General features: G+C 56.8%; 105 protein-coding genes, 1 other RNA gene and 2 pseudogenes (1 of these 108 running past the window's edge). 55 read left to right on the top strand and 53 right to left on the bottom strand.

Annotated elements, in window-relative coordinates; all coding sequences use genetic code 11:
• Positions 1-196 carry the 5' end (the start) of a glutamine-hydrolyzing GMP synthase gene (gene guaA / locus OXR04_RS19525; protein ID WP_009088749.1) on the bottom strand. 1,385 nt of this gene lie to the left of the window's left edge, so the window shows 196 of its 1,581 coding nt (coding positions 1-196); the start codon lies at positions 194-196; its stop codon lies off the left edge, out of view.
• Between the two features lie 68 nt (positions 197-264).
• Positions 265-1,731, bottom strand: coding sequence for an IMP dehydrogenase (gene guaB / locus OXR04_RS19520; RefSeq protein WP_009088747.1), 1,467 nt, complete (start codon positions 1,729-1,731; stop codon positions 265-267).
• Between the two features lie 168 nt (positions 1,732-1,899).
• Between guaB and xseA the strand changes: the two genes are divergently transcribed.
• The 3 genes from xseA (at position 1,900) to OXR04_RS19505 (ending at position 4,877) form a co-directional block, all read left to right on the top strand.
• The gene (xseA, locus tag OXR04_RS19515; RefSeq protein WP_267372662.1) at positions 1,900-3,273 is read left to right on the top strand and encodes an exodeoxyribonuclease VII large subunit; all 1,374 of its coding nucleotides are present in this window, start codon (positions 1,900-1,902) and stop codon (positions 3,271-3,273) included.
• A gap of 261 nt (positions 3,274-3,534) precedes the next feature.
• On the top strand, positions 3,535-4,548 hold the full coding sequence (locus OXR04_RS19510; protein ID WP_009088742.1) for a M4 family metallopeptidase: 1,014 nt from the start codon (positions 3,535-3,537) through the stop codon (positions 4,546-4,548).
• Positions 4,545-4,877, top strand: coding sequence for a protealysin inhibitor emfourin (locus OXR04_RS19505; RefSeq protein WP_009088741.1), 333 nt, complete (start codon positions 4,545-4,547; stop codon positions 4,875-4,877). Before OXR04_RS19510 ends, OXR04_RS19505 begins: the two co-directional genes overlap by 4 nt.
• A 271-nt stretch (positions 4,878-5,148) precedes the next feature.
• On the opposite strand, the gene OXR04_RS19500 is transcribed toward OXR04_RS19505, so the two are convergent.
• The 11 genes from OXR04_RS19500 to ndk form a co-directional block, all read right to left on the bottom strand.
• The gene (locus tag OXR04_RS19500) at positions 5,149-7,590 is read right to left on the bottom strand and encodes a glucose/quinate/shikimate family membrane-bound PQQ-dependent dehydrogenase (protein ID WP_267372623.1); all 2,442 of its coding nucleotides are present in this window, start codon (positions 7,588-7,590) and stop codon (positions 5,149-5,151) included.
• 301 nt (positions 7,591-7,891) lie between these two features.
• On the bottom strand, positions 7,892-8,113 hold the full coding sequence (locus OXR04_RS19495; RefSeq protein WP_009088737.1) for a zinc ribbon domain-containing protein: 222 nt from the start codon (positions 8,111-8,113) through the stop codon (positions 7,892-7,894).
• Between the two features lie 62 nt (positions 8,114-8,175).
• Positions 8,176-9,666 carry a ribosome biogenesis GTPase Der gene (gene der / locus OXR04_RS19490; protein ID WP_009088735.1) on the bottom strand — a complete coding sequence of 497 codons (1,491 nt, stop codon included), beginning with the start codon at positions 9,664-9,666 and terminating at the stop codon, positions 8,176-8,178.
• Positions 9,667-9,840: 174 nt separating this feature from the next.
• The gene (gene bamB, locus OXR04_RS19485) at positions 9,841-11,022 is read right to left on the bottom strand and encodes an outer membrane protein assembly factor BamB (RefSeq protein WP_058957402.1); all 1,182 of its coding nucleotides are present in this window, start codon (positions 11,020-11,022) and stop codon (positions 9,841-9,843) included.
• Between the two features lie 19 nt (positions 11,023-11,041).
• Positions 11,042-11,659 (bottom strand): YfgM family protein, encoded by a 618-nt coding sequence (locus tag OXR04_RS19480; protein WP_009088731.1) that lies wholly within the window; start codon positions 11,657-11,659, stop codon positions 11,042-11,044.
• Positions 11,660-11,692: 33 nt separating this feature from the next.
• Complete coding sequence (gene hisS / locus OXR04_RS19475) at positions 11,693-12,970, bottom strand: histidine--tRNA ligase (RefSeq protein WP_267372622.1); 1,278 nt, start codon at positions 12,968-12,970, stop codon at positions 11,693-11,695.
• 106 nt (positions 12,971-13,076) lie between these two features.
• Entirely contained in the window at positions 13,077-14,198 is a 1,122-nt protein-coding gene (ispG, locus tag OXR04_RS19470) for a flavodoxin-dependent (E)-4-hydroxy-3-methylbut-2-enyl-diphosphate synthase (protein WP_009088728.1), read from the bottom strand.
• Between the two features lie 37 nt (positions 14,199-14,235).
• Positions 14,236-15,249 carry a cytoskeleton protein RodZ gene (gene rodZ, locus OXR04_RS19465; RefSeq protein ID WP_009088726.1) on the bottom strand — a complete coding sequence of 338 codons (1,014 nt, stop codon included), beginning with the start codon at positions 15,247-15,249 and terminating at the stop codon, positions 14,236-14,238.
• Positions 15,239-15,973, bottom strand: a complete 735-nt coding sequence (pilW, locus tag OXR04_RS19460; RefSeq protein ID WP_150028950.1) for a type IV pilus biogenesis/stability protein PilW — start codon at positions 15,971-15,973, stop codon at positions 15,239-15,241. Before pilW ends, rodZ begins: the two co-directional genes overlap by 11 nt.
• Before the next feature lie 80 nt (positions 15,974-16,053).
• Positions 16,054-17,223 (bottom strand): bifunctional tRNA (adenosine(37)-C2)-methyltransferase TrmG/ribosomal RNA large subunit methyltransferase RlmN, encoded by a 1,170-nt coding sequence (locus OXR04_RS19455; protein ID WP_009088720.1) that lies wholly within the window; start codon positions 17,221-17,223, stop codon positions 16,054-16,056.
• 186 nt (positions 17,224-17,409) lie between these two features.
• Complete coding sequence (gene ndk, locus OXR04_RS19450) at positions 17,410-17,841, bottom strand: nucleoside-diphosphate kinase (protein WP_003848684.1); 432 nt, start codon at positions 17,839-17,841, stop codon at positions 17,410-17,412.
• Positions 17,842-18,159: 318 nt separating this feature from the next.
• On the opposite strand from ndk, the gene sseA reads away from it, so the two are divergent.
• Positions 18,160-19,002, top strand: coding sequence for a 3-mercaptopyruvate sulfurtransferase (sseA, locus tag OXR04_RS19445; protein ID WP_009088719.1), 843 nt, complete (start codon positions 18,160-18,162; stop codon positions 19,000-19,002).
• Between the two features lie 38 nt (positions 19,003-19,040).
• On the opposite strand, the gene sseB is transcribed toward sseA, so the two are convergent.
• The 5 genes from sseB to trmJ form a co-directional block, all read right to left on the bottom strand.
• Positions 19,041-19,805, bottom strand: a complete 765-nt coding sequence (gene sseB / locus OXR04_RS19440; protein WP_009088716.1) for an enhanced serine sensitivity protein SseB — start codon at positions 19,803-19,805, stop codon at positions 19,041-19,043.
• Positions 19,806-19,851: 46 nt separating this feature from the next.
• Positions 19,852-21,138 carry an aminopeptidase PepB gene (gene pepB, locus OXR04_RS19435; RefSeq protein WP_140029711.1) on the bottom strand — a complete coding sequence of 429 codons (1,287 nt, stop codon included), beginning with the start codon at positions 21,136-21,138 and terminating at the stop codon, positions 19,852-19,854.
• A 161-nt stretch (positions 21,139-21,299) separates the two neighbouring features.
• Positions 21,300-22,460: an IscS subfamily cysteine desulfurase gene (locus OXR04_RS19430; RefSeq protein ID WP_058957398.1), complete on the bottom strand. Its 1,161-nt coding sequence runs from the start codon at positions 22,458-22,460 to the stop codon at positions 21,300-21,302.
• An 88-nt stretch (positions 22,461-22,548) separates the two neighbouring features.
• A complete protein-coding gene (gene iscR, locus OXR04_RS19425; protein ID WP_140029712.1) occupies positions 22,549-23,046 on the bottom strand; it encodes a Fe-S cluster assembly transcriptional regulator IscR in 498 nt (165 codons plus the stop codon).
• 145 nt (positions 23,047-23,191) lie between these two features.
• Entirely contained in the window at positions 23,192-23,929 is a 738-nt protein-coding gene (trmJ, locus tag OXR04_RS19420; protein WP_046102371.1) for a tRNA (cytosine(32)/uridine(32)-2'-O)-methyltransferase TrmJ, read from the bottom strand.
• 132 nt (positions 23,930-24,061) lie between these two features.
• On the opposite strand from trmJ, the gene suhB reads away from it, so the two are divergent.
• Positions 24,062-24,865, top strand: coding sequence for an inositol-1-monophosphatase (suhB, locus tag OXR04_RS19415; protein WP_009088706.1), 804 nt, complete (start codon positions 24,062-24,064; stop codon positions 24,863-24,865).
• A gap of 59 nt (positions 24,866-24,924) precedes the next feature.
• Here suhB and OXR04_RS19410 read toward each other — a convergent pair whose 3' ends face one another.
• The 3 genes from OXR04_RS19410 to OXR04_RS19400 all read right to left on the bottom strand — a co-directional run bounded on the left by OXR04_RS19410 (position 24,925) and on the right by OXR04_RS19400 (position 27,739).
• Positions 24,925-25,938, bottom strand: coding sequence for a TIGR04086 family membrane protein (locus tag OXR04_RS19410; protein WP_046102373.1), 1,014 nt, complete (start codon positions 25,936-25,938; stop codon positions 24,925-24,927).
• 203 nt (positions 25,939-26,141) lie between these two features.
• On the bottom strand, positions 26,142-27,122 hold the full coding sequence (locus OXR04_RS19405; RefSeq protein ID WP_267372621.1) for a nickel/cobalt transporter: 981 nt from the start codon (positions 27,120-27,122) through the stop codon (positions 26,142-26,144).
• Positions 27,113-27,739, bottom strand: coding sequence for a DUF1007 family protein (locus tag OXR04_RS19400; RefSeq protein ID WP_009088701.1), 627 nt, complete (start codon positions 27,737-27,739; stop codon positions 27,113-27,115). The genes OXR04_RS19405 and OXR04_RS19400 overlap by 10 nt, the downstream gene beginning before the upstream one ends.
• Before the next feature lie 155 nt (positions 27,740-27,894).
• On the opposite strand from OXR04_RS19400, the gene csiE reads away from it, so the two are divergent.
• Positions 27,895-29,163 carry a stationary phase inducible protein CsiE gene (gene csiE / locus OXR04_RS19395; protein WP_267372620.1) on the top strand — a complete coding sequence of 423 codons (1,269 nt, stop codon included), beginning with the start codon at positions 27,895-27,897 and terminating at the stop codon, positions 29,161-29,163.
• Here csiE and OXR04_RS19390 read toward each other — a convergent pair.
• Both OXR04_RS19390 and glyA read right to left on the bottom strand, forming a co-directional pair.
• Entirely contained in the window at positions 29,145-30,293 is a 1,149-nt protein-coding gene (locus OXR04_RS19390; protein WP_058957396.1) for a 3-phenylpropionate MFS transporter, read from the bottom strand. The two genes, csiE and OXR04_RS19390, sit on opposite strands and share 19 nt — an antisense overlap.
• Positions 30,294-30,421: 128 nt before the next feature.
• Positions 30,422-31,675 (bottom strand): serine hydroxymethyltransferase, encoded by a 1,254-nt coding sequence (glyA, locus tag OXR04_RS19385; RefSeq protein WP_009088694.1) that lies wholly within the window; start codon positions 31,673-31,675, stop codon positions 30,422-30,424.
• 325 nt (positions 31,676-32,000) lie between these two features.
• Between glyA and hmpA the strand changes: the two genes are divergently transcribed.
• Complete coding sequence (hmpA, locus tag OXR04_RS19380; protein WP_267372619.1) at positions 32,001-33,185, top strand: NO-inducible flavohemoprotein; 1,185 nt, start codon at positions 32,001-32,003, stop codon at positions 33,183-33,185.
• A gap of 93 nt (positions 33,186-33,278) precedes the next feature.
• Here hmpA and glnB read toward each other — a convergent pair whose 3' ends face one another.
• From glnB to purL, 5 genes are all read right to left on the bottom strand, one after another.
• A complete protein-coding gene (glnB, locus tag OXR04_RS19375; protein WP_003848647.1) occupies positions 33,279-33,617 on the bottom strand; it encodes a nitrogen regulatory protein P-II in 339 nt (112 codons plus the stop codon).
• A gap of 183 nt (positions 33,618-33,800) precedes the next feature.
• The gene (gene glrR, locus OXR04_RS19370) at positions 33,801-35,138 is read right to left on the bottom strand and encodes a two-component system response regulator GlrR (RefSeq protein WP_181161966.1); all 1,338 of its coding nucleotides are present in this window, start codon (positions 35,136-35,138) and stop codon (positions 33,801-33,803) included.
• Positions 35,135-35,803 (bottom strand): two-component system QseEF-associated lipoprotein QseG, encoded by a 669-nt coding sequence (gene qseG / locus OXR04_RS19365; protein ID WP_267372618.1) that lies wholly within the window; start codon positions 35,801-35,803, stop codon positions 35,135-35,137. The genes glrR and qseG overlap by 4 nt, the downstream gene beginning before the upstream one ends.
• Positions 35,804-35,806: 3 nt before the next feature.
• Positions 35,807-37,234, bottom strand: coding sequence for a HAMP domain-containing sensor histidine kinase (locus tag OXR04_RS19360; protein WP_009088686.1), 1,428 nt, complete (start codon positions 37,232-37,234; stop codon positions 35,807-35,809).
• Positions 37,235-37,794: 560 nt separating this feature from the next.
• A complete protein-coding gene (purL, locus tag OXR04_RS19355; protein WP_058958394.1) occupies positions 37,795-41,682 on the bottom strand; it encodes a phosphoribosylformylglycinamidine synthase in 3,888 nt (1,295 codons plus the stop codon).
• Positions 41,683-41,950: 268 nt separating this feature from the next.
• Between purL and mltF the strand changes: the two genes are divergently transcribed.
• The gene (gene mltF, locus OXR04_RS19350; RefSeq protein ID WP_150028955.1) at positions 41,951-43,417 is read left to right on the top strand and encodes a membrane-bound lytic murein transglycosylase MltF; all 1,467 of its coding nucleotides are present in this window, start codon (positions 41,951-41,953) and stop codon (positions 43,415-43,417) included.
• Here mltF and tadA read toward each other — a convergent pair.
• Positions 43,414-43,905 carry a tRNA adenosine(34) deaminase TadA gene (gene tadA / locus OXR04_RS19345; RefSeq protein ID WP_009088680.1) on the bottom strand — a complete coding sequence of 164 codons (492 nt, stop codon included), beginning with the start codon at positions 43,903-43,905 and terminating at the stop codon, positions 43,414-43,416. The two genes, mltF and tadA, sit on opposite strands and share 4 nt — an antisense overlap.
• 52 nt (positions 43,906-43,957) lie before the next feature.
• The gene (yfhb, locus tag OXR04_RS19340; protein ID WP_267372617.1) at positions 43,958-44,596 is read right to left on the bottom strand and encodes a phosphatidylglycerophosphatase C; all 639 of its coding nucleotides are present in this window, start codon (positions 44,594-44,596) and stop codon (positions 43,958-43,960) included.
• Between the two features lie 156 nt (positions 44,597-44,752).
• On the opposite strand from yfhb, the gene OXR04_RS19335 reads away from it, so the two are divergent.
• Complete coding sequence (locus tag OXR04_RS19335; protein WP_009088675.1) at positions 44,753-45,592, top strand: MurR/RpiR family transcriptional regulator; 840 nt, start codon at positions 44,753-44,755, stop codon at positions 45,590-45,592.
• A 55-nt stretch (positions 45,593-45,647) separates the two neighbouring features.
• A complete protein-coding gene (locus OXR04_RS19330; RefSeq protein ID WP_267372616.1) occupies positions 45,648-45,896 on the top strand; it encodes a YfhL family 4Fe-4S dicluster ferredoxin in 249 nt (82 codons plus the stop codon).
• Here the strand turns inward: OXR04_RS19330 and acpS are convergent.
• The 11 genes from acpS to rpoE all read right to left on the bottom strand — a co-directional run bounded on the left by acpS (position 45,893) and on the right by rpoE (position 55,301).
• On the bottom strand, positions 45,893-46,273 hold the full coding sequence (acpS, locus tag OXR04_RS19325; RefSeq protein ID WP_267372615.1) for a holo-ACP synthase: 381 nt from the start codon (positions 46,271-46,273) through the stop codon (positions 45,893-45,895). The two genes, OXR04_RS19330 and acpS, sit on opposite strands and share 4 nt — an antisense overlap.
• Positions 46,273-47,004 carry a pyridoxine 5'-phosphate synthase gene (gene pdxJ / locus OXR04_RS19320; protein WP_009088667.1) on the bottom strand — a complete coding sequence of 244 codons (732 nt, stop codon included), beginning with the start codon at positions 47,002-47,004 and terminating at the stop codon, positions 46,273-46,275. Before pdxJ ends, acpS begins: the two co-directional genes overlap by 1 nt.
• A 72-nt stretch (positions 47,005-47,076) precedes the next feature.
• Positions 47,077-47,805, bottom strand: a complete 729-nt coding sequence (gene recO / locus OXR04_RS19315) for a DNA repair protein RecO (RefSeq protein ID WP_058958401.1) — start codon at positions 47,803-47,805, stop codon at positions 47,077-47,079.
• A gap of 4 nt (positions 47,806-47,809) precedes the next feature.
• On the bottom strand, positions 47,810-48,715 hold the full coding sequence (gene era / locus OXR04_RS19310; protein ID WP_009088664.1) for a GTPase Era: 906 nt from the start codon (positions 48,713-48,715) through the stop codon (positions 47,810-47,812).
• A 95-nt stretch (positions 48,716-48,810) separates the two neighbouring features.
• Entirely contained in the window at positions 48,811-49,491 is a 681-nt protein-coding gene (gene rnc / locus OXR04_RS19305; RefSeq protein ID WP_009088661.1) for a ribonuclease III, read from the bottom strand.
• A 131-nt stretch (positions 49,492-49,622) separates the two neighbouring features.
• Positions 49,623-50,597 carry a signal peptidase I gene (lepB, locus tag OXR04_RS19300; protein ID WP_009088659.1) on the bottom strand — a complete coding sequence of 325 codons (975 nt, stop codon included), beginning with the start codon at positions 50,595-50,597 and terminating at the stop codon, positions 49,623-49,625.
• A gap of 9 nt (positions 50,598-50,606) precedes the next feature.
• Complete coding sequence (gene lepA / locus OXR04_RS19295) at positions 50,607-52,406, bottom strand: translation elongation factor 4 (RefSeq protein WP_111208328.1); 1,800 nt, start codon at positions 52,404-52,406, stop codon at positions 50,607-50,609.
• Positions 52,407-52,624: 218 nt separating this feature from the next.
• Positions 52,625-53,089, bottom strand: coding sequence for a SoxR-reducing system protein RseC (gene rseC, locus OXR04_RS19290; RefSeq protein WP_046102382.1), 465 nt, complete (start codon positions 53,087-53,089; stop codon positions 52,625-52,627).
• On the bottom strand, positions 53,086-54,042 hold the full coding sequence (gene rseB / locus OXR04_RS19285; protein WP_267372614.1) for a sigma-E factor regulatory protein RseB: 957 nt from the start codon (positions 54,040-54,042) through the stop codon (positions 53,086-53,088). Before rseB ends, rseC begins: the two co-directional genes overlap by 4 nt.
• On the bottom strand, positions 54,042-54,695 hold the full coding sequence (gene rseA / locus OXR04_RS19280; RefSeq protein ID WP_009088654.1) for an anti-sigma-E factor RseA: 654 nt from the start codon (positions 54,693-54,695) through the stop codon (positions 54,042-54,044). The genes rseB and rseA overlap by 1 nt, the downstream gene beginning before the upstream one ends.
• Before the next feature lie 27 nt (positions 54,696-54,722).
• Entirely contained in the window at positions 54,723-55,301 is a 579-nt protein-coding gene (gene rpoE, locus OXR04_RS19275; protein ID WP_009088652.1) for an RNA polymerase sigma factor RpoE, read from the bottom strand.
• A 412-nt stretch (positions 55,302-55,713) separates the two neighbouring features.
• On the opposite strand from rpoE, the gene nadB reads away from it, so the two are divergent.
• A complete protein-coding gene (gene nadB / locus OXR04_RS19270; protein WP_267372661.1) occupies positions 55,714-57,336 on the top strand; it encodes an L-aspartate oxidase in 1,623 nt (540 codons plus the stop codon).
• On the opposite strand, the gene OXR04_RS19265 is transcribed toward nadB, so the two are convergent.
• A complete protein-coding gene (locus OXR04_RS19265; RefSeq protein WP_267372613.1) occupies positions 57,321-58,070 on the bottom strand; it encodes a tRNA1(Val) (adenine(37)-N6)-methyltransferase in 750 nt (249 codons plus the stop codon). The genes nadB and OXR04_RS19265 overlap by 16 nt on opposite strands.
• 164 nt (positions 58,071-58,234) lie before the next feature.
• Between OXR04_RS19265 and srmB the strand changes: the two genes are divergently transcribed.
• A complete protein-coding gene (gene srmB, locus OXR04_RS19260) occupies positions 58,235-59,563 on the top strand; it encodes an ATP-dependent RNA helicase SrmB (protein WP_267372612.1) in 1,329 nt (442 codons plus the stop codon).
• 217 nt (positions 59,564-59,780) lie between these two features.
• On the opposite strand, the gene grcA is transcribed toward srmB, so the two are convergent.
• Positions 59,781-60,164, bottom strand: coding sequence for an autonomous glycyl radical cofactor GrcA (grcA, locus tag OXR04_RS19255; RefSeq protein ID WP_009088643.1), 384 nt, complete (start codon positions 60,162-60,164; stop codon positions 59,781-59,783).
• Between the two features lie 242 nt (positions 60,165-60,406).
• On the opposite strand from grcA, the gene ung reads away from it, so the two are divergent.
• A complete protein-coding gene (gene ung / locus OXR04_RS19250) occupies positions 60,407-61,087 on the top strand; it encodes a uracil-DNA glycosylase (RefSeq protein ID WP_111208333.1) in 681 nt (226 codons plus the stop codon).
• Between the two features lie 59 nt (positions 61,088-61,146).
• On the opposite strand, the gene grpE is transcribed toward ung, so the two are convergent.
• Complete coding sequence (gene grpE / locus OXR04_RS19245; RefSeq protein WP_009088632.1) at positions 61,147-61,728, bottom strand: nucleotide exchange factor GrpE; 582 nt, start codon at positions 61,726-61,728, stop codon at positions 61,147-61,149.
• Positions 61,729-61,850: 122 nt separating this feature from the next.
• On the opposite strand from grpE, the gene nadK reads away from it, so the two are divergent.
• The 3 genes from nadK to bamE all read left to right on the top strand — a co-directional run bounded on the left by nadK (position 61,851) and on the right by bamE (position 65,008).
• Entirely contained in the window at positions 61,851-62,729 is an 879-nt protein-coding gene (nadK, locus tag OXR04_RS19240; protein WP_009088631.1) for an NAD(+) kinase, read from the top strand.
• A gap of 84 nt (positions 62,730-62,813) precedes the next feature.
• Positions 62,814-64,475, top strand: coding sequence for a DNA repair protein RecN (gene recN / locus OXR04_RS19235; RefSeq protein WP_009088630.1), 1,662 nt, complete (start codon positions 62,814-62,816; stop codon positions 64,473-64,475).
• Positions 64,476-64,660: 185 nt separating this feature from the next.
• Positions 64,661-65,008 (top strand): outer membrane protein assembly factor BamE, encoded by a 348-nt coding sequence (gene bamE / locus OXR04_RS19230; protein WP_009088629.1) that lies wholly within the window; start codon positions 64,661-64,663, stop codon positions 65,006-65,008.
• Between the two features lie 89 nt (positions 65,009-65,097).
• Here bamE and OXR04_RS19225 read toward each other — a convergent pair whose 3' ends face one another.
• Both OXR04_RS19225 and OXR04_RS19220 read right to left on the bottom strand, forming a co-directional pair.
• Entirely contained in the window at positions 65,098-65,391 is a 294-nt protein-coding gene (locus OXR04_RS19225; protein WP_009088628.1) for an RnfH family protein, read from the bottom strand.
• Positions 65,384-65,818: a type II toxin-antitoxin system RatA family toxin gene (locus tag OXR04_RS19220; RefSeq protein WP_009088627.1), complete on the bottom strand. Its 435-nt coding sequence runs from the start codon at positions 65,816-65,818 to the stop codon at positions 65,384-65,386. Before OXR04_RS19220 ends, OXR04_RS19225 begins: the two co-directional genes overlap by 8 nt.
• A 158-nt stretch (positions 65,819-65,976) precedes the next feature.
• On the opposite strand from OXR04_RS19220, the gene smpB reads away from it, so the two are divergent.
• The 20 genes and pseudogenes from smpB to OXR04_RS19120 all read left to right on the top strand — a co-directional run bounded on the left by smpB (position 65,977) and on the right by OXR04_RS19120 (position 85,594).
• Positions 65,977-66,459, top strand: a complete 483-nt coding sequence (gene smpB, locus OXR04_RS19215; protein WP_009088626.1) for an SsrA-binding protein SmpB — start codon at positions 65,977-65,979, stop codon at positions 66,457-66,459.
• A gap of 43 nt (positions 66,460-66,502) precedes the next feature.
• Positions 66,503-66,864: a transfer-messenger RNA gene (ssrA, locus tag OXR04_RS19210) on the top strand.
• A 139-nt stretch (positions 66,865-67,003) separates the two neighbouring features.
• Positions 67,004-68,095: pseudogene (locus OXR04_RS19205) on the top strand (primase-like DNA-binding domain-containing protein); the annotation flags it as partial.
• Between the two features lie 318 nt (positions 68,096-68,413).
• Positions 68,414-69,664: a hypothetical protein gene (locus OXR04_RS19200; RefSeq protein WP_267372611.1), complete on the top strand. Its 1,251-nt coding sequence runs from the start codon at positions 68,414-68,416 to the stop codon at positions 69,662-69,664.
• Positions 69,665-70,818: 1,154 nt separating this feature from the next.
• Positions 70,819-71,661 carry a YPO3983 family protein gene (locus OXR04_RS19195; protein WP_267372610.1) on the top strand — a complete coding sequence of 281 codons (843 nt, stop codon included), beginning with the start codon at positions 70,819-70,821 and terminating at the stop codon, positions 71,659-71,661.
• Entirely contained in the window at positions 71,658-72,122 is a 465-nt protein-coding gene (locus tag OXR04_RS19190) for a DUF943 family protein (RefSeq protein ID WP_267372609.1), read from the top strand. Before OXR04_RS19195 ends, OXR04_RS19190 begins: the two co-directional genes overlap by 4 nt.
• Positions 72,123-72,267: 145 nt before the next feature.
• Positions 72,268-72,732 carry a DUF943 family protein gene (locus OXR04_RS19185; protein WP_267372659.1) on the top strand — a complete coding sequence of 155 codons (465 nt, stop codon included), beginning with the start codon at positions 72,268-72,270 and terminating at the stop codon, positions 72,730-72,732.
• A gap of 133 nt (positions 72,733-72,865) precedes the next feature.
• Positions 72,866-73,345, top strand: coding sequence for a hypothetical protein (locus OXR04_RS19180; RefSeq protein ID WP_267372608.1), 480 nt, complete (start codon positions 72,866-72,868; stop codon positions 73,343-73,345).
• Between the two features lie 304 nt (positions 73,346-73,649).
• The gene (gene oxlT / locus OXR04_RS19175) at positions 73,650-74,906 is read left to right on the top strand and encodes an oxalate/formate MFS antiporter (RefSeq protein WP_267372607.1); all 1,257 of its coding nucleotides are present in this window, start codon (positions 73,650-73,652) and stop codon (positions 74,904-74,906) included.
• Between the two features lie 442 nt (positions 74,907-75,348).
• Positions 75,349-76,179: a DeoR/GlpR family DNA-binding transcription regulator gene (locus tag OXR04_RS19170; RefSeq protein WP_009088604.1), complete on the top strand. Its 831-nt coding sequence runs from the start codon at positions 75,349-75,351 to the stop codon at positions 76,177-76,179.
• A 12-nt stretch (positions 76,180-76,191) separates the two neighbouring features.
• A complete protein-coding gene (locus OXR04_RS19165; protein ID WP_140029735.1) occupies positions 76,192-77,175 on the top strand; it encodes a substrate-binding domain-containing protein in 984 nt (327 codons plus the stop codon).
• A 1-nt stretch (position 77,176) separates the two neighbouring features.
• Positions 77,177-78,682 (top strand): sugar ABC transporter ATP-binding protein, encoded by a 1,506-nt coding sequence (locus OXR04_RS19160; RefSeq protein ID WP_058957968.1) that lies wholly within the window; start codon positions 77,177-77,179, stop codon positions 78,680-78,682.
• Positions 78,675-79,664 (top strand): ABC transporter permease, encoded by a 990-nt coding sequence (locus OXR04_RS19155; RefSeq protein ID WP_046102397.1) that lies wholly within the window; start codon positions 78,675-78,677, stop codon positions 79,662-79,664. The genes OXR04_RS19160 and OXR04_RS19155 overlap by 8 nt, the downstream gene beginning before the upstream one ends.
• A gap of 15 nt (positions 79,665-79,679) precedes the next feature.
• Positions 79,680-80,729 (top strand): ABC transporter permease, encoded by a 1,050-nt coding sequence (locus OXR04_RS19150; protein WP_046102429.1) that lies wholly within the window; start codon positions 79,680-79,682, stop codon positions 80,727-80,729.
• Positions 80,729-81,421 carry a D-allulose 6-phosphate 3-epimerase gene (gene alsE / locus OXR04_RS19145; protein WP_058957966.1) on the top strand — a complete coding sequence of 231 codons (693 nt, stop codon included), beginning with the start codon at positions 80,729-80,731 and terminating at the stop codon, positions 81,419-81,421. Before OXR04_RS19150 ends, alsE begins: the two co-directional genes overlap by 1 nt.
• The gene (gene alsK, locus OXR04_RS19140) at positions 81,418-82,314 is read left to right on the top strand and encodes an allose kinase (RefSeq protein ID WP_267372606.1); all 897 of its coding nucleotides are present in this window, start codon (positions 81,418-81,420) and stop codon (positions 82,312-82,314) included. The genes alsE and alsK overlap by 4 nt, the downstream gene beginning before the upstream one ends.
• Positions 82,311-83,273 (top strand): ribokinase, encoded by a 963-nt coding sequence (locus tag OXR04_RS19135; RefSeq protein ID WP_267372605.1) that lies wholly within the window; start codon positions 82,311-82,313, stop codon positions 83,271-83,273. The genes alsK and OXR04_RS19135 overlap by 4 nt, the downstream gene beginning before the upstream one ends.
• A 138-nt stretch (positions 83,274-83,411) precedes the next feature.
• The gene (locus OXR04_RS19130; RefSeq protein ID WP_009088586.1) at positions 83,412-83,657 is read left to right on the top strand and encodes a YmjA family protein; all 246 of its coding nucleotides are present in this window, start codon (positions 83,412-83,414) and stop codon (positions 83,655-83,657) included.
• Positions 83,658-83,918: 261 nt separating this feature from the next.
• On the top strand, positions 83,919-84,407 hold the full coding sequence (locus OXR04_RS19125; protein ID WP_009088583.1) for a cold shock domain-containing protein: 489 nt from the start codon (positions 83,919-83,921) through the stop codon (positions 84,405-84,407).
• Between the two features lie 332 nt (positions 84,408-84,739).
• Positions 84,740-85,594, top strand: a complete 855-nt coding sequence (locus OXR04_RS19120) for a PA4780 family RIO1-like protein kinase (RefSeq protein WP_009088581.1) — start codon at positions 84,740-84,742, stop codon at positions 85,592-85,594.
• Between the two features lie 155 nt (positions 85,595-85,749).
• On the opposite strand, the gene mgtA is transcribed toward OXR04_RS19120, so the two are convergent.
• Entirely contained in the window at positions 85,750-88,452 is a 2,703-nt protein-coding gene (gene mgtA, locus OXR04_RS19115) for a magnesium-translocating P-type ATPase (protein WP_267372604.1), read from the bottom strand.
• Between the two features lie 657 nt (positions 88,453-89,109).
• Between mgtA and OXR04_RS19110 the strand changes: the two genes are divergently transcribed.
• From OXR04_RS19110 to speG, 6 genes are all read left to right on the top strand, one after another.
• Positions 89,110-90,678 (top strand): ABC transporter substrate-binding protein, encoded by a 1,569-nt coding sequence (locus OXR04_RS19110; protein WP_267372603.1) that lies wholly within the window; start codon positions 89,110-89,112, stop codon positions 90,676-90,678.
• Entirely contained in the window at positions 90,678-91,730 is a 1,053-nt protein-coding gene (locus OXR04_RS19105; RefSeq protein ID WP_046102403.1) for an ABC transporter permease, read from the top strand. The genes OXR04_RS19110 and OXR04_RS19105 overlap by 1 nt, the downstream gene beginning before the upstream one ends.
• The gene (locus tag OXR04_RS19100) at positions 91,727-92,584 is read left to right on the top strand and encodes an ABC transporter permease (protein WP_009088573.1); all 858 of its coding nucleotides are present in this window, start codon (positions 91,727-91,729) and stop codon (positions 92,582-92,584) included. Before OXR04_RS19105 ends, OXR04_RS19100 begins: the two co-directional genes overlap by 4 nt.
• On the top strand, positions 92,574-93,404 hold the full coding sequence (locus OXR04_RS19095; RefSeq protein ID WP_058957961.1) for an ABC transporter ATP-binding protein: 831 nt from the start codon (positions 92,574-92,576) through the stop codon (positions 93,402-93,404). Before OXR04_RS19100 ends, OXR04_RS19095 begins: the two co-directional genes overlap by 11 nt.
• Positions 93,397-94,074, top strand: coding sequence for an ABC transporter ATP-binding protein (locus tag OXR04_RS19090; protein ID WP_009088569.1), 678 nt, complete (start codon positions 93,397-93,399; stop codon positions 94,072-94,074). The genes OXR04_RS19095 and OXR04_RS19090 overlap by 8 nt, the downstream gene beginning before the upstream one ends.
• Before the next feature lie 157 nt (positions 94,075-94,231).
• Entirely contained in the window at positions 94,232-94,777 is a 546-nt protein-coding gene (speG, locus tag OXR04_RS19085; protein WP_009088567.1) for a spermidine N1-acetyltransferase, read from the top strand.
• On the opposite strand, the gene OXR04_RS19080 is transcribed toward speG, so the two are convergent.
• The 4 genes from OXR04_RS19080 to OXR04_RS19065 form a co-directional block, all read right to left on the bottom strand.
• A complete protein-coding gene (locus tag OXR04_RS19080; protein WP_009088566.1) occupies positions 94,778-95,197 on the bottom strand; it encodes a hypothetical protein in 420 nt (139 codons plus the stop codon). It abuts the gene before it with no gap.
• A gap of 86 nt (positions 95,198-95,283) precedes the next feature.
• The gene (gene mmuM, locus OXR04_RS19075; protein WP_267372658.1) at positions 95,284-96,219 is read right to left on the bottom strand and encodes a homocysteine S-methyltransferase; all 936 of its coding nucleotides are present in this window, start codon (positions 96,217-96,219) and stop codon (positions 95,284-95,286) included.
• Positions 96,209-97,618 (bottom strand): S-methylmethionine permease, encoded by a 1,410-nt coding sequence (mmuP, locus tag OXR04_RS19070; protein ID WP_009088562.1) that lies wholly within the window; start codon positions 97,616-97,618, stop codon positions 96,209-96,211. Before mmuP ends, mmuM begins: the two co-directional genes overlap by 11 nt.
• Positions 97,619-97,753: 135 nt before the next feature.
• Entirely contained in the window at positions 97,754-98,089 is a 336-nt protein-coding gene (locus OXR04_RS19065; protein WP_009088560.1) for a DUF2002 family protein, read from the bottom strand.
• Positions 98,090-98,242: 153 nt separating this feature from the next.
• Between OXR04_RS19065 and OXR04_RS19060 the strand changes: the two genes are divergently transcribed.
• From OXR04_RS19060 to emrB, 9 genes and pseudogenes are all read left to right on the top strand, one after another.
• Positions 98,243-98,560, top strand: coding sequence for a DUF883 family protein (locus OXR04_RS19060; protein ID WP_009088558.1), 318 nt, complete (start codon positions 98,243-98,245; stop codon positions 98,558-98,560).
• A gap of 298 nt (positions 98,561-98,858) precedes the next feature.
• Positions 98,859-99,101 carry a glutaredoxin-like protein NrdH gene (nrdH, locus tag OXR04_RS19055; RefSeq protein WP_009088556.1) on the top strand — a complete coding sequence of 81 codons (243 nt, stop codon included), beginning with the start codon at positions 98,859-98,861 and terminating at the stop codon, positions 99,099-99,101.
• Positions 99,102-99,105: 4 nt separating this feature from the next.
• A complete protein-coding gene (gene nrdI / locus OXR04_RS19050; RefSeq protein ID WP_009088554.1) occupies positions 99,106-99,519 on the top strand; it encodes a class Ib ribonucleoside-diphosphate reductase assembly flavoprotein NrdI in 414 nt (137 codons plus the stop codon).
• Complete coding sequence (gene nrdE, locus OXR04_RS19045) at positions 99,489-101,627, top strand: class 1b ribonucleoside-diphosphate reductase subunit alpha (RefSeq protein ID WP_267372602.1); 2,139 nt, start codon at positions 99,489-99,491, stop codon at positions 101,625-101,627. The genes nrdI and nrdE overlap by 31 nt, the downstream gene beginning before the upstream one ends.
• A gap of 8 nt (positions 101,628-101,635) precedes the next feature.
• Complete coding sequence (nrdF, locus tag OXR04_RS19040; protein ID WP_009088550.1) at positions 101,636-102,595, top strand: class 1b ribonucleoside-diphosphate reductase subunit beta; 960 nt, start codon at positions 101,636-101,638, stop codon at positions 102,593-102,595.
• A 319-nt stretch (positions 102,596-102,914) separates the two neighbouring features.
• Positions 102,915-103,060: pseudogene (locus OXR04_RS19035) on the top strand (MFS transporter); the annotation flags it as partial.
• Positions 103,061-103,451: 391 nt separating this feature from the next.
• Positions 103,452-103,982, top strand: a complete 531-nt coding sequence (gene mprA, locus OXR04_RS19030) for a transcriptional repressor MprA (RefSeq protein WP_003850381.1) — start codon at positions 103,452-103,454, stop codon at positions 103,980-103,982.
• Positions 103,983-104,135: 153 nt separating this feature from the next.
• Positions 104,136-105,311, top strand: a complete 1,176-nt coding sequence (emrA, locus tag OXR04_RS19025; RefSeq protein WP_267372601.1) for a multidrug efflux MFS transporter periplasmic adaptor subunit EmrA — start codon at positions 104,136-104,138, stop codon at positions 105,309-105,311.
• Between the two features lie 16 nt (positions 105,312-105,327).
• Positions 105,328-106,863 carry a multidrug efflux MFS transporter permease subunit EmrB gene (emrB, locus tag OXR04_RS19020; protein WP_046102406.1) on the top strand — a complete coding sequence of 512 codons (1,536 nt, stop codon included), beginning with the start codon at positions 105,328-105,330 and terminating at the stop codon, positions 106,861-106,863.
• Positions 106,864-106,899: 36 nt separating this feature from the next.
• On the opposite strand, the gene OXR04_RS19015 is transcribed toward emrB, so the two are convergent.
• Positions 106,900-108,075, bottom strand: a complete 1,176-nt coding sequence (locus OXR04_RS19015; protein WP_267372600.1) for a tRNA/rRNA methyltransferase — start codon at positions 108,073-108,075, stop codon at positions 106,900-106,902.
• 159 nt (positions 108,076-108,234) lie between these two features.
• On the opposite strand from OXR04_RS19015, the gene trxC reads away from it, so the two are divergent.
• From trxC to pssA, 4 genes are all read left to right on the top strand, one after another.
• Positions 108,235-108,654 carry a thioredoxin TrxC gene (gene trxC, locus OXR04_RS19010; protein WP_009088541.1) on the top strand — a complete coding sequence of 140 codons (420 nt, stop codon included), beginning with the start codon at positions 108,235-108,237 and terminating at the stop codon, positions 108,652-108,654.
• Between the two features lie 81 nt (positions 108,655-108,735).
• Positions 108,736-109,413: a tRNA-uridine aminocarboxypropyltransferase gene (locus OXR04_RS19005; protein WP_267372599.1), complete on the top strand. Its 678-nt coding sequence runs from the start codon at positions 108,736-108,738 to the stop codon at positions 109,411-109,413.
• Between the two features lie 125 nt (positions 109,414-109,538).
• Complete coding sequence (locus OXR04_RS19000; RefSeq protein WP_267372598.1) at positions 109,539-112,196, top strand: bifunctional acetate--CoA ligase family protein/GNAT family N-acetyltransferase; 2,658 nt, start codon at positions 109,539-109,541, stop codon at positions 112,194-112,196.
• Positions 112,197-112,313: 117 nt separating this feature from the next.
• The gene (pssA, locus tag OXR04_RS18990; protein ID WP_058957954.1) at positions 112,314-113,669 is read left to right on the top strand and encodes a CDP-diacylglycerol--serine O-phosphatidyltransferase; all 1,356 of its coding nucleotides are present in this window, start codon (positions 112,314-112,316) and stop codon (positions 113,667-113,669) included.
• Between the two features lie 159 nt (positions 113,670-113,828).
• Here pssA and OXR04_RS18985 read toward each other — a convergent pair whose 3' ends face one another.
• Positions 113,829-115,118 carry an MFS family transporter gene (locus tag OXR04_RS18985; protein ID WP_140923259.1) on the bottom strand — a complete coding sequence of 430 codons (1,290 nt, stop codon included), beginning with the start codon at positions 115,116-115,118 and terminating at the stop codon, positions 113,829-113,831.
• Positions 115,119-115,343: the final 225 nt, after the last annotated feature.

Raw genomic sequence — 115,343 nt, 5'->3', positions numbered from 1 at the left:
CGGTGGTGCTCTCCGGGCCACCGGAAAGGATGATGCCGCTTGGGTTGAACTGGCGAATCTGCTCTTCGCTCACATCCCATGCCCAGAGTTCACAGTAAACGCCAAGCTCGCGCACGCGGCGTGCCACCAGCTGAGTATATTGCGAGCCGAAATCGAGAATCAGAATGCGATGCTTATGGATATTTTCCGTCGTCATTGAGGGGGTTCCAGAACGGTGACTTAATAAATAAAAGCGCCCGGCTTAAGCCGGGCGGGAAATCGGAATTACGAGCCCATACGGTAGTTCGGTGACTCTTTGGTGATGGTCACATCATGTACGTGACTCTCATTGATGCCAGCGCCGCTGATGCGGACAAACTCCGCTTTGGTGCGCAGGTCATCAATGGTCGGGCAACCGGTCAGGCCCATGCATGAACGCAGTCCACCCATCTGCTGATGGACGATCTCTTTCAGACGGCCTTTATAAGCCACGCGGCCTTCGATGCCTTCCGGCACCAGTTTGTCTGCGGCGTTATCAGTCTGGAAGTAACGGTCTGAAGAGCCTTTGGACATCGCGCCCAGTGAACCCATGCCGCGGTAGGATTTGAATGCACGACCCTGGTAGAGTTCGATCTCGCCCGGAGACTCTTCGGTGCCCGCCAGCATTGAACCCACCATGACACAGGAGGCTCCCGCCGCGATCGCTTTGGCGATATCACCGGAGAAACGGATACCGCCATCGGCGATGACCGGAATACCGGTGCCTTCCAGTGCAGTCACGGCGTCAGAGACGGCGGTGATCTGCGGAACACCGACACCGGTGACGATACGGGTGGTACAGATAGAGCCAGGGCCGATACCGACTTTGACCGCGCTGACGCCGGCCTCAACCAGTGCCAGTGCGCCGGCACCGGTAGCGACGTTACCGCCGACAATTTCGAGGTCCGGATATTTAGCACGGGTTTCACGGATACGGGACAGCACGCCTTCAGAGTGACCGTGAGAAGAGTCAATCAGCAGCACGTCAACGCCCGCAGCAACCAGCGCATCGATACGCTCTTCGTTGCCTGCACCGGCACCGACAGCGGCACCCACACGCAGACGGCCCTGCGCATCTTTACAGGCGTTAGGCTTACGTTCGGCTTTCTGGAAGTCTTTAACGGTGATCATGCCCAGCAGATGGAAGCTGTCATCCACGACCAGCGCTTTCTCTACGCGTTTTTCATGCATTTTGTGCAGCACGACATCACGCGCTTCACCCTCTTTCACCGTCACCAGACGGTCTTTCGGGGTCATAACCGCAGAAACAGGCTGAGAGAGATCGGTCACAAAGCGCACGTCACGACCGGTGATGATACCGACCAGTTCATTGTCGCGGTTAACCACCGGATAGCCTGCAAAGCCGTTGCGCTCGGTCAGCGCTTTGACGTCAGCCAGTGGGGTGGTCGGCAGTACGGTCTGCGGTTCAGTCACGACGCCGCTCTCATGTTTCTTCACCTTGCGCACTTCGTCCGCCTGGCGTTCAATCGACATATTTTTATGGATGAAGCCAAGGCCGCCTTCCTGTGCCAGCGCAATTGCCAGACCCGCTTCGGTCACGGTGTCCATGGCAGCGGAAAGCATAGGAATGTTTAAACGGATGTTTTTGGTCAGCTGTGTGCTGAGATCGGCCGTATTAGGCAGGACGGTGGAGTGAGCAGGAACGAGCAGAACGTCGTCAAAAGTGAGTGCTTCTTTAGCGATTCTTAACATGGCAATACTCCACCTCGGGTGATTGAGATTAGATAAAATATTGCCGCGGCATTATACAGGCCGTAATCGATTGCCTCCACTATTATTTACGAAAAACTCTTGATCCGCACTGACAGCCCTGTAGTATCGGTGAATTAACCTGCTGATTTGGAATTTGATCTTCGTCACATGTCGCTGCCATCCAACGCCAATATTTTTACCGTCAGCCGTCTCAATACGACAGTGCGTCAGCTGCTGGAGAAAGAGATGGGCCTGGTCTGGATCAGCGCCGAGATCTCCAATTTTACTCAGCCGGCTTCCGGTCACTGGTACTTCACACTGAAAGATGATGGTGCTCAGGTTCGCTGCGCCATGTTCCGCAACAGCAATCGTCGCGTCACTTTTCGTCCGCAGCACGGCCAGCAGGTGCTGGTGCGCGCCAGTATCACCCTCTATGAGCCACGCGGCGACTATCAGCTGATTGCCGAGAGTATGCATCCGGCGGGCGAAGGACTGTTGCAGCAGCAGTTTGAACTGCTAAAGGCAAAACTGTCGACCGAAGGATTGTTCGACCCGCAGCATAAGCAGCCGCTGCCGGAACCGGCGCGTCAGGTCGGGGTGATCACCTCGGCGACCGGCGCCGCCCTGCACGATGTGTTACGCGTGCTGCATCGCCGCGATCCCTCCCTGCCCGTGGTCATCTATCCTGCTGTCGTGCAGGGTGTCGATGCGCCTGCGGCTATCGTCCGGGCGATTGAAGTCGCTAACCTGCGCAATGAATGCGACGTTTTAATTGTCGGGCGCGGCGGCGGTTCGCTGGAAGATTTGTGGAGCTTTAACGACGAACGGGTAGCGCGCGCGATTTTTGCCAGCCGCATTCCCATCGTCAGCGCAGTCGGACACGAAACCGACGTCACCATTGCCGACTTCGTCGCAGATTTACGCGCGCCCACACCGTCGGCCGCAGCAGAAATTGTCAGCCGCAATCAGCTTGAATTGCTGCGTCAGCTGCAGTCACAGCAGCAGCGGCTGGAGATGGCGATGGATTACTATCTGGCGCGCCAGCAGCGGCTTTACAGCCGCCTGGAACATCGCCTGCAGCAGCAGCATCCGCAGCTGCGTCTGGCCCGCCAGCAGACTGCCCTGTTCCGCCTGCAGCAGCGTCTGGGTGATGCGATGGAAACCCGCCTGCGTCTCGCTACCCGTCAGCAGGATCGCCTGCAGCACCGGCTCAGTGCCCAACAGCCGCAGCAGCGCCTGTTCGAAGCGCAGAAGCAGCTGCAAAGCTGGCACTACCGCCTGCAGCAGAGTATGACCACTCAGCTGAGCAGCGGAAAACAGCAGTTTGGTCAGCTGGTAGCGCAGCTGGAGGGCGTCAGTCCCCTGGCCACGCTGGCACGCGGATTCAGCGTCACGACCGACACCAACGGACAGGTGGTGAAAAAAACGGCGCAGCTGCAGAGCGGCGACCTGCTGCGCACCCGTCTGGATGATGGCTGGGTCGAAAGCCAGGTCACACAGTTACTGCCTGAGAAAAAGCGTCGCCGCAAAACCGCCTCCTGACCCGCTCCGCTCTCATCGCCCTTCCTTTCCAGTTATGGCTGGTCTCATTTACCGCGTGCATTCGCCGTGACCGGTCTATACTTCCTGGTACATCTCTGCTGCCAGAGCGTTTCAGATAGCCTGTCAACGTGGTCTGCCTGACGGGTCTGTACTCTCCGGTACATCTCTGCTGCCAGGGAGTTTCAGATGGCCTGTCAAAGTTGTCTGCCTGACGGGTCTATACTCTCCGGTACCTCTTTCTCAGCTGCCAAGGAGTTTCAGATGGCTTACTGCGTTATTCCTCCCTATATCCTTCGTAAGATCATTGCTCACGGTTCAGGTCACCAGCAGGCGCAGGCGCGTCGCACCCTCACCCACGTTCAGCACCTGATGGCAGAACACTGGCAAAAGCCCGCCGTGGCTAAAACGGCTGCGGGCGGCCATGTGGACCGGGAAATTTATGATGCCCAGGGCAGAGAAACCCTGCCCGGTAAGCTGATTCGACAGGAGGGCCAGCCCGCCAGCGATGATGTGGCGGCTGAAGAAGCCTGGGACTACCTCGGCGTGACCTATGACTTTTTCTGGCAGGCTTATCAGCGTAACTCGCTGGATAATCAGGGGCTGAAGCTGCTTGGTACCGTCCATTACGGGGAAAAATATCAGAACGCCTTCTGGAACGGTCAGCAGATGGTATTTGGTGACGGTGACGGCGAAATTTTTAATCGCTTTACCATTGCGATTGATGTGGTGGCACATGAACTCGCGCATGGCGTCACGGAAAATGAAGCCGGATTGATCTACTTTGAGCAGGCTGGCGCACTGAATGAGTCCCTGTCTGACGTCTTTGGCTCCCTGGTCAAACAGTACAGCAAGAAACAGCGCGCCGAAGAGGCGGACTGGATTATCGGTGAAGGCCTGCTGGCAAGCGGCATCAATGGGCGCGGTTTGCGTTCAATGTCTGAACCCGGCACCGCCTACGATGACCCGATGCTGGGTAAAGATCCGCAACCGGCGCACATGGATGACTATGTGAAAACCCGTGAAGATAATGGCGGAGTTCACATTAACTCCGGTATTCCTAACCGGGCATTTTATCTGGCGGCCACCGCGCTGGGCGGCTTTGCCTGGGAGCAGGCAGGCTACGCCTGGTATGACACCCTGTGTGACGACGAGCTGCCTCAGGATGCGGACTTCAAGACCTTTGCCCGCTTCACCGTTCAGCACGGTGAAAAGCGCTTTAATTCGTCGGTCGGCCGTGCCATTGAACAGGCGTGGAAGGAGGTTGGCGTGCTATGAGTGAACTGCCCGAACTCACCGATGACGCTACGGTCATCGTCGCGCGTGAAGGCGGCATGGCCTTTATTCCGGGGCTGCGCGCCGAGCGTCGCTTTATGCTGGGCGATCTGCCACCGCCTGAAAAACAGCGCGTCTGCCATGCGCTGGAACAGGCGATGCCGCTGGGCGAACCCGAGGAGAAAGCCGCGCAGGTGGGCAGTGGCGATCAGCGCTATTTTCGTATTCAGATCCAGTACGCGACCCGCCGTGAGGTCGGCACCATTGTGCTGCTGATCCCGGAACAGGTCGCCCCTCCCGAATTGCAGGCGCTGTGGCGCGACGGCAAATAAGCAAAAAAAGGGCCGACAATGTTGGCCCGGAGAGAGCTGATAATCTGATGTGAATCTGGCTGCAACGGATAAGCTTAAAGTGAAGGTAACACGGTCAGAGGAGGAAAGCGTCCCGCGCCAGGGACGGCGCGGGCCGAGCCGTCATAGATGACGGTTTTGCGACTTTCCGATCTGACCGTGTTTCCTGAGCATGCCCGCTCTTACAGCGAACCGGCCAGATCTTTTTCAAAAAAAAAGGGCCGACAATGTCGGCCCTTTTCCTTTTGCGATATTACTTGCTGTCTGGCAGCGCGTAAGCAATCACGTAATCACCGCGATCCGGTGACTGACGTGCGCCACCTGCCGAGATGAGGATGTACTGCTTACCATCTTTCGGTGAGACGTAGCTCATCGGGCCACCCTGACTGCCGACCGGCAGGCGTGCTTTCCACACCTCTTTGCCGGTTGAAGAATCAAAGGCGCGCAGATAGTAATCCTGGGTACCGGCGATGAAGACCAGGCCACCCTGCGTTGCCAGCGTTCCGCCCAGCGTCGGCATACCAATCGGCATTTTCACGCCCATTTTGATACCAAACGGTCCGGTGTCCTGCACGGTACCGACCGGTACCTGCCAGACGATTTTCTGGGTTTTCATGTCAATCGCCGACAGCGTACCAAATGGCGGCTTCTGACAAGGGATGCCCAGCGGAGACATGAAGCGGTTTTTGTTTACGGCGTACGGCGTGCCTTTCAGCGGTACTGCACCCATACCGGTGTTGATCGCTTCGCCACCGTTGCTGCCACGTGAAATGCTGCTGGTGTCAGCCGGGATCATCTGCACCCACAGGCCGAGACGCATATCGTTAATGAACAGCAGATGGTTGTTAGGGTCAGTCGACATACTGCCCCAGTTCATTCCACCCAGCGAGCCCGGGAAGCTCAGCGACTTGTCGGTGTCCGGTACGGTGAACAGGCCGTTATAACGCATCGATTTAAAGGCAACACGGCAGGCCAGCTGATCAAACGGCGTCGCTCCCCACATGTCAGACTCTTTCAGCGTCTGGTTGCCAATCTGCGGCATGCCGGTCGAGTGTGGCTGGGTTTTGGTGTACTGCTCGTTCGGGATATGGCCCTGCGGCATCGGCAGCTCTTCGACTTTGGTCAAAGGCTTACCGGTCATCCGGTCGAGCACAAAGATCATGCCGGTTTTACCGCCGATCACCACCGCTGGCGTGGTGCTGCCATCTTTCTGCGGGAAGTCGATCAGGCTTGGCTGCATCGGCAGGTCAAAGTCCCACAGATCGTTGTGCACGGTCTGATAGACCCACTTCTCTTTACCGGTGGTGGCATCCAGCGCCAGCACGGATGCGCCATATTTGTGATCCAGTGGGGTACGGTTCGCGCCCCAGAGGTCAACAGAGGAGCTGCCCATCGGAATGAACACGGTGTTCATGGTCGGATCGTATGACATCGGTGCCCAGGAGTTCGGCGTACTGCGGGTATACTCCTTGCCCGGCATCAGGATCGCATTCGGGTCAACGTTGCCCGGGTCAAACGCCCAGCGCATCTTGCCGGTAATAACGTCGAATCCACGCAGCACGCCGCCCGGCATATCGGTCTGTACGTTATCCGCCACGCGTCCGCCAACCACGACAGTGGTGCCTGCCAGCGTAGGGGCTGAGGTCAGCTGATACTGCGGGTCTGGCGCCTTACCGATGCCGGCTTTCAGATCGACAATGCCGTGATCGCCAAAGTCTTCACAGAACTCACCGTTGTCGGCGTTGATGGCAATCAGACGCGCGTCGATGGTGTTCATCAGAATACGACGCTGACAGGTGTCACCGGCAGGCAGGGTAACGGCCGTTACCGGAACTGACCCCGGCTTGTCCGGCTGTTGCAGCGGTTTCGTCGCGTCAAAGTAAGCCAGGCCACGGCAGCGCGGCCAGACTTCAGCCTGCGCATTGATTTCGCGTTTCCAGATCTGCTTACCGCTGTTCGCTTCCACCGCAATCACATTATTGTGTGGGGTGCAGAGATAAATCGTGTTGCCAATCTGCAACGGCGTCTGCTGATCTTCTGCGCCGTTACCGGTCGGGCTGATCGGGGTGTCACCGGTGCGGAAGGTCCAGGCAACTTTCAGATCCTTCACGTTGTCGCGGGTAATCTGGTCCAGCGCCACAAAGCGGCTGCCCTGCGGCGTATTGCCGTAGTTATCCCAGTCTTTCTGCTGTTTGGTTTTATCGACCGGAATCAGCGGCAGCTCTTCACCATTACCGGCCACGGTAGGATGCGGCTGGAACATCTGCACCAGCGTGACCACCATGCCTGCGGCCAGCAGTGCGGAGAAGGTATAGGAAGGTTTTGCCAGTGAGGGCTTACCTTCATGCTTACGCAGTGAAGGCCAGATCAGGAAGGCCAGCAGTGTCAGTCCGGCTGGCACCATCAGGCGTGAGACCAGCGGCCAGAAATCCAGCCCGGCATCAAACAGCGACCAGATCAGCGTGTCGATAAAGACCAGCAGGAAAAGAACCGCTGCCGACGATTTGCGGCGGAAGAACTGAATTGCGGAAAGTACGATGACGATCCCTGCAATCAAAAAGTACCAGCTGCCGCCAAGCGCAACCAGTTTGCCGCCACCGATTGCAAAGAACAGACCGGTAGCAAGCAGCACCAGTCCGAGCAGCACGGATGCGATTCCCAACCCCCTGGCGGAGCGGGAGGATGTTTCAGCCATAAACTATCTCTCCTGAATAAACAGAACGTCCGGACAGGTGCCGTCCGGACTCGGCGCCTTAAACGTTCTGCGCAGAGCCCCGTTCTGTTTCAAATCAATTATAAACAGACCCGCGTCCGTAAGAATCTGAGGGCCGGAAGCATACAGATGTGGCTGGCCCCTCCCACGACGCGGCAGGATTGTACCACCTGGTACATAACCGAGTGAACATATACAACTCATTTGTTACGACGTAATAGCATTTTTGCTACAAAACGGCGGGCGGGTCGGGTTCACCGGTGCGTTTAATCATAGCCAAATCTTACGGTGTGGACGGCTGAAACTGCACCCGCCTGCGCGAGATCAATCCATGGCCATGTTGACAAAAATAGTCGACCGCACCGCAGGCTTTCAGTACCGTCAGTGGCTGATGACAGTCCGGACAGACGGGCTGCGCCGGATAGTGCGCACTGCAGCGGTCACAGATAAATTCGCCGTCGCTGAGCCGCAGTGGCTGCTGACATTTTTCGCAGTGAATAGTCACCTTTCTCCTCCTGAGTGGCGTGTTCAGCACAAAAAAAAGAGGGCCTCATGGCCCTCTTCTCGTTAACGCTTATTCTTTTTCATATGCGCCATCAGACGCTTACGTTTACGCTGCTGAGTCGGCGTCAGCAGGTTACGCTTGCCTTCATAAGGGTTCTCACCCTCTTTGAACTGAATACGGATTGGCGTTCCCATCACATTCAGGGATTTGCGGAAATAGTTCATCAGGTAGCGCTTGTAAGAATCTGGCAGATCTTTCACCTGATTCCCGTGGATGACCACGATGGGCGGGTTGTAACCACCGGCATGGGCATACTTAAGCTTAACGCGACGGCCGCGCACCAGGGGTGGCTGGTGATCGTCTGCCGCCATGTTCATGATGCGCGTCAGCAGCGAGGTGTTTACGCGCCGGGTCGAACAGTCATAGGCTTCAGTGATCGATTCAAACAGGTTACCCACGCCGCTGCCGTGCAGCGCAGAGATAAAGTGGATGCGGGCGAAATCGATAAAGCCCAGACGGAAGTCCAGCGTCTCTTTCACTTCGTCACGCACTTCCTGCGACAGGCCATCCCATTTGTTAACCACGATCACCAGCGAGCGGCCACTGTTGAGAATAAAGCCCAGCAGGGAGAGATCCTGATCCGAGATACCGGCGTGGGCGTCGATGACCAGCATCACCACGTTGGCATCTTCAATCGCCTGCAGCGTCTTGATCACCGAGAATTTCTCTACGGTGTCGGAGATTTTGGCGCGCTTACGCACCCCGGCGGTGTCGATCAGTACGTAATCACGTCCGTCACGCTCCATCGGAATATAGATACTGTCGCGGGTGGTGCCGGGCATATCGTAGACCACCACGCGGTCTTCACCGAGGATACGGTTAGTAAGCGTTGACTTACCTACGTTAGGGCGCCCCACGATGGCCAGCTTGATAGGTAAACCTGTCGGGTCGAAGTTTTCTTCTTCCTCGGCGGCTTCCTGCTCAGCAATCTCCTCGGCGTCCAGCGCCGCCCAGTAAGCCTGGTTCTCTTCTTCTTCGGTCAGTTCGACCGGCTCAACCGTCTCCATCCACGGCAGCAGCGCCGTTTCAATCAGACTGGTGACACCACGACCGTGCGACGCCGCAATGGCGTGGATCTCGCCCAGGCCGAGTGAGTAGAAGTCGATAACCGCCTGATCCGGATCGAGCCCGTCAGTTTTGTTCGCCACCAGGAAAGTGGCTTTCTGGCGGGAACGCAGATGTTTAGCGATTTGCTGATCGGCGGCCATCATGCCCGCACGTGCGTCGACCATAAACAGTACGACATCCGCTTCTTCAATCGCCAGCAGCGACTGCTCGGCCATCCGCGTTTCAACACCCTCTTCGGTGCCGTCGATACCACCGGTATCAATAACAATAAATTCGCGCCCTTCCACTTCGGCGCGACCATATTTGCGATCGCGAGTCAGTCCGGGAAAATCCGCAACCAGCGCATCACGAGTGCGGGTTAAGCGGTTAAATAGCGTAGATTTTCCCACATTGGGACGCCCAACCAGCGCGACCACAGGTACCATAACAAAATGCCTCAATAAAAAATGAATCGCCCGAATGGCGTGATTATAACGGCTCTGGCCGTTAAGTTCAGGCTTAAGGCGCAAAGAATACCATGCCTGACTAAAAACGAAACGGCCCCTGATTAAATCAGGAGCCGTCGGAACGGAGGATTTCACCTGCCGGACGTTTACCCGTTAACGGGTAATCGCATAAACCTCACCATCTTTCGACTGGATCAGCAGCTTGTCGCTGGCGACCACGGGCTCGGTCTGGAAACCGGAACTGTCCAGCTTCTGCTGCGCGACAAAACGACCGTCGGTGGTGTTCAGCCAGTGCAGATACCCTTCGCTGTCGCCGACCACCAGATAGCCGTTGTAGAGCACCGGTGAAGTCAGGTTGCGATGCAGCAGATCGCTCTGACGCCAGATAGCGACGCCACCGTCCGCGTTCAGGGCAATCACACGGTCATCCTGATCGACCAGATAGATGCGGCCGGCATCAACAATCAGATCTTTCACACCGCCGATTTCGCGTTTCCACAGAATCTGGCCGGAACGCAGATCCAGCGCCGTCAGGTCGCCGTTGTACGCCAGCGCGTAAACCACGCCGTTGACGATAACCGGGGTCGTATCGACATCGTTCAGACGATCGATTTCGGTTGCGCCGCTGACCTGAGAAATACGCTGCTGCCAGATCAGTTGCCCCTGGTTCAGCACAACGGCACTGACGCGGCCGTTGTCACCACCGACAATGGCCCCGCCAAACGCAACAGCCGGAGCCGATTCACCGCGCAGTGATAGCGCAGGCATATCCAGGTTAACGCTCCACTTCACTGCCCCGCTGCTCTGATCCAGACCCTGCAACATGCCGTTGCTGGTATGGATCAGCACCAGGCCATCGCTGACCACCGGACGTGACAGCGCTTCACCGGCGACTTTCGTCTGCCAGGCCAGGCTGCCATCGCTGCTGTTCAGGGCATAAACCTGACCGCGCTCGCTGCCGACATAGATCCGATCGCCATCCGCCGTCAGGCCGCCCGATAACAGGGCTGAGCGATTTTTCGAGAAGAAGCCGGTTTTCTCAGAGAGATCGACTTTCCATTTTTCTTTACCGTCTGCGGCATCCAGCGCTTTCACGATACCAAAGCGATCGGCTGCGAAGACCGTACTGTCCTGCCAGGCAGGATGCAGATTGGAGTAGAAATCACCGACGCCATCGCCGACCGAGGTGCTCCACACTTTCTCTGGCGTAAACTGATTTTCCACCTTCGGCAGCGGGGCCATTTTCACTACATCTTCTTCGCCGCTAAACAGCGAACAACCGCTGAGCAAAGTGACTGAAATCAGTCCCGGCAGCAGGTATTTACGTAATTCCATGCGCTCTCTCTTGACTGGCTTAGCTTAAGTTATTCATCTTCATCTGCATCATTTGCTTCAATGCCGGAGAGGCGTCAGATTCCACCCCTTTACTCCAGGCATCGCGCGCGCCCTGCTTGTCGCCTTTGGCCAGCAGCGCTTCGCCGCGAATATCGGCCACAATGGCTGTCCAGCCATCACCCTTCACACCGTCAAGGGTTTTAAGCGCCGCATCCGCTTGATTCTGTTGCAGTTGAATGCGAGCCAGACGCAGGTTAATGACCGCCTGCAGATTGGCATCTTTGGTATCTTTCAGTCCGTTTTGCAGCAGTGCTGCGGCTTTATCAAGCTGACCGGCATCCACATACTGCTTCGCCAGATCCATCGCCGCCAGCGCACCATAAGTGTTGCTGTTTTCGCTGGCAAACCGGTTGACCGCTTCCAGCGTCTCAGGTTTGCCCGCCTGCATGGCGGTGGTCAGCTGCTGATATTGGGCCGATACCGTTTTCGCAGTATCGTCCTGATGACTGCTCCAGTAACGCCAGCCACCCAGCGCAGCAATGCCGATGACTACGCCAATGGCTAACGCCTTACCATTGCTGGTAAAAAAGTTGCGCAGCGCTTCGGTCTGCTCGTTCTCATTGCTATACACTTCCACGCAATCCTTCTCCTTTCTATGGTTGGTGCTGTGTTACGCCTGTAACAGCGTGCGCAATACAGCAGCAGCCTCTGCCTGATCCAGCGTTTGCTGCTCGCCACGGCGCAGATCTTTCACCACGACCTGACCGGCTTTGACTTCATCCTCGCCCAGCACCAGCGCGACGCGAGCGCCCCACTTGTCAGCGCGGGCAAACTGCTTCTTGAAGTTGCCGCCGCCAAAGTTAGTCATCAGCCTCAGCTCTGGCGCTTCATCGCGCAATTTCTCAGCCAGCTGCATCGCAGCGGACTGCACGCCCTGACCGGAAGCGATAACATAGACATCCACATTGCTCGTCGGTTCAAATTCCGGATTCACCGCCTGAACCAGCAGCACCAGACGCTCCATGCCCATCGCGAAGCCCACCGCAGGGGTGGCACGTCCACCGAGCTGCTCTACCAGGCCGTCATAGCGACCGCCGCCGCACACGGTACCCTGTGAACCCAGGCTGTCGGTGACCCACTCAATCACGGTGCGATTGTAGTAATCCAGGCCGCGCACCAGACGCTGATTGACGGTGTAGTGGATGCCCGCGTCATCCAGCAGGGCACACAGGCCGCTGAAATGGTCGCGTGATTCGTCATCAAGATAGTCGCCGAGCTGCGGCGCATCATTCAGCAGCTGCTGAATATCGGGATTTTTACTGTCGAGAACGCGCATCGGGTTGCTGTACATGCGACGTTTGCAATCCTCATCCAGCACCTCTTTGTGCTGTTCAAGGAAGGCGACCAGTGCGTCGCGGTAGTGCGCACGCGCTTCCAGTGAGCCGATGGAGTTGAGTTCCAGGCGAACGTGGTCGGCAATGCCTAACGCTTTCCACCAGCGGGCGTTGAGCATAATCAGCTCCGCATCGATGTCCGGTCCCTGCAGACCAAACACTTCGACGCCGATCTGGTAGAACTGGCGATAACGGCCCTTCTGCGGACGCTCATAGCGGAACATCGGCCCCATGTACCACAGGCGCTGCTCCTGATTGTAGAGTAAACCGTGCTCGATACCGGCTCGCACGCAGCCTGCGGTTCCTTCCGGACGCAGCGTCAGGCTTTCGCCATTACGGTCCTCGAAGGTGTACATCTCTTTTTCAACCACATCGGTGACTTCACCGATGGCGCGTTTAAACAGTGGGGTCTGCTCCACCAGCGGCAAGCGAATTTCGCTGTAGCCGTAGCTCGCCAGCGTCTGCTTGAGTACGCCTTCAATCCGTTGCCAGAGAGCGGTATCCGCAGGCAGGTAGTCGTTCATCCCGCGAATCGCCTGAATATTCTTCGCCACGTTAAAATCTCTTAATGCAAAAAAAACCTGTCCGGCATCATACCTTATGAGGATGAAACCGCACAGGTTCAGTCAAAAAAGTCACGCACGCAGGCTGCGCACGCCATTATTTTTCCAGCTGCTGCACGTCAATACGGCGGCTGGCATCCAGCATCGACGCTTTGGCACGAATGCGCGCTTCCAGCTGATCGATCATGTCATGGTTATCGAGACGATCGCGCTGACGCACGCCATCCTCGTAGAAACCACTCTTCTTGCTGCCACCGGTCACGCCCAGGGTCGAGAGCGTCGCTTCGCCCGGTCCGTTGACCACACAGCCGATAATGGAGACATCCATCGGCGTGATGAGATCTTCCAGACGCTGCTCCAGCGCGTTGACGGTGCCGATCACGTCAAACTCCTGACGTGAACAGGTCGGGCAGGCGATGAAGTTAATCCCGCGCGAACGGATGCGCAGTGATTTCAGAATATCGAAGCCGACTTTGACCTCTTCAACCGGATCGGCCGCCAGCGAGATACGCAGCGTGTCGCCGATCCCTTCTGACAGCAGCAGACCCAGCCCAATCGCCGATTTGACTGCGCCAGCGCGCGCCCCGCCCGCTTCGGTGATCCCGAGATGCAGAGGCTGATCGATCTGTTTTGCCAGCAGGCGATAAGATTCCACCGCCAGGAAGACGTCAGAGGCTTTTACACTGACTTTAAACTGGTCGAAGTTGAGACGGTCGAGGTGATCGACGTGACGCATGGCCGATTCCAGCAACGCCTGCGGCGTCGGCTCGCCATACTTTTCCTGCAGATCTTTTTCCAGCGAACCGGCGTTAACGCCAATCCGGATCGGAATATTGTTGTCGCGCGCGCAGTCAACCACCATACGGATACGCTCATTATTCCCGATATTACCGGGATTGATGCGCAGGCAGTCAACGCCATATTCGGCGACTTTCAGGGCGATGCGGTAGTCAAAATGGATGTCTGCAACCAGCGGCACGTTCACCTGCTGTTTGATCAGCCTGAACGCTTCTGCGGCATCCATGGTCGGCACCGAGACACGAACGATGTCGACACCGACGCGCTCAAGGGCTTTGATCTGATTTACCGTCGCTTCCACGTCAGTGGTGCGGGTGTTGGTCATCGACTGGACGGCAATAGGTGCGCCGTCACCGACCGGCACCTTGCCGACGTAAATGCGTCTGGATTTACGACGGATAATGGGTGCTTCGTTATGCATATTTCTTCTCCACAATTGCCCGGTACGCGATACGCTGTTATTGCGCACCCAACGTCAGGCGAGCAACCTGGTTATTACGGATAAAACGACTTAAATCAACGGGCTGATTCTGATATTGCACCTGAACCGCGGACGGCGCGCCAATTTTCAGACGATACGGAGGTGTGCCCGCGAGGCTCAGTTTACCACCACTACGCTGAATGCCGCTGAACAGTTTTTTGCCGGTGGCATCGCTCACTTCCAGCCAGCAGTCGGCAGTGAAGTTCATGACCACCGCATTCGGGTCGGCCGCCGGTTCACTGACTGCGGCAGCGCCGACCGGCATCTGTGGTGTCGTGCTGGTTGCAGGGTTAGTCGTGGCCGGTGCTGCCGATGTGGTGTCCTGTGGAGCCTGGCTCGGTGACACGACAGCATTGCTGCTGTCGGTCTGCGTTGTGGCTGGGGTAGTGGTCGTGCTGGCAGCCGGCGCAGAGGTGGCTGGCGTGCTGGTCGCGCTGTTGTCGCTGGCGGCCGTATTACTTTCGTCAGGCGCGGCTGGCGCCGCGCTGTCACCGCTGGTCTCACCCAGCGGAATCGACTGGCCGCTATCGCCGCTGCTGCCGTTCTGGTCTGTCATCGGCACCAGATCGTCCTGCGACGCTTTGTGATTCTGCCACCACCAGGCGCCGGTCAGGCCAATCACCACGAACACCACCAGCCAGGTAAAAATCATTAACCAGCCGTCGCGTTTCTTGCGGCGCTTGCCCAGGGAGAAACTTTGCATCGGCTCGATTTTTGCCGCCCGGACCGGCGTCTGTTTCGCCATCATCGGCAGCAGTTCCTCTTCAGGAATGTGCACCAGACGCGCATAAGAGCGGATGTAACCGCGCAGGAACGTCGAGGCTAAATCGGCAGGCGATTTGTCCTCTTCGATGTCACGCACGGTAGAGAGTTTCAGACACAGACGTTCAGCGACGTTCTGCTGTGACAGCCCCATCTGCTCACGGGCCAGACGCAGGCGATCACCTGTTGAATGTAATGCAGAGTTTTCTTGAGTGGCTTCAGTATTCATTAGCTAAATAACGCTGGTACTGTATCGATTGCGGAAAACGTCGCGCTAACTGGTCGCCATAACGTGAAACGTCTGCGGCATTTCCCTGTAGCGCGGCGAAACGTAAGTGTAACGCCAGACTGCGTGCCGTTTCGGGCAACTGTAGCTGGTAAACGTCGAGCAAAATCTGCACCCTCGCCAGATGGTTTTCAGCCATCTGCTTTTCAGCCTCCGCCAGCAGCGAATCAGCTTTTCGCCTGTCGGCTTCAATGGCCCGGCGTAGCGTCCTGCGGGCGGCAACAACATCCCCCGCCTGCAGGTAACAAAAACCTGCCAGTTCAAGCGCGTCGTTGCGTGCATCAGACGACGGAGCGGTTTCTGCCCGACTAAACTGTTGATGCGCTTCGTCATACTGCCCTAAAGCGCAGAGAAACGCACCGTAATTGTTAGCAACAAAACCATTATCCGGGGCCTGCTGCTGTGCCAGTATAAACCCTGCCTGGGCTGCTGTCTGATTGCCCTGCTGTTGCGCCAGTCGTGCCAGCGCAAGCGAGACCCGGTAATCCTCTGGCGCGGCGGCCTGCGCGCGCAGAAAGTTTCGCTCAGCGGCAGCATAATCACCCGCCGCCAGATAGTGCATCCCTAACTGCAGACGCACCTCTTCAGCACCGGGTGAGTGCGGCTGGCTGACACACCCGCTTACAACAAACAGCGCCAGTACACTGGCGGGTAATCCGTTACGCACGATCGTTTCCCTCTGCCTGACATTGACAGGCTGCAGCCTGCCACGCGTCTTCACATCAGGAAACGTTCTCTGTCACGCTTCTAGAGCGCCTTCACAGAGATGGCTTCACCCGCCATTTTTTTACGCAGCGTACGCTTGGTGCGGTCGATCACCTCACCCGCTAACTGACCACAGGCGGCATCAATATCGTCGCCACGGGTTTTACGCACAATGGTGGTAAAACCGTAGTCCATCAGCACCTTGGAGAAGCGGTCGATGCGGCTGTTTGAGCTGCGGCCATAAGGTGCACCCGGGAAGGGGTTCCACGGAATCAGGTTGATTTTACACGGTGTTTCTTTCAGTAATGCGGCAAGCTCATGCGCATCGTCGGTACTGTCATTGACATGATCCAGCAGGACGTACTCAATGGTCACGCGTCCCTGGTTGGCGTTAGATTTGCCAATGTAGCGTTTCACCGCTGCCAGGAAGGTTTCGATATTGTACTTTTTGTTAATCGGAACAATATCATCACGCAGCTTGTCGTTAGGCGCGTGCAGTGAAATGGCCAGCGCCACATCAATCATATCGCCCAGTTTGTCCAGTGCAGGCACCACACCTGAAGTAGAGAGGGTCACACGACGCTTGGAGAGACCGAAGCCGAAGTCATCCAGCATGATCTCCATTGCCGGAACCACATTATTGAGGTTGAGCAGTGGCTCACCCATGCCCATCATCACCACGTTGGTGATAGGACGCTGGCCGGTGATTTTTGCTGCGCCGACGATTTTCGCCGCACGCCACACCTGACCAATAATTTCTGACACCCGCAGGTTACGGTTAAAGCCCTGCTGTGCGGTCGAACAGAATTTACACTCCAGCGCACACCCCACCTGCGAAGAAACACACAGCGTGGCGCGGTCGCCTTCCGGGATATAGACCGTTTCCACCAGCTGATCGCCCACGCGGATGGCCCATTTAATGGTGCCGTCAGTGGAGCGCATCTCTTCAGCCACTTCCGGTGCGCGGATCTCCGTCAGCTCCATCAGCCGGTTACGCAGCTTTTTGTTGATGTCGGTCATCTGCTCAAAATCGTCGCAGCAGTAGTGGTAAATCCACTTCATGACCTGATCGGCACGGAACGGCTTTTCGCCCAGCGACTGGAAAAACTCGCGCATCTGCTGACGGTTGAGATCCAGCAGGTTGATTTTCTGGCTTTTAGGGGAAACGACAATGGGGGATGCGGACGCGGACGTCACAATCTGTTCGGACATAATATTCTCTGGCCTCGTTGTTACACGTTATGGCGCTGTTCAGGGATAGGTGAAAAAAATTGCGCCTTCATTAAGCGAAGTCAATGAAGGCGCAATATTGTACAACATCTGCGGCCTGATAACAGGCGGGAGTGGCTCCCTCAGGCAGATTTTTGTAAAGCCGACCTGCTGTTTATCGCCAGGCGATTAACGGGTACGTGGGCAGATTTCGTTTTCGCCGAAGAAATAGGCGATTTCGCGGGCAGCGGATTCAGCAGAATCTGAACCGTGCGTGGCGTTTTCGGTGAAGCTGTCTGCGTAGTCAGCACGCAGGGTGCCAGCCAGTGCGTTTGCCGGGTTGGTCGCACCCATCAGGTCACGGTGACGCTGAACGGCATTTTCACCTTCCAGTACAGAAACGACAACCGGGCCAGAGGTCATGAATTCAACCAGACCATCAAAGAATGGCTTGCCCTGGTGCTCAGCGTAAAAACCTTCAGCCTGCTCTTTGCTCAGCTGCAGCATTTTTGCACCAACGATTTTGAAGCCAGCGCTTTCAAAACGGTTGTAGATAGCACCAATCACATTTTTAGCGACGGCGTTTGGCTTGATGATAGAAAAAGTACGTTCGATTGCCATGATGACCTCTGTCTTGACGTCCTGAAGAAACCGGCGGCGCAGCCCCCGGCCAATAAACGGCGCCGATTATAGGGGCTGAGTGCGGCATTGCCTATCAGAGATCCCTAATTTGTTGAAAATTCTTGATCTGAGTCGACGCAGAGGCGTCTTCATTATGATTTTGCCTGAAAAAGCGCCGGTGCTACTGGCCTGACGGACGATTCCTGAGCAGCACGCCAGGCTTTTTCTCCTCCCCTGCCCCATTTTATTAACGCATCGCTTGAGATGGTCTCCACATTCCCCGACACTGCTATCACAGATTGCAGAGATGAGGTTGTTATGACGACGCCACTGTTTGTGTCCGCCGACTGGTTACAAGAGCACTATGACGATGAGCGGCTTCAGGTACTGGATGCGCGCATGTTGCCACCCGGCATGGAGGCCGTGCGTGATATTCAGGCTGAATATCTGGCGGGACACTTACCCGACGCCCCTTACTTCGATATCGAAGCGCTGTCCGACCACACCAGCCCCTATCCCCATATGCTGCCGCGCGCCGAACGCTTTGCCGTGGCGATGCGCGAGCTGGGCGTCAGCAGCGATAAACACCTGGTGGTCTATGACGAAGGCAATCTCTTCTCCGCGCCACGCGCCTGGTGGATGCTGAAGACCTTTGGTGTCGCGCAGGTGTCGATCCTGGCGGGCGGACTGCAGGGCTGGAAAGCAGCGGGCTTTGCGCTGGAAACCGGCGAGGTCAGCCTGCCGGAAGGCGAGTTTGAGGCTCAGGCGGATGAAAGCCGGGTGAAACGTCTGACGGACGTGCTGCTGATCAGCCATGAAGGCGGCGCACAGATCGTGGATGCACGTGCGGCCAATCGCTTCAACGCGGAAGTGGACGAGCCGCGTCCCGGATTACATCGCGGGCATATTCCCAACAGTCTGAACGTGCCGTGGAACAGTCTGGTAGAGCAGGGAGAACTGAAGCCGGAGGCGGCGCTGCGCCAGCTGTTTGCTGACGCCGGCGTCGATATCAGCAAACCGGTAGTGGCTAGCTGCGGCTCTGGCGTCACGGCGGTGGTGGTAATCCTCGCGCTGACGGCGCTGGGAGCGCGGGATGTCACGCTGTATGACGGCTCCTGGGGTGAATGGGGCAGTCGCGACGACTTACCGATTGCGAAATAAAAAACAGGCGGCCCATGAGCCGCCTGTTTTTAACTGCGTCAGATAATCCGCTCGCTGCCCTTGAAGTCACGCAGGAAACTGCCCCAGCGACGTTCATAAAAGGGCGTGATGTGCGCGGTAAAGAAGTGGCTGATACCGCGGTCCTGCAGGGTAACTTCGCAGATATCAATCGGCGCATCGTCCGGCAGCGTATCCGTTGCCACGCTGCCCGCCGCCTGAATGATCGCCTCAATGTTGCTGTCCGCTTCGATACCAATCAGCAGATTAGGCGCTTCGTCGGCCTGCTCACGAATGCTGGCAACAAAGGCGCGCCGCACCTCTTTGTGCTTGCTGAACAGCTGCGTCAGCGAGTCGATCATCTGCGCAGGCGGCTCGGCCACCTCAGAGAGCAGCAGGGCGTGCCCGCCTTCCAGCACGGTCTGCTGACTCAGCGCACTGCCCTGCTCCGCCAGCAGATGCGTAATCTCTGCCGGGGTAAACTCTTTGCCGGATGGGAGTTTTGGATTGAGAAACAGCGTTTCGCCGCGCGTAATCTCAAACAGCGTCCGCACCGGCAGACGCAGCCAGGCCTGTTCACCGGTGACGGCTTCGCTCATCGCCTGTTCTGACGTGAAAAAAGGAATGATGCTGCTGCCATCCTCTTTTTCCCAGTGCTGCAGATCAACCGGCGTACTGGCATCGAGCTGTGGCTGGGTGCTTTCACCCGGAACCCAGACATCGGACTCCAGCAGCAGTTGAAAAAATTCGGGCCGATGGGCTGGCTCAGTTGCGGCCAGCTTCAGCACCTCTTCAAGACGGTTCATAGTTGCTCTCTGCATCGCGGTGGCATCGGCCACCGCTGGGGTCAGCTTATTTCAGTAACAGGTTGGCGATAGTGCGCACGCCCAGGCCGGTTGCGCCTGCGGCCCACTGATCGACCGCGCCTTTGCGGTAGGTCGCAGAGCAGTCAATGTGCAGCCAGCCCTGCTGATAGTGGCTGACGAAGTGGGACAGGAACGCTGCCGCACTGCTGGCACCCGCCGCATGGGAAGGGCTGGCGATGTTGTTGAGGTCGGCGAAGTTAGACGGCAGGTGACTGCGATGGAATTCTGCCAGCGGCAGACGCCAGAAAGGTTCATTCTCGCTCACCGCGCTGCCCATCAGCGACTGTGCCATCACGTCGTCAAAGGTAAACAGCGCATGGTAATCGTTACCCAGCGCCGTTTTGGCTGCGCCGGTCAGGGTGGCAGCGTCGATCAGCAGCGTCGGATTCTGTTCGCTGGCATCGATCAGGCCGTCGGCCAGAACCAGACGTCCTTCCGCATCGGTGTTCATCACTTCCACCGATTTACCGTTGCGATAGCGAATGATATCGCCCAGTTTAAAGGCGTTGCTGCTGACCATGTTGTCGGCACAGCAGAGGTAGAGTTTGACTCGCTTGTTGAGGCCACGGGAAATCGCCAGCGCCAGCGCGCCGGTGACGGTCGCCGCTCCGCCCATATCTGACTTCATCGAATCCATGAAGCTGCTCTGCTTCAGGCTGTAGCCGCCGGTATCAAAAGTGATGCCTTTACCGACCAGACAGGCATAGACCGGCGCACTCTCATCACCGCTCGGGTTGTAATCCAGCGCCAGGAAAACCGGCGGGCGATTCGAGCCACGTCCTACGGTGTGCAGACCCATGTAGCCCTGCTCGCGCAGATCGTCACCTTTAGTGATGCGATAGCTGACGGCGCTGCCGCCTACTTCACTGATCAGATCGATCGCCATGTGTGCCAGCTGTTCCGGCCCCAGATCTTCTGCAGGCAGGTTGATGACGTTGCGGACCCAGTCGATTGCTTTCAGACGACGGTCAAACTCCGCCTGCTCATGTTCACCCAGCGCCGGCCACTCCACCTGACGCTGCCCTTTCGGGCCACGGAAGCCCTGCCAGAATGCCCAGCACTGTTCAAGGTGCCAGCCTTCGCCGGTGAGCGCAACGTGGCGGATCCCCTGGCTGTCGATTTTGTGCGCCGCACGCTGAATGGTATTCAGCGCATCCGCGCCGGTCAGATGCAGCGTCATGCCGCTGTCGTTGCTGCTGAGAATCGCTTTTTCGCCCCAGCGCGCATCGGCGGGCTGGCTGCTAAGCGTGATGTTCATCGGTTGTGTGGTCATCGAAAAGCTCCATAATCGTTATCTGTTTCATCCAGCCTGATTGTTATAACGGCTTTAATAAGATGTTAAATGCAATCCGCAGACAGACCTGATAACAGATTCCGTCGGGTGATGCCAGCGAAGTGCAATGACAGGTGCCGTTTCCGGATTCTGACCGGGTGTCAGGATTTCATTAATGCCCGCAGACGCGTCACGGATTTCTGCACCAGCGCGATGGCATAGTCGATCTCTTCATCGGTGGTGAAGCGTCCCAGCGAAAAGCGCAGTGAACTGTGCGCCAGCTCTTCACTCAGCCCCAGCGCCCGCAGAACATAGGACGGCTCCAGGCTGGCGGAGGTACAGGCCGAGCCGGAAGAGAGCGCGAGATCTTTCAGCGCCATGATCAATGATTCACCCTCAACGTCAGCGAAACTGACGTTGAGAATATTCGGCGCGCTCTGCTGAGGATGGCCGTTAAGGGTCACGCCCGGCAGTGTGCTGATGCCCTGCCAGAGACGCTCACGCAGCGCCTGCAGACGCGCCATCTCGGTTTCGCGCTCTTCAGCTGCGATGCGAAAGGCTTCCCCCATCCCGACAATCTGATGAACCGGCAGGGTGCCGGATCGCATACCGCGCTCGTGCCCGCCACCGTGGATCTGGGCAGCGATCTGCACGCGCGGTTTCCGCCGCACATAAAGCGCGCCGATACCTTTCGGGCCATAGAGTTTGTGAGCAGAAAAGGACATCAGATCAACCGGCAGCACGCCGAGATCGACAGGCAGCTTGCCGACGCTCTGGGTCGCATCCACATGAAACAGAATCTCACGTTCGCGGCAGAGTTCACCAAAGGCGGCGATATCCTGAACCACGCCGGTTTCATTATTGACGTGCATCAGGGTGACCAGAATGGTGTCGTCGCGCAGCGCCGCCCGCAGCTGGTCAGGGGAGATAATGCCGTCAGTGCCTGGCGTAAGCCAGGTGACCTCAAAGCCTTCACGTTCCAGCTGCTGACAGCTGTCGAGTACCGCTTTGTGTTCGGTCCGGCTGGTGATGATATGTTTGCCGCGCGCCTGATGGGCGTGGGCCGCACCTTTGATTGCGAGGTTGTCAGATTCGGTGGCGCCTGAGGTAAAGACGATTTCACGCGGATCGGCATTGACCAGTTCGGCGATCTGATTACGCGCAACATCGACCGCTTCTTCAGACTGCCAGCCAAAACGGTGCGATCGCGAGGCCGGGTTACCGAACGTGCCATCCAGCGTCAGAAACTGCATCATTTTGCTGGCCACACGCGGATCGGCCGGCGTGGTGGCGGCGTAATCCAGGTAAATCGGTAATTTCATTGCGCTACAGCTCCGTATAAAAAATCATACGTCTTTATAGCAGATTCGGCCCTGACCGCGTTAGCAGTAAGGGCCGCAACAGGGGGGATTACGAGGCGCGCTGATTGATGTTGATTTCCTGAGTACGCGGGCTCTGGAAGCGGCGATTATCAATCGCATTCTGCCGGTCGGCGACATCCAGGATCTCCTGATTGTTCACCAGCTCAGCCAGCGTGATGTTATTCAGGAAGTCACTGATGCGCACGCTCAGGTCGCGCCACAGTACGTGGGTCAGGCAACGTTCGCCGCCCTGGCAGCCCTCTTTACCCAGGCACTTCGTTGCATCAACAGACTCATCCACGGCGGTGATCACTTCACCGACAGAGATGGTATTGGACGCTTTGCCCAGCAGATAACCGCCGCCCGGTCCCCGGACGCTGGAGACCAGATCGTTTTTGCGCAGCCGCGAGAATAACTGCTCCAGATAGGAGAGCGAAATGCCCTGACGCTCTGAAATATCAGCCAGCGGGACCGGGCCTTCATGGGAGTGAAGGGCAACGTCCAGCATTGCGGTAACGGCATAACGTCCTTTGGATGTCAGTCTCATAGCATACGACCTCAATAGCGTCCGGTTATCGGAGGATTAGCAACAGATGCTCTGAAGTCTGACATTCCCGAGTAAATTGGTCAACTATTTAACCTGGTAAAACACTCAACTATTTAACCTGGTAATTCAGTCAACTATTAACCGCTTATTTTTTATCGCTTTTTGGCTTTTCAAAGGAGGAAAGCATGCCGCGCAGAATGTTGAGTTCATCGCGTTCCGGACGCGCGCGGGTATAAAGACGGCGCAGTTTGCTCATCACCTGACCAGGATTGGCTTCACGGATAAAGCCGCTGTTCAGCATCATCTGTTCCATATGCTGATAGAAGCGCTCCAGGTCGTCGACCAGCGGATAAGGCGATTCTTCATACTTCGGTGGCGGGCTGGCCTGCTCCTGCGACTGTAACCATGCCATGCGCACTTCATAGGCGATAATCTGCACCGCCATCGCCAGATTCAGCGAGCTGTACTCCGGATTCGCCTGAATCGCGACGTGATAGTGACACTTCTGCAACTCTTCGTTGGTCAGGCCGACGCGCTCACGCCCAAAGACCAGCGCGACCGGTGCCTGCTGGCCCTCTTCCACACTTTTCACGCCGCACTCACGCGCATCCAGCATTGGCCATGGCAGTGAGCGGGACCGTGCGCTGGTGCCCACGACCAGGCTGCAGCCGGCGATCGCCTCATCCAGCGAGTCGACGATTTTCGCGTCGCCGATAACGTCGCTGGCACCCGCCGCGAGTGAGATGGCCTGTGAGTCGGGCTTGACCAGCGGATTCACCAGATAGAGGTTGGTTAAGCCCATGGTTTTCATGGCGCGCGCAACGGAGCCCATGTTACCGGTGTGAGAGGTCTCAACCAGAACGATACGAATATTTTGCAGCATGATTAGGGATACTCAGAAACGGGTCAGTAAAATCAGTGGGGAGAATCCTAACATAAAGCAGGACATTTACCGAACACACTGCTATACTCCGCGCCGTTTTCCCCGTTCTTTAACATCCAGCGAGAGATACCGATGCATCCAATGCTCAACATTGCCGTGCGCGCAGCGCGCAAGGCCGGAAATTTAATTGCCAAATATTATGAAACCCCGGACGCCGTCGAAGCCAGCCAGAAAGGCAGCAACGACTTCGTAACCAATGTTGACCGTGAAGCAGAACGCCTGATTATCGAAATCATTCGTAAATCTTACCCGAAACACACCATCATCACCGAAGAAAGCGGTGAGCTGGCGGGCGAAGATCAGGACGTTCAATGGGTTATCGATCCGCTGGATGGCACCTCAAACTTCATCAAACGTCTGCCCCACTTCGCTGTCTCTATCGCTGTGCGCATCAAAGGCCGCACTGAAGTCGCGGTCGTTTACGATCCGATGCGCAATGAGCTCTTCACCTCTTCACGCGGTCAGGGCGCCCAGCTGAACGGCTATCGTCTGCGCGGCAGCATTGCCCGCGATCTGGATGGCACCGTGCTGGCAACCGGCTTCCCGTTCAAGATGAAGCAGCATGCACCGGCTTACATGAATATCCTGACCAAACTCTTTACGCAGTGCGCCGATTTCCGCCGCACCGGTTCAGCTGCGCTGGATCTGGCCTACGTGGCCGCCGGTCGCGTGGACGGTTACTTTGAAATCGGCCTGAAACCGTGGGACTTTGCTGCAGGTGAACTGCTGGTTCGTGAAGCGGGTGGTCTGGTGACAGACTTCACCGGTAACCATGGCTATATGCACTCCGGTAATATCGTTGCCGGTAACCCGCGCGTGGTGAAAGCGATGCTCTCCTCCATGCGTGATGAGCTGAGCGAAGCGTTAAAACGCTAAGTCTCAGACAGAAAAAAGGCGGCTTCTCAGCCGCCTTTTTTATTGCCTGTTACAGGGGATTAGCGACGTTCGTGCGCCAGCACCTGACGAGGCTGAGTACGACGACCCACCATGCCCATCACACCCGCCAGCACGGCTTCGATGATCAGCAGAATCAGGGCATACCAGCTCGCTTTTGCAGTGGCAGCGGCCGCTTTTTCGCCGGCTTCACGCGCTTTCTGCTCAGCCTGCTGTTTCAGTTCCTGATACTTCTGAACAGCCTGCTGATAGCTCTGCTCGGTTTTGGCAACGATCTGATCCACTTCCTCATCGCTTTTACCGGTACGCGCCTTGATAATATTTTTCAGCGCATCACGGTCAGCGGCCTGCAGCGTATCAGAATGACGATCCATCACACCTTTTAACCAGTTAGCCAGATCGGTATCGGCCGTCTGCGGATGGTTTGCGGTATTGTTCGCCTGATTCTCTGCATTCTGCGCTTCGTTATTCGCATCCTGTTTTAAATTCTCTGGCTGTAATTCCGGCTTACCGGTCTGACGCAGCGTGGTTTCCAGTTCGCTCTGCAGGTTATCCAGATTAATATTATTTTCCTGCAGCTTCTCTTTTGCCATTTGCGTTACCGAAGGTGCCGCTGCGGAAATACCATTACCCAGCGCCTGGAAGCCGGAGCCTACAATATTCATCGCGCCGCCTAATACACTGGAAGCCAGCGTAACCGCCAGGTAAATAGTGAAAATTGTGCTAAGGCCAAACATCAGTAAGCCGTGCATGGCGCCTTCGCGCTGCGCCAGACGTCCTGCCACATAGCTACCCGCCGCAATGGCAACCAGCATCTCAATCGCCGTCCAGACCAGTGCGCCCGTACCAAGGCCATCCAGAGGATTCTGTTCTTTCATCGGATCAATGGTGGTGGCACCGATCGCCGTTCCCAGCAGCGTCAGAATGATGTGAACGATAAGCGCGCAGATAACACCGGCAAATACGGCGCTCCAGGAAATACGCTTTAACGGTAATCCTGCGGGCCCGGTCGCCAGCGTTTCGGTATAACCATTATTAATACGGGTATCAGCCATGAAATATACTCCTCGCAAAAAAGAAAGCTGCTTTGATCTTTTATCATCCCGACGGCGACGTGCCGATTTGGTATTAACAGCGTAGACAGGAAATAGTCACTTCTCCACTAAAGCGGCGTGAGAAAATAATAAAGATGTGAATTTAAAGCGGATTAGCGAAGAGAAGAACGCAGCGGCTATTTTATTCCCGCTGCGTTTTTAATTCAGAAAGGCCGGATACCACCGCCCAGCGTCAGCTGGGCTGATTGCCACAGGGCGAGACCCGCGACGATTAAAATCAGACTGCCGGTCAGGGTCAGCAGCGGGATAAGCAGCCGCGCGCTGCCCGCCGTTTCGCGGGGCTGCGCCAGCCGTTGCGCCACTGAGCGCGCCTGCTGAACCAGCACGCCTATGGCGGAAATGGTGAGGGCCGTGCCGAGCGCCATCACCGCAGCCGAGATCACGCCCCAGCCATACACGCCGATCACTTTGGCAAACAGCAGCATCATGATCGCGCCGGAACAGGGGCGTAATCCCATCGACACCACGACCAGCAGCAGAGTTTTCAGGCTGACACTTCCCTGCATCTGCTGCGGTGTTGGCAGGTGCGCATGTCCGCATCCACACTGCGCATCATGCTGATGATGGGGCTGGAAAGCGCGAAACAGTGGCGCAGGCCGGGGACGCAAAGCCCGCCACAGGGCACGCAGCGCCCGATAGCCCATCAGCACACCCAGACCGATCACCAGCAGATAGCTGCCCTTCTCCAGCCAGAAACTGCTGAGGTGCAGCTGGCGCGACGAGGTTTGCAGTATGACCAGCATCACCGTCACCAGCCCGATAGCTACCGAGCCCTGCAACAGTGAGGCGAGCAGCGTCAGCCTGATACTGGTTTTCACTCTGGCAGGATGGGTCGCCAGAAAGGTGGCGATCACCACTTTTCCGTGGCCCGGCCCCAGCGCATGCAGCACGCCATACAGCAGGCTGAAAATCACCAGCGACAGACCCGCCTGATGGGGTTGCTCAGCCACCTGCTGCAACAGTTGCGTCATCTGCCGGTGCAGATCTTTCTGCCACAAGACGCTCTGCAGCAGAATCTGTGACCAGTAGATCCAGACCAGCAGTCCGCCGCTCAGCAGCAGCGCCGCCATCAGCCAGAGTGGCCAGAGCCGCGATCCCCGCCCCGGTGTGGACATTACTGACATGTCAGCCCCACCGTCTGAGCAAACTGGCGGCCCAGATCCATCTCCTCTGCGGGGGCATCGGCTTTATCCAGCGACAGCGCATACTGCTTCAGCGAATCATTGGGTTTCGGTGTTGTCAGGGTAAAGCGGCAGCGCCCCTGCAGTGCAGGCGGCAGCGTTAAGGCACCGGGATTGTCATAGAACATATCGACGAAGTAGGTGGGATCGAAGGTCAGGATCTCAAAGTGCTGTCCGGTCAGCGTCGGCGGCTCCGCCAGCGGCAGAATAAATTCGAGCACCGCCTTGTGGCCATTGCGTGACAGATTATATTCCGTTGGCAGATTCAAAAACTTTACCCGCTGTTTGTTATGCCAGACTTCAGAAAAGTAGTGCTGGCCAAGAACGTTCGCCATCACGCCCGCCGCCAGCTTTTTCCACACCACGCTGCCCGGCCTGGCGTCGCCTGCATCATAAAGCAGATCGGCGGAGGTGATTTCATCCATGGTCCAGGTCATCTTTAAACCGGTAAAGGTGTCACCCTGTGCCACCAGCGCGGTTTTCATGTCGATGAAACTGTGAGGGTGAGCCACGACAGCCGGACTTAGTGCCATCAGTAAGGTTAAAAGTGCGCGTTTCATAATGTTATAAAGTAACGTTCCCGATGAAAAGAATCTATAAGTAACAAAATTTTGTGACCCGCCTTAAACCTCCGGCAAATAAACCGCGCAAAGCGCACAGGCGCTGACGCGGTTGACTATTCTTAGCTCAAAATAGCTTGCTGGAAATCTGATTGATGAGTTCTGCTACCCCTTTGGCACCACTCTTCACCCGTTCACAGCGTCAGTGCCACCTTTTATTGCTGCTGTTTCTGCCATCATCCGCGCTCACACTTGAGAAAGTCTGCCAGCTTAATGGCGTCGATCCTGCCATTGCCCGACAGGATATCGCGGATGTCGGTCATGAGATACAGCGATATCACCAGCTGGAATTGCACCAGATGGTGGACGGCAGTTTTCGTCTTCATGGCACAGAGCTGAATCGGCGACTCTGTCTGCTGCACAACCTGCGGCGCAGTCTGCGTCTGTCGCAGGAGTTTGTCTGCGCGCATTTTGCCGCCCCGCTGCGCCAGCGCCTGAAGGTGATGAAGATTGAGAAAGCGCTGTGGGATGAGACCAATCTGCAGGCACTGATCCAGCACTGCGGCCTGCGCCTGAAGCGGGATTTCAGCGAGCGTGACCGCCTTTTTCTGCAGATTTTTATGAAATATGGCTTATGCGAGCGCCAGCCGGTGCTGTTCAGTGAGGCGCAGCGTCACTGGCTGCTGCATAAGGCAGAGCGGCAGGCCGCCGAGGATGTGATTCACCACTGGCGCAAACGCTGCCACCTGGCCCCGCCGATCAGCGAAGCAGATTTCTGGACGCTGCTCTTCAGCCAGATCCATACGCCGCTGACCCATGCCATTCATCATCCTGCCGAGCAGCAGTTAATGACGGCGACGCAGCAGTTGATCAATGATTTCGAACAGTGCGCCGGTGTTACCTTTGCTGACCGCGACGGGTTGCTGAACCAGCTCTACCCGCATCTGGCCCAGGCGCTGGAGCGCACCCACTTCCATATCGGTATCGACAACAGCGTCGCGCTGGATGTCAGCCGCCTCTATCCCCGTCTGCTGCGCACCACCCAGCAGGCATTACAGCCTTTTGAACAGCACTACAGCGTCGCTTTTACGCCGGAAGAGGTGAGTTTAATGACCATTATCTTCGGTGCCTGGCTGATGCAGGAGAGTGCGTTGCAGGAGAAGCAGGTGCTGATTCTGACGGGCGATGATACGCAGCTGGAGCAGGATGTGGAGCAGCAGATCCGCGAGATCACGCTGCTGCCGATCAACATTACCTATCAGGATATCAGACAGTTTCAGCAGGAGGGTGCACCGCGAGATGTCGATATCATCATCTCGCCCTACCCTACTTCGCTGCCTCTCTTCTCGCCGCCGCTGGTGCACGCTGAACTGCCGCTGACGTTACACCATCAGCAGCGTATTCGTTATTTACTGGAGTCGTAGCCGGGACGAAGGAACAGGGCGGGCAGCGCCACCAGCGCCATGACCCAGAAAAGGTGGCCCTGCAGATGGGTAAATAGCACGCCACAGATCATGGTCATTACCGCAATCCCGCCGCCCATTGCCAGAGCGGAGTAGAGCGACTGCAGGCGGATCACTTCGGCTCCCTGCCGCGCCGCAATAAAGCGCATCGCCGCCAGATGACAGACGGTGAAGCTGCCACAGTGGAGGATCTGCGCCACTATCAGCAGCGGCAGTGCGGTAGTGGCTCCCATCAGGCTCCAGCGGATTAGCGCGCAGATGCCTGAAAGCAGCAGCAGATCCCGGGCGCTCCAGCGACGGAACAGGCGGTTGCTCAGGGCAAAGACCACGACTTCCGCCACCACGCCCAGCGACCAGAGATAGCCCACCGTCGAGGCGGAGTAGCCGCTCTCCTGCCACCAGATAGCACTGAAACCGTAATAGGCGGCGTGCGCCCCCTGCAGCAGCGTCACGCAGAGCATGAACCGCCAGACGGCATTCTCACGCAGCAGCGCCCGCCACGCCTGCCAGCCCCCACCTGCGGCACCCTGACGCTCATCGCCCTGTGGCTGCGTGACGGGGGTCAGCATCATACCGGCCAGCATACTGACCGCGCCCAGCGACAGCAGCAGCAGAATCGCCTGGGAGGTCCAGGCGCTGACCAGCACACCGGTTAACGCCGAGCTGAGCACAAAGGCCAGCGATCCCCACAGTCGCACCGGTCCATAAGCCAGACCAATCTGCCGTGTCCAGGTGGCGGCCAGCGCATCGCTGAGCGGCACCAGCGGGGAGAAAAAGAGGTTGAAGCCAATCATCACCGCCATCAGCCACATCCACTGCTCACCCACCCAGAATCCGATGATGAACAGGCAGGTCATCAGGGCCAGCAGCCGCAGCGCCGTAATCAGCCGGGCAGGATTTCTGACCTGAGACGCGATAAGCAGGCTGCCGACAAAGCGCGCCACCATGCCACAGCCCAGCAGCAGGCCGATTTTTTCTGCATCCAGGCCGGTGCCTTTCAGCCACACGCCCCAGAATGGCAGGTAGATGCCGTAACAGAAGAAGTAAGTGAAGTAGCCCAGTCCGAGCCATCTGGCGGAGCCGATTGCCATATTCCCTCCAGCAGGTTTGCTGCCTTGCAGCACAGGTGGGCGCTACTCTGGCAGAGCGCCACCGGACAGGCAATAAAAAAGGATGGCAGATGCCATCCTTTTTGTGGTGTCTTACAACAGGTTAGCGATTAAGCGTAGACCGGCAGACGACCGCAGATTTCCAGCACTTTCTGCTTAGTGCGCTCAATGGTCGCTTCGTCATTGACGTTGTCCAGCACGTCCGCGATCCAGCCTGCCAGTTCACGCACGTCTGCTTCTTTAAAGCCACGACGCGTGACGGCCGGGGTACCGATACGGATACCCGAGGTGACAAACGGGCTCTTCGGATCGTTTGGCACGCTGTTTTTGTTGACGGTGATGTTGGCACGGCCCAGTGCGGCATCCGCTTCTTTACCGGTCATGTTTTTGCTCACCAGATCGATCAGGAACAGATGGTTATGGGTTCCGCCAGAGACGATGTCGTAACCGCGCTCAATCAGCACCTCTACCATCGCTTTGGCGTTTTTTGCCACCTGCTGCTGGTAGGTTTTGAACTCCGGCTCCATCGCCTCTTTGAAGGCTACCGCTTTACCGGCGATAACGTGCATCAGAGGACCACCCTGACCGCCCGGGAAGACCGCAGAGTTGAGCTTTTTGTAGAAATCTTCGTCGCCGTTCTTCGCCAGAATGATGCCGCCACGCGGACCCGCCAGGGTTTTGTGGGTGGTGGAGGTGACGATGTGCGCATGCGGAACCGGGCTCGGATAGACCTCAGCCGCGACCAGACCGGCAACGTGCGCCATGTCGACGAACAGCCAGGCACCAACGCTGTCGGCGATTTCACGCATTTTTGCCCAGTCGCAGACGCCGGAGTAGGCAGAGAAGCCGCCCACGATCATTTTTGGCTTGTGGGTCTGCGCCAGTTCAGCCAGCTCGTCATAGTCGATTTTACCGGTTTCATCGATACCGTAAGCAACCACGTTATAGAGTTTGCCGGAGAGGTTAACCGGTGAGCCGTGAGTCAGGTGTCCACCGTGCGCCAGGTTCATCCCAAGGATGGTGTCGCCCGGCTGCAGCAGCGCGGTGTAGACGGCGAAGTTTGCCTGTGAACCGGAGTGAGGCTGCACGTTAGCGTAGTCGGCACCAAACAGCGCTTTTGCGCGATCGATCGCCAGCTGCTCAACGATATCAACGTATTCACAACCGCCGTAGTAGCGTTTACCCGGATAGCCTTCAGCGTATTTGTTGGTGAGCTGAGAACCCTGCGCCTGCATAACACGCGGGCTGGTGTAGTTTTCAGAAGCAATCAGTTCAATGTGCTCTTCCTGACGCACTTTCTCCTGCTCCATCGCCTGCCACAACTCGGCATCATAATCGGCAATGTTCATATCACGCTTTAACATCCGGATCTCCTGACTCAGCTAACTTTCTGACGGTATTTGCCCCCTCTGGGAGCGAAGGCCAACAGTGTAAACCGTTTTAACAGGTGAAGGTAGGGTGAACCGCCTCTTTTTACGCAAACGATTGGCTGGCGGGTGGCACTGCTTTTTTACACCTTTTCTCTCCTCTCCGGCCCGCCGAATCCGCGTCTGATAACAGGCGCTTTTTTCCGGATGCACGGAAAAGTTGCCACCGGCAGCCGGTGAAAACTGACCGGCGGGTTTACAGCAGAAGCGAGACGGTATTAAGATGCATTTAAAATGCAACTTTAAAAATGAGGTCACTGATATGCTTGATGCACAAACAATCGCCGCTGTTAAATCGACCCTCCCTGCCGTCGCCGCCTGCGGTCCGAAGCTGACCGCGCACTTTTACGAACGCATGCTGACCCGCCACCCTGAGCTGAAAAACGTTTTCAACATGAACAATCAGCGCAACGGTGCTCAGCGCGAAGCGCTGTTTAACGCTATCTGCGCCTATGGCGCGAATCTGGAGAATCTGGCCGTGCTGCTGCCCGCCGTAGAGAAGATTGCGCAGAAGCACACCAGCCTGAATATTCAGCCTGCGCAGTACGCTATCGTCGGGGAGAATCTGCTGGCAACGCTGCGCGAGCTGCTGAATCCGGGTGAAGAGGCGCTGGCCGCGTGGGGACGAGCCTATGGCGTGCTGGCGGATCTGTTCATCCAGCGTGAGGAGGAGATTTATCAGGCGACAGAGAACCAGCGCGGTGGCTGGCGCGGCACCCGTGCGTTTCGCATCAGCGTGATTGAACAGCAGAGTGAGGTGATCAAAAGCTTTACCCTGACGCCGGTTGGCGGGGGGCCGGTAGCGGCCTTTAAACCGGGTCAGTATCTGACCGTTCATCTGCAGCCCGCCTCTTTCGACCATCGTCAGATCCGTCAGTATTCGCTTACTCACCTCAGCAACGGCAGAGATTACCGTATCGCGGTGAAACGTGAAGCCGCGGGCAGCGTCTCCGGCTGGCTGCATCACCATGCCTGCGAAGGTGATGTGCTGCAGCTGACTGCGCCGCACGGGGATTTCTTCCTTGAAGTCACCCCTGCTACGCCGGTGGCGCTGATCTCCGCGGGCGTGGGTCAGACGCCGATGCTGGCGATGCTGCATGCGCTGGCCGCCGGTCATCATCGCGCGCCGGTCAGCTGGCTGCACGCGGCAGAGAACGGCAGACAGCATGCGTTCCGCAATGAAGTGGCCGCGACAGGCGCACAGCTGGCCGATTTCACCCACCGGGTCTGGTATCGTGAGCCCGCAGCTGAGGATGCCGGGCACTATGATGCTCAGGGCGTGATGGATCTCACCGCCCTCTCTGCACGGCTGGCCTCACCCGCTACCCACTTCTATCTCTGCGGTCCGCTGGCTTTTATGGAGCACGTGGTGGCGCAGCTGCGGGATGCCGGCGTGGCAGACACACGCATTCATTACGAAATGTTTGGCCCGCATAAAGGCATGTAATGAGCGTGAAAAAGCCCGCAGCGCGGGCTTAATCTGTTGAACGATGCAGGGTAATGCTGGCAGCAGCGGATAGACGCAAGGCGCAGGAGGACATCAGATTGCCTCTTCATCCTCTTCGCCGGTACGGATTCGCACCACGCGCGCAACGTCAAAGACAAATATTTTACCGTCACCGATTTTGCCGGTCTGCGCCGTGCGCATAATGGTCTCGACGCAGGTATCAACGATATCGTCGCCCACCACCATCTCGATCTTCACTTTCGGCAAAAAGTCGACCATATACTCTGCGCCGCGATACAGCTCGGTGTGCCCTTTCTGGCGACCAAAGCCTTTAACCTCACTCACGGTCATCCCGGTGATGCCCACTTCCGCTAAGGCTTCACGAACATCATCGAGCTTGAATGGTTTGATAATCGCATCAATCTTTTTCATGTCAGACCCTTTTTCACTCCCTCCATGGTCAGAGGGTTTATCAAGTATAAATGTTGCTGGCGCTGTCGGGCGCTAATATCCGGGATTCTTCAGGTTGCCGCAAGCGCTGTCAGCGCCGGGAGCGTGCCCGGCCACGATCCCGGCCTCAGCAGGCAACCTGCCGCTCGCCCGTCTCAGCCTGCCCTACTCTTTGAAATCACTGGCATCCAGCTCATGACGGGAAAGCAGCTTATAGAACTCCGTGCGGTTGCGTCCAGCCAGTCGCGCGGCGTTGGTCACGTTGCCCTTCGTCATCTGCAGCAGCTTACGCAGATAGTTCAGCTCAAACTGATTACGCGCCTCGGCAAAGGTGGGCAGCGCACTGTTTTCTCCGCTTAACGCCTGCTCCACCAGCGCATCGCTGATGACCGGCGATGAGCTCAGCGCCACGCACTGCTCAATCACGTTAACCAGCTGACGCACGTTGCCAGGCCAGCTGGCGGCCATCAGACGCTTCATCGCATCGACTGAAAAACTGCGCACCTGCGGTTTATGGCGTTCCGCAGCCTGACGCAGCAGATGATTAGCCAGCAGCGGAATATCTTCGGTGCGCTCATGCAGCGCCGGAATTTTCAGGTTCACCACATTGAGACGATAGAAGAGATCCTCACGAAACTCCTTTTTCTCCATCGCCTTCGGCAGATCGCGGTGGGTGGCGGAGATAATGCGCACGTCGATCTCGCTGTCGTGATCGCTGCCCAGCGGCCTGACCTTGCGCTCCTGCAACACCCGCAGCAGCTTGACCTGCAAGGGTTGCGGCATGTCTCCAATCTCATCCAGGAAAAGCGTGCCGCCGCCTGCGGTTTTGAACAGCCCTTCGCGGGCGCTGACCGCGCCGGTAAAGGCCCCTTTGGCGTGACCGAACAGCTCCGACTCCAGCAGCTGCTCCGGCAGCGCGCCGCAGTTAATGGCGACAAACGGCTTGCCGTTGCGCGGGCTGGCGGCGTGGATCGCCTGCGCCAGCATCTCTTTACCGGTGCCGCTCTGTCCGTTGATCAGCACGCTGACGTCCGACTGCGCCACCATATGGGCTTGCTCCAGCAGCCTTAACATCAGCGGGCTGCGGGTCACAATCGCCTCCCGCCAGCGGTCATCACTGACCGGCGCCTGCTGAGCCAGCGCCTCATCAATCGCTTTATAGAGCGCATCGCGATCGACCGGCTTGGTCAGGAAGCTGAATACCCCCTGCTGCGTAGCGGAAACCGCATCCGGGATCGACCCATGTGCGGTCAGGATAATCACCGGCAGACCGGTATGGCGTTTCTGAATCTCGCCAAACAGCGCCAGGCCATCCATTTCATCCATGCGCAGATCGCTGATCACCAGCTCAATCTTCTCTTTCTGCAGCAGGCGCAGCGCCTCTGGTCCACTGGCTGCGGTGGTGACCTGATAGCCTTCGCTGCTCAGACGCATGCCCAGCAGCTTCAGCAGGCTGGGATCGTCATCCACCAGCAGCAGTTTTGCCGCTTGTCTGACCATTATTGCTCCTCATCCTGTGGCAGCGCGGTGCCGTGGCCGTTTTCAGAGACATCCGGGGCTTTGCGCGAGGAGAGCTGACGCTCAATGTCCGTCAGCCGCTCCAGCTTATGCTGGGTATCGCTGAGCTGCTGCTGCTGTTTAACCATCTGCTGGCGGAGCGTCTCCTGCTGAAGGTCGCTGCTCTGTTGCAGATGCGCATAGCGGGTGCGCGCTTCGCTCAGGTCAAGCTGCGCAGTCTGGTTACTTCGCCACAGCTGAATCAGCGGGCGCACGGACGGCGGAAAATCACTGTTGTAGCGATCCAGGGTTGCCACATAGTCACGGCGTTCAACGGGCGTTACGTTGCCATTGGCCATCAGCACGCCCTGCTTGAAGGCGCGCGACCAGCTCTCTGCCGGCCAGCGGTGGGCTTCGGCTCTCGCTTCGGCGGGAGAGAGGCGTTCCGCGCAGTCAATCGCCCGCATCCAGTAGAGGGGATTGCTTAGCGCCGCGCTCTTCTCTATCGGCCACAGATCGTTACAGCGGGTCGCCAGGTAGTCAGCGACCGTCACCTCCGGCTCCGCCACCTGATGACCAGACGGCTGAGAGTAGGTGGCCGGTGCGGTGGTGCATCCGCTGAGCAGCAGCGTCGCCAGCGTGCTCAGCAGCAAAGCGGGTAAATATTTCATCAGTCAGACGTTCCCGGCTGTGGTGTTCAGTTCAATTCGAAAACAGACATCCGCCTGTTCACAGGCAACCAGCGTCAGGTCGCCCTGCATCCGGCGCAGGCAATCTTTGGCAATGCTCAGACCCAGCCCGCTGCCCTTGACCGGCCCTTTACGCTGCTGGCTGCCCTGATAGAACGGCTCAAAAATCATGGCCTGCTCCTCCGGCGGGATCGGCGTGCCGCTGTTGGCGACATCAATCCAGATCCGATCCCCCTGCTGCTGACTGCGCAGCCAGATGGTACCGGATTCGCTGCCGTAGTTCACGGCGTTCGAGTAGAGGTTATCGATGACCCGCACCAGAAGCGTGGGTTCAGCAAGACAGTGGCTGACTTTGAGGTCGACTACCGTCTGCATCATTCTGGCATGGGCCGAGAGTGCATGCGCGTTCACCACCGACCCGACCGCATCCACCACGCTGACCGGCTCCAGCCGAATCGGACCATCGGCCAGTTTGCGGTTGTAATCAAGCAGCTGTTCAATCAGGCGCTGCAGATGGCGACTGCTGCCGTCGAGGATAGCGACCACCTCTTTCTGATCGGCATTCAGCGAGCCAGCCACCTCATCCGCCAGCAGCTCCGTGCCTTCGCGCAGGCTGGCCAGCGGCGTTTTCAGTTCATGAGAGATATGGCGCAGAAATTCATGGCGCTGCGTTTCCAGCCAGGCCAGCCGTTCGCTCAGCCAGACGATGCGCTGTCCCAGCGACCGCAGCTCGCGCGGGCCACGAAACTTCACGCTATTCCCCAGCTCCCGCCCTTCCCCCAGCCGGTTGATCATCCGCTCGATACGCTTGACCGGTCCGATAATCATGCCGGTGAACAGCGTCATCAGCGCGAGGCTGATGATAAACAGAATCAGCGCCTGCCAGCCGAAAAACTGGCCGCGATCGGCAATTTCGCGCTGCAGCTGTAAGCCGCGCGCAAACACCACTTCACGCGTGTCCTGCACCATCTGCGCGTTGGTGGCTGAAAAGCGATCCAGCGCCTCTGCGGCAACCGGCACCGGATTGCCATTGTCACATTTCAGTGGCGTCAGCAGCGGCAGGGTGGCCTGCAGCGTCTGAAAGACGGGCAGTTCCGGCAGGCTGGCGCTGTGCGAACTCAGCATCTGACTGTAGCGGGTGTGCTGGGTCTGATAGAGGCGGGCCAGTGAGGCATCGTCCAGCACGCAATACTGACGATAGCTTCGCTCCAGCTCCACCGCCGTGCGCGCCATCGCCTCACTGCGGCGAACATCGGTAAACGTATTGCGGTTGGTGTCAGCGGCCTGCTCGCTTAGCGCAGAGAGACTTTCCCACGCCTGCCAGGCCAGCACCAGTAAAGGCAGCAACACCAGCACGAAAGCCATCAGCACCAGCTGACGCAGAGAACGGGGAAATAAACGCCATTTTTTCACGCGGCCGCTTCCTTAAAAGAGTGCTGACAGGATGCTAGCGGACTCTGCTGACGGAAGAAAGGGGAAGAAAAGAAAACGGCAGGCTCAGTGGCCTGCCGTGGACACGACGCGCAATGCCTCGTGTAAGAATGGGTGGAGCCTTACTCAACGTTACGTCCGGTGTTTGATAACGCAAGCGATTATCGGTCAGTTGGACGGCAGGCTCCGTTTGGTGCGTCATTCGGGCTTTATGAGCTCTTTTCCGCCAGGCGGGGCAATCATAAACAGGTGAATGAGCAGCTGCAGGATTATAGCAAGTTCCGTGCCAGAAAATAAATGATTATATTTTTCAGCATATTGCCTGCCTTAGCCCGCCTCCCCGTGCGAAAAGTCTGATGATGACAGGGGTGGAGTGTCGTCCGAAAGCGACACAAAATCACCTCTGTTCAGCAATCTAATAAAATCAGCAGGATAGATGTCGCCAGAAAGCGACATTGTCCTTACCGCTCTGTCGCCTTTTGCCAACAGGAAGCAAAAAAAGAGGAGGCCCGGAGGCCTCCTCTTTAATGCAGCGGATGAAATTAACCCAGCTGTCTGCGTGCGTTGCGGAAAATACGCATCCACGGGCTGTCTTCGCCCCACTCTGCCGGATGCCAGGAGTTGCTGACGGTACGGAATACGCGCTCCGGATGCGGCATCATGATGGTGACGCGACCACTTTCGTTCGTCACGGCCGTGATACCGTTTGGCGAGCCGTTCGGGTTAGCCGGATAGGTTTCGGTCACCTTGCCGAAGTTATCCACGAAGCGCAGCGCCACCAGACCTTTCGATTCCAGCGCGGCCAGATGCGCCGCATCACGCACCTCAACGAAGCCTTCACCGTGGGAAACCGCGATAGGCATGTGCGAGCCGGCCATGCCGTCCAGCAGCAGTGACGGACTGGCGGCCACTTCGACCAGGCTGAAGCGGGCTTCGAAGCGCTCAGACTGGTTACGCACAAAGCGCGGCCAGAGATCGCTGCCCGGGATCAGCTCACGCAGATTCGACATCATCTGGCATCCGTTACAGACGCCCAGCGCCAGGGTCTGCGGACGGTGGAAGAAGGTTTCGAACTCATCACGCACGCGCGGGTTGAACAGAATCGATTTCGCCCAGCCCTCGCCCGCGCCCAGCACGTCACCGTAGGAGAAGCCACCACAGGCAACCAGCGCCTGGAACTCTTCCAGACCGCGACGACCGGCCAGCAGGTCGCTCATGTGCACATCAATGGCGGTGAATCCGGCACGGTCGAAAGCCGCAGCCATTTCCACATGGGAGTTGACCCCCTGCTCACGCAGCACGGCGACCCGTGGACGCGCACCCGTGGCGATCATCGGTGCCGCCACATCTTCCTGCGGATCGAAGGTCAGATTAACGTTCAGGCCTGGGTCGCTGTCGTTTTTCTTCGCCTCATGCTCCTGATCGGCGCATGCCGGGTTGTCACGCAGGCGCTGCATCTGCCAGGTGGTTTCTGCCCACCAGGTCCGCAGCGTGGTCCGGCTTTCGCTGTAAACGGCACTCTCACCGGCACGGATCACGAAGCGGTCGCCCGGTTGCGCGCTGCCCAGCAGATGCGTTGAGGCGGCAAGGCCGTGATCGGCAAGGATCTGCTCAACCGCAGCACGATCGGCGGCGTTAATCTGGATCACGGCGCCCAGCTCTTCGGTAAACAGTGCGGCCAGCGCATCGTTACCCAGCGCGGCGATGTCAACGTCGATGCCGCAGTGACCGGCAAAGGCCATCTCGGCCAGGGTCACCAGCAGGCCCCCGTCTGAACGGTCGTGGTAAGCCAGCAGTTTCTGCTCAGCCACCAGCGCCTGAATGGCGTTAAAGAAGCCCGCCAGCTGAGTGGCATCGCGCACGTCCGCAGGCTTGTCGCCAAGCTGACGATAGACCTGAGACAGCGCGGTTGCGCCGAGGGTATTTGCCCCATTGCCAAGATCGATCAGCAGCAGCAGGTTATCCCGGTCGGCCTGCAACTGCGGCGTGACGGTGCGGCGCACATCTTCGACCCGGGCAAACGCGGTAATTACCAGCGACAGCGGAGAGGTCATCTCACGCTGTTCGGTGCCTTCCTGCCAGCGGGTTTTCATCGACATCGAATCTTTACCGACCGGGATAGTGATCCCCAGCGCCGGACAGAGCTCTTCGCCGACCGCTTTCACCGCCGCATATAAACCGGCATCTTCACCCGGATGACCGGCTGCAGACATCCAGTTTGCCGAAAGCTTCACGCGCTTCAGCGAGCCAATCTGGGTTGCCGCCAGGTTGGTCAGCGCTTCACCCACGGCCAGGCGGCCCGAGGCGGCGAAGTCGAGCAGTGCAACCGGCGAACGTTCGCCGAGGGCAAAGGCTTCACCGTGATAGCTGTCGAGGCTGGCGGTGGTCACGGCACAGTTGGCGACCGGGATCTGCCACGGTCCGACCATCTGATCGCGCGCCACCATGCCGGTCACGCTGCGGTCACCGATGGTGATCAGGAAGGTTTTTTCCGCCACGGCTGGCAGATGCAGGACACGATTGACGGCATCAACCAGGGTAATGCCGTCACGCTGCAGTGCGTTGCCCTGCGCCTGCTGCGTTACCACATCCCGTGTCATCTTCGGCGTTTTACCGAGCAGAACGTCAAGCGGCATGTCGATCGGCTTATTATTGAAATGCGAATCTTCCAGGCTCAGGTGCAGCTCTTCGGTCGCTTCACCAATCACCGCAAACGGGGCGCGTTCGCGCTGGCAGATCGCTTCAAACTGCGCCAGCTGATCCGGTGCCACCGCCATCACATAACGTTCCTGCGATTCGTTGCACCACACTTCCAGCGGGCTCATACCCGGCTCATCGCTCAGGATGTCACGCAGATTAAAGCGGCCGCCGCGGCCGCCGTCGCTGACCAGCTCTGGCATCGCATTGGAGAGGCCACCCGCGCCCACGTCGTGGATAAACAGAATCGGGTTCTCATCGCCCAGCTGCCAGCAGCGGTCGATCACTTCCTGGCAGCGGCGCTCCATCTCCGGGTTATCGCGCTGAACGGAGGCGAAGTCGAGGTCAGCATCAGACTGGCCCGAGGCCATTGATGACGCGGCACCGCCGCCCAGACCGATGTTCATGGCCGGGCCGCCCAGCACCACCAGTTTGGCACCGACGCTGATTTCGCCTTTCTGTACATGGTCGGCACGGATATTACCGATGCCGCCTGCCAGCATAATCGGCTTGTGATAGCCGCGCAGTTCGGTGCCGTTGTGGCTGGTGACCTGCTCTTCGTAGGTACGGAAGTAGCCATTCAGAGCCGGACGACCAAATTCGTTGTTAAACGCCGCCCCGCCCAGAGGACCGTCGGTCATGATCTCCAGCGCGCTGACGATGCGAGCCGGTTTACCGAAGTCCTCTTCCCACGGCTGCTCAAAGCCCGGGATGCGCAGGTTAGAAACGGAGAAGCCGACCAGGCCCGCTTTCGGCTTGGAGCCGCGTCCGGTTGCGCCTTCATCACGGATTTCGCCACCGGAACCGGTAGCGGCACCTGGCCACGGTGAGATGGCCGTCGGGTGGTTGTGTGTTTCCACCTTCATCAGGATGTGCGCCGCTTCCTGATGCCAGCGATATTCGCTCTCTCCGGCGTCAGCGAAGAAGCGGCCCACTTCGGAACCTTCCATTACGGCGGCGTTATCTTTATACGCAGAGAGCACGTAGTCCGGCGTCTGCTCCATCGTGTTTTTGATCATCTTAAACAGCGATTTCGGCTGTTTTTCGCCGTCGATAATCCAGTCGGCGTTGAAGATCTTGTGACGGCAGTGCTCAGAGTTCGCCTGAGCAAACATATAGAGTTCGATATCGTTGGGGTTGCGCCCCAGCGCGGTAAAGGCCGTCACCAGGTAGTCGATCTCATCATCCGCCAGCGCCAGACCCAGCGTGGTGTTCGCCTGAACCAGCGCCTGACGGCCCTCACCCAGCAGATCGACACTCTTCACCGGCTGCGGCGTATGGTGCGCGAATAATTGCTCAGCCTGCGCCAGATCGCTGAAGACCGTTTCCATCATCCGGTCGTGCAGCAGTGTGCTCAGCGCCTGCCACTGCGTTTCGGTCAGCTGCGGGGCCTGCACATAAAAGGCCAGGCCGCGTTCGAGGCGGCGAACCTGCGGCAGGCCGCAGTTGTGAGCGATGTCGGTGGCTTTGGATGACCAGGGCGAAATCGTACCGGGACGCGGGGTCACCAGCAGCAGACGGCCCTGCGGGGCATGTTCAGCAAGAGAGGGACCATATTTCAGCAGGCGCTGCAGACGGCTCTGTTCGTCTGCGCTTAACGGCGTGCTGACATCAGCAAAATGGATGTACTCGGCGTAAATATCACTCACCGGCAGATGAGCGTCCTGAAAGCGGGTCAGCAGTTTGTTTACACGAAATGCCGACAGGGCGGGCGAACCACGCAGAATTTCCATTACATAAGTCTCTCGTCAGGGCGCCGGGCGACGCTTGATTGGGCGCAACAGGGAAAACGGGGCGTATTATAGAGAAAGCGCCTTCGCGACGAAACCGTTTGCGCACAATTTTTGGCGACACGGATTTGCCTGAAATTTGCGCAAAAGCTGCTATAAAAGTTGCTCAGCGTCATTTTGTTGCGCAAAATGCCCCTCGCTCTGGGAGTTCAAAGAAGACAAATACTGCCTTTAAAAGACAGAGGCCTTAGAGCCAGCGAGAGATAACTATTTGAAACGCCTAAAATTTAATTATCTGTTTATCGGTCTGGTTGCCGTGCTGTTAGCGTTAGCGCTGTGGCCATCCATTCCCTGGTATGGGGGTGGGCAGGATGCGATTTCACAGATTAAATCACGGGGAGTGCTGCGCGTCAGCACCATCAATTCCCCCCTGACTTACTACACCGTCAATCAATCTCCGGCCGGTATGGATTATGAGCTGGCAAAACGTTTTGCTGATTATCTGGGCGTAAAGCTCAAGGTCACGGTGCGCCCTAACCTGAGCGATCTGTTTGATGACCTGGATGATGGTAAAGCCGATTTGCTGGCCGCTGGCCTGAATTACAACAGCGAACGCCTGACCCGTTATCAGACCGGGCCGGGTTACTACAACGTATCGCAGCAGCTGGTCTACCGCGTGGATAAGCCTCGCCCCAAAAACCTCGGTGACTTAAAGGGGCGGTTAACGGTCGCGTCCGGATCGGCTTACCTCTCCACGCTGAAGAGTGCCCGTTCCAATCAGTTCCCCGATCTGGACTGGGCCATCTCCACCGACCAGAGCCCGAAAGCCCTGCTGGAAGCGGTGGCAGACGGCAAGCTCGACTACACCATTGGTGACTCCGTCACCATCGCCCTGCTGCAGCGTATCTACCCGCAGCTGGCGGTGGCGTTCGACGTGACTGATGAGGAGCCGGTCACCTGGTATGTGCGGCACAGCGACGATGACAGCCTGAATGCCGCGATGCTCGACTTCTTTAATGGCATGGGTGAAGAAGGCGCGATGGCGCGACTGGAGGAGAAGTATCTCGGCCACGTCGGCACCTTCGATTATGTCGATACCCGCACCTTCCTGCGCGCGATCGACAACACGCTGCCCGACATTAAGCCGCTGTTTGAGAAGTACGCCACCAGCATTGACTGGCGGTTGCTGGCGGCGATCTCCTATCAGGAGTCACACTGGAATCCTCAGGCCACCTCCCCTACCGGCGTGCGCGGCATGATGATGCTGACGCGCAACACCGCAGAGAGCCTGGATGTGGGTGACCGCACCGACCCTGAACAGAGCATTCGCGGTGGCAGTCAGTATCTGCAGGATATGATGTCGAAAGTGCCCCAGACCATCCCGGAAGATGAGCGCATCTGGTTTGCGCTGGCCGCCTACAACATGGGCTACGCCCATATGCTGGATGTGCGGAAACTCACGGCCCGTCAGGGTGGCAATCCGGACAGCTGGGCAGATGTGAAGCTGCGGTTACCGATGCTGAGCCAGAAACGCTACTACGCCCAGACGACCTACGGCTATGCGCGCGGGCATGAGGCCTATAACTATGTGGAGAACATCCGCAAGTATCAGATCAGTCTGGTGGGCTATCTGCAGGAGCAGGAGAAGCGCCTGGCACGCCAGGCAGCGGAGGCAGCAGCCGAGGCCGAACTGGCCAAAGGCTATCCGGCGGTGGAACCGAAGATCGCCATGAACTAACTCTGGCGTTGCGCCTGACGCAACGCTTTTTTCTCTTCGCGCCGCATACGAAAGAAGTCGCTCAGCATCGCAGCACACTCTTCCGCCAGCACGCCGCTCGCTAACTCAACCTGATGGTTCATGCCGGGGTGACCCAGCACATCCAGCAGCGAACCCGCCGCCCCGCTTTTCAGATCGTGCGCGCCATAGACCAGCCGGGTGATCCGGCTGTGCACCATCGCCCCGGCGCACATGACGCAGGGTTCCAGCGTCACATAGAGGGTGGTTTCCAGCAGACGGTAATTTTCCAGCACCTTGCCGCCCTGGCGCAGAGCCATGATCTCCGCATGGGCGGTGGGATCGTGCTGGCCAATGGGACGGTTCCAGCCTTCGCCGATCACCCGGTCATTCTGCACCAGCACCGCCCCCACCGGCACTTCGCCCTGCTCCCAGGCCCGGCGTGCCAGGCTGAGCGCATGGCGCATCCAGTATTCATCTTGTTGTTTCATGCAGACCACTCCGGGCGACAGAAAAGCGGCGCATTATAACGGGTGCCGAAACTTATTCCAGCTGTTGCAGCTCACCTGCCGGTGTCACGCGCCAGCGATGCTGGCAGAAAAACAGCAGCGGGTTATCCTGTTTGCTGTCGCTGTAGCCGCTGTAGAGCTGTAACGGCGTGCCGATTTTCTCTTCGAGCTGGGCGACTTTCTCATGGCCGAGGCAGCGCATGGCCAGCACCCGTCCCCCCCAGCCGCGCCGCATCTGACTGGCAATCAGCTTCACGCGCGGCAGAAAGGCGGAGTCATAGTAGACCTGCTCCACCAGCGACTGAGGCGATCCGGTGATCAGCCAGACATCGGCGTCATCACTGCCGAGGTAGTCGGTCAGGCGCTGCTGTACCACCGGAAAGGCGGTAACCCGCTGGCGAAACCACTGGGCAAACTCCGCCTCAAGACGCAGCAATGTCTGCTCTGAACGGCCAAAGGTAATCGACCAGAGCAGCAGGCTCATGGGCCAGCGGGCCGCCCGGCCTTTAAACAGCAGGCCGATCCCCACCACCGGCAGGAGGGGCACCACCAGCAACAGATTAAGCGGTCGCCGGCGCAGCAGATAGCGCATAAAGGTGCCGAACATGTCCTGCTGGTGCAAAGTGCCATCCAGGTCGAAAAATACGATGCGACGTTGTGTTCCCCTGGTCAAACAACTCTCCTTCGGGTCTGGTTCCGGAATCATAAAGAGTAGTGTAGCCATCATCAGGCGTAACGGCGATGAGTGTCATTTTTAATTCCGATGACTACAATGCCTGATGAATAGTTTATTCTTCTCCGATTATCCCCTGAATGATGAGGATTGGGCATGAGTTCATTGCTGCGCATTCGCCAGCTTTATCCACGTCTGGCACTGAACGAGCGTCGGCTGGCCGATTTTTTACTGTCGCAACCTGACAGGGCGCGTCATCTCAGCTCGCAGAAGCTGGCGGAGGAGTCCGGCGTCAGCCAGTCGAGCGTGGTGAAGTTTGCGCAGAAGCTGGGATACAAAGGATTTCCGGCGCTGAAGCTGGCGCTGAGTGAGTCACTGGCGGACAAGGATGCCATCACGGTGCATAACCATATTCTCAGCGACGACCCGCTCAAAATGGTGGGTGAAAAACTGCTGACCGAAAAGCTGTCGGCGATCCGCGCCACGCTGGATATCAACAGCGAAGAGAAGCTCAACGATGTGCTGCAGCTGCTGAAGAATGCCCGGCGTATTCTGCTGGTGGGGATTGGGGCGTCAGGTCTGGTGGCAAAAGACTTCTCCTGGAAGCTGATGAAGATCGGGATCAATGCCGTGGCGGAGCAGGATATGCACGCCCTGCTGGCCAGCGTCCAGGCGATGGGTCCGGGCGATGTGCTGCTCGCCATCTCCTATACCGGTGAACGGCGCGAGATCAATCTGGCCGCGCAGGAGGCCGCTGAGGTGGGTGCGGATGTGGTCGCCTTTACCGGCTTTACCCCGAATACGCTGCAGCAGAGCGCCAGTTACTGCCTCTATACGGTGGCCGAAGAGCAGAGTACCCGCAGCGCGGCGATCTCCTCAACAACGGCCCAGCTGGCGCTGACCGATCTGCTGTTTATGGCGCTGGTGCAAAACGATCCGGAGCGCGCCTCCAGCCACATTCGCCACAGCGAGGCGCTGGTGAAAAAGCTGGTCTGATCAGCGGGAGCGCGTATAATACCCGCGCTTTTTCTGTTGTTATCAGGTGGGAAACATGGCGTTATTGATTACGTCCAGATGCATTAACTGCGATATGTGCGAACCGGAGTGCCCGAATCAGGCGATCTCACTGGGCGAGGCGATCTATGAGATAGATGTCAGCCGCTGCACCGAATGTGTCGGCCATTATGAGACGCCAACCTGTCAGCAGGTCTGCCCTATCGATAACACCATCATCGTTAACCCACAGCACACCGAATCACGCGATGCGCTGTGGGAGAAGTTTGTGCTGCTGCACGGCTAGTTTTCGATAATCACCGTGGCGCAGGCGTAGTGCCGTTCATCTGCCAGCGTCACATGTACCCGGCTGACGCCCAGCTGCTGTGCCACTTCCGCCGCGTGCTGGAAGAAGCGTAATCCCGGTTTTCCCAGCGCATCGTTGTAAACTTCAAACTGATTAAACGCCAGGCCACCGCGAATGCCGGTGCCAAAGGCCTTGGCCGCCGCCTCTTTCACCGCAAATCGCTTGGCGAGAAAACGCACCGGCTGCTGATGGGACTGATACTGCTGCCATTCGGCTTCGCTCAGCACCCGACGCGCCAGACGATCGCCGGAGCGCTCAATCACCCCGGCAATGCGTTCAATCTCAACGATGTCCGTGCCCAGTCCCAGAATAGCCATCAGCGACGGGCTTCACGCAGCAGCTGTTTCATCTCTCTGACCGCTTCCGGCAGGCCACTCATCACCGCACGACCGATAATCGCATGGCCAATATTCAGCTCATGCATCTCCGGCAGTGCCGCAATGGGCAGCACGTTGTGGTAGGTCAGGCCGTGACCGGCATTCACCTTCAGCCCCAGGCTGGCGGCAAAGGTCGCGGCGTGGCGGATGCGGGCCAGTTCCGCCTCGCGCGCCAGCCCTTCCGGTGCTTCGGCGTAGGCGCCGGTGTGAATTTCGATATAGGGCGCGCCGCTGGCAACGGCGGCTTCGATCTGACGGTGATCGGCATCAATAAACAGCGACACCAGAATGCCCGCATCACTCAGCAGTCGCACCGCCGCAGTGATCTTCTCCTGCTGCCCTGCCACATCCAGGCCGCCTTCAGTGGTGACTTCCTGACGCTTTTCCGGCACCAGGCAGCAGAAATGGGGCTGAATATCGCAGGCGATACCGATCATCTCATCGGTCACCGCCATCTCCAGATTCATACGGGTCTGGATGGTGTCGCGCAGAATACGCACGTCGCGGTCAGTGATGTGGCGGCGATCTTCCCGCAGATGCACCGTGATGCCATCTGCGCCCGCCTGCTCAGCAATAAACGCCGCCTGCACCGGATCGGGATAATTTGTCCCACGGGCGTTTCGCACCGTGGCAATGTGATCGATATTGACGCCTAACAGCAACTCAGCCATGACTATCCTCACTTCTTTTCCATCGGGGTGTTGAGTGTACCGCGCCTAGGTCAGCAGGCGGTACGACCAGCGCTATTCATCTGTCTGTTCGGGCTTCTTCTTCGGGATAAACTGGCGAAACAGCTCCTGACTCTTCAGCGGCTTGCCGCCCAGATAGGGCTTCAGGGCGATGCGGGTAAAACGCTTCGCGGCGCGCAGGCTCTCCGCATCGGGAAAGTCGCGTTCATAGAGGGCACGCAGTTCCCGGCCGGTAAAGCTGCGCTGATTGAGCACCAGGCTGGCGATAAAGCCGCGCTCTTCGCGGTAGCTGTAGGTCATGTTATCCGTGATCGGCTCGCCGCTGCCTGCGCAGTGCAGGAAATCGACGCCATAGCCCAGGTGACCGAGCAGCGCCAGCTCAAAACGGCGCAGGGCCGGTTCGGGCTTACCGTGCGTTGAGGCTAACGCCTGCAGACAGTGAAGGTAGTCGAAGAAGAGTTCCTGGAAAGGCGATTCCTGCTGCAGCACGCGAGAGACCAGCTCATTCACATAGAGACCGCAGTAGAGGGTGATGCCGCTGAGCGGCAGTGCCAGCGACACCGCTTCGGCGTTGCGCAGGGTTTTGACTTCACCCCGCCCGCTCCAGCGAACCAGCAGGGGGGTAAAAGGCTGTAACGCGCCCTTCAGCTGTGAGCGCCGGGAACGTGCGCCCTTGGCCAGAACCCGCACCCGCCCTTCATTTTCACTGAACAGGTCGAGCAGCAGGCTGGTTTCGCTGAAGGGGCGACTATGCAGCACAAAAGCGCGTTGCCAGCCTTCCATCAGATCAGAGATCGTCTGTATAACCCAGGCTGCGCAGAGCACGTTCGTCATCTGCCCAGCCGGATTTCACTTTCACCCACAGTTCGAGATGCACTTTCGCTTCGAACATCTCTTCCATGTCCCTGCGCGCTTCGGTGCCGATGGTTTTGATTTTGGCCCCTTTGTTGCCAATCACCATCTTCTTCTGCCCTTCGCGCTCGACCAGAATCAGACCGTTAATGTCGTAACCGCCCCGCTCGTTGCTTACGAAGCGTTCAATCTCGACCGTGACGGAGTAAGGCAGTTCAGCGCCCAGGAAGCGCATCAGTTTTTCACGGATGATTTCAGACGCCATAAAACGCTGGGAGCGGTCAGTGATGTAATCTTCCGGGAAGTGATGATCGGCCTGGGGCAGATGCTTGCGGGTGATCGCCGCAATGGTATCGACGTTTTTGCCACTTTCGGCAGAGATCGGCACGATGTCGAGGAAGTTCATCTGCTGGCTCAGGAACTGCAGATGCGGCAGCAGCACGCTCTTGTCCTGGATATTATCGACCTTGTTGATCGCCAGGACGACCGGCACTTTGCCGTCACGCAGCTTGCCTAATACCATCTCATCGTCTGGCGTCCAGCGGGTGCCTTCCACCACGAAGATCACCAGCTCCACGTCGCCAATAGAGCTGCTGGCGGCGCGGTTCATCAGGCGGTTAATCGCGCGCTTCTCTTCCATGTGCAGACCGGGGGTATCGACGTAGATCGCCTGATATTCGCCCTCGGTGTGAATGCCCATGATGCGGTGGCGCGTGGTTTGCGGCTTACGCGAGGTGATCGACACCTTCTGCCCCAGCAGCTGGTTCAGTAAGGTGGATTTACCGACGTTAGGTCGGCCAACAATCGCGACAAAGCCGCAATAAGTAACGTTTTCGCTCATTCGAATCCTGAGTTATTCAGCGCCTGTTGCGGCGCCGAAAGAGTGCAATGTGTCTTGGCGCATCCGGCGTCCGCAGACGCCGGTATGCCGGAGTGCTATTCGAGGCCCAGCTTGATCAGCGCCTGCTCAGCGGCAGCCTGCTCAGCTTTACGACGGCTGGAGCCGACACCGACAACCGGCTCGGCCATGCCACTCACCTGACAGTGAATGGTGAATTCCTGGTCATGGGCTTCGCCACGCACCTGCACCACCAGATAGCTGGGCAGCGGCAGGTGTCGTCCCTGCAGATACTCCTGCAGGCGGGTTTTGGGATCTTTTTGTTTATCGCCCGGACTGATCTCATCAAGGCGTGTCCGGTACCAGTCGAGGATCAGCTGCTCTACCCGTTCGATACTGCTGTCGAGGAAGATGCCGCCAATCAGCGCTTCGACCGTATCGGCCAGAATCGATTCGCGGCGGAAGCCGCCGCTTTTCAGCTCGCCCGGCCCTAAGCGCAGGCATTCACCGAGGTCAAATTCGCGCGCCATTTCAGCCAGCGTATTGCCGCGCACCAGCGTGGCGCGCATGCGGCTCATGTCACCTTCATCAACCCGCGGGAAGCGATGATAAAGGGCATTCGCAATCACATAGCTAAGAATAGAATCGCCAAGAAATTCCAGGCGTTCGTTGTGCTTACTGCTGGCGCTGCGGTGTGTCAGGGCCTGCTGTAACAGTTCCGAATGAGTAAAAGTGTAGCCCAGTTTGCGCTGAAGCTTATTAATCAGGATGGGGTTCATGCGATTCCAGTTCTTTGTTGCGTCTGTAACTCTGCATACCAAACGGGGCTGGCTTTCCAGCACGTTCCGTTTGGTGTGCAGTGGCCTCCCAAAAGAGGCCACCCGTTTTGCCTGTTAATCAGACAATTTTATCAGTGAATACCGCCGATACGACTGAATCGTACGCCGGTTGGCCACTGGCCTTCCTGTTTCTCAAAGCTCATCCAGATAGCGACCGCTTTACCGACCAGGTTACGCTCCGGGACAAAGCCCCAGTAGCGGCTGTCGGCGCTGTTATCACGGTTGTCGCCCATCATGAAGTATTGCCCTTTCGGCACCACCCAGGTCGCCTGCGGCTGGCCCGGCTGCTGATAATACATGCCTGCCTGACTCTGCGCTTCGTTTACCAGCAGAATGTCATGCGTTACGCTTCCGATGGTCTCTTTACGGGTGCCCAGGCGCAGTCCGCCGCGCAGGGTATCGCCCTGCGGCACCTGATAAAAACCGTTACCGGTTTCGTTGCCATCAAAGCCGCTGAAGGTCTGGATAAACTTGCTTGGCTCAACGCTGGTGTAGGTCACCGGCAGCGCAGAGTCACAGGCTTTGCCCTCATCGCAGGCCGGTTTCACCGTCAGCGTCTTACTGTAAGGATCATAGATGACTTTATCGCCCGGCAGGCCAATCACGCGCTTAATGTAATCCAGACTCGGATCTTTCGGGTATTTAAAGACCGCGATATCGCCGCGCTTCGGCTGACCGGTTGGGATCAGCGTGGTCTGGGTGATCGGATCTTTAATCCCGTAAGCAAACTTCTCTACCAGGATAAAGTCACCGATCAGCAGGGTTGGCATCATCGAGCCAGACGGGATCTGGAACGGTTCGTAGATAAACGAACGCACGATGAACACCACGGCCAGCACCGGGAAAACAGAGGCGGTGGTTTCCACCCAGCCAGGCTGTGAAGAGACCTTCGCCAGCGTTTTGCTGTCGAGTGCATTGCCGGTCTGCGCCTGCGCCGCGGCCTGCTTTGCACGGCGCTCCGGCGCCCATTTGAAACGATCAATTACCCAGACGATGCCAGTAATCAGCGTCGCTATCGCCAGAACCAGGGCGAACATATTAGCCATTGGAAATCCTTATTTGCTGTCCTTACCGACATGCAGAATGGCGAGGAACGCTTCCTGTGGCAGCTCAACGTTGCCAACCTGCTTCATTCGCTTCTTACCATCTTTCTGCTTCTGCAACAGTTTCTTCTTACGGCTGACGTCACCGCCATAACATTTGGCGAGAACGTTTTTACGCAGCTGTTTAACCGTTGAACGTGCGATGATGTGGTTACCAATGGCGGCCTGAATCGCAATATCAAACTGCTGACGCGGAATGAGATCTTTCATCTTCTCAACCAGTTCACGGCCGCGATAAGGGGCGTTATCGCGGTGCGTGATCAGCGCCAGCGCATCCACGCGCTCTGAGTTGATCAGAACGTCAACGCGCACCATGTCAGAGGCCTGGAAACGCTTGAAGTTGTAATCCAGCGAGGCATAACCGCGTGAGGTCGACTTCAGACGGTCGAAGAAGTCGAGCACCACTTCTGCCATCGGAATTTCGTAGGTCAGCGCGACCTGGTTGCCGTGGTAAACCATGTTGGTCTGCACGCCACGCTTCTCAATACAGAGCGTAATAACGTTGCCCAGATACTCCTGCGGCAGCAGCATGTGACATTCCGCAATCGGTTCACGCAGCTCTTCAATGTTGTTCAGTGGCGGCAGCTTAGAGGGGCTGTCGACATAGACGGTATCACCGCTTGTCGTCACGACTTCATACACAACCGTCGGCGCGGTGGTGATCAGGTCGAGATCGTATTCACGCTCCAGACGCTCCTGAATGATCTCCATGTGCAGCAGACCCAGGAAGCCGCAGCGGAAACCAAAGCCCAGCGCCGTTGAGCTTTCTGGCTCATAGAACAGCGAGGCGTCGTTCAGGCTGAGCTTGCCGAGCGCGTCACGGAAGGCTTCATAGTCATCGGAGCTGATTGGGAACAGACCGGCGTAAACCTGCGGCTTCACTTTTTTGAAGCCAGGCAGCGCTTTGTCAGCCGGGTTGCGGGCGGTGGTCAGGGTATCGCCCACCGGCGCGCCGAGGATATCTTTGATGGCGCAGACCAGCCAGCCCACTTCACCGCAGTTCAGTTCGGTACGGTCGACCTGTTTCGGGGTAAAGATACCCAGACGGTCCGCGTTGTAGGTCTGGCCGGTGCTCAGGACTTTAATCTTGTCGCCTTTGCGCATAGTGCCGTTTTTCACACGCACCAGTGAGACCACGCCCAGGTAGTTATCAAACCAGGAGTCGATAATCAGTGCCTGCAGTGGCGCTTCCGGATCGCCTTCCGGCGGCGGAATATCGCGCACTAAACGTTCCAGCACGTCAGGCACGCCAACGCCGGTTTTGGCAGAACAGCGCACCGCATCGGCGGCATCAATGCCGACGATATCTTCAATCTCCTGCGCCGCGCGCTCAGGGTCGGCAGCCGGCAGGTCGATTTTATTCAGAACCGGCACTACTTCCAGATCCATCTCAATCGCGGTGTAGCAGTTCGCCAGTGTCTGCGCTTCAACACCCTGACCGGCATCCACCACCAGCAGTGCCCCTTCACAGGCAGCCAGTGAGCGGGACACTTCATAGGAGAAGTCTACGTGGCCCGGGGTATCGATGAAATTGAGCTGGTAAGTTTCGCCGTCTTTCGCATGGTAGTCGAGTGTGACGCTCTGTGCTTTGATGGTAATGCCACGCTCACGCTCCAGATCCATAGAGTCAAGAACCTGCGCAGCCATTTCACGGTCTGTGAGGCCACCGCAGATCTGAATAAGGCGGTCAGAGAGCGTGGATTTACCATGGTCGATATGAGCGATGATGGAGAAATTTCTTATGTGCTTCATTTATAGGGATATCTTCGCTTAAAATTCAGTTGAAAACCTGAGCACAGACACATTCAGGAAGATCGCTCTTTACCCACAATCCTGTCAGCCTCATTAATGACGACGCATATTACACTGTTAACGCCGCGCATAAAAGAATGGAACGAGGTGGAAGCGAAACAGATATCTGCGCAGGGCAGAACGGACAAAGGCCGCGGAGTGCGCGGCCTGGACGTGCGTTACGCTTCGCTTTCGACACGCAGCGCATCGGGAGGTAACGCGATGTTGAGGATCACCGGCTGAAAGGCTTCGCGATCGCCAAATTTCAGTGAAACGCCTTTGGCGATAATAAAGCCGCCAACGCCGCCCAGCAGCGCACCGCAGGCCGCCGCCAGATCGCTGCTGAACAGCGACTGAAACAGACCCGCCACCAGGAAGAGGCCCAGCAGCGGCGTCATGTAGACAAGCAGCGCCGAACCGAGCAGGCTGCTCTCTCTGATGCCCAGTTCGATGCGCTGCCCCGGCTGCAATGGCTCGCTGCTGGCGATCTGCATCACGTGCGCATTTTTCGGGCCGAGTTTATTCAGCATATGACTGCCACAGCCTTTGCGCGCCTGGCAGCTGTTGCAGGAGGTTTTTGCTTCAGTGTGCAGCGTGGCGATGCCATCCTGCCATGCCACCACGGTGGCCCATTCTCTCATCATTTCTGTGATCCCAGGTCGATGCTGTCCGCAATACGTTTAGCGGTTGAAGGCGGTATCTCGCCAATCACCGCAATCTCGTAATTATTGCGCACAACAGTCTGAACCGTACGACGCCCAGTGCGCAATGTCTGGGTAAGGCTGGTTTTATCCGCCGGCGTCACGTTGATCGCAAAACTGAACAGGCCGTCGCTGTAGAGCTTCGATTCCATATTTTTGTTCAGCGCCGGCAGCGAACGGCGATTCTGCGACACCAGTGACATCCCGGCAGGGATCCAGCCTGGCTGCCAGGGGAGCGTGACCGCATCCCCTTTCGGCACCGACAGCGACGGCGGCAGATTGGCTTTCTCCAGCCCCTGCATCAGGTTACGCACCCCCTCATCCACCGCAAAACTGATCACGCGGAACTGCTCCAGCGTTTCACCATCACGGTCAAGCAGGTCAATGCGCAGCGGCAGTTTGGTGTCGACATCCAGCCAGACCACATAGCTGTAGCGGGTCCCATCCCGTGAAACGATACGCAGTACATCACACATCTGATCGGCAATGCGCGAGCGTCCCACGGTAATGAAATCGTAGGCGCTGGCCAGCTTGCTGAAGTCAGCAAAAATCACAGACGGCAGTGCGTCAATGATGTGATTGCCGGGAAGCGAAAAGGGATCGAGGCCAGGTTCGAAGTAACTGATATCGTTGCCGCGCTGGATCACTTCCCGACGCGGCCCGTCCATCTGCAGCAGCTGAGCGAATATCCGGTTATCGATCACAGCATGTCGATAGCGCAGCGATTCGATGCCGATGCGAGAGACGTTGATATAGGCGAATTCGTAGTTAAGGTTCTGGCTTGCCTGTTCCATCTGCTGCAATAGCGCCCCGGACGCCGAAGTTTGCGCCGGGGCGACAGATGACCACAACAGGCTGCCTGCCAGCAGGCTAACAGCATACCAATGCGGCTTCATTACTGCTGCTGCTGTCCTAAAGATTGGTTTCCGGGAACATCCACCTGTGCCTGTTTAGGGGCATCGGTTTCGAATTGCAGCTGATCAGCGTGCAGACGACGCTGAAGTTCATAATCCTGCAGCATCGCATTGACGCGACGGCGCTGATCCTGAACCTGCTGATTAGAACTGTTGGTGTCAAACGCATCAGACGGCACGCCCAGGCTGACCGGCGACGCTTTACCCATCATCGGCAGCGTATTGAACACCGGCGAGTCAGAGGTCTGAGTCGCGCTACCCTCAGGCTGATTATAGTGCTGAACACCCACGATGACGGCCAGTGACACACAGGCCGCCACACCCACCTGCGTCAGCTGAGCTGCCCACGGACGCGCTTTTTTCCAGAACGGCATTTTTTCCCAGCGGGAAGGTTCTGGCTGAGCTTCAGGGATCAGCGTTGTGACAGAACGCAGCGGTTCTTTTTCGATAGCAGCAGCGACGCGCGCAGAGATATCGAAATGCAGGTGCTCACTCACGTCACCGCGCATGGTATCGCGGATGAGGTGATAGCTTGCCCAGCTTTTCTGCAGTTCTGCGTCCTTCGATAAGGCGGAAAACAGCTCGTTATCTAAGGTCTCACCATCCATTAAAGCGGAAAGTTTTTCTTTCTGCATGCCTATGTACCCTTCCAGTAGCCGTTATCACTGACGTTGGATAAGCGGTTGAACTTTGTTATCAATAGCCTCTCGCGCACGAAAGATACGTGATCGAACAGTGCCTACCGGGCAATCCATAATGACGGCGATCTCTTCATAGCTCAGGCCGTCCAGTTCCCTGAGGGTGATTGCCATACGCAAGTCCTCGGGTAGCGCCTCGATGGTACGAAAGACAATTTGTTTCAATTCGTCAGACAACATTAAGTTCTCAGGGTTCGAAATTTCTTTTAATGCACCCGCACTTTCGAAATTTTCTGCGTCAATCGCATCCACATCGCTGGATGGCGGACGACGCCCCTGAGCAACCAGGTAATTTTTCGCTGTATTGACCGCAATGCGGTACAGCCAGGTATAAAAGGCGCTATCGCCACGGAATGAATCCAGTGCGCGATACGCTTTGATAAATGATTCCTGTACGACATCAGGCACATCGCCTGAAGGTACATAGCGTGAAACCAGGCTCGCCACTTTGTGCTGGTAACGAATCACCAGTAAGTTGAAAGCTTTTTGATCTCCCTTCTGAACCCGCTCGACAAGAACCTGATCCGTTAACTGCTCGCTCATCCGAGGTAATGTCTCCCCAAACTTTTCTTACGCATAAAGTAACTGCCAGCACATCTCATTGGTTCTGAGCAAGCATGCGCTTAGAGTTGTGATGTGGTGCGAAGTTCACTTCCCGACCTGATATTTGCCGCTCCGGAATTGATTACACAGGTTGTTCGTTTTCGTTCAGTGTAAGGAGCGCAAATCGCAGGCAGAGTAACCTATGACAACAGCTTTTTCATCATTAAATCCTCCGCCGATAATAAGTTTGGTATAGAAAACAGAGCTCAAATTGTACTGTTTATAACTTAATGATTATCGGTAATTTTTCTGAATTCACACCGTGAATCTGCGAACTTTTGTTTAAAATACTTCACAGCGACCGGCTCAGGGCTTATGCTCAGGGCAATCTTTGTTTAGTAAATTAAACACCATGACAAATGCGAATCCGGATTATCAGTGTGATGTATTGATTGTGGGCAGCGGTGCGGCGGGCCTCTCTTTGGCGCTGCGCCTGGCGAAACAGTATCAGGTCACGGTGCTCAGCAAAGCGCAGGTCAATGAGGGCTCTACGCTTTATGCTCAGGGCGGCATTGCGGCGGTGTTCGATGAGACCGACAGTATTGAAGCGCATATAGAAGATACGCTGATTGCCGGCGCAGGACTGTGCGACCGGGAGGCGGTCTCGTTTATCGCCAGCAATGCCCGGCACTGCGTGCAGTGGCTGATCGACAACGGCGTTGCCTTTGATCTCGATCCGCAGGCCTCAGGCGAGATGCGCTATCACCTGACGCGCGAAGGCGGACACAGCCATCGCCGTATTCTGCACAGTGCCGATGCCACCGGTCATGCGGTTGAAACCACGCTGGTAAGCCAGGCGCTCAGCCACCCTAACATCCGCATTCTGGAACGCACCAACGCGGTCGATCTGATTCTTTCCGATAAAATCGGCCAGCCTGGCCCGCGCCGGGTGGTGGGTGCCTGGATCTGGAACCGTAACCGCGAGCAGGTGGAAACCTGTCAGGCGCGGGCGGTGGTGCTGGCGACCGGCGGCGCCGCCAAAGTGTATCAGTACACCACGAATCCTGACGTCGCCTCCGGTGACGGGATCGCGATGGCCTGGCGTGCGGGCTGCCGGGTCGCCAACCTCGAATTTAATCAGTTTCATCCCACCTGCCTGTTTCATCCCCAGGCGCAGAACTTCCTGCTGACTGAAGCCCTGCGCGGAGAAGGCGCCTGGCTGGTGCGTCCCGATGGCAGCCGTTTCATGCCCGATTTTGATGAGCGCGCCGAGCTGGCTCCGCGCGATATCGTCGCACGCGCCATCGATCATGAGATGAAGCGGCTGGGCGTGGACTGCATGTATCTGGATATCAGCCACCAGCCGGAAGAGTTTGTGCGCGCCCACTTCCCGATGATTTATGAGAAGCTGCTGACCTTTGGCTTCGACCTGACCCGGGAACCAATCCCGATCGTGCCTGCCGCCCACTATACCTGCGGCGGCGTGATGGTGGATCAGCATGGGCAGAGTGACGTCAGCGGCCTGTATGCCATCGGTGAGGTGAGTTACACCGGCCTGCATGGTGCGAACCGCATGGCCTCCAACTCGCTGCTGGAGTGCCTGGTCTATGGCTGGTCAGCCGCCGAAGCGCTGATCCAGAGCCTGCCTGGCATAGAGGCTGTGACCACCCTGCCCGCCTGGGATGAGAGCCAGGTCGATGATGCCGATGAGCGCGTCGTCATCCAGCACAACTGGCATGAGCTGCGGCTCTTCATGTGGGATTATGTCGGCATTGTGCGTACGACCCGACGACTGGAGCGGGCTTTGCGCCGCATCACCCTGCTTCAGCAGGAGATCGATGAATATTACCGTCACTTCCGCCTCTCCAATCATCTCCTGGAGCTGCGGAACCTGGTTCAGGTGGCGGATCTGATGGTGCGCTGTGCGCTGGAGCGAAAAGAGAGTCGCGGCCTGCACTATATTCGCGACTACCCGAACCTGCTGCCTGAGGCGCGACCGACAATTCTGACGCCGCCCGGCTACATAAAGAGATAGAACGCCCGCGTCAGGCTGCACCACTCATCCGAATAGTGGGTGTCTGCTGCGCGGATAGCGAGCCGCTCCAGCAGGGTTTCGCCAGGCTGCGGCGAGAAGCCCAGCACAACCCGGTGCGGCGGACGATGGGCATACTCCGCCACATCCAGGCGTGAACGCAGATGCCAGCCATCCGCCTCTGCCAGCGCGATAAAATCCTGGCCGATGGCGGCAGGCAGCACCACGCAGAACATCCCCTCCTCCTCAATCAGTAACGCCGCGCTGCGCAGTAACGTCTGATGGTCGAGCGAGGCTGTGGCACGGGCGCTGTCCCGCGCTGGCGTAGAACAGGCCACGCCAGGCGCAAAGTAAGGGGGATTGCTGACGATGAGGGAGTAACGCGCGGTGGACTCCTCTGCCCAGCGGGCGATGTCGTGCTGATGCACCCGGATTCGTTCAGGCCACGGCGACTGCTGCACATTCTCCTGCGCCTGCTGCGCAGCCTCAGGCTCTAATTCAACCGCATCGACCAGCACCTGCGACGGTGTACGCTGCGCCAGCATCAGGGCAATCAGCCCGCTGCCGCTGCCGATATCCAGAATGCGCCTGACCCCGGCCACCGGTGCCCAGGCCCCGAGCAGAATGGCATCGGTTCCCACTTTCATCGCACAGCGATCGTGCGCGACAAAAAATTGTTTAAAGGTAAAACCGTTCTTGTTTAACTGTGGCCGTTTACGCGGCTTATCCTGCATCATTCTTCACTACCATCGTTTTTTCCTGCCGTCCGGCAGCGCATGAGTGTAACGTGGCAACAGAGGGAATTCACGCGGCAGACAACCCCAGGCGCAGCGGAAACGGATTAACAGATGAAGATTCAGTCTGATCTGTCTATAATCAGCGCCCCAAACTGAGGTAGACCATGACAGTAACCACATTTTCCGAACTCGAACTCGACGAAAGCCTGCTACAAGCGTTGCAGGAAAAAGGCTTCACGCGTCCAACAGTGATTCAGGCTGCTGCAATTCCGCCCGCGCTGGAGGGCCGCGACGTTCTGGGTTCGGCACCTACCGGGACCGGGAAAACCGCCGCCTATCTGTTACCGGCGCTGCAGCACCTGCTTGATTTTCCGCGCAAGAAATCTGGCCCGCCACGCATCCTGATTGTGACCCCGACCCGCGAACTGGCGATGCAGGTCGCCGAACATGCGCGTGAGCTGGCGAAACATACCCATCTGGATATCGCGACCATCACGGGCGGCGTGGCCTACATGAACCACGCCGAAGTGTTCAGCGAAAACCAGGATATCGTGGTCGCGACCACCGGCCGCCTGCTGCAGTATATTAAAGAAGAGAACTTCGACTGCCGCGCGGTGGAAACGCTGGTGCTGGATGAAGCGGACCGTATGCTGGATATGGGCTTCGCCCAGGATATCGAAACCATCGCGGCTGAAACGCGCTGGCGCAAACAGACCCTGCTCTTCTCCGCCACGCTGGAAGGCGACAACATCCGCGATTTCGCCGAACGTCTGCTGAACGATCCGGTTGAGCTGGAAGCGGATCCGAGCCGTCGTGAGCGCAAAAAGATCCAGCAGTGGTACTACCGCGCTGACGATCTTGAGCACAAAACCAAGCTACTGATCCATCTGCTGAAGCAGCCGGAAGTGACACGCAGCATCGTGTTCGTGCGCAAGCGTGAGCGTCTGCATGAGCTGGTGAGCTGGCTGCACGAAGCGGGGATTCGCACCAGCTATCTGGAAGGCGAAATGGTGCAGGCGAAGCGTAACGAAGCGATCAAACGTCTGAGTGAAGGACGGGTGAACGTGCTGGTTGCCACCGACGTTGCGGCGCGCGGCATCGACGTTGAAGATGTCAGCCACGTCTTCAACTATGACATGACGCGCACAGCCGATACCTATCTGCACCGTATTGGCCGTACCGGTCGCGCCGGTCGTAAAGGCATCGCCATCTCGCTGGTCGAAGCGCACGATTACGTCCTGCTGGGTAAAATCACCCGCTATGTTAATGAGCCGATTAAAGCGCGCGTCATTGACGAGCTGCGTCCGGTGACCCGCGCGCCAAGTGCGAAAACCACCGGCAAACCGTCGAAAAAGGTGCTGGCTAAGCGCGCAGAGAAGAAAGCGAGCGAAGCTGAAAAACCCCGCGTGAAAAAACGCCATCGTGACGCCAAAAATATCGGCAAACGCCGTAAGGCAAGCGGCAGCGCGGCCGCTAACGAGAATGCGGAATAAAACAGCGCTTAAACAAAAAAATCGCCTCTGATGAGGCGATTTTTTTTAGCTGACAGCTGTTAACAGCCTTTTCACACCATTTTACCTGCCTGATCGCATTGCTGGCGATACTCACTGACCGGCTCGCTGCACATGACTCTCTATCTTGCTGATAAGGATGATAAAATATGCTGTGTGCGCTTTGCCTTTATTTTCAGCGTCCGATCACTCAGGCCACTTAAAGACTTTCGGTAAAAGTACGGGCAATCACGTCACGCTGCTGTTCAGGAGTCAGTGAGTTGAAGCGCACGGCATAGCCCGACACGCGGATGGTCAGCTGCGGGTAGTTTTCCGGGTGCTTCACCGCATCTTCCAGCGTTTCACGACGCAGCACGTTGACGTTCAGATGCTGACCGCCTTCAACACGCACCTGCGGTTTGATTTCTACCGGAACTTCACGATAAGCAAATTCGCCCAGCTCGCTGATAGCCACAACCTGGTCTTCTTCATAACCCCCGGCGGCACACAGGCAACGCGCCTGAGCTTTCTCTTCGTCCAGCAGCCAGAAGGAGTTCAGCAGGTTGGCATGGTTGGATTGAGTGATCTGGATTCCTGTGATCATCTTTGCATCTCCCGAATAATAGGTGAATAAATCAAATTTAAGGCTCCGGTATACCACTCATCCTTTCGACCGGCCTTGACCTGCATCAATCTTCACCCGGCGCTCTGTGGCCATTCAGGCTAACCCGTTGATCTGAAAATGCATTGCCTCTTAACTTTATTTGTATTTTTCAAATTTATTTTACCTTCAGCTGGGCGGCAGGAACGGCTAAGCTTACGGCACTAACGGAAAGGGAGTTGAACATGGCTGAAAAGCTGACCTGGCACGACGTGCTGGCTGAAGAGAAACAGAAACCCTATTTTGTCGAGACGCTGAAGCTGGTCGCCGATGAACGCGCTGCGGGGGTCACCGTCTATCCGCCGCAGAAAGATGTCTTTAATGCCTTTCGCCTGACGGAACTGGGCGACGTCAATGTCGTCATCCTCGGTCAGGACCCCTACCATGGCCCTCACCAGGCACACGGCCTGGCCTTCTCTGTGCTGCCAGGCGTTCAGGTGCCGCCATCCCTGCAAAATATCTATAAAGAGTTGCAGCAGGATATTCCGGGCTTTGAGAAACCCAGTCACGGCTTCCTGGAGAGCTGGGCGAAACAGGGTGTGATGCTGCTGAACACCGTTTTAACGGTCGAGGCGGGCAAAGCGCACTCCCATGCGCGATTCGGCTGGGAGACGTTTACCGATAATGTGATTGCAGCGATCAATCAGCATCGTGAAGGGGTGATTTTTCTGCTGTGGGGATCTCACGCTCAGAAGAAAGGCAGCATCATCGATCGCCAGCGCCATCATGTGTTGCAGGCGCCGCATCCTTCGCCGCTCTCTGCGCATCGCGGCTTTTTCGGCAGCCACCATTTTTCAAAAACCAATGAATTGCTCAGCGCGGCCGGTAAAAAACCGGTGGACTGGACGCCGGTTTTACCGGACTGACGTCAGAATGCACACGGCCGCGTCAGTGCGCGGCCGTGTAGCGGGATTCCGGTGCTGAATCAGCCTTTGGCTTTGGCAACGGCAACCATCGCCGGACGCAGCAGGCGACCATTCAGCGTATAACCACGCTGCATCACCAGCATGACATGGTTAGGCTCGAACTCTTCAGACTCCATCATCGACATCGCCTGATGCACTTCCGGGTTAAACGGCACACCGGTTTCGCCGACCACTTCAACACCGAATTTACGCACGGCACCCAGCAGACCTTTCAGAGTCAGTTCAACCCCTTCGATCATAGGCGCCAGCTGTGAATCTTCTTTGTTCGCCACTTCCAGCGCGCGCTCAAGGCTGTCGATAACCGGCAGCAGTTCGTTGGCAAATTTCTCCAGCGCAAATTTGTGCGCCTTCTCAACGTCCATTTCCGCACGACGACGAATGTTTTCGACTTCAGCCTGCGCACGCAGCTGAGCATCACGCACGCCGGTCTGCGACTGCGCTAATTCAGCTTCGAGCTGAGCGATACGCTCATCACGCGGATCCACCTCTGCCGCTGTCTCCGCTTCCTGAGGTTGCTGCTGATCCTGCTGAATTTCGTCTGAGACTTGCTCGTTTGGGGTGTTCTGTTCTTTACTACTCATGAATTTCTCCGCGTTTTGCACATTCATTTCGCTGGTTGGCTTATTATGGGGATTGAAATAGCGGTTTCAAGGGAACCTGTCACATTGCCTTGCCGTTTTGGCTTATAAGGAACACCGACCAGATGAACAAACACTTTAACTGCATTGGTATTGTGGGTCATCCACGCCATCCCACCGCGCTAACCACGCATGAGATGCTCTGGCGCTGGCTGACAGCCAAAGGTTATCAAGTGATCGTCGAGCAACAGATTGCGCAGGAGCTGTCGCTTCACGATGTGCAGACCGGCACGCTGGCGGAGATTGGTCAGCAGGCCGATTTAGCGGTCGTAGTAGGCGGTGATGGCAACATGCTGGGTGCCGCGCGGGTGCTGGCCCGTTACGACATTAAGGTGATTGGCATTAACCGCGGTAACCTGGGTTTTCTTACCGACCTCGACCCCGACAATGCGCAGCAGCAGCTGGATGAGGTGCTGCAGGGCAACTATTTTGTCGAGAGCCGCTTTCTGCTGGAAGCGCAGGTGTGCAAATCGGCCTGTTCGCCGCGCATCGGCACCGCCATCAACGAGGTGGTACTCCATCCCGGCAAAGTTGCGCACATGATCGAATTTGAGGTTTACATCGATGAGGTGTTCGCCTTTTCGCAGCGCTCTGACGGACTGATTATCTCCACCCCTACCGGCTCGACCGCCTACTCGCTCTCTGCGGGTGGCCCGATTCTCACACCGTCGCTGGAAGCGATCGTGCTGGTGCCGATGTTCCCGCATACGCTCTCGGCGCGGCCGCTGGTCATCAACAGTAGCAGCACCATCCGCCTGCGCTTTTCGTCCCGTCGCAGCGACCTGGAAATCAGCTGCGACAGTCAGATTGCCCTGCCGATACAGGAGGGCGAAGATGTTCTGATCCGGCGCAGCAATCATCACCTCAACCTGATTCACCCTAAAAACTACAGCTATTTCAACACGCTGAGCTCTAAGCTGGGCTGGTCAAAAAAATTGTTCTGAAAAGGGGCGCAGCCTCTTTACTGGATAAAAAACCAGTTTATACTGTATGAAAAACCATATGTGTTTATTCGTACAGGTGAACCTATGCTGGCCCAACTGACCATCAGTAATTTCGCTATCGTTCGTGAGCTCGACATTGATTTCCACCGCGGCATGACAGCCATCACGGGTGAAACCGGTGCCGGTAAGTCCATCGCGATTGATGCGCTGGGATTATGTCTTGGCGGTCGTGCTGACGCCGACATGGTGCGTCAGGGAGCCAGCCGGGCTGACCTGTGTGCCCGCTTCCAGCTTAAGGCCTCCCCTTCAGCCCAGCGCTGGCTGCTGGATAATCAGCTGGATGATGGCAACGAGTGTCTGCTGCGCCGGGTGATCAGCGCCGATGGCCGTTCCCGCGGCTTTATTAACGGCACCGCGGTCCCGCTCTCTCAGCTGCGCGACCTTGGTCAGCTGCTGATTCAGATCCACGGTCAGCATGCCCATCAGCTTCTGCTTAAACCCGATCACCAGAAACATCTGCTGGATGCCTATGCCGGCCATGATGATCTGCTGCAGCGCATGCGTGCCAGCTATCAGACCTGGCATCAGAGTTGCCGCACCCTGGCGCTGCATCAGCAGCAGGCGCAGGAGCGCGAAGCGCGCCGCGAACTGTTGCAGTATCAGCTGAAAGAGCTGAACGACTTTGCCCCGCAGCCGGGTGAATATGAGCAGATCGACGAAGAGTACAAGCGTCTGGCGAACAGCGGCCAGCTGCTGTCAACCAGCCAGCAGGCGCTGCAGATGCTCTCCGACAGTGATGACACCAATCTCAACAGCCTGCTCTACAGCGCCCGTGAGCTGATTTCTGAGCTGACCTCTCTGGATGAGAAGCTGAACGGCGTGCATAACCTGCTGGAAGAGGCGGCTATCCAGCTGAGCGAAGCGAGCGATGAGCTGCGTCACTACTGTGACAGCCTCGATCTGGACCCTAATCGCCTGTACGAACTGGAAAAACGAATTTCACGCCAGATTGCCCTGGCGCGTAAGCATCACGTCACGCCAGAAGCGCTGCCTGAACTGCATCGGCAGCTGCTGGATGAAGCGGAGCTGCTGTCACAGCACGAAAGCGATCAGGAGAGCCTGCAATCGCTGGTCGGTGAACACTATCAGGCGGCCCTTAAGAGCGCCGAAGAGCTTCATCAGCAGCGCAGCCACTTTGCAGACGAGTTGCAGCAGCTGATTACCCAGAGCATGCATCTGCTCTCGATGCCGCACGGCCAGTTTAAAATCGCCCTGACCTTTAACCCGGATCAGCTGACGGCTGACGGCGCGAGCCGCGTCGACTTCCAGGTCACCACTAACCCGGGTCAGCCGTTGCAGCCGCTGGGTAAAGTGGCCTCAGGCGGTGAGCTGTCACGTATCGCGCTGGCAATTCAGGTGATCACCGCGAAGAAAATGGAAACGCCGGCAATGATTTTCGATGAGGTTGATGTCGGTATCAGCGGCCCGACCGCCGCTGTCGTAGGTAAACTGCTGCGTCAGCTGGGTGAATCGACGCAGGTTATGTGTGTCACGCACCTGCCGCAGGTGGCCGGTTGCGGTCATCAGCACTTCTTTGTGAGCAAAGAGACCGACGGCGCAATGACTGAAACCCACATGCAGCCGCTGGACAAGCGGGCGCGCCTGCAGGAACTGGCACGACTGCTGGGCGGCAGCGAGGTCACCCGCAACACCCTGGCGAATGCAAAAGAACTTTTAGCCGCATAGCAGCGCACTTTTTTAACCTGATGGGGTCATATGCTTGCTCTGCAGAGGTTTCCAACAGCGAAAAGGTTTATTATCATCGGCACTTATGTCGCCAGAGTAATAAAGCCTGCCGCAGGCAGAGTTCAGATTTTGATGGCAATAAAATCGCCTGTTGAGGCGTTTGGCCCCGGAAAAGGAATGTATAGATGCGCTGTAAAACGCTGACTGCCGCGGCAGTGGTAATGTTGATGATGACCGCCGGATGTTCCACTTTAGAGCGCGTGGTCTACCGTCCTGATATCAACCAGGGCAACTATCTGGTTGCCAACGATGTGGCCAAGATCCATACCGGTATGACACAGCAGCAGGTGGCTTACACCCTCGGCACGCCGATGATGAAAGACCCGTTTGGCAGCAACGTCTGGTATTACATCTTCCGTCAGGAACCCGGTCATGAGCGTGTTAAACAGCAGACGCTGACCCTGACCTTTGATGGCAACGGTGTGCTGACCAACATCGACAATAAGCCGAATCTCTCTCAGAACAGCGATTAATCACACGGCAGAGAGTCTGAAAAACAGGCAGCAAAAAGGCGCACCGAGCGCCTTTTTTTATGTCCGGTATCTGCAAAGCCAGACAGAACTTATTTTTTGCTCACCGCAGCCCGCTCTGCACGCTGGCGACGAAGCTCTTTAGGATCGGCAATCAGCGGACGATAAACCTCGATACGATCGCCCTCATTCACCTCATCATCCAGCTTCACCGGCCGACTGTAGACGCCGACCTTGTTGCTGGCGAGGTCAATTTCGCGACGCAGCTCCAGTAATCCTGATTTTACGATGGCCTGTTCTACCGTGCTGCCCTGCTCCACTTTGACATAGAGCTGATACTGCTTTTCAGGCAATGCATAGACCACTTCAACGGTGATGTCAGGCACTGTAAACCTCTTTGGCGCGCTGGGTGAAAGCCTGGACCATGCTGTTGGCAAGCTCTTTGAAGATGCGTCCAAAGGCCATCTCTACCAGCATATTGGTAAATTCAAACTCCAGGCTTAATTCGACTTTGCAGGCGTCATCGCCCAGCGAGACGAACTTCCATCCGCCGGTCAGCTTACGGAACGGGCCGTCAACCAGCTGCATATGGATGCTCTGGTTATCCGTCAGGGTGTTACGGGTGGTAAAGGTTTTGCTGATACCCGCTTTCGAGACATCCACAGAGGCCGTCATCTGATTCTCTGACGCATCCAGCACGCGGCTTCCGGTGCAACCCGGCAGGAATTGCGGATAGGCATCCACATCATTTACAAGTTTGTACATCTGCCCGGCACTAAACGGGACCAGTGCCGAACGACTAATCTGAGCCATAATGGTTCCTGTTCATCAAGAAACCGCTGAATAATAGCATTTTCAGCGATCAAACAAAAATGTCCCTGGTAAAGGGTGTGCTAGAATATCCCGTTTCCTGCTGCCCCGCTGGACTGGGGATGCGATAACCGACTAAGTGATGTAAAATACGCCTCATTATGACAAAGAAAAAAGCACACAAACCCGGTTCGGCCACTGTTGCCATGAACAAACGCGCCCGCCACGAATACTTCATCGAAGAGGAGTATGAAGCGGGATTATCGTTACAGGGATGGGAAGTTAAATCACTTCGTGCCGGTAAAGCCAACATCAGCGACAGCTATATTCTGCTGCGCGATGGCGAAGCGTTCCTGTTCGGTTCAACCTTTCAACCCTTAGCGGTTGCGTCCAGCCATGTGGTCTGTGACCCGACCCGCAACCGTAAGCTCCTGCTGAAGCAACGCGAACTCGACTCCCTGTATGGGCGCGTTAACCGCGAAGGTTACACCCTCGTGGCGCTGTCGCTTTACTGGAAGAACGCCTGGTGCAAACTGAAGATTGGTGTGGCACGCGGTAAGAAAGAGCACGACAAGCGCGATGACATCAAAGATCGTGAATGGAAATTAGACAAAGCCCGTATCATGAAGAATTCAGCGCGCTAAGCACTGGATTTTATGCTGTTTAATTGCTAATATTTGAAGTTCTGGGGCTGATTCTGGATTCGACGGGATTGTGAAGCCTTAGGAGCATGCCGAGGGGCGGTTTGCCTCGTAAAAAGCCGCAAAAAAATAGTCGCAAACGACGAAAACTACGCTTTAGCAGCTTAATAACCTGCTCTGAGCCCTCTCTCCCTAGCTTCCGCTCTTAAGACGGGGATCAAGAGAGGTCAAACCCAAAAGAGATCGCGTGGAGGCCCTGCCTGGGGTTGAAGCGTTAAATCCAATCAGGCTAGTCTGTCAGTGGCGTGTCTGTTCGCAGCTGACCGGCGAATGTAAAAACTGACTAAGCATGTAGTGCCGACGGTGTAGTAATTTCGGACGCGGGTTCAACTCCCGCCAGCTCCACCAAAATTCTTCAAAGATGGTTCCAGAGCCATCCGTAGAAGTCCTGAAAGCCCGCATGGTAAAAGCCCTGTGGGCTTTTTTGTGTCTGTAGCCTGCTGGTGCCATTCTCTCTAATCGCGACGATAAACTATTCCTTAAGCTGAAGAGTCTGGCTTTTTGTAATGACATATTTGATACCGCCAGCGGCACCTTCAGCCCGCACCGCTGCGAGCACTTGCTCCGCACCGTCAACAGCATGGACTACACCGCCCCACGTCCGGGTGAAAACCTTGTAGAGCACGCCCCGGCATTCTGGCGCTGGTTAACGCGGGCCGCCGGGCATAATCACGACAAGCAGGAGCGCATCCTCGCGGCGTTATTTATGGTGCTGGCAAACCGCTATGACTGGCAGATGTTTCTTGAGGTCACCGGCCCAAGCGGCAGTGGTAAAAGCGTGATGGCCTCAATAGCCACTCTGCTGGCCGGAAAAGACAACACCACGTCCGCTACTATCGACACACTGGAATCATCGCGGGAGCGCGCCAGTGTCGTGCGCTTCTCGCTAATTATTCTGCCCGATCAGGAGAAGTGGAGTGGCGATGGCGCGGGCATCAAGGCTATTACCGGCGGCAATGCGGTAGCAATCGATCCAAAATACCGTGACGCCTATTTAACGCACATTCCGGCGGTCATTCTGGCGGTGAACAACAACCCGATGCGCTTCAGCGACCGAAGCGGCGGCGTGTCACGTCGCCGGGTTATCCTGACCTTCCCCGAAGTGATACCGGTAAAAGAGCGTGACACGCAGTTGCTGGATAAAATCTGCGCCGAGCTGGCCGTGATTGTCCGTCATCTGATGCAGCGCTTCGCGTCACCCGATGAAGCGCGCGAGTTGTTGCAGGCGCAGCAATCATCCGGCGAAGCGCTGGAAATAAAGCGACAGGCCGATCCACTTGTCGATTTCTGCGGCTACCTGATGCCGCTGAGCACGCCGAACGGACTGTTTATCGGTAATGCCAATATTCGCCCGATTAACCCTAAGCGCTATCTCTATCATGCGTATCTGTCATTTATGGAATCGCGCGGCCATCAACATCCGCTCAGCCTGACGGGTTTCGGCCAGGCAGTGCCGCAGACGCTGAAAGAGTATGAGCGCGTGCTGCTTAAGCGCAGGACGAATAACGGTATACAGACCAATCTCATGTTACATGAGGACAGCGAGGCGGATTGGTTGCCCACATGTAGCATCTCATAACATCATTCCACGTAAACCGGCTTAAGCCGGTTTTTTTATATTTGATGTTGATGCAAATATTAATGTCAGCCAAGGTCCGCTAAGAGCGAGAAGCGGAAATTGCTAACTGCATTCTTTGTTAGCAAACAGGGAGCAGGTCACGCAATCTTTCGGTCTCGATAAAAAGTATCAAAATTACTTGATAGACGAGCAGAACTTTGGATGGCTGCGAGATTTCGCCGCCTATTGTGGAACTATGAAAGGCTGTAGCAAGACTGTTGGAATTTGTGGTAAGTTCAAGACATGTTTAACATGTGTTTTTTTGGGAGGGGCTAATCTATGGTTGCCAGATACAAGAAGAGCATTGAACAATTAACGATAATGCTTCACATTATTAAGACACAAAAAAAATTGTCGATAGGAGCAATCGTAGACTTCCAACTATTGCTTTTGAAAAAGATTAAAGAGGCAGAAAAAGCAATTATTCGCACAAAAGGAATAATTCAAAAACTACGTCTTGAAAAAGCAAATGATAGACCAACCAGAGAACGTTCAAAAGAAATAACAACCCTTATAAATAAGTTTGATAAAAAAATGGAGAGCTATAGATATATCATTTACATATGGAAGATGTATGGAGATAGCATTGCATTCCATTTTTGTGACAAATATGCAATAAGACACTTTCTTTACAATGAACATTATCATGTAAAGGAAACTGCCGGGTTCATTTCTGGAAAAGAAGGCATCAAATCGGAAATAATGCTTCTAAAAACAGCAGCTCAAAAGAATGTGCCTGCAGTGCTTTGTGATCTTACAAATACGCTAAGACATGGAGATGTATGCCTACTGAGCCATAATGATCCCTATCCTATTGAAGTTAAAACATCAAGTAAACTAAATAACAGAGGGGAAAAACAACTTAAAAACATAGATGAGCTAAATCGCTTTTTCATAAACGATCAGGCCGAAAATTTCCGAGGCGTAGGGCCTGTAATAAGACGCGAACACACAGAAAAAGAACAGTATCACTTGCAAGCCATCAATGATTGCATAAGTAAGTCCTATGAACAAGGCACTAGCCATGTCTCACCAGAGAGTGGAGTTCACTATCTAGCTATAACAAAATTCAAGCAAGAAGTTTTTGACAAGATACATGGAAAGTACATTCACATGTTCAATTTGAACGAGTACAAAAGAGAAATGAATTGGCATCCCTATACACCTTTCCAACTTTCTCTAAACCCTGAACATATATATAATTTCATAAATGGGAATTTAAGCATTTTTGTTCTTCTTGACTTGCAAGTCATAAAAAGAAGATTTAAGAGAAATGGTCTACATATCATTTTTTTACAAGACGAGCATTGGTATGCTCAAATATCAGCAACAGGAAATATTTTGGACGGAGGGTTTAGGGTATCAATGCAATCATTTTTACGGGTTGCATTTGAGTTCCAGAGCTTGACATGGGCAATAAAACAGCACAAAAAACACTTAAATCTTTTTATGGAAGATACAGGTAAAAATGGTAGAAAAATGGAAATTCCGCCTGACTGGATCGCAGCTACAGACTCTATTCCAATGTAAAGAAAATAACCACTTTTTGCGTGCCTGCTTTTTCCTGTTGTTAACGACTGCTCCTGCCACAAAGCGGACCATTGACAACAGCAGCACCTAATAACTTCACATTACGCATAATGGCTCAGGTCGCTTTTTGTGATCTTGGCTAAGGTGATCACCAAAAGTGCACACTAGTGTACATCCCGCCTCAAATCACTCACTACCTAAAAAATTGAAATTAATACATAAAAACCAAAGGTGAACAGTGTGAACACTTTTCTCAAAAATCATTTTATTATGAATCAAGCGCCAAGCATTCGTTATCCTTGCCGGGCTGCTCCGGGGTATGAGATTCAATAATTGGTACACGTTTAGGTACACAAGCCAAAGTTGAATTGAAGAAAAACAATTAATTTCATGGCCTTGATCGGCTTATTCAGATTCCGCCAGCGCGTCCGTGAAGCCCGTACAGAACAAGCCCTCTGGGCTTTTTTTTCTTTATTTTCCCGTGAATTATGAAGAGAAATATTCAAATCATAACCTTTTAGCCACCTCATTCAGCTTTAGGATTTTTAAAAGGCTAAAAATAAGGTATTTGATAGTGTTAAGTTGGCGTTCCTAAACCAAGACTCCACCTCGGTATCGTGGAAAATACTAATTATCTATTCGTCAGAAAATTTCTTCTTCATGCAGTTATCTCTTCTGGCTTATGAAGACGTAACTAACATTGCTATATATAAAGAAACAGGGATAGATCATATCAGGTAAAGAGGTCCTAAAGTTCAGCATCAGCAATATGCAGCCTTGTCATGCAGGCGTCAATTACCTGTCCGTCATCATTGCTAAAGCACGAGTGTAAAGCAGATTGACCCGGCAGAGTACCGTGAGAGGTGGCGCAGACCAGCGGCCAGTTAACGTGGTTTTCTTCCTGCGACGCTCATTTCGCCATCATTACATCTCTACCCATATGTCGTACATTTTCAGCCTTCATCTTATTAAAAGCTCATCATTTACTGATTTTACTAATTATCGTGTTATACAGAATCAATCAGCTCATATCCTCGAAAGTGCATCTGTAAAAATGAAGGGCAGAGGCTATATGGTGTTTACACTCTGACCTTTAACAGCGTATTATTTCCTGCCAAGAGCACCACGGATGATTACACAAGGAATGTAAAATCATGGCTGCATTACATTTTCCCTGCACCATATTCAAAACCCAAAAGTGGATGGACGATTACGGCGCTAAAGACATGCGCTGCGGCGATCTGACCGAAGCACAGCTAAAGTCTCAGTACCGGCTGGATTACATTTCTGACCGGGTTGATCCCTGGACGCTTACCCGGCGTTCCTCAATGGATCGTCCACAATCCATGTTTTGCTGCAATGTGCGCGGCCAGGGTGAAAAGATTACCCGCCAGCAGTGTGCTGCTCTATTGTTTGATGAGTTCCGCTCATTTTCCCGAAAATTTTCTTTTTACGGGCCCTATAGTCATCTGATCAAAAAGATGATCACGCACATGCAGAACGGCAATGGTACGCCCTTCCATGATATGTCGCTGAACCAGGCTCTAAAAGAACATATAATCAATGATAACTCGCTGGGAAATAGTACACGTCTATTATTGCAGAAAGCGCTTGAAGATAATATTGACTGGCAAAATAGCATCTATCCATCTATTGAAAAGGCAAAACTGTATGAAGCCATATCAGGTGGTAAATTGCCTAAATTCGACAGATTCCAGGATAATTTTAACGGCATGGGTATCACCGTTCATGATACCTGGGCAACGCATATCACTATAAAATCCCTGCATATTAATAATGATCGTTTCCGGGCAGTAGTACATTACAAAGTTCAGGATCACTTTGGTCTGGATAGTGATGACATTCTGAATGCAAAATTCAATCAGTTTCATTTCTTTTGTATCTGGTTCGTGTTACAGCGATACAATCAGTTTGGCTTCAAACCATTCATGACCAATGTGGAAACAACTCTGGAAATTACTGGAATGCGCAAATGAGACTAAAAGAAAAGATAATTATCGCTCTGTTTTTTCTGGCTGGCTGCGTGCTACTTAGCTACTGGCTGTGGTTGTCTCAGCGCCCCGTGGATATCATAGCCGTTCATCACAGAAGTAGTGGTTTCAGTGATGTTCTGGTCAATAGCTTCCCGCCAACTGATAAAGGAAAAATCAACTGGTGGTTAAAAAACAAGGAAATATTAAATGATAAATACGGCATTCCAAAACCTGATAAAAACGGTCATTTTTACCTGACTATTTGGTTATTCGGGGATGGTTATAAAGAGTTAGGGAAATATGACAGACTTTGCTTTGATGATATGAAACCGCCAGTAAATTGTATTGATAAGGAGAGAGTATTTTCAATCAGTTTTAGCAAGAACAGAGGCACTATATTTACAGGAAGCGATAGCGAATATCGTCTTACAGCAGATGGAAAAATATTAAAACTTGAAGACTAATAAACTCGGCCTCTCTGGCGTGGGGATAGTAATGAACGCACCCATCTTCCACGCCTGTATCAGCCATCCTGAAAACTGGCAAAATTTTCGTGAGGCTTTTTCTACAGGAGTAAAAGAAACAACATGGGAAATGGGAAATGAGAAGATAAAAGTTAAAAATAAACCAGCTATCTTCATACTATCGTTGTTTTCCTGCCTTCTGCTGGCCTATGTTTTCTGGCTGTTGCTGCGTCCTGCAGAAATCGTTGCTGTCCATAAAAATGGTAATCACAGCTACGTTCTGGTAAAAAACTTCCCTTTTACAGATAAAGAGAGAATAGACTGGTGGCAGGAAAACAAATCTATGCTTAAAAACAGTCATGGCGTCCCGGCGCCTGATAATGATGGTTATTTTACTGTCGTCTTCTGGGATTTTGGCGATGGCTATAAAGAAGAAGGCAAGTATGACAGGCTATGTTTCGAAGACATGAAACCACCAGTGAACTGTATAGCAAAAGACAAAATTCTTACTGTTCGTTACGGTAGAAATATAGGACTCTCTTTTACAACCAACAATAATGTTTATCGCTTGAAAAATAACGGTAAGATAGTAAAAGACAGAGTCGATTGAGTTTGACATATTCGCACAGGGGGAGTAGTTACCCTATTCATCTTCCACGCCTGTATCAGCCATCCTTAAAAGACTCAGGAGGCTTTCTCTCCAGGTAGAAAGTGACAACATGAGAAACGGGCAGGTTTTAGAAATGAACATGAAGTTAATTGATAACATATCGCTCTCTGTCGTAAAGGAAGCCCAAAGGCTCAGCGAAACGCAATGTGAAATATTTCTGGAAGATAAAAATACGGGCATTATTGTTTTCGGAAAAGAACTCGAAGCTGCTGTCAGAGCGTCCGATAAACGGTTTTTACTCTTTACCACTGACGATATCGTTTACGAAGAAAGCCTTCATATTTTTTATATCGACATTCAATCTGGAATCATTGAGCGCCTTTCTCTCGGTGGTCATTATGTTACTGGCACCTTCACGAATTTGAGTGTGAATGAAAATTCTGTGAGCTTTAGCTTTATTGGAAATACGACATGGACGGTGCACGTGTTGCCAACTCCCTCTCTGAGATTACCCTTTACCGATCCTCCCGGTGTAAGCCGTCCAATGGGATTAAGAAAATACATTGCTATCACCGCGACCCCTGCGCCAGCCAGGGCTGACGGCAGCCGGTAATCAGTCCCTGATCTACAGCTCCCCTACCCGCGCTCATCCCTTCCCTGCGCACCAACTCAGCGCACTCATATTTTGCACTGCATCACACTTATCACTTTGCCATAACTTTAAGCCCTTGATATTGAATAATTTTTAGATTGGCACACTTCCTGCAAATTTCTCCAGTCACGTCGTTCCACAGGGATGATGATCTTAAAGATTTGGCATCAGCCGTTAACCGTCCGGATATCTGCGACGCCATAAGAGTGGCATACAGAGCGGGCGGAATCTGGCTGCATTACAGAACATACTTCCGGAGAGAGCCATGACCTCAATTAGCGAACCAGTGGTAATAGCGAAACACAGCAAGTGGGTACAGCTTCTGCTTGGATTAATCTGTATGGCAGCCATTTCCAGCCCGCAGTACGTCTGGACGCTGCTGACCAAACCGATGATGGCCAGACTCGGCGTCGGGCTGGCGGAACTGCAGGTAACGTTCTCAGTGCTGATTATTCTGCAGACCTTTTTCTCACCCTTTCAGGGGCGGCTGGTTGAGCGTTTTGGACCGCGTCTGCTGATCTCGATAGGTACGGTGATGGCTGGCTTCAGTTGGGTCATTGCCGCCCGGGTCGATAGCCTGGCCGCACTTTATCTGGTTTATGGCTGCCTCGGCGGACTGGGCACGGGGATTGTTTATATCGGCGTCGTGGGGCTGGTGATGAAATGGTTTCCACAGCAGCGCGGTTTTGCCGCCGGAACCGTGGCAGCGGGCTACGGCATGGGCGCAATTTTTACCACCTTCCCCATCTCCATCTCTCTCAACAGCTACGGTCTTGAACAGACAATGACGGTTTTTGGCCTGCTCTTCGCCGCGGTGGGTCTTCTCGCCAGTCAGAACTTAAGGCTGCCCGGCACCAGCATGACGCCGCCGGTCAGCACACCATCCGCACCGGTGGTGAGCCAGCGCCAGTTCAAATCCGGGGAAATGCTGCGTCAGCCGCTGTTCTGGCTGATGTTTGTGATGATGACGATGATGTCGACCTCGGGTCTGATGGTGACGTCGCAGATGGCGATTTTTGCCGAAGACTTTGGCATCAGCAAGGCGGTTATTTTCGGTATGGCCGCGCTGCCTCTGGCGCTGACCATCGATCGTTTCACCAACGGCTTAACGCGACCGCTGTTTGGTTTTATCTCCGACCGCTATGGGCGTGAAAACACCATGTTTATTGCCTTCGCACTGGAGGGCGTGGCGATGACGCTGTGGCTGGCGTGCCGTGAAGATCCGTTGCTGTTCGTTCTGCTCTCTGGCGTCGTCTTTTTTGGCTGGGGTGAAATCTTCTCGCTTTTCCCCTCCACACTCACCGACACCTTCGGCAGTGAAAATGCCTCAGCCAACTATGGCTGGCTCTATATCTCTCAGGGCATAGGCTCGATCTTTGGCGGCCCGCTGGCGGCGCTGATGTATCAGCACACCCATAACTGGCACCTGGTCTTTGGCTGCGCGATTACCTTCGACTTTATCACGGCCGGGCTGGCGTTATGGGTTCTCAAGCCGTGGCGGGCACGCTTTATGCGCCGGTAAGTCTGGCGCTGGCGACGCAGAATAGAAAGTGTACAGCCGGGACCCGAAGTCCCGGCCAGAAAAGCAGCGCCATCCCTCCACCCTGCCCGGAATCGCCGTACGACTCTCACCCTCCGCCCGCTGTCAGATGGACCAGTTCCCTTCATGAAAACGTTAAAGCGTAAGCTTAAACGGTCAAACCCACATAAACGGTCACAAACAGTCATCCCTTTCCCGTAACAGCGGTATAGTCTGTTCAGCCGGTATTTTATTTTCACCGGCCCTCACCGCGAAAATATGTGAGGGGAATCACTTTTACCTGCAATTAATTGCATGGCTTTGCATGTTTTATTTCGACTTCATCACTTAATAAAGGGCGTCACTATTTGCCCGCGTGGACTCCTGCCCAGCCCACATTTTCCCATGTTCGCTTCCAGTAATTTATCTCCATCGGAGGAAAAGTATGTTGCCGATTGAAAGACAGCAAAGAATTATTAATGAGATTAATATTAATGGCCGGGTAATTGTCTCAGAACTGGTCACGCTGTGTCAGGTTTCACAGGAAACCATTCGCCGGGATTTAAGCCAGCTGGAAAAGCGCGGTTTATTACAGCGCAGCCACGGCGGCGCAGTACTGATAAAAAAGCAAAGCACCGGCACGCCGGGAAATAACAGAATTGCTAAAGAGAACGAATTATCCTTCCGCCAGCGAATTAATGAGCACGCTGATGAAAAAATGATCATTGCCAAGCGTGCGCTCGACTTTATCAGCCCCGGCGACTGCATCCTGCTGGATAGCAGTACCACCTGCTGGTATCTGGCGCGGCAGCTACCGGACATTGAGTTAACGGTATTAACCAATTCGCTGCGCATCGTGCAGACGCTGGCGGCGCGCGGCAGTATCCGCACGATCTGCCTGGGTGGGGAATATTCCGATCGCGATGAAGATTTTCACGGCGTGGTGGCCGAGCAGCCACTACGTGAATTTCAAATTAATAAAATCTTTTTTTCCTGTAGCAGTCTGGGCAACGACGGATATTTACGCGAAGGCAATGAGAATAATGCGCACCTGAAACAACAGATGCTGCTGGCCGCAGAAAGAAAACATCTTTTAATGGATGGCAGTAAATTTCTGCGCCCCTCTTTTGCCCGTATCTGTCACTACCGTGATGTCGATTTTCTTATTACCGACCAGTTAAAAGATAAAGAGCTTGAACAGGAACTGGCATGGAATGGTGTCAACGTCATCGTCTGTTCTCAGCGTTATCAATCCATGCAGCTAATTAAAAATTAATCCGGAGTCTGTATGAAAAAACATCTTATCGCCTGCTCTCTGCTTGCCCTGTTTGCCGCCTCTGGTGCGCAGGCCGCAGATAAATTACGTATGGGTATTGTGGTCAAAATAGGCGGTATTCCCTGGTTCAATGCCATGGAGACGGGCATTAAAAGTGAAGCGGCTAAACGCGGTATCGATGCGTGGATGGTGGGGCCGACCGCCGCGGACCCGGCGCTTCAGGTGCGCGCCATTGAAGATTTGATTGCGCAGAAAGTCGATATCATCGGCGTGGTGCCCAACGACCCGAAAGTGCTGGAGCCGGTGCTGAAACGGGCCCGTGACGCCGGTATCGAAGTGATTACCCATGAGTCACCCGGCCAGCAGGGGGCCAACTGGGACTTCGAACTGGTCGATGCGACCACTCACGGCATCAACCATATGAAAGCGCTGGCGAACTGCATGCACGACGAAGGCAAATATGCCATGTACGTCGGTAGCCTGACGGTGCCTCTGCATCAGCAGTGGACCGACGCCGCGCTCACTTACCAGAAAGAGCACTATCCCAGAATGCAGCTGGTCACCGACAAGTTTGGCGTCGGCGAATCGCTGGATGACTCCATCCGTACCACCAATGAGCTGATGTCCAAATATCCCGATCTGAAAGGGATCCTGGCGTTTGGTTCACAGGGGCCTATCGGCGCCGGGCGTGCGGTGATGAACCGTAAAAAAATCGACCAGGTCTGCGTCATTGGCTCTTTCAGTCCGGGCCAGGGTGCCTCGCTGGTGCAGCGTAACGCCATCAAAGGGGGCTACATCTGGAATCCGGAGACCGCGGGCGAAGTCTTTGTCCGCATCGCCGACATGATGCAGAAGAAGGAGCCGATCACCGACGGCATGACGATTGAGGGGCTGGGCAAAGTCAAAGTGGATGAAGCCACCCACACCATTCTGGGTAACAGCACCGAAAGTCTGGATAAAGCCAACCTGCCAAAACTGGTAAAAATGGGGCTCTGATATGCAAGAGGTCACTCCACAGACACTGATTGCGCTCGGGAATCTGTCGAAAACATTTGGTGGTAACCGCGCTCTCAGCGATATCTCCCTGACTCTGCGGGCAGGCGAAGTGCACTGCCTTGCGGGTACCAACGGCTGTGGCAAGAGCACTCTGATCAAAGTTATCTCCGGGGTGCACGCCCCGGACAGCGGCAGCCGCATCACGCTGGGCGACGGTCCGACGCTGCCGCGCCTCACTACCCGGCAGGCGCGCGACTTCGGTATCCAGGTGATTTATCAGGATCTCTCGCTGTTCCCCAACCTCAGCGTGGCAGAGAACATCGCCTTCGAGCATAACCTCAACGGTCTGCTGCGCTGGCACCACCGCGCACGTTTGCGGGAGAGCGCGCGCACTATCATTACCGAACTGAAGTTCGATCTCGATCTGGATGAGAAAGTCGCTGCGCTCTCTATCGCGCAGCGTCAGCAGGTGGCGATCTGCCGTGCGCTGGTCGCCGATGCGCGGCTGGTGATCATGGATGAGCCGACCGCCTCGCTGACCCGCACTGAGGTCAATCAGCTGCTGCGTACCGTGCGCTACCTGAAAGATAAGAACATCTGCGTGGTGTTTGTCAGCCACAGGCTGGATGAGGTGCTGGAGATCTCCGACCGCGTAACGGTGATCCGCGACGGACGCAAAATGGGCTGCTGGCCTGCGCGGGAGATGACGCCGCACCATCTGACAGAGCTGATGACCGGCCTGAAACTCGACTATCAGCTGAAAGCCCCGACGCGCAACAGCGATCGCGCTATTCTGGAGATCGAGTCGTTAACCCGCGCCGGTCAGTATCACGACGTCAATTTCAAACTCTATGAAGGCGAGGTGCTCGGACTGTGCGGGCTGCTCGGTTCCGGCCGTACGGAGCTGGCGCTGTCGCTGTTCGGCATGACCCGTCCCGACAGCGGCAAGATCTGGCTCGACAGCAAGCCGGTGCGCTTTCGCGGCCATGAAGATGCGATCAAAGCGGGCATCGGCTACGTCTCGGAGGATCGGCTGACGCTGGGCCTGGTGCAGCAGCAGTCGGTGGCGGACAACATGGTGCTGCCGATCCTCGACAAGCTACAGAATCGCTTTCACCTGATCGATGAGTACCGTAAGAACAAGCTGATTCTGCAGTGGATCCAGCAGCTTGGCGTGCGCGTCGCCGATCCAAATCTCGCCATCTCCACCCTCTCCGGCGGTAACCAGCAGAAAATTGTGCTGGCGAAATGGGTGCTGACCCAGCCGCGCATTCTGATCCTCGACTCTCCCACCGTCGGCGTCGATGTGGGTGCCAAGGCCAGTATCTATCAGCTGATCCATGAACTGGCGAAAGAGGGTCTGTCGATCATCCTGATCTCTGATGAGGTGCCGGAGGTCTGGTACAACTGCGACCGGATCCTCCACTTCCGCGATGGCACGATCCATGCCGAATACCAACCCGATAGCGTCGAACAGCAGCAGCTGGCGGAGGTGATCAATGCCTGACTTTTCCCGTTTCCGTCCGCACTCCAGTCAGGGCTGGCTCGCCTGGGTGCTGCTGGCGTTCATTCTGTTTTTCTCGCTCGCCAGCGACCAGTTTCTCACCATGCAGAATCTGCTGGATCTGGCGGAAAGCTACGCCGTTACCGGCATCTTTGCGCTGGGCCTGTTTGTGGTGCTGGTCACCGGCGGGATCGATATCTCGTTTGCGGCCGTCGCCTCTGTGGTGCAGTACCTGCTGGCGTCGCTGTTTGTGCAGTTCCAGTTCGACAATGCGCTGCTCAGCATTCTGCTGGCGGTGATGTGCGGCACGCTGTTCGGGGTGGTCAATGCCCTGCTGATCACCACACTGCGGGTGGTCTCCATCATCATCACCATCAGCATGCAGTCGCTGCTGTTCGGGCTGCTGATGTGGGTGACCGGCGGCCGCAGCCTCTACTCGCTGCCGGAGTGGTGGATCACGCTGCGCAACGTGCTGCCGTTCAGCTGGCAGGGTGAGAGCTTCCAGGTCGGTCTGCCGCTGGTCACCATGCTGCTGATCGCCGCTGTCACCGCGCTACTGCTGAACAAAACCAACCTTGGACGCCAGCTCTACGCCGTTGGCGGCGATGCAGAGTCGGCCCGCCGTATCGGTATCCGCGTCGGCCTGATTCACGTATTCGCTTACGGCTGGCTGGGCGCGATGGCGGCCATCGGCGGGCTGGTGCAGGTCTATCGCATGGGCGAGGTGGTGCCCAACGCGCTGGTTGGCGGCGAGCTGGACGTGCTGGCCGCCACGGTGCTGGGCGGTGCCAGCCTGATGGGAGGCAAAGGGACGGTGAGCGGCACGCTGATGGGGGTCTTCCTGATCGCCATTCTCAAGAACGGCCTCAACCTGGTCGGCGTCTCGAACTACTTCATGAATATCGTGGTAGGCGGCGTCATCATGATTGCGATCGCCGTGACCCACTACAAAAAACGCAAAGAAACTGACGTCAGTTTTGTGTGACCGAGGGCACTGATAATGAAATCACTGACTGCATTGCGACCCGACGGGACCAACATCGGCCTGATGCTGCTGATTGCGCTGGCGCTGGCCACCTTCACGGTGATGCTGCCGGGGCGCTTCCTGACCGACTCCACCTTTATGAGTATGGCGTTTCAGCTGCCGGAACTCGGTTTACTGACGCTGGCGATGTTTATCGCCATCCTCAGCGGCGGCCTGAACCTCGCCATTATCGCGACCGCCAACCTCACGGCGCTGTTTATCGCCTGGACGCTGATGAGCGCCCTGCCCGCCGGTGCCGGAATGGCGCTGCAGCTGCTATGGCTCTTTATCGCCATCCTTGGCGCCATGCTGATCGCGGCCGCGATCGGCGTAGTGACGGGGCTGATGGTGACGCGGATCGGCGCACATCCGATTCTGGTGACGCTGGCGACGATGATGACGCTGAACGGCATCGGGATCTGGCTGACCCACGGCGCGGCCGTCAGCGGCATGCCGCCGGTGGTGCAGGCGCTGGGAGCTGACACGCTGCTGGGTATGCCGCTGCCGCTCTGGGTGTTCCTGGTCGCCGCCGCGCTGCTGGCGCTGTTCCTCGGTAAAACCCGCGCCGGTAAATGCATCTATATGGGCGGCAGCAACATCAACGCCACCTGGTTCAGCGGGATCAACACCCATCGCATGGTGATGCTGGTCTATGTGATCTCCAGCCTGCTCTGCGTGCTGGCGGGGCTGATCATGATGGCGCGCTTCAACTCCGCCCGTATGGGCTACGGCGACGCCTATCTGCTGCTGACGGTGCTGGCCATTATTCTCGGCGGCACCGATCCCAACGGGGGCTTCGGCCGTGTGACCGGCGTGGTGCTGGCGCTGATTGCGCTGCAGGTGCTCTCCACCGGTTTCAATCTGATGAATATCAGCCAGCACGTCAGCCTGGCCATGTGGGGCGCGGTGCTGATTGTAGTTCTCGCCTTCAAACAATTCAAAACCCGATTCAACGAACACCGTGCCGTAAAGCTCAGCAGGCTGGCCGCGGTGCTTAATCCTCTGACTGAAAAGAAGGAAGTATGATGCGTACTCAAATCTCCCCGTCACTGATGTGTATGAACCTGATGGAGATCAAGCACCAGCTGCAGATCCTCGACTCGCGCGCTGACTTTCTTCATGTGGATATCATGGATGGTCACTACGTTAAGAACATCACGCTCTCTCCCTTCTTTATTGAGCAGATCCGTCCTTTTACCCGCGTGGCGATCGACGTGCATCTGATGGTGGAAGAGCCAACCGACTTTATCGAGGCGGTCGCCAGAGCGGGCGCTGACTATATCTGTCCGCACGCGGAGACCATCAATCGCGATGCGTTTCGCGTCATTAACCTGATCCGCAGCTTCGACAAAAAGGTGGGCGTGGTGCTGAATCCGGCGACGCCGGTGTCATACCTTCAGCACTATATCCATCTGCTTGATAAGATCACCGTGATGACGGTCGACCCCGGCTACGCCGGCCAGCCCTTTATTCCGGAAATGGTGGAAAAGGTGCGTGAGCTGAAAGCGCTGAAGGAGCAGCACGGCTTTCACTATCTGATCGAGATCGACGGCTCCTGCAACACCCGCACCTATCACCAGTTGATCGGCGCAGGCGCGGAAGTGCTGATTGTCGGCACCTCCGGCCTGTTCAATATCCATGACGATTTAGCCACCGCGTGGGAGATGATGCGCGACAGCATTGATGAGGCCCAGGGGCTGACGAAGGTGTCCGCATGAGATCACGCTGGCTCGGTATCGATATCGGCGGCACCGGTACCCGGCTGCAGCTGATGGAAGAGGGGGGCATCTGGAGCAGCTTTCGCAAGGTGCCCACCACCAGCTGGGCGCAGCAGCCCGATGCGCTGCAGGCCCTGGCACAGCTCATTGATGAAACGCTGGAGCAGCAGCCGGTCAGTGGCATCATGCTGGGGCTGCCCGGCATCCTCAGCCGCGACAGGAAACAGGTGATCTCGCTGCCTTTTATTCAGGCGCTGGATCATCAGCCGGTGGCGGCGCGTCTGGCGGCGCAACTCGGCGTGCCGGTCGCGATGGACAAAGATGTCAACCATCTGATGCTGTGGGATCTGCTGCAGCTGGAGCAGCTGCCGGCTAACGCCGTGGGCCTCTATCCCGGCACCGGGATGGGCAACAGCCTGTGGCTGAATGGCCACTTTTATCACGGCGAGAATGGTGGTGCAGGGGAACTGGGCCACGTGCCCGTCGCCGGAAACGACCTCCCCTGCCCGTGCGGCAATCGCGGCTGTGCGGAGACCCTGACCTCGGGTCACTGGCTGAGTCACTGGGCCGCTCTGAACGCCGCCGACACGCCTATCGCCGCGCTGTTTACCCGCCACGGAGAGCAGCCGGAACTTCAGGCGTTTGTGCGACGTCTGGCGCAGCTGATTGCCACCGAGATGAATATACTCGACCCGGAATATCTGATCCTTGGCGGCGGCGTGCTGGCGATGGCTGATTTTCCGCTGGCCCTGCTGCGCAGCCAGATCCAGCAGCATCTGCGGCCACCGGTCACACGTGAAAACCTGAAGATTGTTTTCAGCCACTCAACCGACTACACGGGCTGTCGCGGTGCCTGTCTCGCCGCCGAACGCCTGTTCAGGAGCGCAGGATGAAAGGAAAAGTGTGTGTGTTCGGCTCTTTTAATCTCGATGTGGTCGCCGTCATGCGTCGCTTTCCGCTACCGGGTGAGTCGCTGACGGCGCACCACAGCATGATGGGTGCGGGCGGAAAAGGAGCAAATCAGGCCACGGCGGCGCTGCGCGCAGGTGCGCGGGTGCACTACATCGGGAAAGTGGGTAACGATGATTTCGGCCTCTTTGCACGTCGTCATCTGGAGAAAACCGGCTTTGACGCCATTACGCTCTTTACCTGTAAGGAGAAGCCCACCGGTAACGCCCTAATCTATGTTGCAGGCGATGATGCGGAAAATATGATTTCGGTTTATCCCGGCGCCAATACCACCGTGACGGCCGCAGAGGTAATGCGCTGTCAGCCGACGGTAGCCGCCGCAGATATCCTGCTGGTGCAGCTCGAAAATAACCTCAGCGCCATCCAGCGCATGATCGATAACGCCCGAGCCAGCGGCACCTTTGTGATCCTCAATCCGGCCCCCTGGCAGAAAGTCAGCGATGCGCTGCTGGCAAAGATCGATCTACTGACGCCCAACAGCACCGAGGCGACCCAGCTCAGCGGCGTGACCGTCACCGATTTCGACAGCGCCCGCCGCGCCGCCGCGGTGCTGCATCGCAAAGGGGCGCGTCAGGTGATCATCACGCTGGGCATCGCCGGAGCCCTGCTGTCAACGCCTGCGGAGCAACAGCGCATTCCGCTCTTCCCGGCGCAGCCGCGCGATACCACCGGCGCGGGAGATGCATTCAACGGCGCGCTCGCCGCCCGGCTCGCTTCGGGCGATGACCTGCCGCAGGCGGCGCGCTTTGCTGCGGCATTTGCCTCACTCTGTGTCGAGCGTGCTGGCGCGGCCGACTCCATGCCCTCCTATGCCGAGGCGCTGGCACGCCTGCAGGCGCACCCGGAGTGTCTTGTCGAGCCGATTGAGAGTATTACCGCCTGACGCAGACAGCCCGATTACGCGGCAGTGTCATCTGCCGCCTCTCCCCCTTTACAGCCCCCGTCCAGACACGAAATAATAGCGCCACACGCCAGGCCCCCTGGCAGCCTCTGAACCGACGTTAATCCAGCGGACCCCATTATGACCAACGAAATCCCTCTTAAGTATTACGATGTCGCCGATGAGTATGCGACCGAGTCCGCGAAGCCGGTGGACGAAGCGGAACGCACCCCGCTGGCGCACTACTTCCAGCTGCTGATCACCCGTTTAATGAACAACGAGGAGATCAGTGAAGCGTCGCAGCAGGAGATGGCGCGTGAAGCGGGCATCGACGAGCAGCGTATTGATGATATCGCTGAATTCCTGAACCGCTGGGGCAATGAGTAACGGCGATTGACCCTCAGGCGGGCCTGCGCTTTCCGGCAGCCCGTCTGGTGCGCCTGCCCGATCGCTCCGCTGCGGAGCACGGCGCCGGACAGCCTGATATCCCCGCCTTCCCCTTTTCCGCCCCGCTTTTTACCCCGCCGCCTGACGCGCCGCCGCCCCTGGCACGCCGGAAAATTATCGTCCAGACTGATATAGTCTGCGCAGGCATTGTGTTTTACACTGCGCGCTGTAAAAACTGAGCAGAGTAAGCAGGCAAGAAAAATGGCGATGAACGGAACAATCACAACCTGGTTTAAAGATAAAGGATTCGGCTTTATCAAAGATGAAAACGGCGATAACCGCTATTTTCATGTGATTAAGGTCGCCAATCCTGATCTGATTAAGAAAGATGCGGCGGTAACGTTTGAGCCAACCACCAACAACAAAGGCTTATCCGCCTATGCGGTGAAGGTGGCCCCGGAGAGTAAATATATCTTCATCGCGGGCGAGCGGCTGAAAATCACCTCGATCAAGTCTTACCTGGTCTACAGCGAAGAAGTGCCAGCGGATACTGGTATCGACAAAGAGAACGCGGTGCTCTCAGTAGGACTGCTGCTGAATAACATCCGGCCTAAATCGGACGCGAAACCGGGTGAGATGCGCTCGCTGAAAAAGCTGGCGGTCACCACCTTCCAGGGCTCGACGCTGATCTTCTCCGAAGATGAGATCGACATTGAAAGCACAGTCAAAGTGCTCAAGTCCCTGAAGTAACCCCGCCGCAGGGCCGGATACCTGTGCGCCGCCGCACCAGGATACCGGCCCGCTGCCCCTCTCTTCCTGAACCCGTCCCGTCGCTGCGCATCTGACGCCATACTCCCTAGGTTTCTCTGTTGCGCCACGGGGCCGCACGCATCTCCTTCTGCTTCAGCACGCCACTCTCTGACGGCCTGCGGAAAAAAACCGGTCAGAAACGCGGGTCAGGCAAGGATCATCCCCCTGAAGCGTTTTCCAGGGTAGAATTACAGACTTTGTTCACGCATGGCTCAGGTTTTCCATCAGCGCAAATTGATACGAAAAGCGGGTGAAATAAGGTATAAAGCCGCATGAAAATCCCAAACAGAATTCAGCCCCTGGTCGATGACGGCCTGATTGACGATGTGCTGCAGCGCCTGAAAAGCGGCAAGGAAGCAGACGTCTACACCGTGCTTTGCGGTGACAAAGTGCAGTGCGCCAAAGTCTATAAAGAGGCGACCCAGCGCAGCTTTAAGCAGGCGGTTCAGTATCAGGAAGGCCGGAAAACCCGTAACAGCCGTAACGCCCGCGCCATGCAGAAAGGCTCAAAGTTTGGCCGTAAGCAGCAGGAAGAGTCCTGGCAGACCGCCGAAGTCGACGCCCTGTTTCGCCTGGCTAACGCCGGGGTGCGCGTGCCTCAGCCCTATCTCTGCATCGACGGGGTATTGCTGATGGAGCTGGTCACCGACGCCAATGGTTCGGTCGCGCCGCGCCTTAGCGACGTAACGCTCTCCGAAGAGGAGGCGATCACCGATTTTAACACCATGATCCGCAACATCGTTCGCATGCTCTGTGCCGGTATCGTTCATGGTGACCTGTCGGAGTTCAACGTCCTGCTGGATGATCAGGGACCGGTCATCATCGACCTGCCCCAGGCGGTGGATGCGGCGGCCAACAACCATGCGGAGTCGATGTTCGCGCGTGACGTGAATAACATCACCGCCTACTATGGGCAGTTCGCCCCGCAGCTGTTAAAGACGCGCTATGCCGGCGAGATCTGGCAGCTCTATGAAGAGGGTAAGTTAACCCCGGAAACGACGCTCACCGGCCAGTTTGTGGAAGAGGAGCGTGACGTGGATATGGATTCCCTGCTGGATGAGATCATCACCGCTGAAGATGAGTATTACGAGCGTCAGCGCGCCAGCCGGGAGCGCGACCAGGAATAGGTGCCCCGCCAGTAAAAACGGCAGCGAGTCACCTCGCTGCCGCACGCTCTTTCTTCTGTCACCGCACCAGAACCGTCAGCGCAATCAGGGTAACGCCGATAATCATGACGCTGACAAAAACGCGATCCAGCCTGCTTTTTTTCATCTTCCCCTCCTCAGAACCACTGACCGAAACGACGGATGTAGAGACGTTTCATGCCCTGCGCCACCAGGCAGTAGCTGAACAGCGTCAGCACCAGCCAGGGGAAATATTGCCAGGGCAGCGGCACCAGTCCGACCATCGCGCCCAGCGGTGAGAACGGAATCAGGATGCCCAGCGCCATGATCGCCAGCGTCGTCAGCATCACCGGCAAGGTGGCGCGACTCTGGATAAACGGAATCTTCCGGGTGCGCAGCATATGCACCACCAGCGTCTGCGACAGCAGCCCCTCAATGAACCAGCCGGACTGGAACAGTGACTGCACGCCCGCATGGTTCGCGCTGAAGACAAACCACATCAGCGCAAAGGTGGTGATATCAAAAATCGACGAGGTTGGCCCCATCCACAGCATAAAGCGTTTGATGTTGCCGGCATCCCATTTGCGCGGCTTGTTCAGGAACTCACGGTCAACCTTGTCCCACGGCAGCGCCAGCTGGGAGACGTCATACATCAGGTTCTGAATCAGCAGATGAATCGACAGCATCGGCAGAAACGGAATAAAGGCACTGGCGACCAGCAGCGAGAAAACGTTGCCGAAGTTCGAGCTGGCGGTCATGTTGAGATACTTAATGATGTTGCCAAAGGTCTCACGTCCCTTTAATACTCCCTCGTTCAGCACCTGCAGATCTTTCTCCAGCAGGATGATGTCTGACGAGGCTTTCGCCACATCCGCCGCGCTGTCTACGGAAATCCCGGTGTCGGCCGTCCGCAGCGCAGGCGCGTCGTTGATGCCATCGCCCAGAAATCCCACGGTATGGCCGTTCTGCTGCAGCAGGCGCACCAGACGTGATTTCTGCAGCGGCGTCAGCTTGGCAAACAGGGTGCAGCGTTCCGCCTCCTGCGCCAGCTGCGTGTCGTCCATCGCCTCAATCTGTTCGCCGGTCAGCATCGCCGGATCGGTCAGCCCGACATCGGCACAGACCCGCTGCGTCACCAGGGGGTTATCCCCGGTCAGCACTTTCACCGCCACGCCGCTGTCGCGCAGGGCTTTAATCGCCTTACCGGCGCTGGCTTTCGGTGGATCGCGGAAGGTCAGCATTCCCTGGATAACCAGATCGCGCTCATCACTTTCGCTGAGCGGCGCGTGCAGTTCATCATCACGGGTCGCCACCAGCAGCACCCGATAGCCCTGCTGATGGTAGCGTTCGGTCTGCGCCAGCAGCGCCTCGCGCTGTGCCGCATCCAGCGCGACGACTTCATCGCCCTGCCGGACGGCGATGCTCACCGCCAGCATCTCTTCCACCGCCCCTTTGCAGATCAGCTGTGAGTGATGCTGCGCCAGATCTTCCACCAGCACCGAAACGCGGCGGCGGGTAAAATCGAATGGCACCTCATCGATCAGCTGATACTGGCTGCGCCGGGTCTGTGAAATAACCTTGTCTCCGGCGCAGAGCACGGCGCGATCCATCAGGTTTTTTGCGCCACTCTGGCTGCCGCTGTTGAGCCAGGCCAGCAGCAGCACCTCCGCATCCTCCGCGCCCCGGGTGTCCAGATGATGCGCCAGCAGAATGGTGTCCTGAGTCAGCGTGCCGGTTTTGTCGGTGCAGAGCACATCCATCGCCCCTAGGTTCTGAATGGCATTGAGCTTTTTAACGATCACTTTGCGGCGTGACATCGCAATGGCGCCTTTTGCCAGGTTGGCACTGACAATCATCGGCAGCATTTCCGGGGTCAGCCCGACCGCCACCGCCAGTGCAAACAGCGTCGCATCCATCCAGTCGCCTTTGGTAAAGCCGTTGATCAGCAGCACCACCGGCACCATCACCAGCATAAAGCGGATCAGCAGTTTACTGACGCTGTTAACGCCGCGATCAAAAGCGGTCTGCGGGCGGCTGCCGGTCAGCGAGGAGGCCAGTGAGCCAAACCAGGTGTCGCCACCGGTCGCCACCACCACGGCACTGGCGGTGCCGCTGGCCACGCTGGTACCCATCAGGCAGATGTTGGCTGACGCCAGCAGCTCCTGATCGGTTCGGTCATGGGCGTCGATACCGGCATCCAGGCTCTGTTTCTCCACCGGCAGAGACTCTCCGGTCAGCACCGCTTCGCTGATGAACAGATTGCGTGAACTCAGCAGCCGGACATCCGCGGGCACCTGATCGCCGGTGCTGAGCAGAATAATATCGCCCGGCACCAGCTCGCTCATATCCACATCCTGACGCTGTGCGGTTTCACTGCCCGCCTCGCGCCGCAGCACGGTGACCTGGCTGCGCACCAGAGACTGCAGTGCCTGCGCCGCGCGGTTGGTGCGGAACTCCTGCCAGAAACGCAGCAGGCCACTCAGCGTCACCATCGTGCAGATGATGATCACTCCGGAGAGATCGGTCTCCTGACCGGCGCGCAGCGGCAGTATGTAGTCGGTAAACAGGCTGACCAGCGCCAGGACCAGCAGAACATAGATAAACGGGTTGTTAAACGCCATCAGCAGCTGCACCAGCGCCGGTGGCGCTTTCTCATGGGCCACTTCATTGCGGCCATAGGTGGCCAGGCGTTTCGCCGCTTCAGCCTGGGTCAGCCCCTGGCGATGCGTGCGCAGGTTCGCCAGCGTCATCTCAACGTGCTGACCTGCCTGCCGGGTCACGGCAAATGTTTTTTTACTTTTTTTATCGTTGTGGTTGCCGGAAGCGAGAATGGCAGCCTGTTCCAGTTTCATGTCGCTCATTTCGACATCTCCCTGTTTTAAAGCAATGGTTGTCCTGCACGCAAAATAACGTGCATGGATAAAACCTGGCGTAGCCGGGTTATTTAATGAGGCGACCCTGAGAAATGAACACGCGTTTCTGACGGCGCAGAAAATAATGTCGCGCGCAGCGAAGCGTGACGCTGTTTAAACACAGCGTAATCCGGGTCTGATATCAGCGGTCGGGCGCAGCCTGAGCTACGCCAGACGAGGCGGAGGAAAAAGGGCTAAGATAAACAGCAGCATAACGCGCACTCCCACAGGCAACGGGAAATTATTAAGGAGCGCGATCGGGAATTAAAACGGGGGATCGCTGCTCGCCGGTTGGCAAGCAGCAGAGAAAATTCAGCTTGCCAGAATAATCGTTAATTCAGGGTGACTGTCCAACGGAATACTCCAGTAGTGAGATGCCGCTATTATAAGAAGAGCGGGATTACGGTAAAGCCGTTTCGCGGGAAATAACCGCTTCGTTGAGGTTCTGTTTCTGCTCAGCCTGCCGCTTCGCTAACAACGCCGTTACGCTGTTATAACCACAACCCATCGCTTATAACTTTAAGGCATATGATTAGCCCATATTCGACTATTCTTCACATCGGCCCTTTCGTAAACTCGCGTAACTTTCTAAGGCAAGGAAATTTCATGAAAACTATAATTCCATCACTGCTGGCGCTGACGCTGGCTGCCTCCTTCACAGCCCAGGCCGCCACCCCCAAAGATACGCTGGTCATCGCGCAGTCCACAGACGATGCAGACAGCTTTGACCCGGCAAAAGGCTTTGAACTGACCAGCGTTCAGGCCTTTACCAACATCTATCAGCGCCTGGTCCAGTCTGACCCGCAGAACCCGGTGGATCTGAAGCCGACGCTGGCGACCGCCTGGCAGCCTGGCAGCGATAACCGCAGTCTGACCTTTGAACTGCGCAAAGATGCGAAGTTCTCTACTGGCAACCCTGTACGCCCGGAAGATGTGATCTTCTCGCTGGGCCGCGTGGTCAAACTGAACCTGGACCCCTCTTTCATTCTGACGCAGCTCGGCTGGACCAAAGAGAACGTCGATGGCTTCCTGAAAAAGGTCGATGACAACCATGTGCAGATTAGCTGGACCGCCAACGTCAGCCCGACCTACGTTCTGAGCCTGCTCTCCGCCCCGGTCTCCTCGATCGTCGATGAGAAAACCGCGATGGCGAACCAGAAAAATGGCGACTTCGGTAACGCCTGGCTGGCCACCCACTCCGCGGGCAGCGGCCCGTATCAGATCCGTAAAGTGGTCATGCATCAGGTGGTGCTGCTGAGTGCCAACCCGACCTCACCGGCGGGCGCACCCAAAATGAAAAACATCCTGATCAAAAACGTGCCGGAACCGGCCGCGCGTCGTCTGCTGCTGGAACAGGGTGATGCGGATATCGCCCGTAACCTGGGGGCTGACCAGATCGCCGCACTGAACGGCAAAGCGGGTGTGAAGACCGAAGCGATTCCGATGGCGTCGCTCTACTATATCCAGTTCAACATCGGCGCGAACGACACGCTGAAGAACCCGGCCTTCTGGGAAGCGGCGCGCTACCTGTGGGATTACAAAGGCATCGCCAATGAGCTGCTGAAAGGCCAGTTCGACGTGCATCAGTCCTTCCTGCCCAAAGGCTTCCTGGGCGCGATCAACGACACGCCTTACAGCTACGATCCGGAAAAAGCCAAAGCGATTCTGAAGAAAGCGGGCCTGACCAACGTGACCTTTAAGCTCTCCACCAGCAACCAGCCGCCTTATCTGGATATCGCGCAGGCGCTGCAGGGCAGCTTCGCCAAAGGCGGCGTGAAGGTCGAAGTGGTGCCGGGCCTGAGCTCCGAAGTCTCCACCAACGTGAAAGCGCATAAGTATGAAGCGACGCTGAACGCCTGGGGCTCCGACTATTTTGATCCCAACACCAATGCCGCCTCCTTTGCCTACAATCCGGAAGATGGCAGCAAAACCATTGCTTACCGTTCAGACTGGCACATTCCTGAGCTGAACAAGCAGGTGATTGCCGCGACCGCCGAAAGCGATCCGAAAAAACGGGCGGCACTGTATGAAGCGATGCAGCGTGAAGTGATGAAGAACTCACCTTACGTGATTGGGATGCAGGCGAAGAACCTGATCGCCCTGCGCGACAACCTGAAAGGCTATGTCCAGGGCATCAACCCTGACATGGTGTATTACTCGCAGGTCACCAAGTAATGGCTCAGTCTGTTCCTTCAGCCGGGTTCGCCCGGCTTTTTTGGCAGCGGGGCGGGCGTCTGCTCGGCAGCGTGCTGTCGCTGCTGGTGACGCTGCTCGGCCTGCTCGCCTTTACCTTTATGCTGTCGCATCTCTCACCGATCGATCCGGTGCAGCAGATCGCGGGCGATCACGCCAGTGAAGCGACCTATGCGCAGGTGCGTCACGACCTCGGTCTTGACCAGCCGGTGCTGACACAGTTCTGGCGCTACATTGAACATCTGGCGCAGGGCGACCTCGGTGTCTCCCGCCTGACGAATCAGTCGGTCAGCAGCGACCTGATGTCCACCTTCCCGGCCACCATTGAGCTGGCCACCTGTGCGATGATCTTCGCGGTTATCTTCGGCGTCACCCTGGCGCTGCTGGCGGCCTGGAAACCGGGCAGCTGGATCGATAACCTCGCCCGCTTTATCTCCCTGCTCGGCTACTCGGTGCCGGTGTTCTGGCTCGGCCTGCTGGGTCTGCTGCTCTTTTATGCGGTGCTGCACTGGTCTGCCGGACCGGGACGGCTGGATGACATCTGGGTCTATACCCTGGAGCCGAAAACCGGCTTTGTGCTGATCGACAGCTGGCTGTCGGGTGAACCGGAGATGTTCCGCAACGCGATTGCGCACCTCTGGCTGCCGGTGGTGATTCTGGGCCTGCTGGCGATGGCGGGTATTACCCGTCTGCTGCGTGCCGCGCTGCTGGAAGAGAGCAGCAAAGAGTATGTGGTGCTGGCGCGAGCCAAGGGCGCGGGGCGGGTGCGCATCCTGCTGCGTCACATCTTCCCCAACGTGCTGGGGACGCTGGTGACGGTTATCGCCCTCTCCTACGCCACGCTGCTGGAAGGCTCGGTGCTGACCGAAACCGTCTTCGCCTGGCCGGGTGTGGGCCGCTATATGACCAACGCGCTCTTCTCCGGCGACGTGCCGGCGATTCTGGGCTCAACCCTGTTGATCGGCGGCTGCTTTATCCTGATTAACACCCTGGCGGATGTTTTAACCTGGTTAACCGATCCGAGAACCCGATGACGCAACAACTCTCTGAACTCGAAACGCTGCGACCACGCCGTCGCCGTCAACGCGTTACCTCGTTAACCGTTGGGCTGACGCTGGTGGCGATCCTGATTCTGATGGCGCTGTTAGCCCCGCTGATTGCGCCGTTCGATCCCAATCTGCAGACCATGTCGAGCCGCCTGCTGCCGCCTTCGGCGCAGCACTGGTTCGGCACCGACGGCTTTGGCCGCGATCTGCTGTCGCGCGTGATTTATGGCGCGCGCCCTACCCTGCTGCTGGTGTCGCTGATTCTGGTGCTGACCATTCCGGCCGGGCTGCTGATCGGCATCACCGCCGGGTATGTGGGCGGCTGGACGGAGCGCGTGCTGATGCGCATTACCGATATCTTCCTGTCGCTGCCGAACCTGGTCATCGCGCTGGCGCTGGTGGCGATTCTCGGCCCCGGCCTGATGAACGGCGCGCTGGCGCTGGCGCTGACCAGCTGGCCGCCGTTTGCCCGCCAGGCGCGCGCGGAAACCCTGGCGCTGCGCCGCAGCGACTACCTGGCCGCCGCGCGGATGCAGGGCATTACCGGCTTTCGCCTGATGTTCGGTCACATTCTGCCGCTCTGCCTGCCGACCGCCGTGGTACGCGCCGCGCTGAGCCTGGGCGGAATTATTCTGGCCGCTGCCGGCCTCGGTTTCCTGGGCATGGGCGTTCAGCCGCCGACGGCAGAATGGGGGTCGATGGTGGCCGAAGGCAGTAAAGTGATCTTCGATCAGTGGTGGGTAGCTGCCGCACCGGGCGCGGCGATTCTGTTTGCCAGCCTGGCCTTTAACCTGACAGGCGATGGCCTGCGCGACCGACTGGATACCCGTCATGCAAAATAATCTGCTCTCTGCTGAGGGGCTGACCATTCGCAGCGATGATGCGCTGCTGGTCGATAACATCACCTTTTCCGTGGGCCGCGAACGCGTGGCGCTGGTCGGTGAGTCCGGTTCCGGTAAGTCCCTGACTGCCCGCAGCCTGATGGGCTTACTCTCTCCGGCGCTGCATCTGCAGGCCAGCCAGCTGCAGGTCGCGGGCGAAAATGCGCTCACGCTGAGTGAGCGCCACTGGAGCCAGCTGCGCGGTAACCGCGTGGCGATGGTGATGCAGGACCCGAAATATGCCCTGAATCCGACGCGCACCATCGGCTGGCAGGTGGAGGAGCCGCTGATCCTGCATCGCCGCCTGAGCCGTGCCGAGCGCAAAGAGAAGGTGTGTGAAATGCTGGATGCGGTCGGCCTGCCCGACCCGCGTCGCCTGATGCAGCACTATCCGCATCAGCTCTCTGGCGGTATGGGCCAGCGCGTGATGCTGGCCATCGCCCTGATCACCGATCCCGACTTCCTGATTGCCGATGAACCCACCTCCGCGCTGGATCATGCGATGCGCGATCAGGTGCTGGCGCTGATCCGCGGTCTGGTGGAGGCACGCAACATGGGTCTGCTGCTGATCAGCCACGACCTGCAGCAGGTGTCGGAACACTGCGAACGGGTGATGGTGATGTACAAGGGCCGGCTGCTCGATACGCTGCCTGCCGCTGACCTGCCCCGCGCGACCCACCCCTACACCCGCACGCTGTGGGCCTGCCGGCCGGGCAAGGCGACCCACGGCCAGGCATTACCGGTGCTGGACCGCGCGGCACTGGAGGCAAATCATGATTGAGCTTGCGAATTTAAGCGTCGCCCATAAGCAGGGCTACGAGCTGCGCACCGTGGTGCATGAGGTTAACCTCACGGTCAGAGCGGGTGAGTGCTTTGGCCTGGTCGGCCCGTCCGGCTGCGGCAAGTCGTCGCTGCTGTGGGTGCTGGCGGGGCTGAACCCGCACTGGCAGGGTCAGATGCAGCTGGCCGGTCATCAGGTCCAGCCCGGCAAAGCCTTCACCGGCGCGCTGCGGCAGGAAGTGCAGATGGTGTTTCAGGACCCCTATGCCTCGCTGCATCCGCGGCACCGTCTGCGCCGCACGCTGGCGGAGCCGCTGAAGCTGCTGAAACGCGATAACATCAACGACCGTATCGATCAGGGTTTCCGTCACGTCGGGCTGGACCCGGCGCTGGCCGATCGCTATCCGCATCAGCTTTCGGGTGGTCAGCGTCAGCGCGTCGCCATCGTGCGCGCCCTGCTGCTGCAGCCGAAGATCCTGCTGCTGGATGAGCCGACGTCGGCGCTGGATATGTCCGTGCAGGCGGAGATCCTCAACCTGCTTAACGATCTGAAACGGCAGGATGGCCTGACCATGGTGCTGGTCAGCCACGATCCCGATGTGATCGATCACATGTGCGATCGCGCCGTGCGCATGGCGCAGGGTCGTATTATCGAAGAGATCACCGCCTGATCGCCGGCCGGACGGCACCGCTCCGCTGTCCGGCCCCTCCTGCTCCGCCTCTGCCCGCCTTATCGTCTCCCCGGCCATCGCGGCTCGCGCTTCCCGCCTGCTCACGCACGGCCGTTGCGGTATACTCGCGGCGACGTTTTTAACAAGGAGTCTGACGATGACGGTAAAACTGCGTCCGCTGGAGCGGGAAGATCTGCATTTTGTCCATCAGCTGGATAACAACGCCAGCGTGATGCGCTACTGGTTCGAGGAGCCCTATGAGGCGTTTGTGGAGCTGTCCGATCTCTACAACAAGCACATTCACGATCAGACCGAACGTCGCTTTGTGGTGGAGCATGACGGCCAGAAAGCGGGACTGGTGGAGCTGGTTGAGATTAACCATGTGCACCGCCGCGCCGAGTTTCAGATCATCATCGATCCGGCCCATCAGGGCAAAGGGCTGGCCACACAGGCGGCGAAACTGGCGATGGATTACGGCTTCTCGGTGCTGAATCTCTACAAGCTCTACCTGATTGTGGATCAGGAGAACGAAAAGGCGATTCACATCTACACCAAACTCGGCTTCGAAATCGAAGGCGTGCTGAAGCATGAGTTCTTTATCAACGGGGAGTACCGCAACACCATCCGCATGTGCATTTTCCAGCATCAGTATCTGGAACGCCACAAAACGCCAGGCGGAATGGTGAAGCCGACCGCGCAGTAATCAGCCGCGCGCGCCAACCGGGTTCATAAAGGGACGCGGATGTTCCGGCTTGAGGTCATACATGCCGCCGTAGAAGGGGTCGACCAGCAGCCAGCCGGGGAAACCGCCCAGCGGAATGTTGCCCAGCAGATACCAGAGGTTAGCGCGTGCTTCGATAGGCACCGTGACCGGCACGTAGCCCGGACTTTCCAGCATCAGCAGGTAGTGTTTTTTGCCGAAGTAGCGGCCGGTGGATTTGGCCAGTTCAACGGTCTGGGGCGTGAAACCCTGCGCCACCGCATAGCCGCGCTCATCCTGCACGGTAAAACGCGCGCCCTGCGGCAGAGAGTCAATGCGCACCAGTTGGGTTTCATTGCCGACAATGGTGGCGCAGCCGCTGAGCAGCAGCGCGGCGGCCAGAGCCAGAATTCGCTGTTTCATAGAGGGGGTCCACAGAGTGATCAGTGATCAGAGTGTAGTCTCCCCTCTCCGCCTCAATCGGGCTATCATCGCCCGATTCCGGCAGCTTATTGCGGTTGACAAGTGCGGGCGATGGCCGCGATGTCGCCCGGTGAGGTGCGGCAGCAGCCGCCAATCAGCCGGGCACCCGCCTGTTGCCACTCGGCCAGCTTGTCATGCAGGGTGCAGCCCGACGGCGCAGAATGCCAGGTTTTACTGCCGGCATCATACTGCTCGCCGGAGTTGGGATAGACCACCAGCGGTTTGTCGGTCAGGGTCTGCAACTGCTGCAGGGCGGGCGTTACGCTCTCCAGCGCCACGCAGTTAACCCCCAGCGCCACTACCTGTGGCTGCTGATTCAGCCAGCCCACCACCTCTGCCAGCGGCGTGCCGTCGCTGATGTGTCCGGCGTCACGCAGCGTAAACGAGAACCAGGCGCGGGCGTCAGGGAACTCAGCCAGCAGTTTCACCAGCGCCTGCGCCTCGGCAAAGGAAGGCAGGGTTTCACAGGCCAGCAGATCGGCTCCTGCCGCCAGTAGCGCCTGCACGCGCGGGCGGTGGAACGCCATCATCTCCGCTTCCGGCAGCGCATAATCCCCGCGATATTCCGATCCGTCCGCGAGGAAAGCGCCATAAGGCCCCACCGAGCCTGCCACCAGCAGCGTTTTCGCATCGGGCCGCACCGCCAGATAGTCGTGACGGGCGCGCTGTGCCAGTTCAACACTGCGGGCGATCAGCGCCAGGGACTCATCCTCACTCAGGCCACGCGTGGCAAAGCCCTGCGGGGTCGCCTGGTAGCTCGCGGTGATGGCGCAGCGGGCACCCGCCACAAAGTAGTCGTAGTGCACCTGATAGATCAGCTCAGGATCCTCCATCAGCACTTTGGCTGACCACAAGGCATCGGCAAGCTGACAGCCGCGCGCTTCCAGCTCGGTGGCCAGCGCGCCATCCAGAATCAGCAGCGGTGACTCTGTTAAAGCCTGCGCGACAGGGTTATACGACATCATTGGCCTCCTCAGGCTTCGGGGATGATTTGTGGGTCAGATGGTACGCGGCGTAGCAGAACAGCACAAACGGGATGCCACACCACAGGGCGATGCGCTGTGTCGGATCAAACGCCAGGCCGACGCACGCCAGCAGGCAGAGCAGGAAGCCGAGAACAGGCGTCAGCGGATAGAGCGGCGCGCGGTAGGCGAGATCGGCCAGCGATTTGCCCTGCTGAAGATGACGGCGACGGAACACAAAGTGCGAGGCGCAGATGCTGAGCCAGACCGCCACCACTGCAAAGCCGGAGATGGCCGACAGCGCCACAAATACCGTGTCAGGCGCGACCACGCTGGAGATCAGCGCCAGCAGGCCGCCGATCATGCTGACGGTCAGCGCCAGCAGCGGCACACCACGTCGGTTCACCTTCGCAAAGGCACGTGGCAGCGTGTTTTCATTAGCCAGCGACCAGAGCATACGTCCCGACGCATAGAGGCCGGAGTTGGCCGCTGACAGAATGGCCGTCAGGATCACGAAGTTGATGATATCCGCGGCCCAGGGCACACCGATCTTTTCAAACACCAGCACAAACGGGCTTTTCACAATACCGGCCTGATCCATCGGGATCAGCGCCGCCAGCACCAGCACCGTGCCGATGAAAAAGAGGATCAACCGGGCCACCGTGGTGCGAATCGCCAGCGGCAGCACCTTCTGCGGCTGCTGGGTTTCACCGGCGGCAATCCCGATCAGCTCGGTGCCGGAGAAGGCAAAGTTCACCGCCACCATGGTCATCAGGATAGGCAGCACGCCGTTGGGCAGCCAGCCGTGCGCCGTGAGGTTACTCAGACCGGGTGCAGGCGTGCCATCTTTCATCGGGATAAAGCCAAACATCGCCGCCGCGCCGAGCAGGATAAAGGCGATGATGGTGACCACCTTGATTAGCGAGAACCAGAACTCCCCTTCGGCGAAGAAGCGGGCAGAAACCACGTTCAGCAGATAGATGGCGCAGCAGAATACCAGGCACCAGACCCACACCGGCACCTGCGGGAACCAGTACTGCATACAGAAGCCCGCCGCCGTCAGGCTGGAGCCCAGCGCCACCGTCCAGGTCAGCCAGTAGAGCCAGGCCACAGTGTAGCCGGTCGCCGGACTGAGATAGCGCGCCGCATAGACGTGGAACGCGCCCGTTTCCGGCATCGCCACCGACAGTTCACCCAGACAGACCATCACCAGCCAGACCACCAGCGCCCCAATCAGATAGGCGAGCAGCGTGCCTGCGGCCCCGGTGGTGGAGATGATATAGCCGGTGTTGAAAAAGAGGCCGGTGCCGATGACACCGCCCAGCGATAACATCACCAGATGGCGGACTTTCATGGTGCGTTTAAATTGTTGCTGCGGGGAAGTTGGCTGTTCGCTCATCAATTTTATCCGTATGGACGTCTAAACATCTATAAGGGACAAATTTATACGCGTCACAGCCGGGAATTGCAACGGCAGGAGAACAGGGAGCGGGGTCATGCGCGTCAGTGCCCCGTCGCGGCGGGGCCTGATGCCTCAGCCGAAAACGCTCTGAATGTAGCGTTCCAGCGCCATGCGGGAACTGAATCCGTGCGGGATGCCGTAATGTTCCTGTGAATCACCCGCCAGGTAGAGAGGGAATTGGGTGTAGTGATCGCAGGTTTTCATTTCAGACGCCGGCTCAGCGAACGGCTGGCTCTTCTCTTTCAGGGTCGGATGAATCACTAATGCCATGCGCCCCATACGCGCTTCGCGATTCACATAGACATAGTTCTCCCCCCGGCGATAGCCATAGGCCCGTGGGGTAATCTGATCCATTTCGAAACCCGCTTTTTCCAGTACGCGCGCTACCTCATCTGGTCGTAAATACATGCTCGATCCTCTCCTCTTTCAAAAGCTTCGCAACCTTACATCAGCATGACAGAGCGGGCATTCGGAATTTTCCCTAAAGCCCCCTCCCGCGTCTCGTTTATCTCAAGGTCGTCTACACTAGTATTACGTTTTTAAATCAAAGGGAGCCAAAAAATGTTTAATCGCACTGTAAAAAACGATGACATTGATATCAATCAGGACGTTAACGAACTGGCCGATTCACTGGAAGCGCTGTTGAAATCTTACGGCAGTGATGCCAAAGACGAAGTGGACTCTGCCCGCAGTCAGGCAGAAAAACTGCTGAAGCAGACCCGTTCTAAACTGAATGGTGGCAGCAACCGTGTGACCCAGGTTGCCCGTGATGCCGGTGCACAGGTTGATACCTATGTACATGACAAGCCGTGGCACGGTGTCGGTATCGGTGCCGCTTTCGGTATCGTGGTGGGTGTCCTGCTGGCCTCACGCCGCTAAGCGCGAAAAATCTTCTGAGCCCTGCCCCGTGCGGGGCTTTTTTTTGCCCGTCATCCGGCCCGTAAAATTTACAAAAGATTTTTTCCGCGTCGCAGGGCGCACGCCTGCTGGCTTTGGTCGTGTTGCGCAAATGCAAATCATAAAACCCTATATCTGGTGGGCTTGACCACCAAAACCCCTACATCTAGTATTTAACCCATCAGTCTGACACCCGATGTCCGCCAGAGTGAAGCCCGCAAATCAGGCGGGTGGCGTTATTGCCGGGCACCCGAACCGCATACAGAGGGAAATACGAATCATGCGCATTATTATTTACACTAAAGATAACTGTGTCCAGTGCAATGCCACGAAGAGTGCGATGGACCGTCAGGGTCTGACCTATCAGCTCATCAATCTCGACAGCCAGCCCGAGGCGATCGACAACCTGAAATCCCTGGGTTATCGCCAGGTGCCGGTGGTGATGGCGGATAACGATCACTGGAGCGGCTTCCGCCCGGACAAAATCGCCTCGCTGCGCACGCTGTCCGCTGTCGGGGGATAAACGCATGTTCCCGCTGGTCTATTTTTCCAGCCAGTCGGAAAACACCCACCGGTTTGTGACGCGCCTTGGCCTGCCAGCCCGGCGCATCCCGCTTGATGCCCGTCAGACGCTGCATATCGACCAGCCCTATATTCTGGTCGTGCCCAGCTATGGCGGTGGCAGCAGTCGCGGTGCCGTACCCGGTCAGGTGATTCAGTTTCTTAATGATGAGGCCAACCGGCGGGAAATTCGTGGCGTCATCGCCGCGGGCAACCGGAACTTCGGCGCCGGTTACTGCCTGGCGGGCAGCATCATTGCAAAAAAATGTCAGGTTCCCCTGCTCTATCGTTTCGAGCTGATGGGAACCCCGGACGACATCGCGAACGTTAAAGCGGGAGTAACCCAATTTTGGCAACAACAGACACCCTCAACGGCGTGACGCTCGACTATCACGCGCTCAACGCCATGCTCAACCTCTATGACGCGGAGGGGCGCATCCAGTTCGACAAGGATCGCGAAGCGACCCGTCAGTTTCATCTGCAGCATGTGGAGCCGAACACGGTGAAGTTTGCCAGCCGCGCCGAGCGTTTACGCTATCTGGCGGCGGAGAGCTATTACGAAGCTGAGGTGCTGAACCAGTACGATTTCGACTTCCTGCTTGCGCTGCATGAGGTGGCGGAGACGTGGGGATTTGAGTTCAAAACCTTCCTGGGTGCCTGGAAGTACTACACCAGCTACACGCTGAAGACTTTCGACGGCAAACGCTATCTGGAAACCTTTGAACAGCGCGCCTGCATGGTGGCGCTGACGCTGGCTCAGGGCGATGAAACCCTGGCGCGGGCGCTGCTGGAGGAGATCCTCAGCGGCCGCTTCCAGCCTGCCACCCCCACCTTTCTCAACTGCGGCAAGCAGCAGCGCGGCGAACTGGTCTCCTGCTTCCTGCTGCGCATTGAAGACAACATGGAGTCCATTGGCCGTGCCGTGAACTCCGCGCTGCAGCTCTCAAAGCGCGGCGGCGGCGTTGCCTTTTTACTCTCCAACCTGCGTGAGTCCGGTGCGCCCATCAAGCGTATCGAAAACCAGTCGTCGGGCGTCATCCCGGTCATGAAGATGCTGGAGGATGCCTTCTCCTACGCCAATCAGCTGGGCGCACGTCAGGGCGCGGGCGCGGTATGGCTGAACGCGCACCATCCCGATATTTTCCGCTTTCTCGACACCAAGCGCGAAAACGCCGATGAGAAGATCCGCATCAAGACCCTGTCGCTGGGCGTGGTGATCCCTGATGTCACCTTCCGGCTGGCGAAAGAGAACCAGCCGATGGCGCTGTTCTCGCCCTACGATGTTGAGCGCATTTACGGCCAGGCCTTTGGCGATATCAGCATCAGCGAGAAGTATGACGAGATGCTGGCCGACGATCGCATCCGCAAAACCTGGATTCAGCCGCGTGACTTCTTCCAGACGCTGGCCGAGATTCAGTTTGAGTCAGGCTACCCCTACATCATGTATGAGGACAGCGTGAACCGCAGCAATCCGATTGCCGGTCGCATCAATATGAGTAACCTCTGCTCAGAGATTCTGCAGGTGAACAGCGCCAGCGAGTACTTTGACGATCTCAGCTATCGCCGGGTCGGCAAAGATATCTCCTGCAATCTTGGCTCACTCAATATTGCCCACGCCATGGATTCCCACGATCTGGCGCGCACCGTGGAGGTGGCGGTACGCGCCCTGACTTCGGTGTCGATGATGAGTGAGATCGCGTCGGTGCCGTCGGTCGCCGAAGGAAACCGGCGGTCGCACGCCATTGGCCTGGGTCAGATGAACCTGCACGGCTATCTGGCGCGTGAAGGCATCGTCTACGGTTCGCCGGAAGCGCTCGATTTCACCAACCTCTACTTTTACTGCATCACCTATTACGCGCTGCGCACCTCTAATCAGCTGGCACAGGAGCGTCAGCAGACCTTCGACGGTTTTGCTGATTCGCAGTACGCCAGCGGCGTCTATTTCGACAAATATCTGCAGCGCGAATGGCTGCCGCGCACCGAACGGGTGGCAAAACTGTTTGCCGACGCCGGCGTGACGCTGCCGACCCGGGCGGACTGGCAGGCGCTGCGCGATGCGGTAATGCAGCACGGGCTGTTTAATCAGAACCTGCAGGCGATCCCGCCGACCGGTTCGATCTCCTACATCAACCACGCCACCTCCAGTATCCATCCGATTGTTTCGCCGATCGAGATCCGCAAAGAGGGCAAAACCGGACGCGTCTACTATCCCGCGCCGTTCATGACCAATGAGAATCTGCATCTCTATCAGGATGCGTATCAGATTGGGCCGGAAGCGATCATTGATACCTATGCAGAGGCGACTCAGCACGTTGATCAGGGGCTGTCGCTGACGCTCTTTTTCCGCGACGACGTCACCACCCGTGACATCAACAAAGCACAGATTTACGCGTGGAAGAAAGGCATCAAAACGCTCTATTACATTCGACTGCGCCAGATGGCGCTTCAGGGCACGGAGGTTCAGGGCTGCGTCTCCTGCTCCCTGTGATAAACACTATGCAACTAAAACAGATTCAGGCCATTAACTGGAACCGTCTTCAGGATGAGAAAGATCTTGAGGTCTGGAACCGCCTCACCAGCAACTTCTGGCTGCCGGAGAAAGTGCCGCTCTCCAACGACCTGCCTGCCTGGCAGACGCTGGATAAACAGCAGCAGCAGCTGACCATCCGGGTTTTTACCGGTCTGACGCTGCTGGATACCATTCAGAACGTGATCGGTGCGCCGGGACTGATGGGCGATGCCATAACCCCGCATGAAGAGGCGGTGCTGTCGAATATCAGCTTCATGGAGGCGGTGCATGCCCGCTCCTACAGCTCCATCTTCTCAACCCTGTGTAACACGCAGGATGTGGATGCCGCCTATCAGTGGAGCGAAGAGAATGCGCCGCTGCAGAACAAGGCGCGCATCATTCTGGAACACTATCAGGCCGACGATCCGCTGAAGAAAAAAATCGCCAGCGTTTTCCTGGAGTCGTTTTTGTTCTATTCCGGCTTCTGGCTGCCGATGTACTGGTCGAGTCGCGGCAAGCTGACCAACACCGCGGATCTGATCCGCCTGATTATTCGTGATGAGGCGGTGCACGGTTATTACATTGGCTACAAGTTCCAGCAGGCGCTGGCGACGGTGGACGATCAGCGCCGCGAAGCGCTGCAGCAGTTCGCATACGATCTGCTGCTGGCATTGTATGAGAATGAAGTGGCTTATACCGAGGCGCTGTATGGTGATGTCGGCTGGGTGGAGGAGGTGAAAACTTTTCTGCACTACAACGCCAACAAAGCCCTGATGAATCTCGGCTACGAGGCGCTGTTCCCGGCGGAGCTGACGGCGGTGAATCCGGCCATTCTGTCAGCGCTGTCACCTAACGCTGATGAGAACCACGACTTCTTCTCCGGTTCGGGCTCATCCTATGTGATGGGTAAGGCGGTCGAGACGGAAGATGAGGACTGGAACTTCTGATAGTCGGGCAGGTCGTCGTGATCTTAAAGCGTTTCTTCATTCAGACGGCGCCAAAACTCAAAGCGATGGGAGCATACGCCTGTAGCAAAGCATAGCGGTCCAGGGATGGCCCGCGCTGAGCCTGCCATGGATGGCATCTTTTGCGTCTTTGCGAAAGGCGTATGCTTCCTGAGCCTATTCGCATAACGTCACCCATAAATCCTCTACCGAGGTTTAAACCTCTTGTTATCACTGGTATGGCCTGTTAATAAACATGCGTGTGAAATAGTTTTTTGAGTTATTATTAACCTCAAATGATTATTAGCGACCGATGCTGTTTATGAATGCGACTCGCCAGGGTCTGACGCCCGTTTCAGTGCTCCCGCTGTCGGTAGCCACCGGCCTCTGCGTGGCCAGCAACGACGACGTTCAGCCCCTGCTCATACGATTGCTCAGCACTCTTCCCTCTCTGTCAGCCTCGCCGGAGCACCCTGTCACTTCTCAGAGGGTGAAATCGGCCTGCCGGGTCGGGTGGAGGCCGCCGGATCGCATGCTGAACCCGAAAAATTCACTGAACCCTGTCCGGAAAGCGGATTGCATCTGGTCACAAATGGTTAGGTTTGTTATGGTTAGCAGCAAACCTATTCACTTCAGTTATTTTTCCTCGCGATATTATTAAATTTGCCCCCTTTTTGATAACGCTCTGGCACTGCGGCTGCCGCCGGGCGGACGGGTTTTTGACCCAGGGCCAGGGAATGGCCTGGAACACCTTTAATGGTGCAGCGTGCGTCGGTCAGCGATCACCTGCCGAAAAGTGACTACGCTTAGCCTGTCACCATAGTTATTATACAAGTTGCAATTAGTGAGGTTTTTTTTAATGGAAAGTTCGTTTACTCCCATTGAGCAGATGCTAAACATCCGTGCCAATCGCCATAAGGATTTTCCGTTACAGGAAATTATCCTGACGCGTCTCTGTATGCATATGCAGGGTAAACTGCTGGACAATCGTAATAAGATGTTGAAAGCACAGGGGATCAACGAAACCCTGTTTATGGCGCTGATCACGCTGGATGCTCAGGAAAATCACAGCATTCAGCCTTCGGAACTCAGCTCGGCCCTCGGCTCGTCACGCACCAATGCTACGCGCATTGCTGATGAGCTGGAAAAACGCGGCTGGATCGAGCGTCGCGAAAGCGATCACGACCGTCGCTGCCTGCACCTGCATCTGACCGACAAAGGCATGGAGTTCCTGCGTCAGCTGCTGCCCCCGCAGCATCAGAGCCTGCAATATCTCTGGTCTTCTCTGTCGGTTGATGAGAAGTCGCAGCTGGAAGGGATTACCCGCAAGCTGCTTAACCGCCTCGACAAAATGGATGAAGATCAGCTGATCGCCTCACTGTCCCGCTGATAGCAATAAGTGCGACACAATCACCTGTCGGAATCGTTATTTTAAGTTCCTTTTTTATCTGGCCAGCGCTCAGTCGCTGGCTTTTTCGACTCGGGCGCCGGCGGACAGGGATCCCTGCCCCTCCCCGACTCAATGGAATACGTGGAGAAAGACATGAGTGCAACGGCAGAAGCACAAAGCCCGCAACCGTCAGCCAGCAACAAAAAGAAGAAGCGCAAAAGTGTGCTCATTGTGCTGGCGCTGATCTTTGTGCTGATTGGGATTGCCTGGGGTGTTTACTGGTTCCTGGTACTGCGCCATTTTCAGGAAACGGATGATGCCTACGTTGCCGGTAACCAGGTGCAGGTGATGGCCCAGGTCTCCGGCAGCGTCAATAAAGTCTGGTTTGAAGACACCGACTACGTCAAAAAAGGCGATGTGCTGGTTTCCCTGGATAAGACCGATGCCGAGCAGGCGTTTGAAAAAGCGCAGACGGCCCTCGCCACCAGCGTGCGTCAGACGCATCAGCTGATGATCAACGGTAAGCAGTATGAAGCCAGCATCACCCTGCAGCAGACCGCTCTGGCCCAGGCGCAGGCTGACCTGAAACGCCGGGAGCCCCTGGGTGCCGCTAATCTGATTGGCCGTGAAGAGCTGCAGCACGCCCGCGACGCCGTGGCGACCGCCAAAGCGCAGCTGGACGTTGCCGTTCAGCAATACAATGCCAATCAGGCGATGATCCTTAATACCACGCTGGAAAATCAGCCTGCGGTGCAGCAGAGCGCCGCTGAACTGCGTGACGCCTGGCTGGCCCTGCAGCGAACCGACATCCGAAGCCCGATGGACGGTTATGTCTCCCGTCGCAGCGTTCAGGTGGGTTCACAAATCTCCACCAGCACCCCGCTGCTGGCCGTTGTTCCGGCAACCAATCTGTGGGTCGACGCCAACTTTAAAGAGACACAGCTGGCTGGCGTGCGTATTGGTCAGCCCGCTACCGTGGTGGCGGATATCTATGGTGATGATGTGGTCTATCACGGCAAAGTCGCCGGTCTGGATATGGGCACCGGCAGTGCCTTCTCGCTGCTGCCCGCCCAGAATGCCACCGGTAACTGGATTAAGGTGGTTCAGCGCCTGCCGGTGCGAATCGAACTGAATCAGGACGATATCGCCAGACATCCCCTGCGTATTGGCCTCTCAACGCTGGTGAAGATCGATACCACCAGCAAAGAGGGCATTACGCTGGCGAACAGTGTCCGGCAGCAGGCCGCTTACAGCAGCAACGCCCTGGCGATTGACCTTGCGCCGGTCAATAAACTGATCACCGATATCGTCCGCGCCAACGCCGGATGATGGCGCGGAGGCTGTAATGGCACAAAAACCGCTTGAAGGGATGCCGCTGGTCCTGATGACCGTGGCGCTGTCGCTGGCCACGTTCATGCAGGTGCTGGACTCGACCATCGCCAACGTGGCTATCCCCACCATTGCCGGGAACCTGGGCGCGTCTAACTCGCAGGGAACCTGGGTGATCACCTCGTTTGGCGTAGCCAATGCGATTTCGATCCCCCTGACCGGCTGGCTGGCCAAACGCATCGGTGAAGTGAAGCTCTTTACCTGGGCGACCATTCTGTTTGCCGTCGCCTCCTGGGCGTGCGGCATGTCAGAGAGCCTGGAGATGCTGATCTTCTTCCGTATCCTGCAGGGGATCGTGGCGGGTCCGCTGATCCCGCTGTCGCAAAGTCTGTTGCTCAGTAACTATCCGCCCGCTAAACGCAGTATCGCGCTGTCGCTGTGGGCGATGACGGTGATCGTAGCGCCGATCTGCGGCCCGATTCTGGGCGGCTGGATCAGCGACAACTATCACTGGGGCTGGATCTTCTTCATCAACGTACCGATTGGTGCGGTGGTGGTGATGCTGACGCTGCAGACGCTGCGTGGCCGGGAAACCAAAACTGAAATCCGTCCCATCGATACGGTCGGTCTGGTGTTGCTGGTCGTCGGGATCGGCTGTCTGCAGGTGATGCTCGATCGCGGGAAAGAGCTCGACTGGTTCAGCTCGACGGAGATCATCGTGCTGGGGGTAGTGGCCGTGATTGCGCTCTCCGTGCTGCTGGTGTGGGAGCTGACGGACGATCATCCGATCATCGACCTGTCGCTGTTTAAGTCGCGCAATTTCACTATCGGCTGCCTGTCGATCAGTCTGGCTTACATGCTCTACTTTGGCTCGATTGTGCTGCTGCCGCAGTTGCTGCAGGAGGTCTACGGCTATACCGCGACCTGGGCCGGTCTGGCCTCTGCGCCGGTGGGGATCATCCCCGTGATCCTGTCGCCGATTATCGGTCGCTTCGCCCACAAGCTCGATATGCGACGGCTGGTCACCTTCAGTTTCATTATGTATGCGGTCTGCTTCTACTGGCGCGCCTGGACGTTTGAACCGGGTATGGACTTCGGCGCTTCCGCCTGGCCGCAGTTTATTCAGGGCTTTGCCGTGGCCTGCTTCTTTATGCCGCTGACCACCATCACGCTGTCGGGCCTTCCCCCGGAGCGTCTGGCGGCGGCATCCAGCCTGTCGAACTTCCTGCGAACCTTTGCCGGGTCAGTGGGTACGTCGATTACCACCACCATGTGGACCAATCGCGAGTCAATGCATCACAGCTATCTGACGGAGTCGATTACCCCGTACAACGTCAATTCGCAGCAGATGTACAGCCAGCTGGAGGGCATGGGGATGACGCAGCAACAGGCGTCAGCCTGGATCGCGCAGCAGATCACTAACCAGGGACTGATTATTTCAGCGAATGAAATTTTCTGGGCGTCGGCGGGGGTGTTTCTGATCCTGCTGGTGCTGATCTGGTTTGCCCGTCCGCCTTTTGGCGCGGGCGGCGGTGGCGGTGGCGCGCACTGATGAGACACAGCAAAACGGGCCTTTCGGCCCGTTTTTTTATGCGTTCTGACGCCACCATTCGGCGAGCAGCACGCCGGTGGCAACCGAGACATTAAGGCTCTCGACGTTGCCGGTGCCGCCAATCGACACGCTCATATCCCCCTGCTGAAACGCCGTGTCAGAGAGACCTTCGCGCTCCTGACCTAACACCAGCACCATTTTTTCCGGCAGCTCAGCCTGAGCCAGTGGCGTACCCTGATGGCTGGAGGTGGTGACGATGGTGTAACCCGCTTTGCGAAACGCTTCCAGACCTTCACTGAAGGTGGCACCGCTGATCGCCTGCACATGCTCGGCTCCGCCCTCAGCGGTTCGCACCGCCGCACCGGACTCCAGCAGAGAGGCGTCGTTGACCAGCAGACCTTTCACGCCAAAGTGCGCGCAGCTGCGCATGATTGCGCCGAGGTTATGCGGGTTGCTGACATCTTCCAGTGCCAGTACACAATCTTTGGCATTCGCCTGACCCAGCCACTCAGAAACCGCCATACCCATGCGCTTTTTGATCAGGAAGCAGACGCCGCCATGATGCTCAGTGCCGGAGGCTTTGGTGATCTCTGCATCTTCAACCACATGATAGGCTTTGCGGTTGGCCGCCAGCCAGCGCAGGGTTTCGCGAAAACGCGGTGTCACTTCCTGCACAAACCAGGCGCGGACAATCGCTTCCGGACGGCTCTGGAACAGGGCCTGACAGGCGTTCTCACCATAGACACGCGTCTCTTCGTTACGCTGACGGCGAATCTGCTCCGGATCGACGAAGCTCTTGCCGCTGATGCCGCCGTGATCCGGCTTGTCGCTTTCTGACGCCGCGGTGCGATCGGCAGAAGGCGCGCGTGACACGGTCCGCCATGGGGAGTCGCTGCTGCCGTAGCTACCGCGATCGTCGGAGCGCTCATTGCGACGGCCTGAACCCTCACCCGAGCGGCGTGGCGCACCCCGTCCGCCTTCGTCGCGGCGCGCTGAACCGCTGCGGCCGCTGTCGTCGCTGCGACGACCCGCAGAGCGGCCGCCTTCCTGGCTACGTTCTGTGCGGGAACCCGATGAACGACGATTATCATCCTGGCGGGCGGCAGCGTAACCACCTTTGCCTGTACGAGGATTAGATGTGCTCTTTTCATCCTCGCCACGCACGTACATCACCTTAACCTTACCGCTTTTGCCTTTAAATTCGTCGTTCATGTCTTCCTCCTGCATTGAGAGCGCGCAGATTACCTGATGTGCCGGCGCTTAGCTATCAACTATTGAACCTATAGAGCGATCCAGATTGAGGGTAAATCGCTCCCCTTTCATAATGGACAATAATTACCAGACTGACACTTTCCAACTTCAGAGGTTCCTATGAATACGGTATGCGCTTCCTGCCAGGCAACTAATCGCGTTCCCGAAGAGCGCCTTGCCGATGCGGCGAAATGCGGACGCTGTGGAAGCGAACTGTTCGACGGTGAAGTGGTCAACGCCACCGCCGCGACCTTCGACAAATATCTTCAGGACGACCTGCCCGTCGTGATTGATTTCTGGGCGCCGTGGTGCGGTCCGTGCGTCAACTTTGCGCCGGTCTTTAAAGATGTCGCCAGTGAGCGCAGCGGTAAAGTGCGTTTCATTAAAGTGAACACCGAAGCGGAACCGGCGCTGAGCGCCCGCTTTAACATTCGCAGTATCCCGACCATCATGCTGTTTAAAAACGGCGAGCGGGTCGACATGCTGAACGGTGCCATGCCCAAAGCGCCGTTTAACGAATGGCTGGATGAATCCCTTTAATCTTCCCAGGCCAGCCCGGCTGGCCTTTTCCTTTTCGCCTGCGCTTCGATTACACTGACGTTTTTCCTGCCCTGAATACTCATGTCTGATAATGCTGTTTTGCGCTTGCGCACCCAACGTCTCGCCCGCGCGACCCGTCCTTTCCTCGCGCGCGGAAACCGGGTCATTCGCTGCCAGGGCTGCCTGCTGCCCGAGGCCAGCTGTCTCTGCAGCCAGATCGTCCCGCAAGCCGCCCGCAGCCGCTTTTGTCTGGTGATGTTTGATACCGAGCCAATGAAGCCGAGCAACACCGGCCGTCTGATTGCCGATATTCTGCCCGACACCCAGGCCTTCGGCTGGTCACGCACCGAGCCCGATTCGCTGCTGCTGGCGGCTGTGCGCAACCCCGATTACCAGCCGCTGGTGGTCTTTCCGGCCAGCTATGCCGATCCGGGCCGGGAGGTGCTGACCTCGCCGCCCGCGCAGGGGAAACCGCCGCTGTTTATCATGCTGGATGGCACCTGGACCGAAGCGCGCAAAATGTTCCGCAAAAGCCCCTGGCTCGATGCCCTGCCGGTCATGTCGCTGAATGTCACTACCCCTTCGCGTTACACGCTGCGCGAAGCCCATGGCGCAGGTCAGCACTGTACCGCTGAAGTCGCCGCGGCGCTGCTGGAGCAGGCGGGCGATCGGCTTGCGGCAGACGCGTTATCTCACCATTTTGATCGCTTTCGTGCCGCCTACCTGGCGGGCAAACCGCATCACGCCGGGCAGGATTAACCGGCCCCGCTTCTCGCCGGTTGCGTGAGGCCTGTGCGGCCGGATGCTCAGGCTGCGATCTGCCCGAAAGCACGGCCCGCAAAAAGCGTTTACAATCACGCAAATCCCGAACTCTGGAGGACGCGATGAGTCAACGTGGGCTGGAAGCGCTGTTACGACCTAAATCCATTGCGGTTATTGGTGCCTCGGTGACGCCGGGGCGCGCCGGCTACTTTATGATGCGAAACCTGCTGGCGGGCGGATTCAGCGGACCGGTGCTGCCGGTGACGCCGAAATATAAGGCGGTCAGCGGTGTCCTGGCCTGGCCCACCATCGACAGCCTGCCTTTCGCGCCGGATCTGGCGGTCATCTGCACCCATTCAAAGCGCAACCTTGCGCTGCTGCAACAGCTCGGTGAAAAAGGCTGCAAGGCCTGCATCATCCTTTCGGCCCCCGCCAGCCAGTCTGCTGAACTTAAAGCGTGCGCCAGTCAGTGGCAGATACGCCTGCTGGGACCAAACAGTCTTGGCCTGCTGGCCCCCTGGCAGGGATTAAATGCCAGCTTCTCACCGGTGCCGATAGCCAAAGGCCGACTCGCCTTTATCTCCCAATCCGCCGCCGTCTCGAATACCATTCTCGACTGGGCGCAGCAGCGTAACCTCGGGTTCTCCTGGTTTATCGCGCTGGGTGACAGCCTGGACACCGATGTCGACGACCTGCTCGACTTCCTGGCGCGCGACGGTAAAACCAGCGCCATTCTGCTCTACCTTGAACACCTCAGTGACGCACGCCGTTTCGTTTCCGCCTCGCGCAGTGCCTCCCGCAACAAGCCGATTCTGGTGATCAAGAGCGGTCGCAGCCGTGAAGCGCAGGCGCTGCTCGGCACCCACAGCGGCCTGGATGCGGCCTGGGATGCCGCCATTCAGCGTGCAGGGTTGCTACGGGTGCAGGATACCCATGAACTCTTCTCTGCGGTGGAATCGCTGAGTCATATGCGGCCGCTGCGGGGTGACCGGCTGATGATCGTCAGTAATGGTGCCGCCCCTGCTGCGCTGGCGCTGGATGAACTCTATGCCCGCAACGGCAAACTGGCACAGCTCAGCGAACAGACCCGTCAGCAGCTGGAGGCGCTGTTGCCCGCAGGCGCGGGCCGGGGCAATCCGCTCGACTTAAAGGATGATGCAACGCCCGCGCGCTATGCCGCCTGTGTGGAGATCCTGCTCGACAGTCATGACTTTGATGCGCTGATGATTATTCATGCGCCAAGCGCGGTTGCGCCCCCTACCGAAACGGCCAGCCACCTTATCGAAACCCTTGCCCGTCACCCGCGCGGTAAGCGGGTAACCCTGCTGACTAACTGGAGCGGAGAGTTCTCTTCGCAGGCGGCACGACGCGCCTTTACCCAGGCGGGAATCCCCACCTGGCGCACGCCGGAGGGCACCGTCACCGCGTTTATGCATCAGGTTGAATACCGGCGTAACCAGAAGCAGCTGCGCGAAACCCCTGCCCTCCCCGCGACGCTGACGCAGGATAGCGCGCATGTTCACCAGTTACTCTCCCAGGCCCTGGCGCGCGGGATCACGGCGCTGGATACGCACGAAGTGCAGCCGGTTCTTCAGGCATACGGGCTGACCACGCTGCCGACCTGGATTGCCAGCGACAGCGCGTCGGCCGTAACGATTGCCGACCAGATTGGCTATCCGGTGGCGCTCAAGCTGCGTTCACCCGATATCGCGCATAAGTCGGAGGTGCAGGGGGTGATGCTCTACCTGCGCAATGCCAGTGAAGTGGAGCGCGCCGCCGAAGCCATTTTCGATCGGGTCAGGCAGACGCTGCCGCAGGCGCGTATTGAAGGGCTACTGGTTCAGGGCATGGCAAGCCGTGCGGGCGCACAGGAGCTGCGGGTTGTGGTCGAACAGGATGCACTGTTTGGCCCGATCATCATGCTGGGCGAAGGCGGCGTCGAATGGCAGGCTGACAAACAGGCCGCCGTTGCGCTGCCGCCGCTCAACATGACGCTGGCGCGCTATCTGGTGATTCAGGCAATCAAGAGCGGAAAAATCCGCAGCCGCAGCGCCCTGAATCCGCTGGATATCGCCGGGTTAAGTCAGCTGCTGGTGCAGGTCTCAAACCTTGTGGTCGACTGCCCGGAAATCGATCGGCTCGATATCCATCCGCTGCTGGCGGCGGGTAGTGATTTTACCCTGCTGGACGTCACCCTGACGCTGGTCCCCTTCCACGGTGACAATGAAGCACGGCTGGCTATCCGCCCTTATCCGCAGCATCTGGAAGAGCAGGTCGAATTAAAAGATGGGCAGTTCTGCCTGTTCCGTCCCATCCTGCCTGAAGATGAACCCCTGCTGCGCGACTTTATCAGCCAGGTCACGAAAGAGGATCTCTACTACCGCTACTTCAGCGAAATCAATGAGTTTACCCATGAAGACCTCGCCAACATGACGCAAATCGATTATGACCGTGAGATGGCGATAGTGGCCGTGCGTCAGCATCAGGGACAGCCTGAGATCATCGGCGTCACGCGTGCTATCTCAGATGCCGATAACATCGACGCCGAGTTCTCGGTGCTGGTGCGTTCTGACCTCAAAGGGCTGGGTATGGGGCGCCGCCTGCTGGAAAAGATGATCCGCTATACGCGCCATCACGGCTTGCAACAATTAAACGGTATCACGATGCCCCACAACCGCGGCATGATTACGCTGGCACGAAAACTTAACTTTCATGTTGATATTCAACTGGATGACGGTATTGTCAGCCTGAAATTGCCTTTACAGGAGGGGATCAACTAACCTTGTAGAGAAAGGTAAAAAAGGTTCGGGTCGACGGAGTTAATGTTATTATTTATGGTTATAACCCTGATTTGATGGCAAAAGGCCATGCAATGAACAGAGAAGAAGTGCACTGTGATGTTGTCTAAATTCAAACGTAATAAACACCAACAACACCTCGCACAGTTGCCGAAACTGTCACAATCCGTTGCGGATGTGTCGACACTTTACTCGCCTGCCGAATTTCGTGAGACGCTGCTGGAAAAAATTGCCGCAGCGCAGACCCGCATCTGTATCGTTGCGCTCTATCTGGAAAATGATGACGCCGGGCGCGCCATCATGGATGCGCTCTACCGTGCGAAGCAGGCGCGTCCGGAACTGGATATTTCAATTCTGGTTGACTGGCATCGTGCACAGCGTGGACGCATTGGTGCCGCGCGAGGCGTCACTAACGCTGACTGGTATTGCGAAATGGCGACCCGCCATGCCGACATTGCGATTCCGGTGTATGGCATCCCGGTTAATACCCGCGAAGCGCTGGGTGTGCTCCATCTGAAAGGCTTCATTATTGATGACACGCTGATCTACAGCGGAGCCAGCATTAATGATGTCTATCTGCATCAGCATGATAAATATCGCTATGACCGCTACCAGATCATCCGCAATGCTCAGCTAACCGATACGATGTATGCCTGGATCGATCTCAATCTTAAGCCAGCCGAAGCGGTCAACCGGCTCGACGTGGCAGAACGCCCTTCCAGTCCTGAAATCAAAAATGAAACGCGTCAGTTTCGTCAGGATCTGCGTGGCTTTAACTATCAGTTCGACGGAAATGCGGGTAACGAAGAGCTGGCGGTCACCCCGCTGGTGGGACTGGGTAAGCATAGCCTGCTGAACAAAACGATTTTCCACCTGATGCCCTGTGCAGAGCAGAAACTCATTATCTGCACCCCCTACTTCAACCTGCCTGCGCTGCTGGTTCGCAATATCATTCATCTGCTGCGTCAGGGTAAGCAGGTTGAGATCATTGTTGGGGATAAAACCGCCAACGACTTCTACATCGCCCCCGATCAGCCCTTCAAGATCATTGGTGCGCTGCCTTATCTCTATGAGATTAACCTGCGTCGCTTCCTGAGCCGCCTGCAATACTACGTCAGCAACGAACAGCTGGTCGTACGGTTGTGGAAGGATGGCGAGAACAGCTATCACCTCAAAGGAATGTGGGTGGATGATGAGTGGCAGCTGATCACCGGTAATAATCTCAATCCGCGCGCATGGCGACTCGATCTGGAAAATGCGGTGCTGATCCACGATCCGCATCAGGAGTTAGCAGTCCAGCGTGAGAAGGAGCTGACGTTAATCCGGCAGCACACCACGGTCGTGAACCATTTCCGTGAACTCGAAAGTATTGCGGATTATCCAGCCAAGGTGCGGAAACTGATCCGCCGTCTGCGCCGGATCCGTATCGATCGCTTAATCAGCCGTATTCTTTAAAAGGTTGCCGCTCAGAGGCCGCACTGTGTGAATCCTGCGGCCCGGAGCAGGCAAAGAGGGATATGAGAGCCGATCGGATGGCTCAGGCTGGAGCTTCGCCCGGGATGCCGCCGGTACAGCCAGCGGCATTGCCCCGTGGAATCTGAGCCAGTAATCGCGTCAGAGCCTGATTCCCTTCCCGCGCTTATGCAGTAACAGCGACACCACAAAGGCCACCGCCCCCATCGCGGAGACATACCAGAAGAAGGTTGTCTCAATGCCCTGCTTCTTCATCAGTAAGGCCACATACTCGGCCGACCCACCGAAAATCGCATTGGCGACCGCATAGGAGAGTCCTACCCCCAGCGCACGCACCTGAGGCGGAAACATTTCGGCTTTAAGGATGCCGCTGATGGCGGTGTAGAAGCTGGTGATTAGCAGCGCCAGCATGATCAACACGAAAGCCACGCCGGGGCTCTGCACATTTTGCAGCAGCGTCAGGATCGGAACTGTACAGATGGCCGCGCCCGCGCCAAAAATCATCATTGAGGTACGACGGCCAATTTTATCTGACAGAGCACCAATAATGGGCTGAATCAGCATAAAGACCAGCAGTGCGCCGGTCATCAGGCCGCTGGCGGTCTTAGGATCCATTCCCGAGGTGTTAACCAGATACTTCTGCATATAGGTCGTGAACGTGTAGAAACTCAGAGAGCCGCCAGCGGTGAAACCCAGCACCATCAGGAAGGGACGGGTATGATTGCGCAGCAACCCGATTACGCTTCCTGCATCGCGATGTTCACGGCTGGTTTTATCTGAGGTCTCTTCCAGCGATCGGCGCAGCCAGAGCGCAACAACGGCGAGCAGCGCACCAAGGAAGAACGGAATACGCCAGCCCCAGCTCCGCAGTTCTGCATCGGTGAGCAGAAACTGCAACACCACGACGGTGAGCACTGCGGCTAACTGGCCTCCGATCAGCGTGACATACTGGAATGAGGCGTAAAAACCTTTGCGCCCTTCCAGCGCAACTTCGCTCATGTAGGTTGCGCTGGTTCCATACTCGCCCCCTACCGACAGGCCCTGAAACATACGCGCCAGCAGCAGAATGACCGGAGCCGCCACACCAATGGTGGCATAACCGGGTAAGCAGGCGATCACCAGTGAGCCAAAACACATCATGCAGACTGAAACCAGCATCGAATTTTTTCGGCCATGTCTGTCGCCGATATAGCCGAACAGCCAGCCCCCTATCGGACGCATTAAGAAGCCGGCCGCAAATACGCCCGCTGTCTGGAGTAGCTGGGTCGTGGTATCGCCCTGCGGGAAGAAAATGTGGGCAAAATAGAGTGAGAAGAATGAATAGACATAAAAGTCGAACCACTCTACCAGGTTACCCGATGACGCACCGACGATGGCCCAGATACGCTTTTTTGTATCATCCGTCTGCATTTTATTTGTTGTGGGTGTCATGCCTTACCTCTGTTCCTTGCTGATCAACAGCGTTTAAAGTATGAGTAAAGCATTTAAGTCCACGGAAGGTAAAGGCGGCCTAATCTGAGATTATTATTGTGAGCCGCATCGCTAATTATCGAAAAATCAGCGGTTTGCTGGCGATAAAGGCAGGGAAAATGGAGGGTCAGAAAGTGAAGGAATGCAGAGGATCAGTACCGCATTTCAGTTTAAAACAGAAAAATT

It is taken from the genome of Pantoea sp. GM_Pan_3 (assembly GCF_026541045.1).
Taxonomy (GTDB): domain Bacteria; phylum Pseudomonadota; class Gammaproteobacteria; order Enterobacterales; family Enterobacteriaceae; genus Pantoea; species Pantoea anthophila.
This window is presented reverse-complemented; position numbering and strand designations above follow the sequence as displayed.

Coding starts and splice junctions, on each gene's coding strand:
- guaB (WP_009088747.1), bottom strand. CDS start 1,731: ATGTTAAGAATCGCTAAAGAAGCACTCACTTTTGACGACGTTCTGCTC.
- xseA (WP_267372662.1), top strand. CDS start 1,900: ATGTCGCTGCCATCCAACGCCAATATTTTTACCGTCAGCCGTCTCAAT.
- OXR04_RS19510 (WP_009088742.1), top strand. CDS start 3,535: ATGGCTTACTGCGTTATTCCTCCCTATATCCTTCGTAAGATCATTGCT.
- OXR04_RS19505 (WP_009088741.1), top strand. CDS start 4,545: ATGAGTGAACTGCCCGAACTCACCGATGACGCTACGGTCATCGTCGCG.
- OXR04_RS19500 (WP_267372623.1), bottom strand. CDS start 7,590: ATGGCTGAAACATCCTCCCGCTCCGCCAGGGGGTTGGGAATCGCATCC.
- der (WP_009088735.1), bottom strand. CDS start 9,666: ATGGTACCTGTGGTCGCGCTGGTTGGGCGTCCCAATGTGGGAAAATCT.
- bamB (WP_058957402.1), bottom strand. CDS start 11,022: ATGGAATTACGTAAATACCTGCTGCCGGGACTGATTTCAGTCACTTTG.
- ispG (WP_009088728.1), bottom strand. CDS start 14,198: ATGCATAACGAAGCACCCATTATCCGTCGTAAATCCAGACGCATTTAC.
- rodZ (WP_009088726.1), bottom strand. CDS start 15,249: ATGAATACTGAAGCCACTCAAGAAAACTCTGCATTACATTCAACAGGT.
- OXR04_RS19455 (WP_009088720.1), bottom strand. CDS start 17,223: ATGTCCGAACAGATTGTGACGTCCGCGTCCGCATCCCCCATTGTCGTT.
- ndk (WP_003848684.1), bottom strand. CDS start 17,841: ATGGCAATCGAACGTACTTTTTCTATCATCAAGCCAAACGCCGTCGCT.
- sseA (WP_009088719.1), top strand. CDS start 18,160: ATGACGACGCCACTGTTTGTGTCCGCCGACTGGTTACAAGAGCACTAT.
- sseB (WP_009088716.1), bottom strand. CDS start 19,805: ATGAACCGTCTTGAAGAGGTGCTGAAGCTGGCCGCAACTGAGCCAGCC.
- pepB (WP_140029711.1), bottom strand. CDS start 21,138: ATGACCACACAACCGATGAACATCACGCTTAGCAGCCAGCCCGCCGAT.
- OXR04_RS19430 (WP_058957398.1), bottom strand. CDS start 22,460: ATGAAATTACCGATTTACCTGGATTACGCCGCCACCACGCCGGCCGAT.
- iscR (WP_140029712.1), bottom strand. CDS start 23,046: ATGAGACTGACATCCAAAGGACGTTATGCCGTTACCGCAATGCTGGAC.
- trmJ (WP_046102371.1), bottom strand. CDS start 23,929: ATGCTGCAAAATATTCGTATCGTTCTGGTTGAGACCTCTCACACCGGT.
- suhB (WP_009088706.1), top strand. CDS start 24,062: ATGCATCCAATGCTCAACATTGCCGTGCGCGCAGCGCGCAAGGCCGGA.
- OXR04_RS19410 (WP_046102373.1), bottom strand. CDS start 25,938: ATGGCTGATACCCGTATTAATAATGGTTATACCGAAACGCTGGCGACC.
- OXR04_RS19405 (WP_267372621.1), bottom strand. CDS start 27,122: ATGTCAGTAATGTCCACACCGGGGCGGGGATCGCGGCTCTGGCCACTC.
- OXR04_RS19400 (WP_009088701.1), bottom strand. CDS start 27,739: ATGAAACGCGCACTTTTAACCTTACTGATGGCACTAAGTCCGGCTGTC.
- csiE (WP_267372620.1), top strand. CDS start 27,895: ATGAGTTCTGCTACCCCTTTGGCACCACTCTTCACCCGTTCACAGCGT.
- OXR04_RS19390 (WP_058957396.1), bottom strand. CDS start 30,293: ATGGCAATCGGCTCCGCCAGATGGCTCGGACTGGGCTACTTCACTTAC.
- glyA (WP_009088694.1), bottom strand. CDS start 31,675: ATGTTAAAGCGTGATATGAACATTGCCGATTATGATGCCGAGTTGTGG.
- hmpA (WP_267372619.1), top strand. CDS start 32,001: ATGCTTGATGCACAAACAATCGCCGCTGTTAAATCGACCCTCCCTGCC.
- glnB (WP_003848647.1), bottom strand. CDS start 33,617: ATGAAAAAGATTGATGCGATTATCAAACCATTCAAGCTCGATGATGTT.
- qseG (WP_267372618.1), bottom strand. CDS start 35,803: ATGAAATATTTACCCGCTTTGCTGCTGAGCACGCTGGCGACGCTGCTG.
- purL (WP_058958394.1), bottom strand. CDS start 41,682: ATGGAAATTCTGCGTGGTTCGCCCGCCCTGTCGGCATTTCGTGTAAAC.
- tadA (WP_009088680.1), bottom strand. CDS start 43,905: ATGAAACAACAAGATGAATACTGGATGCGCCATGCGCTCAGCCTGGCA.
- OXR04_RS19335 (WP_009088675.1), top strand. CDS start 44,753: ATGAGTTCATTGCTGCGCATTCGCCAGCTTTATCCACGTCTGGCACTG.
- OXR04_RS19330 (WP_267372616.1), top strand. CDS start 45,648: ATGGCGTTATTGATTACGTCCAGATGCATTAACTGCGATATGTGCGAA.
- acpS (WP_267372615.1), bottom strand. CDS start 46,273: ATGGCTATTCTGGGACTGGGCACGGACATCGTTGAGATTGAACGCATT.
- pdxJ (WP_009088667.1), bottom strand. CDS start 47,004: ATGGCTGAGTTGCTGTTAGGCGTCAATATCGATCACATTGCCACGGTG.
- recO (WP_058958401.1), bottom strand. CDS start 47,805: ATGGAAGGCTGGCAACGCGCTTTTGTGCTGCATAGTCGCCCCTTCAGC.
- era (WP_009088664.1), bottom strand. CDS start 48,715: ATGAGCGAAAACGTTACTTATTGCGGCTTTGTCGCGATTGTTGGCCGA.
- rnc (WP_009088661.1), bottom strand. CDS start 49,491: ATGAACCCCATCCTGATTAATAAGCTTCAGCGCAAACTGGGCTACACT.
- lepB (WP_009088659.1), bottom strand. CDS start 50,597: ATGGCTAATATGTTCGCCCTGGTTCTGGCGATAGCGACGCTGATTACT.
- lepA (WP_111208328.1), bottom strand. CDS start 52,406: ATGAAGCACATAAGAAATTTCTCCATCATCGCTCATATCGACCATGGT.
- rseC (WP_046102382.1), bottom strand. CDS start 53,089: ATGATGAGAGAATGGGCCACCGTGGTGGCATGGCAGGATGGCATCGCC.
- rseB (WP_267372614.1), bottom strand. CDS start 54,042: ATGAAGCCGCATTGGTATGCTGTTAGCCTGCTGGCAGGCAGCCTGTTG.
- rseA (WP_009088654.1), bottom strand. CDS start 54,695: ATGCAGAAAGAAAAACTTTCCGCTTTAATGGATGGTGAGACCTTAGAT.
- rpoE (WP_009088652.1), bottom strand. CDS start 55,301: ATGAGCGAGCAGTTAACGGATCAGGTTCTTGTCGAGCGGGTTCAGAAG.
- nadB (WP_267372661.1), top strand. CDS start 55,714: ATGACAAATGCGAATCCGGATTATCAGTGTGATGTATTGATTGTGGGC.
- OXR04_RS19265 (WP_267372613.1), bottom strand. CDS start 58,070: ATGATGCAGGATAAGCCGCGTAAACGGCCACAGTTAAACAAGAACGGT.
- srmB (WP_267372612.1), top strand. CDS start 58,235: ATGACAGTAACCACATTTTCCGAACTCGAACTCGACGAAAGCCTGCTA.
- grcA (WP_009088643.1), bottom strand. CDS start 60,164: ATGATCACAGGAATCCAGATCACTCAATCCAACCATGCCAACCTGCTG.
- ung (WP_111208333.1), top strand. CDS start 60,407: ATGGCTGAAAAGCTGACCTGGCACGACGTGCTGGCTGAAGAGAAACAG.
- grpE (WP_009088632.1), bottom strand. CDS start 61,728: ATGAGTAGTAAAGAACAGAACACCCCAAACGAGCAAGTCTCAGACGAA.
- nadK (WP_009088631.1), top strand. CDS start 61,851: ATGAACAAACACTTTAACTGCATTGGTATTGTGGGTCATCCACGCCAT.
- recN (WP_009088630.1), top strand. CDS start 62,814: ATGCTGGCCCAACTGACCATCAGTAATTTCGCTATCGTTCGTGAGCTC.
- bamE (WP_009088629.1), top strand. CDS start 64,661: ATGCGCTGTAAAACGCTGACTGCCGCGGCAGTGGTAATGTTGATGATG.
- OXR04_RS19220 (WP_009088627.1), bottom strand. CDS start 65,818: ATGGCTCAGATTAGTCGTTCGGCACTGGTCCCGTTTAGTGCCGGGCAG.
- smpB (WP_009088626.1), top strand. CDS start 65,977: ATGACAAAGAAAAAAGCACACAAACCCGGTTCGGCCACTGTTGCCATG.
- OXR04_RS19200 (WP_267372611.1), top strand. CDS start 68,414: ATGGTTGCCAGATACAAGAAGAGCATTGAACAATTAACGATAATGCTT.
- OXR04_RS19195 (WP_267372610.1), top strand. CDS start 70,819: ATGGCTGCATTACATTTTCCCTGCACCATATTCAAAACCCAAAAGTGG.
- OXR04_RS19190 (WP_267372609.1), top strand. CDS start 71,658: ATGAGACTAAAAGAAAAGATAATTATCGCTCTGTTTTTTCTGGCTGGC.
- OXR04_RS19180 (WP_267372608.1), top strand. CDS start 72,866: ATGAACATGAAGTTAATTGATAACATATCGCTCTCTGTCGTAAAGGAA.
- oxlT (WP_267372607.1), top strand. CDS start 73,650: ATGACCTCAATTAGCGAACCAGTGGTAATAGCGAAACACAGCAAGTGG.
- OXR04_RS19170 (WP_009088604.1), top strand. CDS start 75,349: ATGTTGCCGATTGAAAGACAGCAAAGAATTATTAATGAGATTAATATT.
- OXR04_RS19165 (WP_140029735.1), top strand. CDS start 76,192: ATGAAAAAACATCTTATCGCCTGCTCTCTGCTTGCCCTGTTTGCCGCC.
- OXR04_RS19160 (WP_058957968.1), top strand. CDS start 77,177: ATGCAAGAGGTCACTCCACAGACACTGATTGCGCTCGGGAATCTGTCG.
- OXR04_RS19155 (WP_046102397.1), top strand. CDS start 78,675: ATGCCTGACTTTTCCCGTTTCCGTCCGCACTCCAGTCAGGGCTGGCTC.
- OXR04_RS19150 (WP_046102429.1), top strand. CDS start 79,680: ATGAAATCACTGACTGCATTGCGACCCGACGGGACCAACATCGGCCTG.
- alsE (WP_058957966.1), top strand. CDS start 80,729: ATGCGTACTCAAATCTCCCCGTCACTGATGTGTATGAACCTGATGGAG.
- alsK (WP_267372606.1), top strand. CDS start 81,418: ATGAGATCACGCTGGCTCGGTATCGATATCGGCGGCACCGGTACCCGG.
- OXR04_RS19135 (WP_267372605.1), top strand. CDS start 82,311: ATGAAAGGAAAAGTGTGTGTGTTCGGCTCTTTTAATCTCGATGTGGTC.
- OXR04_RS19130 (WP_009088586.1), top strand. CDS start 83,412: ATGACCAACGAAATCCCTCTTAAGTATTACGATGTCGCCGATGAGTAT.
- OXR04_RS19125 (WP_009088583.1), top strand. CDS start 83,919: ATGGCGATGAACGGAACAATCACAACCTGGTTTAAAGATAAAGGATTC.
- OXR04_RS19120 (WP_009088581.1), top strand. CDS start 84,740: ATGAAAATCCCAAACAGAATTCAGCCCCTGGTCGATGACGGCCTGATT.
- mgtA (WP_267372604.1), bottom strand. CDS start 88,452: ATGAGCGACATGAAACTGGAACAGGCTGCCATTCTCGCTTCCGGCAAC.
- OXR04_RS19110 (WP_267372603.1), top strand. CDS start 89,110: ATGAAAACTATAATTCCATCACTGCTGGCGCTGACGCTGGCTGCCTCC.
- OXR04_RS19105 (WP_046102403.1), top strand. CDS start 90,678: ATGGCTCAGTCTGTTCCTTCAGCCGGGTTCGCCCGGCTTTTTTGGCAG.
- OXR04_RS19100 (WP_009088573.1), top strand. CDS start 91,727: ATGACGCAACAACTCTCTGAACTCGAAACGCTGCGACCACGCCGTCGC.
- OXR04_RS19095 (WP_058957961.1), top strand. CDS start 92,574: ATGCAAAATAATCTGCTCTCTGCTGAGGGGCTGACCATTCGCAGCGAT.
- OXR04_RS19090 (WP_009088569.1), top strand. CDS start 93,397: ATGATTGAGCTTGCGAATTTAAGCGTCGCCCATAAGCAGGGCTACGAG.
- speG (WP_009088567.1), top strand. CDS start 94,232: ATGACGGTAAAACTGCGTCCGCTGGAGCGGGAAGATCTGCATTTTGTC.
- OXR04_RS19080 (WP_009088566.1), bottom strand. CDS start 95,197: ATGAAACAGCGAATTCTGGCTCTGGCCGCCGCGCTGCTGCTCAGCGGC.
- mmuM (WP_267372658.1), bottom strand. CDS start 96,219: ATGTCGTATAACCCTGTCGCGCAGGCTTTAACAGAGTCACCGCTGCTG.
- mmuP (WP_009088562.1), bottom strand. CDS start 97,618: ATGAGCGAACAGCCAACTTCCCCGCAGCAACAATTTAAACGCACCATG.
- OXR04_RS19065 (WP_009088560.1), bottom strand. CDS start 98,089: ATGTATTTACGACCAGATGAGGTAGCGCGCGTACTGGAAAAAGCGGGT.
- OXR04_RS19060 (WP_009088558.1), top strand. CDS start 98,243: ATGTTTAATCGCACTGTAAAAAACGATGACATTGATATCAATCAGGAC.
- nrdH (WP_009088556.1), top strand. CDS start 98,859: ATGCGCATTATTATTTACACTAAAGATAACTGTGTCCAGTGCAATGCC.
- nrdI (WP_009088554.1), top strand. CDS start 99,106: ATGTTCCCGCTGGTCTATTTTTCCAGCCAGTCGGAAAACACCCACCGG.
- nrdF (WP_009088550.1), top strand. CDS start 101,636: ATGCAACTAAAACAGATTCAGGCCATTAACTGGAACCGTCTTCAGGAT.
- mprA (WP_003850381.1), top strand. CDS start 103,452: ATGGAAAGTTCGTTTACTCCCATTGAGCAGATGCTAAACATCCGTGCC.
- emrA (WP_267372601.1), top strand. CDS start 104,136: ATGAGTGCAACGGCAGAAGCACAAAGCCCGCAACCGTCAGCCAGCAAC.
- emrB (WP_046102406.1), top strand. CDS start 105,328: ATGGCACAAAAACCGCTTGAAGGGATGCCGCTGGTCCTGATGACCGTG.
- OXR04_RS19015 (WP_267372600.1), bottom strand. CDS start 108,075: ATGAACGACGAATTTAAAGGCAAAAGCGGTAAGGTTAAGGTGATGTAC.
- trxC (WP_009088541.1), top strand. CDS start 108,235: ATGAATACGGTATGCGCTTCCTGCCAGGCAACTAATCGCGTTCCCGAA.
- OXR04_RS19005 (WP_267372599.1), top strand. CDS start 108,736: ATGTCTGATAATGCTGTTTTGCGCTTGCGCACCCAACGTCTCGCCCGC.
- OXR04_RS19000 (WP_267372598.1), top strand. CDS start 109,539: ATGAGTCAACGTGGGCTGGAAGCGCTGTTACGACCTAAATCCATTGCG.
- pssA (WP_058957954.1), top strand. CDS start 112,314: ATGTTGTCTAAATTCAAACGTAATAAACACCAACAACACCTCGCACAG.
- OXR04_RS18985 (WP_140923259.1), bottom strand. CDS start 115,118: ATGACACCCACAACAAATAAAATGCAGACGGATGATACAAAAAAGCGT.